Below are 115,343 nucleotides of genomic sequence, written 5' to 3'. Positions count from 1 at the left end.
CACATTTGTTTGTGTTCCTTCAGTTATAAGGAGAACTGCTTTTGTCCTCTCCCATTCCGGTCACCGTCCTCAGCGGCTTCCTCGGCGCCGGCAAGACCACCTTGCTACGCCATCTGCTCAAAGCCGAGCACGGCCTTAAAATCGCTGTGATCGAAAACGAATTCAGTGACGCCGGTATCGACACCCAATTGCTGGGCGCCGAGCCGGTGCAAGTCATGACCCTGTCCAACGGCTGCGTGTGTTGCACCATCCACACCGACCTGACCAAAGCCCTGTATCTGCTACTCGAACGCCTGGACAGCGGCGAGATCGCCTTCGACCGCCTGGTGATCGAGTGCACCGGCCTGGCCGACCCGGCCCCTGTGGCCCAGACTTTTTTCATCGACGAGGACCTGCGCGAGCGCTACATCCTCGACGGCATCATCACCCTGGTGGACGCCGCCCACGCCGAGCACCACCTGACCCAGACCATCGCCCAGGCCCAGATCGGCTTTGCCGACCGCCTGCTGGTGAGCAAGCGCGACCTGGTGGATGACGCCACCTTCGATGCACTCAGTGAACGCCTTACCCGCATCAACCGCCGTGCGCCGATCCGTGTGGTGGACCATGGCAACATCGACCTGGCTGAACTGCTCGATGTGCGCGGCTTCAACCTCAACGCTGGCATGAGCCTGCGCCCGGTGCGCGCTGCGCCGTCCATCGACCGTATCTCCAGCCTGGTGCTGCGCACCGACCAGCCGCTGGATATCGATCGCCTCAGCGAGTTCATGAATGAACTGCTGGAAGACCACGGCAAGCAGCTGTTGCGTTACAAGGGCGTGCTGAATATTGCCGGTGAAGACCGGCGCATGGTGTTCCAGGGTGTGCTCAAGCTCTACGGCTTTGATTGGGACACGGAGTGGGAAGAGGGCGAGGCGCGCGAGAGTGTGATTGTGTTTATTGCCGATGAGTTACCGGAAGACAAAATCCGCGAAGGATTTGCACGGGTTTACCAATCCTGAATTGAAATACGATCAAAAAATGTGGGAGCTGGCTTGCTCGCGAAAGCGGTCTTTCAGTGGATACATGTGCTGACTGAACCACTGCTTTCGCGAGCAAGCCAGCTCCCACATTGATTGCATTTCAACTCAAATTTTGCCCATAAAAAAGCCCGGCTCTTGAGCCGGGCTTTTTCATTCAAGCAACTGCAATCAAGCGCCGTACACCGGCAGCTTCTTGCAGATGGCCTTGACCTTCTCACGCACCGCGTCGATCACGGCTTCGTTGTTCAGGTCAGCCAGGATGTCGCAGATCCAGCCAGCCAGTTCCTTGCACTCTGCTTCCTTGAAGCCACGCGTGGTCACAGCCGGAGTACCGAAGCGCAGGCCGGAGGTGACGAACGGCGAACGTGGGTCGTTCGGCACGGAGTTCTTGTTTACGGTGATGAAGGCTTTGCCCAAGGCAGCATCAGCATCTTTACCGGAAATGTCCTGCTTGATCAGGGACAGCAGGAACAGGTGGTTCTCGGTACCGCCGGAGACTACGTCGAAGCCGCGCTCGATGAACACGCTGGCCATGGCCTGGGCGTTCTTGACCACTTGTTGCTGGTAGGTCTTGAACTCAGGCTGCAGGGCTTCCTTGAAGCAGATCGCTTTGGCGGCGATCACGTGCTCCAGCGGGCCGCCTTGGGCGCCTGGGAATACAGCGGAGTTCAGCTTCTTCTCGATGTCGGCGTTGGCGCGAGCCAGGATCAGGCCGCCACGTGGACCGCGCAGGGTCTTGTGGGTAGTGGTGGTCACGACGTCAGCGTAAGGAACCGGGTTCGGGTAGACGCCAGCGGCGACTAGACCGGCCACGTGGGCCATGTCGACGAACAGGTACGCACCAACCTTGTCGGCGATAGCGCGGAAACGTGGGAAGTCCAGGATCTGCGAGTAGGCAGAGAAACCGGCCACGATCATTTTTGGCTTGTGTTCAACTGCCAGGCGCTCGACTTCGTCGTAGTCGATCAGGCCGTTGGCATCGATACCGTACTGAACGGCGTTGTACAGCTTGCCGGAGGACGAAACGCTGGCGCCGTGGGTCAGGTGACCGCCGTGGGCCAGGCTCATGCCCAGGATGGTGTCGCCGCCTTGCAGCAGGGCCAGGTAAACGGCGCTGTTGGCTTGGGAACCGGCGTGCGGCTGGACGTTGGCGTAGTCGGCGCCGAACAGTTCTTTTGCACGGTCGATGGCCAGTTGCTCAACCACGTCGACGTACTCGCAACCACCGTAGTAGCGCTTGCCTGGGTAACCTTCGGCGTACTTGTTGGTCAGAACCGAACCTTGAGCCTCCATCACCGCAGGGCTGGTGTAGTTTTCCGAAGCGATCAGCTCAATGTGCTCTTCCTGGCGCACGGCTTCTTGCTCCATGGCGGCGAAGAGATCGGCGTCGTACTTGGCAATAGTCAAATCACGGCTGAACATGGCGGTCCTCAAGGATCGGGGGCAGAAAAGGAAGGCATTCTAACCCAATGGGTTTTAGATGGCATATGAAAGGACATCATGTCGCGGATAAGCGGGGCTCATCTGGGGATAGGCGGCGATGAGGCCAGTGGCCTCACCACAGGGTTTCAGTCGAACATGAACAGCGCATCATTGCTGAACTGCGCCTCGAACCGGTTCGCCGGCATCGGCCGCCCGAACAGGTAACCCTGCACCTCGTCACACCCATGCTCACGCAGGAAGTCCAGCTGCTCATGGGTTTCCACACCCTCGGCGATCACCGCCAGGTTCAGACTGTGGGCCATGGCGATAATGGCGCGGGCGATCTGCGCATCCTGTTCGCCGGAGGGCAGGCCATCCACGAAGGTGCGGTCGATCTTCAACACGTCGATGGGGAATTGCTTGAGGTAGTTGAGCGACGAATAGCCCGTGCCAAAGTCATCGACTGCAATGCTCAGGCCCAGGTTTTTCAGGCTGTCGAGGATCTGCATGGCCTCGTTGACTTCCCGCATCAGGATACTTTCGGTCAGCTCCAGCTCCAGGCATGCCGGCGGCAGCCCGGTGTCCTTGAGGATGGTGGCGATACGGGTGCCCAACTGGCCGTCGGAGAATTGCCGCGCCGAGATGTTCACCGAGACTTTCGGCACACGCACCTTGTTCTGGTGCCAGGTCTTGAGCTGTCGGCAGGCTTCGCTGATCACCCAGTCGCCCACGTCCACCACCAGGCCCAACTCTTCCAGTACCGGGATGAAGTCCCCCGGCGGCACCAGGCCACGACGCGGGTGACGCCAGCGCAGCAGGGCTTCGGCACCGGTCAGGCGTTTGCCGTCGCCGCTGAACTGCGGCTGGTAATAGAGCACGAATTCGTTCTGGTCCAGGGCGTGGCGCAGGTCGCTTTCCAGCTCCAGGCGTTCCAGGGCGCTGGCGTTCATGTCGGCCTGGTAGAACTGGAAGTTGTTCTTGCCGCGTTCCTTGGCGTGATACATCGCGGTGTCGGCGTTTTTCATCAACTGACTCAGCTCGTTGCCGTCCTGAGGGCTCAGGGCGATGCCGATACTGGCGGTGACAAAAAACTCGCGGCCTTCCAGCACGAACGGCTTCACTAGGCTGGCAAGGATCTGCTCGGCCACATGAATCGCACGGTTCAACGCCATTTCGCGGCTGATCCGCGGTTGCAGCAGCAGCGTGAACTCGTCGCCGCCCATGCGCGCCACGGTGTCGTCTTCGGCCACGCAGCCCAGCAGGCGCGTGGCCATTTCCTTGAGCATGCGGTCGCCGGCGGCGTGGCCCAGGGAGTCGTTGATCGGTTTGAAGCGGTCGAGGTCGAGGAACATCAGCACCACCCACGACTTCTGCCGTTCTGCCGACTGCAACGCGGTATGCAGGCGGTCCTGGAACAGCGTGCGGTTGGGCAGGTGGGTCAGGGCGTCGTAGTAGGCCAGGCGGTGGATGCGCTGCTCGCTGGCCTTGCGCTCGCTGATGTCACTGAAGAAACACACGTAGCTGGCCAGGTCGCCTTCATCGTCGAACACGGCGGTAATGCCGACCCACGCCGGGTAATGCTCGCCGTTGCGCCGCTTGAGCCACACTTCGCCTTCCCAAGTGCTGTGCTGGTGCAACTGCTTGAGTACGTAGCGCAGGTGGGCTTCCTGCTGTTCGTCGACGGTGAGCATATTCGGCAACTGGTCGAGCACATCGCTGACCGCATAGCCGCTGACCCGGCTGAACGCCTCGTTGGCCTGCACGATATAACCGGCGGGGTCGGTGATCAGAATCGCCGAGGTGGAGTGCTCGAATACCGTGGCCGCCATGCGCAGGTCTTTTTCGGCGCGGCGTTGCTGGCTGATGTCGCGGCCCACGCCGAGGACGCCCTCGAAGGCGCCGTGTTCGTCCCATACCAACACCAGGCGCAGCTCGATCGGCACTTTGCGACCATCTGCGCGCAGGCAGTCGAACAGGAACAGTTGGGTCTGCACCTCGTCGCGCAGCGTGTTCAGTGCCTCGATGTTGCCAAGCGCGCGGCTGACTTGTTCCATCAGACTGTAAATGCCGGTCAGCTGCTGCGGGTTGGCGATGATCGACTGCCAGCCATTTTTGAACACCCAGTCCACGTCATAACCGAGTACGGCATTGACCGAGGGGCTGACGTAGTTGAGGGCCAACTGGCTGTCTGTGGAGCAGATCACGTCGCTGATGCTTTCGGCCAGCATGCGGTAGCGCTGTTCGCTGTCACGCAGGGATTCGCTGGCCTCGATCTGGTCGGTGATGTCCTTGGCCACCCCAATGATGCGGGTGATCTGCGCCGTCTTGTCGCGGGCCAGGGCCTGCTCGCGGATGTCAAAGCGCCGCCATTGGTTGTTGCGGTGGCGGAAGCGCAATTGGCATTGCAATTGGGTGGCGTAGCCGATCTGGCGCTGCTGCTGGCGCAAATCGTGGTAATGCTCGGCGTCTTCGGGGTGCAGTAGGATTTCCCAGAAGTACTCGCCCATTTGCTGCAGTTCGGCCTTGTTGTAGCCGAGGGTGTGGCCCAGATGGTGATTGCTGAAAATCATGCGCTGGCTGATCACGTCCTGCACATACAGGTGGTCAGGCACGGTGCGTACCACGTCCGACCAGAAGCTTTCACGCTCCACCAGCGACAGCTCGATCAGCTTGCGGCTGGTGATATCGCTGATGCTGAGGATCACTGCCTTGAAGTCGTCCTGCTGCTCCGGCAAGCGCATCACCAGCCAAAGGTATTGCTCGTTGCCCGCCACGTCCTTGAGCTGGATTTCCAGTTCCAACTGGCTCTGCTGGGTCAGTACCGCCTCAAGAATCTGGTAGCCGATGGACGTGGCATTGCGCGGGGAGTCATCGATCAGACGCTCCCAGGCTTCTTCACAGGAACCCACGTTCAACAGGCGCACCGCCACCTGGTTGACCTCGGTGATGCGCAGCTCCTTGAGCAGTTGCTGGCGTTCGCCGGGGTTGTCCTGCAGCCAGGCGTGCAGTTGCTCGCGGGTCTCCAGTCGGGTCTTGTCGAAGAACGCATTCAGGCCCGACAAGTCGAGCACGCACAGGGCCACGCCGGTGCCTTCGAAAATGTCCTGGTAGCGCCGGCGGCCTTCATGCACCTGGCGCTGGCGGCGGCGCATGTTCAGCAGCACGATCACCGGGATCAGCGAGAACGCCAGGCCCAGCAGGCATTTGCCGATGAAGGCCGGCAGCAGTTGCTCCAGCACCGCAGTACGGTCGAACAGCCCGCGCAGTTGCCAGTCGCTTTTGCTTAGAGGGGTGACCAGTACGCTTTTATTCAGCTCGTCCGGGGTTAGCGCAGACGCCCACTGCGCCGGCATGCCGCTGTCTCGGCTGACAACCCGGTGGTTGATGCGATTCTCGATGACCCACAGCGGGCGCTGGCCCTGGCCGTCCTGGCGGGTGAGGTTGCTCAGGTAGTTGGGTGCCAGGCGCAGCGCCCAATACATCCGCGAGCCGCCGCTGGGCTGGTGCAGCAGCAGATAGATGAGGGTGCCGTCGTTGCTGTTGCTCAGGTAATAGGACTGGGCGTGGCTACGTTGCACCAGCTCTGCCAACCAGGCGGCGTCCTGGCTGTCGGTGGCGCTGTCACTGATCATCGCGCCGCTGGGGGCGAGCAGGGCGACGCTGCGCAGCTCGGGTAGCGAGCGTTGCAAGGTGCGCATCAGCGCCTGTTGCTGTTCGCTGTCACGCGGCGGCTCGACCATCGGCAGCAGGTTCAGGGCGATTTTCGCGCTGAGGGCCATGTTCAGGCTGATCTGTTCAGCCAGGTCGGCGCTGTAGTCGATGGTGTATTGCTGCTGGTTCTTCTGGTTTTGCTGCAACTGGTCGAGCAGTTGCCAGAACAATAACGCGAGCAACATGAGGACGAGCGTCGCCAATGCGCCTTTGAGGGTGCCGTGCAGGGGCGCTCCCGGCGCTATATGAGCGGCGCGCAGGGGAGTTGGCGGCGTGACTTTGGACAAGCTGTGATCCTGCGGTTTGGCTGGACTGGCGCGCGACGTGCACTATAAGCCGGACGCCCGGAGGGCGGCTAGCATGCCTTGACTTGTGGCAAAGTGCCAGCCCCGCCTGGCGGGCACTATAGGGCGCCGCCGGTGTGGATCAGGCTGTCCGCCAGCCGGGTCAGGATCGCCAGCGTGAACAGGCTGATAACCACAGAGGCCGTGCGGTTGATGGTGTGCGGCGTCAACCACGCGTACCCGCCTCGTTTGATGCGGGCCCCCAGCAGCACCCAGACGCAGCCCACCGGTATCACCACGGCGCTGAACTGTGCGACGAAATGCACGTACAAGGTCAAGTCGATAAATGTCTGCATCGGGACGATAAACGACACGATCAGTAATCCCTTGGGGTTGATCAGCGTGAGCAAAAAGAAGTTCAGCGTGGAGACCCGTGCCTCGGCCTCGGTGTGGAGTGTTTCGTCGGGGTGGCGCCACAGCAGGTAGCAAGTCCTGATCAAATAGCAGACCGAAGCGAACTGCACGAGCTTCAGGCTCCAGGGCGCGTTGTCGCCGATATGGCTGAGCAAGTAGCCCCAGAACGAGATCTGCGTCAGGTAAGCCAGGCACTCCAGCAGGCTCAGCGGCCAGGCGCGCCGGAACCCCGCGAGTAATCCCGAGCGCAGCAGCAGCGTGTTGGTAGGCCCCGGCATTAATAGCAGTAGCCCGAGTGCGGATAGGACGCCAAGCATGAAGGGTGTCTCCTGGAACCCCTGAGGGTTTTGACCGGCTAATCTAACAGATAGGCTTCGATACGCTCGGTCACTTAGGTTAACCTTGAGGATTCGCAACACTATGTACAGCGCCATGACGCTACGTAGGCCTGTTCTTACTTTTATGAGGTCCACATTTTGGCTCAATACGTCTTCACCATGCATCGGCTGGGCAAAGTTGTCCCTCCGAAGCGGGAAATCCTGAAAAACATTTCGCTGTCCTTCTTCCCAGGCGCCAAGATCGGCGTACTCGGCCTCAACGGTTCGGGTAAATCCACCCTGTTGAAAATCATGGCTGGCGTCGACACCGAGTTCGAAGGCGAAGCCCGCCCGATGCCAGAACTGAACATCGGCTACCTGCCGCAAGAGCCGATCCTGGACCCGACCAAGACCGTGCGTGAAGTGGTTGAAGAAGCCGTCAGCGTGATCAAGAACGCCCAGGCGCGCCTGGACGAGGTCTACGCGGCTTACGCTGAAGAAGATGCCGACTTCGACAAACTGGCCGCCGAACAGGCCAAGCTCGAAGCCATCCTGCAAGCCGGCGACGGTCACAACCTGGAGCGCCAATTGGAAGTCGCCGCCGACGCACTGCGCCTGCCAGCGTGGGACGCCAAGGTCGAATTCCTGTCCGGTGGTGAAAAGCGTCGCGTGGCCCTGTGCCGCCTGCTGCTGTCGGCCCCTGACATGCTGCTGCTCGACGAACCGACCAACCACTTGGACGCCGATTCCGTCGCCTGGCTGGAACATTTCCTTCACGACTTCCCAGGCACCGTGGTCGCGATCACGCACGACCGGTACTTCCTGGACAACGTGGCCGGCTGGATCCTCGAGCTCGACCGTGGCGCGGGTATCCCTTACGAGGGTAACTACTCCGGTTGGCTGGAAGCCAAGTCCGACCGTCTGGCCGCCGAATCCAAGCAGCAATCGGCCCATGAAAAAGCCATGAAGGAAGAACTGGAGTGGGTGCGCAAAGGCGCCAAGGCCCGCCAGTCCAAATCCAAGGCCCGTCTGCAACGCTTTGAAGAAATGCAGTCGCAGGAATTCCAGAAACGTTCGGAAACCAACGAGATCTACATCCCGGCCGGTCCGCGCCTGGGCGACAAGGTCATCGAGTTCAAGAACGTTTCCAAAGGTTATGGCGACCGCGTGCTGATCGACAACCTGTCGTTCTCTATGCCAAAAGGCGCGATCGTCGGCGTTATTGGTGGTAACGGTGCGGGTAAATCCACGTTGTTCCGCATGCTGATGGGCAAGGAAACCCCGGATTCGGGCACCATCGAAGTCGGCGAAACCGTGCAGCTGGCCTGTGTGGACCAGAGCCGTGAAGACCTGGATGGCAGCAAGACCGTGTTCCAGCAGATTTCCGACGGTTCCGACCAGATCCGCATCGGCAACTATGAAATCCCGTCGCGTACTTATGTCGGCCGTTTCAACTTCAAGGGTGGCGACCAACAGAAGTTCGTCAAGGACCTGTCCGGTGGTGAGCGCGGTCGCTTGCACCTGGCCCTGACCCTGAAAGAGGGCGGCAACGTCCTGCTGCTCGACGAACCGTCCAACGACCTCGACGTTGAAACCCTGCGTTCCCTGGAAGAAGCCCTGCTGGACTTCCCGGGCGCTGCCATTGTGATCTCTCACGATCGGTGGTTCCTTGACCGCGTCGCGACCCACATCCTGGCATACGAAGACGACTCCCAGGCGGTGTTCTTCGAAGGTAACTACACCGAGTACGAAGCGGACCGTAAAAAACGCTTGGGCGACGCTGCTGCCCAGCCGCACCGTGTGCGTCACAAAAAACTGGCCTGATTCGGGTTGGTGGTTTGAAAGAGCGGAGCCTTCGGGCTCCGTTTTTTTGCCTGGAATTTGATGGTGCGTGCGGTTTGATTTGAATCCCTGAAAGGGTGCATAAAAGCCGCTAAAACTGGATACAGTTATATAAAACGCACCATTTAAATTCACAAAGGCGACATTTTGCCCTGTCGCAGTGCGGAATGAATTGATAAAGTCCGGCTCAATCTCCGTTAACAACTAAAAATTTGCCGAGACTTTCCATGATCGAATCCGTCGAATCCTTCCTTGCCCGCCTCAAGAAACGCGACCCGGACCAGCCGGAATTCCACCAGGCCGTAGAAGAAGTCCTACGCAGTCTGTGGCCGTTTCTGGAAGCCAATCCTCACTACCTGACCTCGGGCATCCTGGAGCGCATCTGCGAGCCAGAACGCGCGATTACCTTCCGGGTGTCGTGGGTGGATGATCACGGCAAGGTCCAGGTCAATCGCGGTTTCCGTATCCAGATGAACAGCGCCATCGGCCCCTACAAAGGCGGCTTGCGCTTCCATCCATCGGTGAACCTGGGCGTGTTGAAGTTCCTCGCCTTCGAGCAGACCTTCAAGAATTCCCTGACCTCGCTGCCCATGGGCGGCGGCAAAGGCGGCTCGGACTTCGACCCCAAGGGCAAGAGCGACGCTGAAGTCATGCGCTTCTGCCAGGCCTTCATGAGTGAGCTGTATCGCCACATCGGCGCGGACGTGGACGTGCCGGCCGGCGATATCGGCGTGGGCGCCCGTGAGATCGGCTTCCTGTTCGGTCAATACAAGCGCCTGAGCAACCAGTTCACCTCCGTGCTGACCGGCAAGGGCATGACCTACGGCGGCAGCCTGATCCGCCCGGAAGCCACGGGGTTCGGCTGCGTGTACTTCGCTGAAGAGATGCTCAAGCGCAACAACCAGCGGGTTGAGGGCAAGCGCGTGGCGGTGTCCGGCTCCGGCAACGTGGCGCAATACGCGGCGCGCAAGGTCATGGACCTGGGCGGCAAGGTGATTTCCCTGTCCGACTCCGAAGGCACCCTGTACGCCGAAAGCGGTTTGACCGAAGAGCAATGGTCGGCCCTGCTGGAGCTGAAAAACGTCCAGCGTGGGCGCATCAGCGAACTGGCCGAGCGTTTCGGCCTGGAATTCCGCAAAGGCCAGACGCCATGGGAACTGGCGTGCGACATTGCCTTGCCCTGCGCGACCCAGAACGAACTCGATGCCGACGCCGCCCGCGCTTTGCTGCGCAATGGCTGCATCTGCGTGGCCGAAGGCGCCAACATGCCGACCACGCTCGAGGCTGTGGATATCTTTATCGAGACGGGCACCCTGTTCGCGCCGGGTAAAGCTTCTAACGCTGGCGGCGTGGCCGTGAGCGGCCTGGAAATGTCGCAGAACGCCATGCGCCTGCTGTGGACTGCCGGTGAAGTGGACAGCAAGCTGCACAACATCATGCAGTCGATCCACCATGCCTGCGTGCATTACGGCGAAGAAAACGGCCGGATCAACTACGTGAAAGGCGCGAACATCGCCGGCTTCGTCAAAGTCGCCGACGCGATGCTGGCCCAAGGCATCGTCTAAACCTCGGGCTCGATCCGCAGCACTTCGATCAACTGATCGCCGACGGGGCGCTGCCACAGCACTTCGTCGCCGACCTGGGCGCCCAGTAAGGCGCGGCCCAGGGGCGAACCCCAGTTGATCAGGCCTGCGCTCGCATCGGCCTGGTCTTCACCGACCAACTGGATGCGTTGCTGTTCGTCCTGTTCATTGGCGAAGGTCACCCAACTGCCGATCTGCACCTTGTCGGTGGAGGTGGCCGGCGCGACCACTTGGGCGCTTTGCACCCGCTGGTTGAAGTAGCGCAAATCCCGCTCAAGGTCGGCCTGGCGCTGTTTATCGCCCTTGGCGGATTCGAGGCTGTAAGCCTGCTGCAACTGCGCAACCTTGGCCTGCAATTGCGCCAAACCTTGCGCAGTCAGGCGATTGGGCTGCTCACTGACCTGACGCTCCACCGGCTGATCAGCCTGGGCGGCAGCGTTGTCCTCGTTTACAAAAGCTCGACTCATGACGTTCTCCCTCTTTGGAGTTGGGCCATGCTCGCCGCGATTTAGTTTCGCTGGATGTCTGGAAACGACCTATTGCGAACGATAGGCCCTGGCGGCGTCGCGGTTTTTCTCCTGTTGCCAGGCGCGCTCGCGGTCATCCCAGTGATTGTCCTTGTAGTCACGCAACTCTTCGTTCTCACGCATGGCCTTGCACTGGCGGAAACCGTCTTCCCAGCCTTCAGCGTATTCGCGGTCTTTCAGATAGCGCGGCACATTCTTGCGAAACTCACCGCTGATAACGCCAGCCGCCTGGCGACCGCTGCTGCAACCATCGTCAAAACCGTCGGCAAAGGCCGGTGGGTAACCTTTGGCCAGCAAATCTTCATGGGTCGATTGGCAGCCGGCCAACCACATCACTGCACACAGCAATACCGCAGACCGCCACATGGCGTACTCCCTGGCCGTTTCACGGCTGATAGGGAGAGTCTAGAAGGGGATTTGTCGGGGAGGTGTGAAAGGGAGGTGAGAATACTGTTGTTGTGTAGGAGCTGGCTTGCTGGCGATGCAGGCACCTCGGTGTATCAGTTGCTCTGAGGTGATGCGATCGCCGGCAAGCCGGCTCCTACAGGTCCTGTGGTCAATAGTGGTACCACTTCACTTCCAGCATCACTTCATTTACCGGCGTCGACAGGTGGCTGTATTCGCGTTGAGCGCTCAGACGTAATCCGAGATTGCGCGACAATTCCCACTGCTGGTTCAGGCTGATACTGCGACGCACCTCGCCATTGGTGAAGAAATCACCCTTGGCTTCCAGGCTCAGATTGCCCAGCGGGTTTTTCCACAGCACGCCCGTGTTGAAGCCTGCCGCTGGGGAGATGGCTTCGTTGAAGTCGTTGTTGTGTTCCACGCGCACGGTGCCGAGGGCGAAGCCGAGCATGTCGTCGCGCAGTTGCCAGGTGCCGCCAGCGCCGCCGTTGACGTGGGCAACCAGGGTTTCGTCGTCGTGCTTGCCCGGTACCCGCTCCAGGCCGCCAGTGACTTGCCATGACCACGGCTGCAACAGGGCGTTACGTGGGGTCAGGGAGCGGATGGTGGCCAGGTCCAGCTGCTGCAGTTGCCAGTGGTTGCCTTCGTACTGGCGCAGTTTCATCTGCAGGATTTCGATCTGCGCGCCCAGGGGGAAACCTTCGGCGTTGTCGTTGAGGTCGTGGTAGGCCATGCGCAGGCCGTATTCACCGAAGGACTTGTCGCCACGGGTGCCGATGCCGGCTTGCCAGGTGCGTGATTCATGGCCGTTTTCCGGGAGACCAGGGGGTGTGATCTTGAGGTCGGGCGCCGGGTTCTGGTTGATCGCGCGCAATAGTTCGAAGCTGCGCTGGGAGCGTTCGGTGTCGCGTTCCAGGCCGTTGGCGCGGTAGCGGCCGAGGCGGTAGGCGGCGTCGATGATCAGGGCCTGGCGATCGCGGGGCAGGGCCTTGAAGGCTGGCTCTTGCAATTGCTTCTGGTCGTCGCTGACCTTTAGTACCCATTGCTGCTCGTCGCTGTCCAGCGGCTTGGCGCGCTCCAGCAGCTCACGTTCACGGGAGGGCCGGTAGTCGATTTTCTCCACCAGGCCGGCATCTTTCACGGCCTTGACCGTGTCGGTCGGGATGGCCGTGAGCGGGAACTGTTCGGTCAGGCGCAGGCCGGGACGCGCCACTTGCAGCAATTCCAGCAGGCGATAGGAGCAGTTTTCGTCAAAGAAGAAGTAATCGAACTGGATCTGTTTGAGCTCCCACACGTGCTCGACCATGCGCTCGGTCTCGACTTGAGTGAGGTTGAGGCGATATTCCCACAGGTCGCGGTTCTCAAGGCTGCGGTACTCCGACAGCTTTTCCTGATAAGGCACCAGGGCGAACAGGCCGGGATAACCGCCCATCAGGCCTTTCCAGGCGTAGAGAATGCTGTTGTCGGAGCCTTCGATGTAGGCGCCGAAGTTGATCGCGTAGCTGAGCAGGGCGGTGTTGTTGCTCTGCACGTCGGCCTGGTCGATGCGCAGCAACGTGTGGCCGAACATCGACGACGGGCTGTTGAGGTAGGCCGCCGGGAAGATCATCACCGCGCTATGGGGGGCGACGTCCTTGAACCATTGCTTGAATTCTGTGCAGTCCACGGCAGGCAGGTCAGTGAGGTGCAACTGATCCTTGAGCCAGCGGGTCCGTGCGGGGTAAACGCATTGGGCGTGTTTTTCACCCAGGCTGGCCGGTGCGTAGAGCGCATCAACGGTGGCCTTGAGCTCGGCGTCCGGGTGGTGGGCGCCATCGGCCGCGAGGAAGAACTTTTTGTCGCTGACGTAACTGCGCCAGCCACTGATCTTGCCGGCTTCGTAATGGCCCAGGGAAAGCCAGAACGGATCATTCGCCAATTGCTGCAAACGTTGATCATCAAGGTGCGGGGCCGCATACAGCGGGGCGCAGGCGAAGAGTGCCATCCAGGCAAAGCGTTTGAGCATAGGGGCAACTTAAGTCGGATATAAAAGAGACCCAAAGGGGAGGCGGGTCCAAAATAAAACCCGCGCCTTAAGCAGGCGCGGGCGGATCGAGCTTAAGCCTGGGTTGCGTATTTCGCCAGACGGGCATCGCTTTTCAGTACCGCAATGGTGTTGTTGTGCACGTCGTCAGCGGTCACGTCAGCTTTGCTGAAGATCTGCTGGAAGTGCTCGTGGGTCACGGCCGCGAAGTGCTCGCGATCTTCCGGTGCCACGCCCAGTACCACGGCGTAGGTGGTCAGCGCTTCGCCGTTGCCCTTGGCCATGTCTTCGGACAGCTCGTTCATCATGCCATTCATGGCAATCCAGGACTTGCCGCCGTAGGTCAGGGCGCTGTTGGTGTTACAGCCGTTGGTGCCCGAGGTCATGCCGAACGTGGCGTTACCCGAAGTACCGTTGGTAGTGGAAGCCAGGAAGTGAGCTGGCGTGCCGCGCTGGCCTTCGAACAACATGTTGCCCCAACCGCAGTTCGGGCCACCTGGTGCTTCTGCCATTGCATTGAGGGAGACGACGGTGAAGAGAGTACCGAGAAGGATCCGTTTCATAGCTTTGTTCTCTTTGTGTGCAAACCAATGGACAAGGGTTCAGGCGCGTCGCAGCGCCCTAGGGGCCAGTTATTAGTCCAACCCGCGCAGTTTGGAGTTTAGGCACGTTCCAAGGGTTCCGTGCATTTTTATAAAACAATCCGCGATGTCGCGATATTTCTGCAGCTCATCTCCCACGTCTATGCTTTCCCGAAAGCGCGCCTTGCCAGAGCGCGTGACCGGGAGCCAGAATGCCGTCATCTGCCCCGCCTGATGTAAGGAAGCCCGATGCCTGATCCTGTTGCTGCCAGCTTGCGTCTAGCGCCCGAAGCGCTGACTCGCCCTTTCTCCGCTGAACAGTTCAGCTTCTCGACCACCAATGATTTGGAGCCCTTTCGCGGTGTGCTTGGCCAGGAACGTGCAGTTGAAGCCTTGCAGTTCGGTGTGGCCATGCCACGCCCCGGTTACAACGTGTTTGTCATGGGTGAGCCCGGTACCGGCCGCTTTTCGTTCGTCAAACGCTACCTGAAAGCCGAAGGCAAGCGCCTGCAGACCCCGGCGGATTGGGTCTATGTGAATAATTTCGATGAGCCTCGCGAGCCTCGTGCCCTGGAATTGCCCGGCGGCGCTGCGGCGGCGTTCATCAACGACATCAACGGTTTGGTCGACAACCTCGTCGCCACCTTTCCGGCGGTCTTCGAACACCCGACCTATCAACAGCGTAAAAGCGCCATCGACCGCGCCTTCAACCAGCGCTACGACAAGGCCCTGGACGTGATCGAACGCCTGGCCCTGGAAAAGGACGTGGCGCTGTACCGCGACAGTAGCAACATCGCTTTTACCCCGATGCTCGACGGCAAGGCGCTCGACGAAGCCGAGTTCTCGCAGTTGCCGGAAGCCGATCGCGAGCGTTTCCACACGGACATTTCCGAGCTGGAAGAGCGCCTCAACGAAGAACTGGCCAGCCTGCCGCAGTGGAAGCGTGAGTCAAATAACCAACTGCGCCAGTTCAACGAAGAAACCATCACCCTGGCCCTGCAGCCTTTGCTTGCACCGCTGTCGGAAAAGTACGCGGAAAACGCCGCCGTCTGCGGTTACCTGCAAGCCATGCAGGTCTATCTGCTCAAGACCGTGGTCGAGCAATTGGTCGACGACGCCAAGACCGACGCCCAGGCGCGCAAGCTGCTGGAAGAACAATATTGCCCAAGCCTGGTGGTAGGGCATCCGGTCAACGGCGGCGCCCCGGTGGTGTTTGAACCTCACCCGACCTACGACAACCTGTTCGGCCGCATCGAATACAGCACCGACCAGGGCGCGCTCTACACCACTTATCGCCAGTTGCGTCCGGGCGCGCTGCACCGTGCCAACGGCGGCTTCCTGATCCTGGAAGCCGAAAAAATGCTCGGCGAGCCGTTTGTGTGGGACGCGCTCAAGCGTTCCCTGCAGTCGCGCAAACTGAAGATGGAGTCACCGCTGGGCGAGCTGGGCCGCCTGGCCACCGTGACCCTCAACCCGCAGATGATTCCGTTGCAGGTCAAAGTGATCATCATCGGTTCGCGTCAGCTGTACTACGCATTGCAGGACGCCGATCCGGATTTCCAGGAGATGTTCCGCGTACTGGTGGACTTCGATGAAGACATCCCGATGGTCGACGAAAGTCTGGAGCAGTTTGCGCAGTTGCTCAAAACCCGTACCTCGGAAGAAGGCATGGCGCCGCTGACCTCGGATGCGGTGGCGCGGTTGGCCACTTACAGTGCGCGGTTGGCCGAGCATCAGGGCCGTTTGTCGGCGCGTATTGGCGACTTGTTCCAGTTAGTCAGCGAAGCAGACTTCATTCGCCACCTGGCGGGCGACGAGATGACCGATGCTGGCCATATCGAGCGCGCCCTCAAGGCCAAGGCCACGCGCACCGGGCGCGTGTCGGCGCGGATTCTCGACGACATGCTCGCCGGGGTCATCCTCATCGACACGGCCGGTGCCGCGGTGGGCAAGTGCAACGGGCTGACGGTGCTGGAAGTCGGTGACTCGGCCTTCGGCGTGCCGGCGCGGATTTCCGCCACGGTGTATCCGGGTGGCAGCGGCATTGTCGACATCGAGCGTGAGGTCAACCTTGGCCAGCCGATTCACTCCAAGGGCGTGATGATCCTCACGGGTTACCTGGGCAGCCGGTATGCCCAGGAATTCCCGCTGGCGATCTCGGCGAGCATCGCGCTGGAGCAATCCTATGGTTATGTGGACGGCGACAGTGCGTCCTTGGGCGAGGCGTGCACCTTGATCTCGGCCTTGTCGAAAACGCCGCTCAAGCAGTGCTTTGCCATCACCGGCTCGATCAACCAGTTTGGTGAAGTGCAGGCGGTGGGTGGGGTCAACGAGAAGATCGAAGGTTTCTTCCGCCTGTGTGAAGCGCGCGGTTTGACCGGTGAACAGGGCGCGATCATTCCCCAGGCCAACGTCGCTACGCTGATGCTGGATGAGAAGGTGCTGCAGGCCGTGCGCGCCGGGCAGTTCCACATCTATGCCGTGCGCCAGGCCGACGAGGCGCTGAGCCTGCTGGTGGGCGAGGATGCCGGTGAGCCGGATGCCGAGGGGCAGTTCCCGGAAGGCACGGTGAACGCGCGCGTGGTAGAGCGGTTGCGCGCGATTGCCGAGATGATCAGCGAGGAAGACCTCAAGGAAGCGGAGAAGGAGTTGGCACAGCAGGCGCTGGCCGAAGCCAAGCCCACCTGATGGCTGAGTGAGTTGTCGTGACTGGTGGGCTGTGGTGGTGAGCACGCTTGTTGTGGTGAGCGGGCTTGCCCCGCGCCGGGCTGCGAAGCAGCCCCAAAACCAGACAATTCAATCTCACTGGCACACCGCACCGGTCCCACTGGGGCCGCTTCGCAGCCCAGCGCGGGGCAATCCCGCTCACCACATCACGGGCAAAACCGTCACAAAATTGGCGCAGCTGTAGGGCCAATGGCCGTTGGTCCCTACAACCTTGGTTTGTCGTGGTTTTCTTCTATTCTGTGCTCAAGGGATATCCACAGGAGTCGCTGGATAGAAACAGCCTCGCCCCAGGCGCAGGTTGAACACCGATCTACCGAGGGTCGCCGCCATGCCGCGCAACCTTTGCCTTACCCGCCAGTGCTTCGGCCTGGTCACCCGTATCGAATGTTCCATTCGCCCTCTCGCGGGGGATAACGGGATGTGGACGTTGTTGTTTGCCGCCGGAATGACCGGTGAACAACCTTCCACCATCAAGTCTCAAGGCCCGTTCCCCGGGCCCTTCGCGGCAGAAAATATTCTGGAATCCATTGTGGACAGCCTGACCCAGCACGGCTACGAGAAGGCGGGTGACCCGCAGATCTGGTGCCTGCACATGCAGGCCCATCTGCGACAGCTCAACGGTGCCACCCACCACTGACCGCTACTTGCTCTCGGGTTTGTCCAGCTTGACCTCGAAGCCATATTGCACGGTGCTCAGGTCGGTGCGCTGGTAGCTTTCCAGGGTGGTCGGCTGGCCGTAGAAGTAATGCACGTCAAACATCGCTGTGCCGTATTCCTCGGCGCGGTGGCTGACGCCGAGGATTTCCTTGAGGTAATTGCCGCTGGCGTCCTTGGCGTAGAAACGCCAGCTGTCAGCGGGAAAGGCCTTCTGGTCGACGATCAGCGCGTTGTCTTTGAGTTCGAGCCCTTTGGGCAGCTTGCTCGCGTCAATCTCGTTTTTATCGATGGTCGCCAGGAACAGCGGAATCGAGCCCACTACAAAGGCCGGATTTTCCGGGAACAGATTGAGGTCATAAGTCAGGGTGCCGCGTGCCGGGTTCAGCTCAAAGGCCTCGGTCGGCAGCTCGATCGGCTCGCCGCGCTCGCCTTTTTCGTCGGCGGTGAAGAAGGTCACCGGTGATTCACTGCTGTTGCGCTCGCTGCCCACCAGGTCGTCATTGAAGGTGAATGGGTGGTCAAACACGATGTGCGCCGCGCTGGCGTCTTCGACCGACTGGCTGATGGTGACGCTGTTTTTCAGCTGGTCCTCGGTCATGCTCGCGTCTTTGAGCCAGTTGGCAGCGCTGTCGTCATACACGGTGACTGGCATTGGCAGGGCCTGCACGGTTTTCTGCAGGCTGTTCTTGTCGAAGCGCAGCACCGGCAGGTCGAGGTCTTTGCGGGTGCGTGTGGCGGTGGAAAAATCCAGCACGTTGACTTGCAGGTTGTCGATCTCGCCATTGAAGTACACCTTGGCGTAATGGCTGCTCTGCTTGCGTTCGAAGGCTTTCTGCTCATCGGTCAGCTGTTTTTCGAAGGCCTCCGACCAAGCCTTCTGCTTTTGCATTTCGGCCAGTTGTTTCTCGTAGAACGTGACTTGGGCGTTGCTTTCGTTGATCGAACCCGAGCGTGTGAGGAACTGCCCGGTGCTGTCCCGCGCCTGCACCAGCAGAGGGTTAGGCGATTCGTCGCCGACTTCCGATGCCAGTGGCTGGCTGTTGGTCAGCTCGATCTCGGCGTAGTTTTTTTCCAGCAAGACCAGGTTGAGGGTGATGTTGCCTTCGGTGCGCTTGTGGCCCACGTCCTTTTTCGACAGATCAAAGGTCAGCACCTTGCCCGGCGCCACCACTTCAACTGTGCCCTTGAGGCTGACAGGCTGTGGCTGGCTCTTGTTTTCCGTCTCGATCCCCTCGATGAACGGGTAGGTCACCGTCAGGTCATCGGGGTTGGTCAGGTTGGAACTGCTGGGGCTCAGTTGGATGCCCGGATCGGTTTCCGACCATTCCGGCTGGAAGGGGATCACCTTGTTGTTGCTCAGGGTCACCGATTGCCATTCCAGCCCATGGGGGAAGGGGAATTGGTCGGGGACGTTGAAGTTAAAGGGGAAGACCGGCTGTAAATCCGTCAGGTAGTCGGAATGGGAGGTCTTGCGCAGCACGAACAGGCCATTGATGTAAGTGTCCACCAGCGCCTGGGGCGTGGGGTAGTGCTTGAGCAGGGCCAGGGTGTCGTCGCCGTATTCGGTTTCGATGGGCTTGGTGGCGAGCTTGACCCGCGCCCGCTCCAGCAACAGCAGCGACCCCCCCAGGTCAGCGACGGCGTCGCGCAGCTTGGGGTCCTGGATGCTGTCGAGGGATTGTTCGAACTTGGCGGTTTTCTCTTCGAGGGTGGTTTGCTTCTGCTCGTCGCTGGGGGAGCAGCCGCCAGCCAGCAGCAATGCCGCGCACAGGCCGATACTGGCCAAAGGGGATCGCACATCCATCATCTGAGTTTTTCCTGTCCGACGTCATCGAGCGGAGTTGTAATTGGGCTCGACACTAGCAGAAAAATTCTCTTACAGATGCCGCACAGGTCAGTTTTCTCGCGGTTACAGCTGTCTTGTGGCGGCTGGTATACTCGCCGCCATTTCTAGCCTAGCTGTGTGAGATCCAATGGAACGCTTTATCGAAAATGCTATGTACGCCTCGCGCTGGCTGCTGGCGCCTATTTATTTCGGCTTGTCCCTGGGGTTGCTGGCGCTGGCGCTGAAATTCTTCCAGGAAGTGATTCACCTGCTGCCGAGCGTGTTCTCGATGGCCGAGTCCGAGCTGATCCTGGTGCTGCTGTCGTTGATCGACATGGCACTGGTCGGTGGCTTGCTGGTGATGGTGATGATTTCCGGCTACGAGAACTTTGTCTCGCAGCTGGATATCGATGAAAACAAGGAAAAGCTCAACTGGCTGGGCACCATGGATTCTTCGTCGCTGAAGATGAAAGTGGCGGCCTCCATCGTGGCGATTTCCTCCATCCACTTGCTGCGCATCTTCATGGACGCCAAGAACGTCGATCCGCAGCACTTGATGTGGTACGTGATCATCCACATGACGTTTGTGATCTCGGCGTTTGCCATGGGTTACCTGGACAAGGTCACCAAGCACTGATGCCCTGCGCTGGCCTTACTGCTCCACGAAGTAGTAAGGCTGGCGATTGATCGACATTTGCTTGATCACCTTTACCGGGGCCGCCAGGTCATCGGTATGGTCCAGCAGCGCAACGTTGCCGGGCTTGGCGCCGAGGTAACTGTGCAACTCGGCCTCGGTTTGCAGAATCGGTAAATAGGCCTGCAGGTAAAACACGCTGGCCCCGGCGATGCGCTCGTTGGGCCGGTACAGCACCACCTCCCTGCCTTCATCTTTCAACGTCTGAACCTGGCTGATCACCGGTACGAACGACTGGCGCACATCCGCTCTGGGGGCGAACCAGAAGGCGGCGATCAGGTAGCACCCCACGGCCAGAGTGAACACGCTGCCCACTACCGTTTTGTGATGCTTGTGCAGCGCGGGTTTGTGGGTTTTCAGCCAGTCCAGCAGCACCCGCGCATATTCCGCTGCCAGGACGGCGGCGGCTGGCGCGAGTGCCATCAGGTAAACGGTGCGTTTGCTCGACGCCAGGGTCAGCAGGGTGAACTGTGCCACCAGCCAGACGCTGAAGAACAGGTGGTAGCGGTTGTGCACCAGGCTTTTGCGGAAATGCCACAGACCCAGGTACACCAGAATATTCCACGGCAGGAACGCCTCGGGCAGCTTGGCGATGTAGTAGTAGAACGGCTCGTAATGCCCGGCCTCGACAAACGAGCCGCTGAAACGGCCGACGCTGTTGGTCAGCAACACTTCGGCCACCGCCTGCATGCCGCCGCGTTGGAACAGGAACCCCAGCCAGATCATCAGCGGCACCAGCGCCAGCAAGGTAAACAGCGCTGGCTTGAGCCAGTCGCCAATCTGCAGGCGTTTGTCCATCAGGCTGGTGCTGGCCAGGTACGCGAAAATCACAATGCCCGGCATGGCGAGGCCCAGCACGCCTTTGCTGAGGGTAGCGATCACCATCCCGGCGGTAAACAGTGCCCATGCGCCTGTGCTGGAACCTTGGCGGTCGGGTCGTACGGCTTGGTAGAACGCCAGCAACGCGGTGGTCACGCCGAGGGTGAGCAGCGAATCCTCACCGACACCGCGCACATTGCTCCAGTAGCTAGCCATGGTCGCCAGAATCAACGCGGCGCTGAACGCCAGCGTCTGCGGTCGTCCGAACCGGCGCAGCATCGTGTAAAGCAGCATCACGCTGAACAACCCGGCAAACGCCGAGGCCAGGCGTACCGCCCAAGTGGTGCCGCCGAACAGGCGAATCGCCCCGGCGTCTATCCACAGGCTCAGGGGCGGTTTTTCCAGGAAGGGCTCGCGAAACAACTGGGGCACTACCCAGTTATTGTCCAGGTGCATGGCCATGGCGATCCCGGCGACGCGGGCTTCGGTGGAGCCTTGCAGCTCATGGTTTCCCAGGGCAAAGAAGAACAACAGACCAGCAAGCAGGAGCAGCAGGGGAGCAGGGCGCGTCATGGAGTGTGGCTACCAGGGCAGGAGGACCGTCCGGGGGAACGGTCATTGCAATGGGCTAGTATCCGTGGGCGTTTCTGAATATTTCGTGAACGAGTGTTGGTTTTTTGTAAGGTCGGTCAGGGAGCCATCAAGCTAGGCAGTGCGGCTTGACCTTGCGGGCTCAGCACGGGCTGCAGTTGCTCCCAAGTGAAGCTCAGCTCGTTATCGCAGCCATCGCCCTGAGCGGGTGTCGACAGTTGCAGCCCTTGGGTGTTGAAGCTCAAGTCGAACGAGGAATAGCTGGTCACGGCCGGGCATCCTTCATCCGTGGTGGTCTGCTTGGCCAACCAGGTGCTGAAAGCGGCCGGCAGTTTGACCTGGCCCGAATAGGGCGTGTCCCATTCCTCATGGCCGCCCAACCACGTCCAAGGGTCGACTTTTTCACCGGTTTGCAGGTTCCAACTGTGCAGGCCCCAACTGATTCCGCCGCGCCCGTACCCCGCCGACCAGCGATAGAAACGCACGGTGATCCACTGTGATGACCAGTAGAACGGTTCCACCGTGATCTCGCTGGTCGTGGTGCTGCCGCCCAGGTCCAGTGAGTTGCGCCGCTCTCTATAAAAATCGGTCTGGCCATCCGGATTGATGGCCATGCGTGCGAGATCCCGGTTGATCTTATCGATGGCTTCCCCGTCGCCCTCGAGTTTCAGGATGACCTGCCCGCCTTGGGTCTTCACCTGATAGGCGTGTTCGGCGAAGGTCTTCTTCTCGACCTTCACCGCAGGCGGCGTCGCCTCCAGCGGGTTGTTGTAGGTGTCGCTGGCGCAACTGTCCGAGTCCGCACGTTTGAGCGTCAGCACCAGGCCTTTGCCGCCCAAGGCTTTGCTCCAGGTGCCGGTCAACGTATCGCCCTGCGGGTCGTCCAACTGCCAGAAACCGGTTTGGCCTTCTTCCACCCAGGGCTCGCTGGCGTTGGCTTGGGTCAGTTGAATGGGCGTAAGGATCCGTTGGTAGTAATAACTGCCATTGGCGCCGTGGGCACCGTTGAAACAGACGGTGATCGCGGATTTGCCCAAGGTGCCTGTCCAGACACCGGCCAGGTCGGCGGCGGTTGCGAGCAGAGGGGCGCAGGCGAGGGCGAGAGCGGCGAGTGGCTTGAACACGGGTATCGGACTTCCGGATGTCTGATAGAGGAGAGCAGGGTAATCGCAAGTGTGGCGGGATTCCAGACGCACAACAAAAGGCCGAGTCGCTGAACGCGTCTCGGCCTTTTTGTTACTGGAATGTTTGTGTGTCTTGGGTGAGGACCAGCACGCGCTCGACCAGCAGTTCGCCCAGCACGACCAGTTGCTGGGTGGCCAGCAGCTTGTGACGGTGTGCGCCCTCGAGTTCGAAAGCCAGGTCGGTGGTCATGGCGTTGAAGGAGGCGAGGGTTTCGCTGGCTTGGATTAGCAGGGTTTCGGGGGTGATGTCTGGGGCGAGGGTGAAGAGGGTTGCGGAGGGCGGATTGGGGGTGATCTTTTTCATAATGAAGCTCCCACACTGTTTAAGGAGCTACCGCCCCCTGCTGTCAAACAGGAATGGGTGGCAACTGTACGCGGGTTGACAGACCGGAAGTGTAGGAACCCGGCGCACCCGAAGATGCCCCACGCACAGCCGCCATGAACGAGGCGGAGTGCGTCAAGCATGCCGTCTTATCAAGGGGTGTGAAAGGTTACACTTTTCGGCCTGTCAAAGCCGGTCGCTGATGAGCAGCGACTGGGGGAAGTTAGCGTTGTGGCGGGGGTTGCGCCAGTTCATCAAGGGCGCGGTAGCTTGAAGGAAAATTCTGAAGGTCCGTCCTGTCGGGCTTTCCAAACCCTAGAAACAACAAAACCCGCACTAGGCGGGTTCTGTTGATGCTTCGAATTGGTGGGGCCGGGGTAAGTTGAAACGGTGCTATATCCAATTGATTTATATCGTAAATCCTATTTTCAAATGTTTGTAGGAATACTGTTTGGAATACCAACTATCAAAAAACGCGCCCTAGAAGCATTTTTCAATGCTTGCAAATGACATTGAAAAAGCGGTCGCCCAGTGTGATGCGGAGTTTTGAAATGTAGAGGTAATGCCTTCGGACCTAGCACAGGTTATGGCGAGCAGCGGTATCGCTTGCGCGCTATCGTTTTGCTACCATCGAGCAGGCATGTCCGGTAGCCCTGATGCCTCAACGATCTGCGAGGAAATAGAATTCAATGCAAGGAAAGCATGGTGAGCGATAGCCCTGACGCTACTCTAATTGGTCTCGCCTTAGAGAAGCTACTGAACGACTCAGACCTTGATAAGGTTATCGGCTGCCTAACTGAGACACCAGAAGAGAAGGAACAGCATCCGTCCCTGAGGCTTCTTCATCTGAGATTTAACGAAGATATTCCAGATATTGACGGACTTGCCGACCATCTATCGAGCGCTTCGATGGACTATGTCTTGAGTCGAAGGAGGCGTGATGCTTTCTACTTAGAGTTGAGTAAGGCAAAGAACTCAAGTCTTAGAGCTGTGCCAAAAATGATGAGAGCTGTTAAGGACGCTTTCATTGAATTCCGTTCCGCTTATCCTGAACGAGCAAGTGAAGTTGGGGAGGTTCTTGCTTACAGTGTTGCTCTTCATCATCTTGGTGCTGCACAGCTCGTTTCAAAAATGTCCCTAAAAACTTCCCATAATATGCCGGTACATGGATTGGATGGAATTCATGCGCGATTTGAAGGAGGAGTTTTAACGGTTTTTTTTCTAGAGTCGAAAGTGACTTCTACGGCGAGCTCTGGTGGAAGGGACTACGCAAAATCTTTGGCAGGCTTTGGTTCTAATAAGAAGCAGTACTTGAGAGAGTACGCACTGATAGGCGATGTGGGTAATCTGGATGTATTGAAAGGTGAGGAGCGAGAGCAATTGCTTGAGTTTCTGAACCCATACTCAACAAAAGACTTTCCAAAAAGAGAGCGCTCCATCGGAGTTATTTGTTACTCGGAAAATAAACTGTTCGCAAACACCATACCCGTAGATGATGGCGATCCTCGAAAGCATGAAGAACATTTTGCAAGCTTATACTCCGCTGATCGATATAGGCATCAGAAAAATCTCTCGAATCAGCTAGAAAAACATGGAGTAACTGCTGCAAAATGTGTGGTCTATCTCGTCGCAGTTCCTGATGTCGCCGTGCTACGTGAAGAGTTTTACAGAGCAATAGGAATTGAAGGAACAAATAGTGACTGTAAAAAATTAATAGACGACGAAGATATGGAGTTCGAAGATGAGTAGCTTTGCCACCGAACTCTCAAAGCGTCTACTCAAAGCGAAAGACTTCACCGATGCGCTGATTAATTTGCAGACTTTCGGTGCTGGGACGACCTTGCCAGAAGATATTTATTTATGCACGTCTAGGCCGGATGCAGCTCAACTCGACAAGCTTCTCTACTGCGCTTCTGTACTCGCCCATTCTCAGGACAGTGCGCATGTCTCTATTGCGCAAAATATTGCTTTGAACTCGGCACTTATCGCGTCGACACCTGAGGTTTTAGAAAGAACAGCAATAATTCTCACTGAGCTCGGAAATCTTCCTAGCGCTGCCTACACAGAGCTAAAGCTTAATGCGAAAAGAAGCAGTCTGACCAGCATTCTACAACGTAACCTCATTCGTGAACTTAATAGCGTTACGGTGGGTACTCATACGGTTGCACTCACTGATTATCAAAAGCAAATATGGAACTCGCTTGGAGATGGCGATGACCTCGCAATCTCCGCACCAACCTCCGCAGGAAAGTCATTTTTGGTAATTGAGCACCTATCAAGGCGTGCTATTGAAGACGACGAATTCATGTGTGTGTATATAGCACCAACCCGAGCCCTTCTCTCAGAGGTTCTTAACAAACTTAAGAAGCGGCTAGAGGATAATCAAGAAATACGTATCTCCGAAATCCCAACCTTTATGGACTCGAAGAAACAAATATTTGTTTTGACCCAAGAGCGATTTCAGATTCTCTTGGCTGGCACCAGTGCCTCATTCGATCTGATCGTGGTAGATGAAGCGCAGAATCTTTCCGACGGATCGCGAGGAATTATACTTCAAGATTGTATTGAGCAGGCATTCCATCGAGAGAAGGCGCCACATATAGTACTGCTAGCGCCAGGGGCCGAAGGTTTTAAGGAGGCGACTGAAAGTTTTGCCATTCCGAATGTTCGAGAGGCAAGTACTACCGTGTCGCCCGTACTTCAGAATAGGATCATAGTATCTAAAGTTCTTGGCGAGACGACGCTTGATTTTAAGCTCATTGATAGTGGTCTTGCTCATCCTATAGGTAACATTAACTTCACGCCTTCAGTTAACAGTTCCATCTCCTTATTAGCCGCTGTCGCTATCAAGCTAGGGCAGTCTGGAAGTTCGCTGATTTACGCTAAAACTCCAAGCGAAGCCGCGACGTTAGCGGCGATAATCTCACAAGCGAGTCAAGTGAAGAAAAAACATCAATCTAAATCAAATTTAGATCTTGTCGAATTTATCGAAGATCATATACATCCTGACTACCAACTTATCGAAATGGTTAAGAATGGAGTGGCTTTTCACTATGGACAGATGCCTGCTCTTTTAAGGGAGGCAATTGAGATAGCATTCAAAAAAGGTACAATTGATTTTTTGGTATGCACCACCACTCTATTTCAAGGCATAAATCTTCCGGCGCGTAACGTTTTTATCAATACCCCAAAACGGGGGCGTGGCGGTAAAACCTCTCTTGAACCGGCCCTCCTTTGGAATTTTGCAGGTAGGGCTGGAAGAATGTGCGACGATATTGTCGGAAATGTCTTCTTGGTGGATTATGATAATTGGGATGAAAGACCTCTTGATGAAAAAACTCCGTTTCAAATAGAGCCCGCTTTAGGGAAGACAATCAACAACGAAACTAAACTAGTAATATCTGCTTTAAATCAAGAGTTAGGTAAGGTCGATCCAAGGGATGAAAAGATAAGGCAGGTTATAGCGTGTGCTGGTCTTTTGGTTTCAAAAGCAAGACATGGGAGTTTGGACGATTTTATTCTCAGGACTGCTCCGGAACTAAGTTATTTTGATAGCAAAAATATGTGTGAGTCTGCAGAAAAAGCGTCTATTGCAATCTCTATTCCTGATGCTGTTTTGAATTTGAGTTGGACGTTAGATATCTTTGCTCTAGATGGTTTGCTGCTATATTTTGAGGAGCAAATTAGGCTTGGTAAAGAAGGAAAGCTCATTCCGCTGAGCCCAGCGGAGCTTGGTGATAAATCATTTAAACACTATATGTATATCTTTAACTTAATGTACAAGCTAATAAAAGGCTGGAAGGGTAACCTTGGGAATTACGTAGCGCCCATCGCTGTTAGATGGATGGAAGGGTTGCCATACCCCGTTATTATAAGTTATGAAGTTTCTAATGCGCAAAGAGCGTTGGATGAGGAGTTAAAGAATAAAGAGGCTATGCGGAGAACTGGAGCCAGAATCAGGGCTAGTTCGAAGACGGAAATTAATAAGAATCAAGTCATCAACAAAACGTTTGATACTATAGAGTCACTGATAAGATTTCAGCTCGTACAAATGGGTAAGGCGTATGTCGATTTGTTACGACACGCATTTCACAAGGCCGGATCCCCTGAAAAGGCTCTGCGGATTTTTGATTTTTCCATGGCGCTGGAGCTAGGAATAAGCTCTGTTACCGGGCAGGCTTTGTTGGAATTGGGCTTGTCTCGTATTGCTGCGGCGGAGATCCAAAAGCTTCTGGTTGAGGAGTCCAACGATGTTAAAAGTCTTAAAGAAGTGCTTCAGTCTTTCGAGTGGGACCTCTTTAAGCTGAGCCCAATAATCATATCCGAACTGGAGCGTTTGGGGCTCAAAACTGGGGCGGTTGACTCTGACGCAATTGCATAGCCAGTCAGCATGGTTGACTGTGAATTTGTCGATTGGTTGTGTGGGTTCGTAATAGAAGTCACAGTGGTAAGGGAGCTTTAGTTTATATGAATGGCACGGAAAGTTATTTCGCCGCTCTGCAGTGTGGTGAACTAAATTTATAACAGGCACTAAGTAGTGAGTATGCCAAAATCATCTTGAGATGGCTGGGTTTCGTTAGCTAATGACAGGTCAACTGTTATTTGGTTGCCGGCATTTTTTGTTTAGTGTGTGGGCTCATCATTAATGTTTAACCAAGGGTGGCGCCTATTCTATAATCTTTGGCTCATGATATTGTAGGTTTGGATGTGAGCCAAAATCCCTTGCTCTCGTTCAAGTTTGTCTGCTTCCTCTTTTAATTCTGAAGACCTGAACTCTCCAGAGGATACTTGGAATCCGTGTGAATTTCGGTCTGATGCGGTATTTGGAAGGCAAATACCAAAGATGTATTTGGCGTAGGGGAATTTATAAAGTGCTACAGTTATATGATCTCTCAAGTGTGTGCAAAGGAACTCTTCAAGTTGTTCATCTGTAACGCTCTTAGGTATAATTGGATAAACTAACCATAGATATAGTAATCCAGGTTTGTCTTTTGATTCGGATATGCTGCACCAAAATGTTGACGGATCTTCACTGATAATATCTTGCAAGGTTGCGCTAATAGTTTGACGGCTTAAGCGGGATTCGGAAGCCATTATTCTGAAATATTTTTCATGGTGTGAGAACGGCTTATCTTGCCCTACGATTAATGAGCCGGAGTTAAATTCAGTTGCTATGTGGTTGATTAAGTTGTCAATTGTATATGAGGGTGCTCTTATTCTATTACGCTCTGCTCTTATTTCACTTTCCATGTACATATTCCACAGTCCCGCTGGTATCAATTTTACACCTTGCACGGTATGAAAGGTCTCACTAGGTATATGGAAATCTCCATTTCCTGGTTGACTACACACATAAGCAGCGACTAGATTTTCTTCGCCACAAATCAAGAACCGTTCGGGCTCGCTCAGTGCCTCCTGCTTTCTCCGAAGGTAATCTATCAAGTCTCTAGTAGTGTCAAAGCAATCGAAAATTGCCTCAAGTGAGGTTTTACTAAATATATGAATAAATTCGGGGTATTTGGTGCCCACAGTCATAAAAGTACTGTCAACATTACATTGCGTGTCTATACGTAATCCTGGGTGCCCTAGAGACTCAAGGCAAATGTTCTCAGCACCATTAGCCACGGCTATGAGGTGTACGCGCATCTTTTCAGGGCTAGGAATTTTTAGTGGAAATGGTGATGAGGCATGAACGTCACAGAAAATGTTTTGAGGGAATTTTGTTATTTGACTAAGGGCGCCGCGTAGCTGACGAATACTTCCAGTTATGGCTTTTTTATACCAGCGCTTCCAAGCGACGTCCGAACTGGCTTTTTCATCAAACCGAATTAATTTGTCCGATATTATGATCATATCGTCACCAAACACTACCAGGGCATCGCATAGCTCTTTTCCTTTGGCATAATGAGGATTTTGATAGCTCCACATTGACAAAAAAGTTTTGCGTGTCAGTTCACCTAGCCTTTCTTCTGATTCGTTAAAGCTCATCCGTATGCTTTCCTGGAAAGTGTGTGTTGGGCTGAAGTATAGAATATCGAGCCATTATTCTGGCTAGATATCGCGTTGTCAAAGCTCTCTCTATAACGGCTACATAGTTTCTAGATCAGGACCATCAGTTAACCTCACATCGAATGTATAGCGATGTTTTGCCTATCCGTCTCAGGATCAGCGATGCAGTGAGACGGTAGTAATACTTGGTAGGCACGGAGCTATCCTTGAGATGATGATGCAGAAACCAGTGCACATGTTTGAGCTGCCAATTCCAAGGATTGTCGCGGTGCCACCGTTGTTGAATGGCCGCCTGCATAATTCGGGCTTGCCGTAGGTGTCGATGTTGTGTGGCTGTCGATCCGGTCAGCGCTCCGCTTAAAAACAGCGCCATATCGAATGGTTTAGTCATGCCCGACCTCCTATGTAAGCCGAAACCACATCGAGCCGGTTATGTCCGAGCTCAACGCTGATCCGTTGTCGAGCCCGTTGATCGAGGTCGCGGTCCAGGCGATAACAGTGACCACCATTGACCGGAGCTGAGTGGCCCGTGAGTTGCTCGTAACGCTCGCAGGCATAGGCTGCTCGCAACTCATGAAACCCCCTCAGCCCCTGCTTCTGTAGTAAATCACGGGCGGGCCGCACCGTCTGTAGCAGGAAATTCGCGTAGCTTTCGCCTTGGAGCAATAAGTTGCGGCTACCGGTCGTTGAGGCTTGACAGGCCATCTGCAACGCCGCCTTCACTTCTTTATCAGCCATAACCCATCGCGGCGCCGCAGCTCCGGACCGGCCGCCTTTGGTACCGTCCTGAATATTGATGCGACCGAATCGCTTCGCTTCACTTTGTAAGCGTGGCAGATCCGCCAGGATAGCTTCACGAAGGCGCATACCGGTTGCACGAGCCAAACATACAATCGCGGCAACCCGGTCGTTTTGCTGCTGGCGAAGCGCTTTAATCACTCTACTCAGTTGTTGGTGGTCTTGGCCATCCGGTGCTCGGGTGCGTACGCTTGATCGCTGCATACCGAGTGCCTTGCTCGGGCTGGCGATTTTCACGTACTGATCACCGCGTAGCGCGGCGAGAGTACGGTTGACGCTGCTCAGGCGGTTCTGCGCGGTGGCGATGCAGATTTCACCCTGTTGGATTTGTTGGCACAGGTGTGCGGCGTAGCTGTTCAAGGTACTGCGGTCTATCTGGCGGGAATCGTTATAACCGGGACCTTCCGCAGACCGGCACCATTTCACAAAGGCTTGCCAACGATCACTGTGTGCTTTGACCGTAGCGAAGTGTCCGCCGGCAAACATATCTTTCAGCGCTTGTGGGCCGGCATAGCTGAGCTGTCGGCCGTAGCCAAAGTTGCGCCCGTCACGCCGGCCGACCAATGCCATTTGCTTCACCGTTTTCATTGTCTTGCAGAAAGCGCAGTACGGCTTTCCAGTGGGTGCTGATCTTGTCCACTTGTAGCCAATGTGTGGGTTGAATCAGCAGGGCATTTTGCTGGTGCCGCAGCACTGCTCCTTCTTCGCGCAGTTGGTGGATCAGCAGGCCTATATCTGTCGGACCCAAGGCGGGTGTGGCGACAGCGGCGACACTGGCGACAACCGTTGTAGTTGCTGGTCCGAAGCATGGCGACACGGCGGCGACAGAAGTGGCGACACACCGCAATGCAGGTCGTGTTTGATGCTGAGCCTGGTAACGGCGCACCGCGTCATTGAGGCGGAACATGGCGCACCTCGAAGGTCTTTCCGTCATGAGAGTCCAGCCAGCTATGTGAGATCAATTCGACCAGCAGCGTAACGGTGCGATGACTGCTTTTGCGGGCAAAGCGAGGGCCATTACGATTAAGGTCGCGGACGGTAAATTGGCTCCAGCCTTTTTGCGTCAGCCAGCGCAGCAGGCGATCCGCTTCCTCACGCAACGTGTTGATAGGCTCTTGTTCTGTCAGGCGCTGAATCTCTGCCAGGTAGTAATCCATCAGCGTCGAGGCGCGCTGTATATGGGCTTCGCTCACCACATTCGCGTCTTCAATCACCGCCAAGACCCCGGCGATACGCAGCACGTTGGCTGCTGCTTTCCCCGCGACGGATTGAATGCCGGCCAGCTCGCCAAACTCACCAGATTGGCACTCGATGGTGTCATGAATATCAATCCAGGCAGTGCGAGCGCTGGGTGTCAATTCCAGTCTGCCAGGCTTAAGTGAACCATCCTTGTACAGCGACAGCGGCTTATCCAGCAAGGCGGTGATGCACGCTTGGTAGCGCTGAATCTTGGCATCTCGCGTAAGGTCGACGGCCTTGTACAAGCGCTGCCCCACCAGGCGTTTGGGCCAACTGATCAAGCAACGCCCAAGGATGCCTTGGCCATTGATCATCCTGTCTGTGAGTAGCTGGTTGGCCAGGTAAGGTTGCAGCATCAGATGTAGACTGAGGCGACGATCATAGGCGCGCAGGCTTTCCCCTGGCATGGAGCGCGCTCGGTCTATCGGGCTGCCATCCCAGAGCGCTGACAGGGTGGTTATGGCCTTGAGTTGGTTCTCTTTGCTCATCGTGCTGCTGCCCAAAAACTGGCCGCCCTCATCGTTGAATAACCCCATGCTGGGCAAGCCCTGGCATAGGTTTTTGATCAGCGCCTCAATGGTGGGCTCGGCGATGATCAACCTAGGCGGCACGGGGTCGGATAACTCACGAGCGTCGTGCTTTCCTCGAATGGCGGCGCGATTGGCTTTCAGTTGCTCCAAGTACAGCATCCACTGCCGTCGCTCCCACTCACGCGCAGCCGCCAGCGCCAGATGATCCACTGCGCTTTTCCGATCACCCGACGATGCCACCGTCAGCATGTACAGGGACAACGGATAAACACGGCCATCGAGATGCACATTGGCGTGCGACTGGGTCACCAGGGCGGCAGTGGCCAACACCGATTGCGCAGCCATGGCGCAGGGCACGCCGATGACTTCGGCCATACGTTCGACGGCTGGTCCCAATATTTGTCCCAACGCTTCGACCGGATACGCCAGCGGCTCGGGCCGGTATTCCAGCAGCGGCCGTGGCAGGTCGAACACTTCGCACAATTGCATCGTCATTCTCCTGGTGCTTCGAATTTCCCCCTCACTCTCCCCGCCACGGTTGTTGAGTGTTATCAGGGATCAAGGCCCCTGCAGCCTGTGAGGGTTGTCCATTTACGCGGGACGGGCGGCTCTTTACGACCGGGAGCTTGGGCATCTCATGATCTGGCCTCCTGAGCACCGATAGCGGTGGGCGGGTGGAGGCTGCGTTGGCTGACGAGACCAGCGCCGCGAGATCCTGAGTCTGTTGCAGGAAGTGATGCGATGACCGGGGCGTGCCTGACTGTCAGTCAGGTGCAGTCCATTCCTTGGGCTGCGGCACCATCATCGGCATCGCTGTTGCTGGTGACTTCGGTGTTTGTCATGCCGATTGTCACGAGGGGGGAAGCCGCAAAGCCCCATGCGAGTGGGGCTGCAGCAAGTTGAGATGCGCCCGTCTCTTTAGGGAGCAAAGAGACAGGCAAAAGATTGGCGCAAGAAATGGCCAAGCGGATAAGTTGCTGCAGAACAGCCAGGAGGGGGCATGAGTTGCCGCAGTGGGCATTCTGGAAGAAGTGGCATCCATCACATCGCTGTGACCGTGCGAGCCGCCGGACGCTAATCGCACTTGGGGAGAACCACCACGATGTGGCGTAGCCTCAAAGGTTCTGGCTACCTGGGTACTGTCTAGGACAGCGCTGGTACGGTTCTGGTTTAGCGCTCGTTTTGCTTGCGGTCAACCGGATTTTGGGGGGGGAATCTTGCGCCAATCGGTAGCGCTGGAAGACCTTGGAGGCCGGTGGCTTTCCATGGCCGAGTGGTCGTTCGTCGGTTTTTAATGTGAGCCTGCGTCATTGCATGGACTTGACCACCCATTTGCATCGTCACTGACCAGTCAATTGCATTCGTGCTGATCAACCGTTTGCGTTCGATTTGACCTGTACACGCCGTAGTGACGACCGGCTGATTCTGTTGAAAAAGTCAGCTTCGGTTTCCACGGAAGAAAAGTACGCGTCTGAGATTGAGATCCGTATTTTGGCGCAGACGGTTCAGGGCTCAGATTTTACGTAGTAGCGTGAAAAAAAGCGTTTTCACCGATCAATGCATGAGTAGTCAGGCCGGGTCGACTTTTTCAACACCATCGGCTGGGCAAAGGTCCATTGATCGAGCGGCGCAATCGGTACCTGGTGTTTGAGCCAAAGGTACCAGGGCACGCCTAGGGCGACGCCTTGACGCCGATGCCCAAGTGTTTGGAAATCAACGGTGGCATATGCCCTTGAAATGCGGGCGAAAAATGGCGTTGCGACAGATCTAGCGTTGTTGTATTGTTCTAGCAACGCTAGATTAAATTAACAACGCTAAATTGAGTGATGATATGAACAGGACAGAAACGGCTATTTTTGAACTGCATTTTGCAGAACTTTATCACACGGGGATGACGCTGATTCCGGCTTGGAAGGTACTTCACATGTTCGCCAAAGACCAGGGGCGATTGACAAAAGCTTTTTTTCGAGACGAGATTTTTTCGCTATGGAGTGACTACATCAGCGAAATCGACAACATCCACATCACCGTCAATGTTGTGCGCGCTGATCACGGTGTCTTGAAGCCAGCTGCGTACCTGCTGACGCGCAACGATTTCCGCTACACCGTTACCGATGATGAGAGCGACGACTGAGCCCGCAGACGATGGAAAATCCCGCCCAGGTACGACCAAGCCCCGCCGTTAAACGTGGGGCCGCGACCGTAGAAGAGGCACGGTTTTCGGATCCTCGAAGCAGGTAGGCACCATGTTCAGCGAACGTAAGCAATTGCTAGATACTCCCGACCTAGATGCAATGGATCGTATGCTTGATTCGGTGTTTGAAGCAGTCGCAAGTGGCGAGCTAGCTCCAGAAAAAGCTTCTAACGGTTTGAAAGAGGTGATCGGTCTCATCGACTGCGGGAACCTTGGCGGCGCGCAAGATTGGTTCGAAAAAGGCTTGTCGCATATGAAGGAAGCGAAGTAAAAAAATCCGCTTCACCATCAGCCCGCCAACTTAGCGGGCTTCGGCAGTAGGGATTGGCTGTTGTGGCCGTCAAATTCAAAAAGGGACTCAAAGTGAAAAAGATTACCCGTATTCAATCAGACTGTGGCCAAGGGGCCTCTTCCCTGGTTCAAGTCGAAGCTGTCGCTGTTCGAGAGGAATTATACAAAGGTCCCGAGACCACCAAGTCCCCGTTTGACATCGTGACCGTTACCGTGCAATCGGCAACCGTCAGTACGACCCATACATTCCACGGTGCCGATGGTGGCTATGGTGGGTTCGGTAAAACGTTTCTGCCGGGCATCTTGCCTCTTCCACTGCAAGAAGATGAACGATTCGGGCAGGCAGTCCGTGAGCTGATGAAAGCCATGGTTGATGTGCACATTTCCGATATCAAGCAGATGGCCGAGATCCTGCCTGTCGAGAAGGAGAAGGGTCATCTGAACCTGACGAGTTTCGAGACGGTGATCGAGTAGCAGCCGCTGCCGCAGGCTGCGCTGGCCCAAGGCTTTTGAGTCCCAGGGCCAGCGCAGCCTTGGGCAGCGATTGAGGTAAGCAGGAAAAGGTCTGTGCCTCCGCCAAGCTGATGGTCAAGTACGGGATTGTCCGATAATAGGAAGCGAGGAAATTTATGAGTAAACGATGTAAAGAGTCGCGCCACCGTTGGACGGACGACGGGGAGCCAACCTACGTTGCAGGAATGCTGACGCAACCGCAGACTTGCACTCGGTGTAGTGCCACAAGGGGGGATGTTGCGTCCATGTCGAGCGATGAGAAGCCAAAGCTGGCGCGGCTAATACCACCTGCTATAGCACTGGTAGTTTTGGCCGGGATTCTCTACTTGTACTTACGCCAGTAGCCATCTTGGAAGGCAGCGAGACCGTGCATTGAGCAACTAGTGCCCAATGCACCACACAGACAAAGCCACCTTATCCGAGGTCGTTCTCGCCACACTCACAAAGGCTTAGGTGGTGGTATGCCATCAGTACCATTGGCATACGCTGCGCTCGGGCATCATTTCGCCCGCAAGGTATTTCTGGGCGCGCAGGGCAACATCTACGCCAAATGGAAGCGGTAGGTGCACGACTTCCCCATAGGCCACCTCGATCTTTTTCGCGATCACCTGGTGGGCCTGCAATACCTGCACATCCGGCGACCCCTCCTGCTTGAATTGCTGGCCGTTTGCGTTGAGCGAATAGCTGCGTCCCACCTGGCAGTTCAGATTGATTGCCACCGTTGCGCTGGTTGAGCTCGCCGAAATGATTTCGGCGGTGCCATCGATCACTCCAATGCCCATCGAACAGGCCGTTTTGGATTGGTTGCAATCACGCACATCTATAGGTGGGTAGCTGAGTTTTGTTGCCCCGACGGATGAATCCCTGACATCCAAGCGCGCCCATACGCCATGCTCGTGCTGATCGAAGAGATTGGGGCCGTACGCGGACACAGTGACAACGGTCGAATCCCTCGGAACAGCCCAGGTACACCCCAGACGGCGTGTGGCAGCCAGTCGAGCGTGGCGCGAAGCGAACGCCTTCACTCGGTCGCTTTTTACCTGTCATGGTTGATCGCTTTGGGTCGGTTGCAGTGCTTCGATGCTTGGCTGACGCACTCGCGCTGAGTGGCGCCCGCTGACACACATCAACTGCAAACGGCTGGTCAGCGCGAATGCAAATGACTGGTCAAGTCGGATGCAAACAACTAGTCAGTGGCAATGCAATTAGGTGGTCAAGTGAGATGCAATTACGCAGAGCCCATGCGAGAGGGAATGCGGAGCCTTCCCGCTCGCGTGGGCTTGGCCGAGGAAGCTCTAAGAGAGAGGCGCAACGGCGACAGTCGCCACTTCTGTCGCCATACTGCAAGCCAGGTATTACGCGGGTTGTCGCCGGTGTCGCCGCTGTCACCAAATCAACCATCACTCCATCTGGGGAGTCATTTTCGGTTACCGGCGGCGTCCGGTGAGCGCTCAGCGTATCGGCACGACGTTGTGGTCCCTGGTTTGATTGATCGCAGATGCCGACAGGTTGCCAGTGGCCGCTTTCTGGATGTGCTCACTCCACCAGGCCATCATCGGACGCCGGCGTTCGATGTAGTCAGCTCGGTTGTAAGCACTTCGGACTTCGTCCTTGTCGACATGCGCCAGCGCGACTTCGATTAGCTCCGGATCCCACCCATGCTCGTTCAGGATGGTGCTGGCCATGGAGCGCATGCCGTGACTGACCAAGCGGTCCTGGAAGCCCATGCGTTTCAACGCCATGTTGGCGGTCTGGCTGTTGGCGTGGGTGCGCGGATTTCTATCTGCCGGGAACACGTATTCCCTGTGGCCGCTGTGGGGCTTGAGCGCCTCCAGTAACGCAAGTGCCTGTTCGGTCAGCGGGATGGTGTGCGGACGACGCTTTTTCATGCGCTCCGGCGGGATGGTCCAGATGCGTCTGTCGAAGTCGATGTCTGCCCATCGGGTGGTAGCCGCTTCGGCAGGACGGGTCATGGTGTGCAGTTGCCATTCGATCAGGCAGCGGGTGATCCGCTTGATGCTGGCGTTCGCGATTTCGATCATGAGCTCGGACAGCTCGTCTGGTCGTAGCGCGGCCATGTTTTCTTTTTTTGGTTTCTTGAATACCGCCCGAATGCCACTGAGGGGGGTTAGCGAAAATCAGCCCGGAGTTTACCCCGTAGGTCATGATCTCATTGAGCCGTTGGCTCAGTCGCTTCACTGTCTCGAGACTGCCTTTAGCTTCTATTGGGCGAAGCAGTTCGATGACCATCGGTGCGGTAATTTTCGAGAGCGGCGTTGTTTTCAGGTCTGGAAATACATGCAGCGTGAGCGACCGCCAAATGTCCTCGGCGTACGCTGGCGTGACGGAGTCCTTCTTCAGCTCGAACCAGGCGGTGGCCACGTTCTCGAACGTGTGTTCCGTCTCCGCTCGTTTGGCTTCGACCTGTGCACTGCGTTGCACTTTAGGGTCAATGCCTTGTGCCAGAAGCTCGCGCGCTTCAACCACTTTTTTCCTGGCGTTCGCTAGTGAGAGCTCTGGGTACGTGCCCAGTCCCATATTGATACGGTTTTTGGTTACCGGCTCGCGGTAGTTGAAGTTCCACAGCATCGAGCCGTTGCTCCTGACTCGGAGCTGAAGGCCATCACCATCGCTGAGGACGTAATCCTTGTCTTTTGCCTTGACGGCCTTGAGCTGGCGGTCGGAAAGCCGAAGGGCTGGAGCAGGCATGAGAGCTTCCTCTGACACCGTTTTGGTATTCCAAAAAATAGCACCGGAAGGCTTGGAATACCATTTGGAATACCCAAACGGCTGGAACTCAGAAAACCTCTGCGGAGCCCGATAGCGTTTAAATCCTTGATTTTGTTGGATTTCAGGCACAAAAAAAGACGTCCGTGGACGTCTTTAGTTGATCAAATGGTGGAGCCGGGGGGATTTGAACCCCCGTCCGCCAGTACTCCGCTGTCGGTACTACATGCGTAGCCGTTTCTATTAAGTTAACCCTCAGCGACCCGAAGGGCAGGGTGCTTTGGGCGAGTTGTGTAAGTTTTAGCCGCTTCGTCCACAACGTACTGCACGGCGATTCTGTTCTATATGACAATCACTTTGGGTTTACAGACATCCCCTGGTGATTGCTGGACCCGAAGGTACCAGAAGCTCAGGGCTAAGGCTGCTTACGCAGCGAGAGCGAATTCCTGGCCGTAGTTTTCGTCATTGGCAACTATAAGAAGTTGCAACAGTGGATTTACGAGTTCTGTTACCAACTCGGCATGCACCTAAAGTTTCGCAACCGGCGTCGAATCCTAAACGGCCCCGTGCTTGTAACTCGTTGTTTCATAGTGAGTGACAAGCCTTCGCAGTGTACGCCAAACCGTCACGGAAGGCCAACCCGAAGGTTGGTCTTCCGTGACTGAGCAGCCTATTGGCCACCTTTTTCGCTGTTCTGCAGGTCTTGCAGCGCCTTCGAGGTGATCTCGATGCACTTTTTGTCATCGCCCGCGGCGTGGGCCGCTTTGGCTTGGGAGACGGCAGTGTCTATCTCGCCGCTTTTGCCACTGGTGTCAGTGGCGAGCAGCGCTTTGCCGTTGTTGATTTTGTCCAGATTGATTTTGCACAAATCGGGCTCGCCCGCAGCGAACACAGGGGAAGCCAGCATCGCAGCGGTAATGAACAAGCCAGCAAGAGCGGAACGCTTCATAGGGTATCTCCTTGCACAAAAGGGCTCGACGCTGCTGGCGTTCAACGGCTGCCAGCGACATCACTGATGAGCCTCGTTTGTCGAGGCCTATGCAGATGACTACGCCGGCGCGCGAGGGTTCTGTTTTTATGCAGGTTCATTTTTGCAGGATCAGTGGGCGCGGGCTTGAGTGACGCGGTCAACCAGGTAGACCAACCCGTGATAATCAATACCGCCATGCTGGCTCAGACCGATCTCGCAGGTGCGGCTGGTGGAGATGCCTTCGCTGCAATATTGCACCGCGTCCTTGAGGGTGCGCAGTGAGTGGGCGTTGAGTTCCGGCGTGCTGAAGCCCTTGTCACCGGCAAATCCGCAGCAATGGATGCCTTCAGGGATGATCACGCTGTTGGAACAGCGTCGAGCCAGATCGATCAGCGCCTGGCTCTCGCCCAGGTGTTGGGTGCTGCAGGTGACGTGCACGGCGATGGGGGCTTCCTGAGGTGTGAAGTCAAGACGGTCCATCAAGTGGGTGCGGATAAAGCGTACGGGATCGTAGAGGTCCAGCCGCGTTTCGCCCAGGTCCTGCACGAGGCGCAGGGTGCAGGGGCTGGTGTCGCAGTAGATCGGATCGAGCCCGCCACGGCTGGCGTGAAGTAGGGCGCCGATCAGTTCCTGGCGCTTGTGTTCGGCCTGTTCGGCGTAGCCCTTGGAAGCGAAAGGCTGGCCGCAGCACAGGCTGTCCTGATTGTCGGGGAATACGACTTGGTAACCGGCTTTTTCCAGCAGGCTGCGGGTTTTGTCGTACAGCGACATCTGTTCCTTATCCCCCGCTGCAGGGCCCATGGCGCGTGAAACGCAGGCGGCCAGGTAGACCACCCGCGGTCGTTCGTCCGTCACCGCCGGGCTGAAACGGATGGCTTTTTCCGGCTGCGGCATGGCGTTAGTCCACTGCGGAATTTGCCCCTTGGACAGTTTGGTCACGCTGGCTGATAGCTTCGCCAGGCGTGGTGCGCCCAGCAGCATGCGGGCGCCGTTGGCCACATGCAGGGTAAAGCGCGCGCCTTGCAGGGCGGTGGAAAAATGGGTGGCGAGCCATTCGGCGGTTTTCGGACGGTCGGCGTCACGGCTGCGCAGTTTTTTCACCAAGTCGCCGGTATTGATTCCTACAGGGCAGCGTTGAGCGCAAAGGCCGGTCGCGGCGCAGGTGTCGATGCCCTGGTAGTGATACGCAGCTTCCAACTCAGTGGTGTCGACACCGGCGCGTTTCTTCGCCTGAATGTCACGCCAGATCACGATGCGCTGGCGCGGGCTCAAGGTCAGGCCTTTCGACGGGCACACCGGTTCGCAGAAGCCGCATTCGATGCACTTATCCACAAGCTCATCAGCGGCGGGTAGCGGCTTGAGGTGCTTGAGGTGGATTTGCGGGTCTTCGCTGAGCACCACGTCCGGGTTGAGAATGCCGTTGGGGTCGAGCAGGCGCTTGAGTTGCCACATCAATTGATAGGCGTCGCTGCCCCATTCCAGCTCCACGAACGGAGCCATATTGCGCCCAGTGCCGTGTTCGGCTTTAAGCGAACCTCCAAACTCCACCGCCACCAATTGCGCCACGTCGTCCATGAACGCTTGGTAGCGTGTGACTTCTTCCGCGCTGTTGAAGCCTTGGGTGAATACGAAGTGCAGATTACCTTCCAGCGCGTGTCCGAAAAGGATCGCCTCGTCGTAGTGATGTTTGTCGAAGAGCGCGATCAAGCGATTCACGCCGATTGCCAGTTGCTCAACCGGGAAGGTCACGTCTTCGATGATCACGGTGGTGCCGGTTTTGCGCACGGCGCCGACGGCGGGAAAGGTGTCTTTACGGATCGCCCACAGGCGGGCGTTTTCCACAGGGTCTTCGGTGAAGTCGACCTGTTTCTCAACCGGAAATTGAGCCAGGGACGCCATGATCAGCGCCAGTTGCTCATGCAGCAAAGTCGATGATGCCGCGCGGGACTCGATCAACAGGGCGCAGGCATTTTCCGAAAGTTGCTGTACGAAAGCCGGCATGCCTGGCTTGTTTTGTACCGAGCGCATGCTGCGTCGGTCCAGCAACTCGACGGCCGAGACTGGCTGGGTTTTGAGCACGGTGACCGCGTTGCAGCAGGTCTCGACATCTGGAAACACAATCAACGCAGAGGCTTTATTCGGGTGGTCTATGACGGTGTCGTAGGTGACCGCGCTGATAAACCCAAGGGTGCCCTCGGAGCCCACCAGCAGATGGCTGAGGATATCCAACGGCTCATCGAAATCCACCAGGGCATTCAGCGACAGCCCGGTGGTGTTTTTCAGACGGTACTTGTGGCGAATCTTGGCCGCTAATTCGGTATTGGCCCGCGTCTCGCGACCCAATGTCTCTAGCCGCTCAAGCAGCGCGCCGTATTGTTCACGAAACGCCTTAACGCTGGTGGCGTCTTCAGTATCCAGCCGGCTGCCGTCAGCCAGTACCAGGCGTATGCCGGCCAGAGTGTGGTAGGTGTTCTGTGCGGTGCCGCAGCACATGCCGCTGGCATTGTTGGCGACGATACCGCCGATCTTGCAGGCGTTGATCGACGCCGGGTCCGGCCCGATCTTGCGCCCGAACGGCGCCAGCCACGCATTGGCCTGGGCGCCGATCACACCGGGTTGCAGGCGGATTTGCGTGCCTTGCCCGCGAATCTCGCGGCCATTCCAGTTGTCGCCCAGCACGATCAGTACCGAATCGCTGATGGCTTGCCCGGACAGGCTGGTGCCGGCGGCGCGGAAGGTCACCGGTACGTGGTCGCGCTGAGCCAGTTGCAGCAAGGCAACGACTTCGTCTTCTGACTCCACGCGGATCACCAGTTGTGGGATCAGTCGGTAAAAGCTAGCGTCAGTGCCGAAAGCGAGGGTGGAAAGCGGATCGTCGAAACGCCGACTTTTCGGAATCAGTTGTGCGACGTCGCTTATGAAAGCAGCAGGCAGGCTCATCGGTCCTCCAGAAATAGCTGACGCCGGAATTGTATCCGGCGGCATTACGTGCAGGTCTTAGTGCACCAGCATACCGGTGAACCAGTAGGCCTGGGCCAGGGTGATCAGCCCGACGATGGTGGCGAAGAACAGGCTGTGCTTGAGAGTAAAGCGGAACAGATCGGATTCCTTGCCCACCAGGCCGGTAGCGGCGCACGCCACGGCGATGGATTGAGGCGAGATCATCTTGCCGGTGACGCCGCCGCTGGTGTTGGCCGCGACCAGCAGGGTGTCATTGACGCCGATCTGGTGCGCGGTGGTGGCCTGCAAGGAGCTGAACAGGGCGTTGGATGAGGTATCAGAGCCTGTCAGGAAAACCCCCAGCCAGCCGAGGAACGGCGAGAAGAACGGAAAGGCTGCGCCCGTGCCGGCCAATACCAGTGCCATGGTCGAAGACATGCCGGAGTAGTTGGTGACGAAGGCGAAGGCCAACACCATCCCGATCGACAGGATCGGCCAGCGCAGTTCGTAGAAGGTCTCTTTTAAAGTGGTAAGACCAGTCTTGATGTCGATTTTCAGTACCAGCATCGAGATCAGCGCGGAGAAGAAAATCGCAGTGCCGGTTGCAGAAATCGGGTCCAGTTTGAACACGGCCGGAATCGCGGTGGGGTTGGTCACGATCGGCGCGACCTTGATCACCAGTTGGTCCAGGTGTGGGATTGCGAAGTTGAATACCCAGCTGTACATCGAGCCCCCGGCAGCAAACATTGCCTTGAACGGCTTGAGGGTCCAGATGGTGACCAGCACGGTGAGAATCAGGAACGGCGACCAGGCCTTGAAAATCTGCCCGAGGCTGTAGGGCGAGACGATGGTGTTGCGTGGCAGGCCGAAACCGCCGGCACTGGCGGTGACCGCCGCGCTGGAGGTGGCGCCGGCGATTTGTGCGCCTGCGGTGCGTTTTGGCTGCCAGACTTTCAGGAACAACGTCAGGGAAATCAGACTGGCCAGGGCCGAGGTGATGTCCGGCAGTTCCGGGCCGATGAAGTTGGAAGTGAAGTACTGGGTGACGGCAAAGCTCAAGCCTGCGACCAGCGCAGCGGGCCAGGTTTCACGCACGCCGCGCACGCCGTCCATCATGAACACCAGCCAGAACGGCACGAACAGCGACAGCAGCGGCAGTTGGCGACCGGTCATGGCGCCGATCTTGAATGCGTCGATGCCGGTCACTTGGCCCGCAACGATAATCGGGATGCCCAGCGCCCCGAAGGCCACGGGGGCAGTGTTGGCAATCAGGCACAGGCCGGCGGCGTACAGCGGGTTGAAGCCCAGGCCGACCAGTAGTGCAGCGGTGATCGCCACGGGGGCACCGAAACCGGCGGCACCTTCCAGGAAGGCGCCAAAGCAGAAGCCGATCAACAACACTTGCAGGCGTTGGTCGTCGGTGATCGACAGAACCGAGCTGCGGATGATCTCGAACTGGCCGCTTTTGACCGTGAGTTTGTAGAGGAACACCGCCGCGACGATGATCCACGCGATGGGCCACAGGCCGTAGGCAAAGCCGTAACCGGCGGCGGCCAGTGCCATGTCCACCGGCATCTGGAAGGCGAAGATCGCCACCAGGATCGACAGCGCCAAGGTGATGCTGCCAGCCACATGGCCTTTGAGGCGAAACACGGCCAGGGCGAGGAAGAAGAATACGATCGGAATAACGGCCGCCAATGCGGACAGGCCGAGGCTGCCGAGCGGGCTATAGAGCTGTTGCCAGGTTTGCATAGTGGGGTGGCCCCTGATTGTTGTTGTTTGGTCAGCTTGGATAATTGGTAATACCAATTTACAATCGCTGTGGGCTAGAGTAAAAGCCTTGGTGGGGGTGTGTCAATTTGCCGCCCGCGAAACTTTGGTCGTAAGTCGGTAAGCAGGGTGTGCTGATCGGCTGAAACGAAGGCGTTCTGATAGGTGCTGCAAGTGCTGCGATAGGCGAGAATAGAGCCCCGGCGAGTGGTCGGGATGGTGGAGAGTGAGTGATGGGGTTTGATCAGGTGCGTCAGCGCCGCTTGTCCGATGACATTGTCGAGCAGCTTGAGGGCATGATCCTTGAGGGCACGCTGAAGTCGGGTGAGCGCTTGCCCGCCGAGCGTGCGTTGGCTGAGCAATTCGGGGTATCGCGTCCTTCTTTGCGGGAGGCGATCCAGAAACTGTCAGCCAAAGGTTTGCTCGTCAGCCGCCAGGGCGGTGGTAACTACGTGGCTGAATCATTGGGCTCGACGTTCAGTGACCCGCTGTTGCACCTGTTGGAGAACAACCCTGAGGCTCAGCGTGATCTTCTGGAGTTTCGTCAGACCCTTGAGGCCTCTTGCGCCTACTACGCCGCGTTGCGCGCGACGGAGGTTGATCGCGAGCGTCTTACGGCTGCCTTTGAAGCGCTACAGGATTGCTACACCCGGTCTGATGAGGTGAGTCGGGCCGAGGAGGGCGCAGCGGATGCGCGGTTTCACTTGGCTATCGCCGAGGCCAGCCACAACGCGGTGTTGCTGCACACCATTCGCGGTCTGTTCGACCTGCTCAAACGTAACGTGGTGACCAACATCGGCGGCATGTATCAGCAGCGAACGGAAACCCGCGACATGCTGATCAGTCAGCACCGGGATCTGTACCTGGCGATTATCGAGGGGCGCGCCGAGCAGGCACGGGAAGTCTCAACGCGTCACCTGCTGTATGTGCAGGAAGTGTTGGAAGAAGTGCGTCAGGAAGTTCAGCGCGTGGCGCGTGCGGAGCGGCGCAAGGGGATGTAGCCGAGGGACCTCCCAAGGCTACATCACAGCAAGGATCAGTCTTCCTTGCCCTTGTTGCGCACGGCGCGATGCAATTCGCGATTGGAGTCGCGCTCGCGCTCGGTATCGCGCTTGTCGTATTCCTTCTTGCCCTTGCCCAAGGCAATCTCGCATTTGACCAGGTGCTTGCTCCAGTACCAGGAAAGGCAGACGCAGGCGTAGCCCTTCTGCTGTACGGCGGCGGCGAGCTTTTCCAGTTCGCGGGCATTGAGCAGCAGCTTGCGCGTGCGCACCGGATCGGCAATCACGTGAGTGCTCGCAGTGGTCAGCGGGGTGATATGACTGCCAAGCAGCCATGCCTCGCCATCCTTGAGCAGCACGTAACTGTCGACCAGTTGCAGCTTGCTGGCACGCAGACTCTTTACTTCCCAGCCGGCCAGGACCAGACCAGCCTCGAACCGATGTTCGATGAAGTAATCGTGTCGCGCCTTTTTATTTTGCGCGATGGTCCCTGTGGGGTGTTTCTTTTGTTTAGCCATAGGGGCGGCATTATAGGGAGTTGCGAGCCTGTCGGCTACGGTCAACCTGCGTGCTTGAGCGTGTTGGACGAATCCCGGACAATGCGGGCAGTTCTCTGGTTTTTTTCTTTCGCGGATCGGGCTGTTCTTCCGCGATGTTTGCTGCTCAGCTGTGGAAATGACGCACACATGACGACGCATATTCAACGTTCAGCGCTGCTGCCCTATCCGGCACAGGCGCTCTATGACCTGGTCAACGACGTGGCGCGTTACCCGGAATTCCTGCCGTGGTGCTCAACGGCCGAGGTGCTGGAAAGCAGTGATGAGCACATGGTCGCCAGTGTCGGGGTCGCGAAGGGCGGCCTGAGTCAGCATTTTGTGACGCGCAATGTGCTGGTGCCTGGGAAATCCATTGAAATGAATTTACAGGAGGGGCCGTTTACCCAGCTCCATGGGGTATGGGTATTCAAGGTCTTAACGGACAAGGCCTGCAAGATCAGCCTGGACCTCTCCTTTGATTATGCGGGGCCTATCGTGCGCGCGACGTTGGGGCCTTTGTTCAATCAGGCGGCCAATACCCTGGTGGATGCATTCTGCCAGCGAGCCAAGCAACTGCATGGTTGAGATTGAGGTGGTGTACGCCGGCGTGGATCGTCAGGTTCTATTAGCGGTGACGGTGCCAGCCGGCACTAGCCTGCGTTCGGCGGTGCAGGCGTCAGGTATTGCGGCGCAATTCCCTGAGTTGGATCTGGCTGGCTGCGTTTTGGGTATATTCGGCAAAGTGGTCGCGGACGCTGAAGTGCGTTGTGTGCAGGCGGGTGATCGCATTGAAATTTACCGCCCCTTGCTGGCAGACCCAAAAGAAATACGCAGGTTGCGCGCAGCCAAGGCGGCGCTGGCCAAGCAACAGAATTCATAGGTCGGCCAAATGGCAGGCAACAAAAAGCCCGGCATGCCGGGCTTTTTGTTGAGCGTCGCAAAATTACTGCGGGTTGGTATCCAGAGGCTGTGGCGTCGGGACGGGAACCGTTTCCACGCCGTCGACGTCTTTCTGGATCTTGTCGAGCAGAGAGCCTGGCTTGGCCGGCACTTCGGACTTAGGCTTCTCGCCTTCCTGCGCCGGCGCAGTGACGTTGGTGCCATTGTCTTTGCCAAGCAAGGCTTCATCACGGCTTACGCCGGGCATGAAGTCGCCGGACAGGCTGACAAGCTGGTCATTGCCATTGAAAACGACGCTGACGCGCTCCTGTTGGCGTTCACCGCCACCAGGCTGCAGGCTGTAGAGATAATCCCAGCGATCGGCATGGAATGTGTCGGTCAGCAGGGGGTTACCCATGATAAACCGTACTTGCCGTCGGGTCATTCCGGGGCGTAACTGGTCTATCATGTCCTGCGTGACGACATTGCCCTGCTGGATGTCGATTTTGTAAACCCCGGGGAATGAACAACCGGCGAGTGCGAGCAGTCCCACAAAGGTGAAACTGGTTAGCAAGAGCTTGGTGTTTTGCATCGGTGGGCGACTTCCACTATCTTGGCTGGGACAACGTAAACGCCGATCATACCCGTATTAAGAGAAGCTGCGAAGCAGCATCCGCGAGAAAGCTAACCATGGTTGAAAATAGCGAACTACGCAAAGCCGGTCTCAAAGTGACTCTGCCACGAGTCAAGATTCTACAAATGCTCGATTCTGCTGAGCAGCGTCACATGAGTGCCGAGGATGTCTATAAGGCGCTGATGGAGTCTAACGAGGACGTCGGCCTGGCCACGGTTTACCGTGTACTGACCCAGTTTGAAGCCGCAGGGCTGGTGGTTCGTCATAATTTCGACGGCGGTCATGCAGTATTTGAACTGGCTGACGGTGGTCATCACGACCACATGGTTGACCTGGATACCAATGAGGTTATCGAGTTCACCAGTCCGGAAATCGAAGCGCTGCAGCACAAGATTGCTGAGGAGCATGGCTTCGATCTGGTTGACCATAATCTGGTCTTGTACATCCGTAAGAAAAAGTAACAAGCGTTGCAGATTCGCGCTGCAAAATGATCGAAGGCGACCTCAGGGTCGCCTTCGTGCTTTCTATAGAGGCGAAATTATCCGGTCAGGCCTTCGCCGCCACGACCATTTTTTTCGCGTGCGCCAAGGACTCCTTGGTCAAGTCGATCCCGCCGAGCATGCGTGCCACTTCTTCAACGCGTTCCGACTTATTCAACTTGGACACGGCTGTGTGTGTTGCATCACTGCCGCGCACCTTGTGCACAAACAGGTGCTGATGCCCCTGGGCTGCCACCTGTGGCAAGTGGGTGACCGTCAGTACCTGGCCACGATCCCCCAGGCGCCGCAACAACTGGCCAACAATTTCTGCCGTCGGCCCACCGATCCCCACATCGACTTCGTCGAACACCAGCGTTGGCACCCGTGAGGTTTGCGCAGTAATCACCTGGATGGCCAGGCTGATTCGCGACAGTTCACCGCCGGAGGCCACTTTTGCCAGTGCCTTGAGCGGTTGCCCGGGGTTGGCGCTGACCAGTAGCTCGACCTGCTCCAGCCCGTGGGGCTGCAGTTCGTTACTGGCGTTGGTGCGCAATTCAATGGTGAAGCGACCGCCGGGCATGCCCAGGCGTTGGATCTCCAGCTCCACTGCGCCGGCCAGGCTCGTCGCTGCTTGCTGGCGCAAGTCGCTGAGTTCGCGCGCCTTCTCTTGGTAATGGCGAGCGAAAGAGGCGAGCTCGTCGCCCAGGCGCTCGATGGATTCATCGTTGGCGTTCAGGGTCTCGATTTCATCCAGCAGCTTTTGCTGCATCGTCGCCACTTCGGTGGGCTGGATGCGATGTTTGCGCGCCAGGGTATAGATAGTGTCGAGGCGTTCTTCTATGTCCTGAAGACGTGCGGGGTCGGCATCGAAGTGGTCCAGGAAGCGATTCAGCTCACCGACGGCTTCCTCTACTTGAATCTGTGCGCTGGTGAGCAAGGTCGTGGCCTCGCTCAGTGAGCCGGAGGCGCTGTTCACGCTAGAGAGGCGATTGAGGCTGGCGGTCAATGCGTTAAGTACATTGCCGGAGTCACTCTCACTGCACTGCTCTACCACTTGGCGGCAAATGCCCAGCAAGGTTTCCGCGTTGGTGAGGTTCTTGTGTTCCTGCTCAAGCTGCTCCAGTTCGGTCTCGCCCAAGCCCAGACTTTCCAGCTCTTCGAGTTGATAGCTGAGCAATTGATGGCGAGCTCGTTGTTCATCGCCGGAGTTGGAGAGTCGCTCCAGCTCCTGGCGAGTCTGGCGCCAGCGCTGGGCGGCGAGTTGCACCTGTCGGGCAAGGTCTGTGGCGCCAGCGTACTCATCAAGCAGGCGGCGATGGGTATCGGTTTTCAGCAGGGACTGGTGTTCATGCTGACTGTGGATATCGATCAGCAGTTCGCCCAGGGCTTTTAGGTCGCCAAGCGGGCAGGGGGTGCCATTGATATAGCCGCGGGACCGACCTTCCGCTGTGATGACCCGCCGAAGGATGCACGGGCCTTCATTATTAAGGTCGCGCTCGGCCAGCCAGGCCTCTGCCTCGGGAATATCCGCCAGGTCGAAGGTGGCCAGGATGTCGGCCTTGTCCGCACCGGGGCGTACCACGCCGCTGTCGGCGCGATCACCCAGGGTCAAGCCCAGGGCGTCGAGCATGATCGACTTGCCGGCGCCGGTTTCGCCTGTGATTACGCTCATCCCACGATCCAGCTCGAGATCCAGGTGTTCAACAATGGCGTAGTTATGTACGGACAGGTGCACGAGCATGACGGCCGCTCCCAGGCTTTAGGTCTGGTTATTTATACAGTGTTTTATCTGAGGCTGACAATCCTGGTGCTTAGCTCGATTTGCTTGAGCCCGGCTTTTTTTAAGTGCAATCAGGAATGACCAAGCAGGAATTGATGAAGGTCAGTCGAAAGACTTTTGGTAACGCTTGCGCCCTTGAACCTGGAAATTGTGGCCCCATATACCCGAACAGAAGCGCGAGTTGAGTTCGCGCATGATTTTGAAAGGAGAAAACTATGGCTGACGAACAGACGCAGGATACGCAAACTCCAGACGCCAATTCGGCTGTCGGCGATGAGCTGGCGACTCGTGTGCAAGTGCTCGAAGAGCAATTGGCCGCTGCGCAGGACCAGTCTTTGCGTGTTGCCGCTGATCTGCAGAACGTCCGCCGCCGTGCCGAGCAGGATGTAGAAAAGGCTCACAAGTTCGCACTGGAAAAATTCGCCAATGACTTGCTGCCGATCATCGACAGTCTGGAACGTGGCCTTGAATTGTCCAACCCGGACGACGAAAACATCCGCCCGATGCGCGAAGGGATCGAACTGACCCTGAAAATGTTCCAGGACACCCTGAAGCGTTATCAGTTGGAAGCAGTCGATCCACAAGGCGGCGAACCGTTCAACGCTGAGCATCATCAGGCCATGGCCATGCAGGAAAGCCATGACCTGGAGCCGAACAGCGTGCTCAAAACGTTCCAGAAGGGTTATCTGCTCAATGGTCGCTTGCTGCGCCCGGCGATGGTCGTAGTGAGCAAGGCGCCTGCACCAGTTTCGCCTTCTATTGATGAGCAGGCTTGAAATACGCTGCAAAGCCCCCATCTATAAGTCAAGCGTTTAAGTGCTACCGCAGTTAGCCACCACTGCTGCGGCAACCAAATTCAAGTTTCGGGAGAGTAAATCATGGGCAAAATTATCGGTATCGACCTGGGGACCACCAACTCCTGTGTCTCCGTCATGGAAAACGGCAAAGCCAAAGTAATCGAAAACGCCGAAGGCGCGCGTACCACGCCGTCGATCATTGCTTACGCAAATGATGGCGAGATCCTCGTTGGTCAGTCGGCCAAGCGCCAGGCTGTCACCAACCCGCACAACACCCTGTACGCAGTAAAGCGTCTGATCGGTCGTAAGTTCGACGAAGAAGTCGTGCAGAAAGACATCAAGATGGTGCCTTACAAAATCGCCAAGGCTGACAACGGTGACGCCTGGGTAGAAGTAAATGGCAACAAGATGTCGGCACCGCAGATCTCGGCTGAAGTCTTGAAAAAGATGAAGAAGACCGCCGAAGACTACCTGGGTGAAGCTGTGACCGAAGCGGTGATCACCGTTCCGGCTTACTTCAACGACAGCCAGCGCCAGGCGACCAAAGACGCCGGCCGCATCGCCGGCCTGGACGTAAAACGTATCATCAACGAACCAACCGCAGCTGCTCTGGCTTACGGTATGGACAAGGCCAAAGGCGACCACACTGTGATCGTTTATGACCTGGGTGGCGGTACTTTCGACGTGTCGGTCATCGAGATCGCTGAAGTTGATGGCGAGCACCAGTTCGAAGTGTTGGCCACCAACGGCGACACCTTCCTGGGTGGTGAAGACTTTGACATTCGTCTGATCGACTACCTCGTTGACGAATTCAAGAAAGAAAGCGGCATGAACCTCAAGGGTGACCCGCTGGCGATGCAGCGCCTGAAAGAAGCTGCTGAGAAAGCCAAGATCGAGCTGTCCTCGAGCATGTCGACCGACGTGAACCTGCCGTACATCACTGCAGATGCCACCGGTCCTAAGCACTTGAACGTGAAGATCTCTCGCGCCAAGTTGGAAGCTCTGGTTGAAGACCTGGTTCAGCGCACCATCGAACCTTGCCGCATTGCGCTGAAAGACGCTGGTATCGACGTTGGTTCCATCAACGACGTGATCCTGGTCGGCGGTCAGACCCGTATGCCACTGGTTCAGCAGAAAGTGACCGAGTTCTTCGGTAAAGAAGCACGTAAAGACGTGAACCCGGACGAAGCGGTTGCCATGGGTGCTGCCATCCAGGGCGCGGTATTGGCCGGTGATGTGAAAGACGTGCTGCTGCTGGACGTCAGCCCGCTGACCCTGGGTATCGAAACCATGGGCGGCGTAATGACTGCGCTGATCGAGAAAAACACCACGATTCCTACCAAGAAATCGCAAGTGTTCTCGACCGCCGATGACAATCAGGGCGCCGTGACCATCCATGTGCTGCAAGGTGAGCGTAAGCAGGCTGCTCAGAACAAGTCCCTGGGCAAGTTCGACCTGGCCGAGATTCCACCAGCACCGCGTGGCGTGCCGCAAATCGAAGTAACCTTCGACATCGACGCCAACGGCATCCTGCACGTCGGCGCGAAAGACAAGGCGACTGGCAAAGAGCAGAAGATCACCATCAAGGCCAACTCCGGTCTGTCTGATGAAGAAATTCAACAGATGATTCGTGATGCTGAAGCCAACGCTGATGCGGATGCCAAGTTTGCTGAGCTGGCTGGCGCCCGTAACCAGGGTGATGCACTGGTTCACTCGACACGCAAAATGGTCGCTGATGCTGGCGATAAAGTGACGGCTGAAGAGAAGACCGCCATCGAAGCTGCTGTAGTTGCCCTGGAAGCCGCTGTTAAAGGCGACGACAAGGCCGCTATCGAAGCCAAGATCGAAGAGTTGTCGAAAGTCTCTGCACCGGTTGCTCAGAAAATGTACGCCGAACAAGGTCAGCCAGCTGACGGTGCTGCGCAACAGGCAGAGCCTGAAGCCAAGCACGACGATGTTGTCGATGCCGAGTTCGAAGAAGTCAAAGACCAGAAGTAAGTTGGTCGCCCGGTTGACCGCTATCAAGCGGTGACTGGTAGGATGTCGCCGCGCGGGAGCTTGCTCCCGCGTTGGCGTGTCTGGGGTATGCGAATTTTTACAGCATGCGACAGTGTTCGGATGCTGGCGGTGTGATCGGGAATGCTCCTGCTTTCCGAGCAGTAAATACCGCACTTTTGGCCGGGTCCCTGGCTAAAAAGTAGTAACGACCAGGATCGTTGAATTGACGTGAGTTGGGTCCGGGCCTGTATTGGGGCTCAACGAGTTTGGCAAGGCTCAGGAGGGTCTGGCTGAACGTCCTTAAGAGTGCAAAGACTTATGGCAAAGCGTGACTATTACGAAGTATTGGGTGTGGAGCGCGGTTCCAGCGAGGCGGACCTGAAGAAGGCCTACCGTCGCTTGGCGATGAAGCACCACCCGGACCGTAATCCGGATAGCAAAGAATCCGAAGAAATGTTCAAAGAGGCCAATGAGGCCTACGAATGTCTGTCTGATCCCAACAAGCGTGCGGCGTACGACCAGTACGGCCATGCCGGCGTCGACCCGAGCATGGGTGGCGGCGGTGCCGGGTTTGGCGGTCAGAACTTCTCCGATATTTTCGGTGACGTGTTCAGCGACTTCTTCGGCGGTGGCCGCGGTGGTCAGCGTGGCGGCGCCCAGCGTGGCAGCGACTTGCGCTACACCTTGGAATTGAATCTGGAAGAGGCCGTGCGCGGCACCAGCGTCAATATCCGTGTGCCGACGCTGGTCAACTGCAAGCCGTGCGATGGCTCGGGCGCCAAGAAGGGCTCGTCGCCCATCACCTGCCCGACGTGCGGTGGTATTGGTCAGGTCCGCATGCAGCAGGGCTTCTTCTCGGTGCAGCAGACCTGCCCGCGCTGCCATGGCCAGGGCAAGATCATTTCCGATCCGTGCGACTCCTGCCACGGCGAAGGTCGTGTCGAAGAGTACAAGACGCTGTCGGTAAAAGTGCCGGCTGGCGTGGATACCGGTGACCGTATTCGCCTGTCGGGCGAAGGCGAGGCGGGTACCCAGGGTGGGCCTACGGGCGACCTGTACGTGGTGATCAACGTGCGCGAGCACTCGATCTTCCAGCGCGACGGCAAGCACCTGTTCTGTGAAGTGCCAATCAGCTTTGTTGATGCGGCGCTGGGTGGCGAGTTGGAGATTCCGACCCTTGATGGTCGCGTCAAGCTCAAGATCCCTGAAGGCACGCAGACCGGCAAACAGTTCCGCATCCGTGGCAAAGGCGTTGCGCCGGTGCGCGGTGGTGGCGCTGGTGACCTGATGTGTCGTGTGGCGGTGGAAACACCGGTCAACCTGAACCGTCGCCAGCGTGAATTGCTTGAAGAGTTCCGTAGCTCGATGGAAGGTGATGACTCCCACTCGCCGAAGACTGCGGGCTTTTTCGATGGCGTGAAGCGCTTCTTCGGCGACCTGTAAGGAATTGAGTATGCGACGTATAGCCGTAATGGGCGCTGCCGGGCGCATGGGCAAGACACTGGTCGAGGCGGTGCAGCAGCGCTCGCCGGCCTCTGGGCTGACTGCAGCGATTGTTCGTCCTGGCAGCACATTGATTGGTGCGGATGCTGGTGAGCTAGCCTCGTTGGGGCGCATTGGTGTGTCGTTGTCCGGCAATCTGGAGCAGGTGGCGGACGAATTCGATGTGCTGATCGATTTCACCCTGCCCGACGTGATGCTGAAAAACCTGGCGTTCTGCCGCAAGGCGGGCAAGGCCATGGTGATCGGCACCACCGGTTTGACGGCTGAGCAGAAGCAGTTGTTGGTGGAGGCGGGCAAGGATATCCCTGTCGTGTTCGCCGCCAATTTCAGTGTCGGTGTGAATCTGTCGCTCAAGCTGCTGGATCTGGCGGCGCGCGTGCTGGGTGATGAGGCGGATATCGAGATCATCGAAACCCATCACCGTCACAAGATCGACGCGCCGTCGGGCACTGCGCTGCGCATGGGTGAGGCGATTGCCGATGCGTTGGGTCGTGACCTGTCGAAAGTCGCGGTATACGGCCGTGAAGGTCATACCGGTGCGCGGGCGCGGGACACCATTGGTTTCGCAACCGTGCGTGGTGGTGATGTTGTGGGTGATCACACTGTGTTGTTCGCCACTGAAGGTGAGCGCCTGGAAATCACGCACAAAGCCTCCAGTCGCATGACTTTCGCCAAGGGCGCGGTACGTGCGGCGCTCTGGTTGGAAGGCCGCGAGCCGGGCCTGTATGACATGCGCGATGTGCTGGATCTGCACTAATGAGTAGCTAAAGCAGGGCCTCATGCTTATGCTGAGGCCCCGTTTTTACCCGCTAAGCGACGTCCTGTCGCATTCCCCTGCCTTTTAGGCTCATTAGCGGTGGACCAAAAAAGCCTTTTTCTGTAAGCTACAGCTTTAGTGTGTTCACTAAAAGCGCGCAGAATAATTCAGTGAATAAGCGGAGTGACGTGTCCATACGTCACTCCGCTTTTTTACACCTGCGATCGCCCTTTCAGGCTTTATTTACGGGAGGTCTTCTTGACTAAGCCAGCCATACTCGCCCTTGCTGATGGCAGCATTTTTCGCGGCGAAGCCATTGGAGCCGACGGTCAGACCGTTGGAGAGGTAGTGTTTAACACTGCCATGACCGGCTATCAGGAAATCCTTACCGATCCTTCCTACGCCCAACAGATCGTTACCCTGACTTATCCGCACATCGGCAACACCGGTACTACACCGGAAGACGTCGAGTCTGATTGCGTCTGGTCGGCCGGTCTGGTGATTCGTGACCTGCCACTGGTTGCGAGCAACTGGCGTAACACGATGTCGCTGTCCGATTACCTGAAAGCCAACAACGTTGTGGCGATCGCCGGTATCGATACCCGCCGCCTCACGCGCATCCTGCGTGAAAAAGGCTCGCAGAACGGCTGCATCATGGTCGGTGACAATATCTCCGAAGAGGCGGCGATTGCCGCAGCGCAAGGTTTCCCAGGCCTGAAAGGCATGGACCTGGCCAAAGTCGTCAGTGCCAAAGAGAAGTACGAGTGGCGCTCCACTGTCTGGGACCTGAAGACCGACAGCCATGCAACTATCGAAGCTGCGGACCTGCCTTACCACGTAGTGGCCTACGACTACGGCGTCAAATACAACATCCTGCGCATGCTGGTCGAGCGCGGCTGCCGCGTGACCGTGGTGCCCGCGCAAACGCCTGCCAGCGAAGTGCTCGCCTTGCAGCCGGACGGCGTGTTCTTGTCCAACGGCCCAGGTGACCCTGAGCCATGCGACTATGCCATCCAGGCGATCAAGGACGTACTGGAAACCGAGATTCCGGTGTTCGGTATCTGCCTTGGCCACCAACTGCTGGCGCTGGCCTCCGGTGCCAAGACCCTGAAAATGGGCCACGGCCACCATGGTGCCAACCACCCGGTTCAAGACCTGGACACCGGTGTTGTGATGATCACCAGCCAGAACCACGGTTTTGCGGTAGATGAAGCATCCCTGCCGAGCAACGTGCGCGCCATTCACAAGTCGCTGTTCGACGGTTCCCTGCAGGGTATTGAGCGCACCGACAAGAGCGCGTTCAGCTTCCAAGGCCACCCTGAAGCGAGCCCGGGCCCGAACGACGTAGCGCCGCTGTTCGACCGTTTCATCAATGAGATGGCCAAGCGACGCTGACTGAGCGGCCTGCGGGTGGCCCCGAACGTCGGCGGCCCCCGCAGGCTCTTCAAAGATTGTTCAAGACGGCTTGCCGACTGACCTGCGGATTTGAGTGACAAACCCATGCCAAAACGTACAGACATAAAAAGCATCCTGATTCTCGGCGCTGGCCCGATCGTGATCGGCCAGGCCTGCGAATTCGACTACTCCGGCGCCCAGGCCTGTAAAGCCCTGCGCGAAGAGGGTTACCGCGTCATCCTGGTGAACTCCAACCCGGCCACCATCATGACCGACCCGGACATGGCTGACGCCACTTACATCGAGCCGATCAAGTGGCAGACTGTTGCCAAGATCATCGAGAAAGAGCGTCCGGACGCGCTGCTGCCAACCATGGGTGGTCAAACCGCTCTGAACTGCGCCCTGGATCTGGAGCGCGAAGGCGTCCTGGAGAAATTCGGCGTAGAAATGATCGGCGCCAATGCTGACACCATCGACAAGGCCGAAGACCGTTCGCGCTTTGACAAGGCGATGAAGTCCATCGGCCTGGACTGCCCGCGCTCGGGTATCGCCCACAGCATGGAAGAGGCCAACACAGTGCTCGAGAAGCTGGGCTTCCCGTGCATCATCCGTCCGTCCTTCACCATGGGCGGCACCGGTGGCGGTATCGCTTACAACCGTGAAGAGTTCGAAGAAATCTGTTCTCGTGGCCTGGACCTGTCACCGACCAAAGAGCTGCTGATTGACGAGTCCCTGATCGGCTGGAAAGAGTATGAGATGGAGGTTGTCCGCGATAAGAAGGACAACTGCATCATCGTCTGTTCCATCGAAAACTTCGATCCGATGGGCGTGCACACCGGTGACTCGATCACAGTTGCGCCGGCGCAGACCCTGACGGACAAGGAATACCAGATCATGCGTAACGCCTCGCTGGCGGTACTGCGTGAAATCGGCGTGGAAACCGGCGGCTCCAACGTCCAGTTCGGCATCTGCCCGAACACGGGGCGCATGGTAGTCATCGAGATGAACCCGCGGGTATCCCGTTCCTCGGCCCTGGCCTCTAAAGCTACCGGTTTCCCGATTGCGCGTATCGCCGCCAAGTTGGCGATCGGCTATACCCTGGACGAACTGCAGAACGAAATCACCGGCGGCGCTACTCCGGCGTCCTTTGAGCCGTCGATCGACTACGTCGTCACCAAGCTGCCACGTTTCGCGTTCGAGAAATTCCCGAAAGCCGACGCACGCCTGACCACTCAAATGAAGTCGGTCGGTGAAGTCATGGCCATCGGCCGGACCTTCCAGGAGTCCCTGCAGAAAGCCTTGCGCGGTCTGGAAGTGGGCGTTTGTGGCCTGGACGAGAAGCTCGACCTGAGCAATCCGGAAAGCATGAGCATCCTCAAGCGCGAACTGACCGTGCCGGGTGCCGAGCGCATCTGGTACGTGGCTGATGCTTTCCGCGCCGGTCTGTCGGTCGAAGACATCTTCGGCATGAACATGATCGACCCGTGGTTCCTGGTGCAGATCGAAGACCTGATCAAGGAAGAAGAGAAGGTCAAGACCCTGGGTCTGGCCAGTATCGACCGCGACTTGATGTTCAAGCTCAAGCGCAAAGGTTTCTCCGACATGCGTCTGGCCAAGTTGCTGGGTGTGACCGAAAAAGCATTGCGTCGCCACCGCCACAAGCTGGAAATCTTCCCGGTCTATAAGCGCGTTGACACCTGCGCGGCCGAGTTCGCTACCGACACCGCCTACATGTACTCAACTTACGAGGAAGAGTGCGAAGCCGCGCCGTCGGGCCGCGACAAGATCATGATCCTCGGCGGTGGCCCAAACCGTATCGGCCAGGGTATCGAGTTCGACTACTGCTGCGTACACGCTGCATTGGCCCTGCGCGAAGACGGTTACGAGACCATCATGGTCAACTGCAACCCGGAAACCGTTTCCACTGACTATGACACCTCGGATCGCCTGTACTTCGAGCCAGTGACCCTGGAAGACGTGCTGGAAATCTGCCGGGTCGAGAAGCCAAAGGGCGTGATCGTCCAGTACGGCGGCCAGACTCCACTGAAGCTGGCGCGTGCCCTGGAAGAAGCAGGCGTGCCGATTATCGGCACCAGCCCAGACGCAATTGACCGTGCAGAAGACCGTGAGCGCTTCCAGCAAATGGTTGAGCGCCTGAACCTGCGCCAGCCGCCAAACGCCACCGTGCGCAGCGAAGACGAAGCCATTCGCGCAGCCAGCAAGATCGGCTACCCGCTGGTGGTGCGTCCGTCCTACGTATTGGGCGGTCGTGCGATGGAAATCGTCTACGAAGAAGAAGAGCTCAAGCGCTACCTGCGTGATGCGGTGAAAGTGTCCAACGACAGCCCGGTGCTGCTGGACCACTTCCTCAACTGCGCCATCGAGATGGATGTGGACGCCGTTTGCGACGGCACCGACGTGGTGATCGGCGCGATCATGCAGCACATCGAACAGGCGGGCGTTCACTCCGGTGACTCTGCATGCTCGCTGCCGCCGTACTCGCTGCCGGCGCACATCCAGGACGAGATGCGCGAACAGGTCAAGAAAATGGCCTTGGAATTGGGCGTAGTTGGCCTGATGAACGTACAGTTGGCGCTGCAAGGCGAAGACATCTACGTCATTGAAGTCAACCCGCGTGCTTCGCGTACCGTGCCATTTGTTTCCAAGTGCATCGGTATCTCCCTGGCCATGATCGCGGCTCGCGTGATGGCAGGTAAGACCCTGAAAGAGATCGGCTTCACCAAGGAAATCATTCCGAACTTCTACAGCGTGAAAGAGGCGGTGTTCCCGTTCGCCAAGTTCCCTGGCGTGGACCCGATCCTGGGCCCAGAGATGAAGTCCACCGGTGAAGTGATGGGCGTGGGCGACACCTTCGGTGAAGCCTTTGCCAAGGCCCAAATGGGTGCCAGCGAAGTGCTGCCGACTGGTGGTACTGCGTTCATCAGTGTGCGTGATGATGATAAGCCACTGGTTGCAGGCGTGGCCCGTGATCTGATCAACTTGGGCTTCGAAGTCGTGGCCACCGCCGGGACCGCCAAGCTGATCGAAGCTGCCGGCTTGAAAGTGCGTCGCGTGAACAAGGTGACGGAAGGCCGTCCGCACGTGGTCGACATGATCAAGAATGACGAAGTCACCCTGATCATCAACACCACCGAAGGTCGCCAGTCGATCGCGGACTCCTACTCCATTCGTCGTAACGCCTTGCAGCACAAGATCTACTGCACCACCACCATTGCTGCTGGCGAAGCCATCTGCGAAGCGCTCAAGTTCGGTCCGGAAAAGACCGTGCGTCGCTTGCAGGATCTACACGCAGGATTGAAGGCATGACCAAATACCCAATGACCGTCCAGGGCTTCAAGGCCCTGGAAGAGGAGCACGCCCATCTGACCAAGGTCGTCCGTCCAAAGCTGAGCCAGGACATCGGTACGGCCCGCGAGCTGGGTGACTTGAAGGAAAACGCCGAATACCACGCTGCTCGCGAGCAGCAAGGTATGGTCGAGGCGCGCATCCGCGATATCGAAGGCCGCCTGCAGAACTCGGTGGTCATCGACGTGACGACCATTCCGAAGACCGGCAAGGTGATTTTCGGCACGACCGTGGAAATCGCCAACGTCGAAACGGACGAAAGTGTGGTTTACCACATCGTTGGCGAGGATGAGGCTGACTTCAAGCTCGGCAAAATCTCTGTCGGTTCTCCGCTTGCCCGCGCCTTGATTGCCAAGGAAGAGGGTGATGTGGTTGCTGTGAAAACGCCAGGCGGCGTGATCGAGTACGAGATTGTTGAAGTTAGTCACGTCTGAAAGACGGCGCCCGCTACGTGCGGGCGCCATGCTTTGGCAGCTCTCCCAGATGCTTTGGGTGGGTGGTCTGTGGTTGTTGCACATTGGCGTGTTGCCGGCGCTGGGCCTGATTGGCCTGGCACCGTTGCTGATCGATGAGATCGATGGATTACTCAGTGCGCTGCTGGTGGGTTTTGCGGCGGCGTGCGTGACGCTCCAGGCGTTGGTGCTAGTCAAGGCTGAAGGCTTGGGGAGTTTGTGGCGGGATATTCGCGGGCAACTGCTGTTGATGGCGCTGTATGCGTGTGCAATGTATTGCATTGTGCATGTCTGGCTGCCGGAAGCGTTGCGCTGGCAGCTATTCAGCTATCTTGTACTAGGGTTTTCTGGTCTGGTGCTGGTTATGCAGCCGGCGCCAGGGTGGAGTGGCAGGGCGCGCGAAGCGCGCCCGTGACCCTTGCTGTTATTTAAAAGTCATCATTTGAAGCGATGAACGTTCGACAGTTGCTTGTTGACGCTGAAGTTCTTGCGATACAGCAGCGCCATCTTGCCGATGACCTGGACCAGGTCCGCTTTGCCTGCCTTGCACAGTTCTGCAATGGCAGCCAGGCGCGCTTCGCGGTCAAGGATGTTGACCTTGATCTTGATCAGTTCATGATCGTTCAGCGCACGTTCGAATTCGGCTAACACACCTTCAGTCAAACCGTTATCTGCCACAATCAGAACTGGTTTCAGATGGTGGCCAATGGATTTGTACTGTTTCTTCTGCTCTTGAGTGAGCGGCATAATCTGACCCCTGCGTCTGATCTTGTAAAAAGCGGCGGCCAGTTTACCCGAGCGAGTCCGGGACCGCCCAGTTAATCACGACCCGTTTTATTTTTCGAGGTGGCCCGTGGCCCGTTCCAAAACCAGCCTTAAGTGGCTACAAGAACATTTCAACGATCCTTACGTCAAAAAGGCGCAGAAGGACGGCTACCGTTCGCGGGCCAGCTACAAGCTGCTGGAGATCCAGGACAAGGATAAGTTGATCCGTCCAGGCATGAGCGTTATCGATCTGGGTGCAGCCCCAGGTGGTTGGTCCCAGGTGACCAGTCGTCTGATTGGTGGGCAGGGCCGCTTGATCGCTTCCGACATTCTGGAAATGGACAGTATCCCGGATGTGACCTTTGTTCACGGTGACTTCACTCAGGATGCCGTACTCGCACAGATCCTTGAGGCTGTGGGAAATTCGCAGGTAGACCTTGTGATTTCCGACATGGCCCCCAATATGAGTGGATTACCGGCCGTTGATATGCCGCGCGCAATGTTCCTATGTGAGCTGGCGCTGGATTTGGCGGGTCGGGTTTTGCGTCCTGGTGGTGATTTTCTGGTGAAAGTCTTCCAGGGCGAGGGTTTCGACGAGTACCACAAGAACATTCGCAAGTTGTTCGAGAAGGTGCAAACGCGTAAGCCTGACTCATCCCGAGACAGGTCTCGGGAGCAGTACCTGCTGTGCCGCGGCTTCCGCGGAGTTGAAGGCGCTGCGAGTGAAGAGCGTTTTTGAGGAATTCGAGGAGGGCGATAGGTTTTTTTATATCGCTTTCGTCACGAAGCTTTACGAATATTGTGTAGTCAAAGTTTCACAAAGGGTTACAGACGGCGCCTGCCAGAGTTGTAGGTAATGTAGTAAGTTAGGCCGGTGAATATCATGCGAAGCGCGCGCCAGTAGCGGAGCTTGCTTCAGAGGGTAGTTAATTGAACGATATGGCAAAGAATCTGATCCTGTGGTTGATCATCGCGGCTGTCCTGGTGACGGTGATGAACAACTTCTCCAGCCCTAACGAGCCGCAGACCCTCAACTATTCCGACTTCATCCAGCAAGTTAAGGATGGCAAGGTCGAGCGCGTAGCGGTTGATGGCTACGTGATCACCGGCAAACGCAACGATGGCGACAGCTTCAAGACCATTCGTCCGGCAATCCAGGACAACGGTCTGATCGGCGACCTGGTGGATAATCACGTGGTGGTCGAAGGCAAGCAGCCTGAGCAGCAGAGCATCTGGACCCAATTGCTGGTAGCCAGCTTCCCGATCCTGGTGATCATCGCCGTGTTCATGTTCTTCATGCGCCAGATGCAAGGTGGTGCGGGAGGCAAGGGCGGGCCGATGAGCTTCGGCAAGAGCAAGGCACGCCTGCTCTCCGAAGATCAGGTGAAAACTACCCTGGCTGACGTTGCCGGTTGTGACGAAGCCAAGGAAGAAGTAGGCGAGCTGGTCGAGTTCCTGCGCGATCCGGGCAAGTTTCAGCGCCTGGGTGGCCGTATTCCTCGCGGTGTACTGATGGTTGGTCCTCCGGGTACCGGTAAAACCTTGCTGGCCAAGGCGATTGCCGGCGAAGCCAAGGTGCCTTTCTTCACCATTTCCGGCTCTGATTTCGTCGAAATGTTTGTCGGTGTCGGTGCCAGCCGTGTTCGCGATATGTTCGAACAGGCTAAAAAGCATGCGCCATGCATCATCTTCATCGATGAAATCGACGCAGTTGGCCGCCATCGTGGCGCGGGCATGGGTGGCGGTCATGATGAGCGTGAGCAGACCCTTAACCAACTGCTGGTTGAGATGGACGGCTTCGAAATGAACGATGGCATCATCGTCATTGCGGCAACCAACCGCCCGGATGTATTGGATCCTGCATTGCTGCGTCCAGGCCGTTTCGACCGCCAGGTGGTAGTTGGCTTGCCGGATATCCGTGGTCGCGAACAGATCCTGAAAGTACACATGCGCAAAGTGCCGATGGGAGACGACGTGGCTCCGGCCGTGATCGCCCGTGGCACTCCAGGCTTCTCCGGTGCCGACCTTGCCAACCTGGTGAACGAGGCTTCGTTGTTTGCTGCCCGTACCGGCAAGCGCATCGTTGAAATGAAAGAGTTCGAGCTGGCAAAAGACAAGATCATGATGGGTGCCGAGCGCAAATCCATGGTCATGTCCGAAAAAGAGAAACAGAACACCGCTTATCACGAAGCGGGTCACGCTATCGTTGGTCGCGTCGTGCCTGAGCATGATCCGGTCTACAAAGTGTCGATCATTCCTCGTGGTCGGGCGCTGGGTGTGACCATGTTCCTGCCGGAAGAGGATCGCTACAGCCTCTCCAAGCGCGCACTGATCAGTCAGATCTGCTCGCTCTACGGCGGTCGGATTGCTGAAGAAATGACCCTGGGCTTCGACGGTGTCACTACCGGTGCTTCCAACGACATCATGCGTGCCAGCCAGATTGCACGGAACATGGTGACCAAGTGGGGCTTGTCGGAAAAGCTCGGTCCTTTGATGTATGCCGAGGAAGAAGGTGAAGTGTTCCTGGGTCGCGGCGGTGGTGGTCAAAACGCCAGCTTCTCCGGTGAGACGGCCAAGCTGATCGACTCCGAAGTGCGCAGCATCATTGACCAGTGCTACGGCACGGCCAAGCAGATCCTCACGGACAACCGCGACAAGCTGGATGCCATGGCGGATGCGCTGATGAAGTACGAGACCATTGATGCCGATCAGATCGACGACATCATGGCAGGTCGTGCACCTCGTGAGCCTCGCGATTGGGAAGGCGGTTCGGGCACCTCTGGTACTCCGCCAGTGGTTCAGAATGAACGCCCCGAAACCCCGATCGGCGGTCCGGCAGCTGACGTCTAAGGCTTGAAATGACTTCTGTGTTGTCCTCCACCCGGTTGCCTTGCGGCAACCGGGTTCTTGATTTAGCCCATACGCATGTCATGGGCATTCTCAACGTAACCCCCGACTCCTTTTCCGATGGCGGCCGCTTCAGCCAGCTTGATGCAGCGTTGCGACATGCTGAAGCAATGGTTGCGGCGGGAGCGACCCTGATTGATGTGGGTGGTGAGTCGACTCGGCCTGGGGCCCGCATCGTTTCTCCCTTGGAAGAGTTGGAGAGGGTGGCGCCGATCGTCGAGCGTATTGCGCGTGAGCTGGATGTGATCATCTCGGTTGATACGTCGACGCCGGCCGTGATGCGCGAAACTGCCCGCCTTGGGGCGGGGCTGATCAACGATGTGCGCTCTCTCCAGCGCGACGGCGCCCTTGATGCGGCGGCGGCAACCGGTCTGCCGGTGTGTCTGATGCACATGCTGGGTGAGCCCGGCAACATGCAGGACAGTCCTCACTATGATGACCTTGTCGGCGAAGTCAGCGGTTTTCTCGCTGAGCGGGTCGCTCGGTGTGCTGTCGCGGGGATTGCTGAGGAAAAAATCATCCTCGATCCCGGCTTCGGTTTCGCCAAGACCCTGCAGCACAACCTGAGTCTGTTCAAGCATATGGAAGCCCTGCATGCCCTTGGTCGGCCCCTATTGGTCGGCGTTTCGCGCAAGAGCATGATAGGGCTGGCCTTGAATCGTCCAGTGGGTGAACGGTTGTATGGCGGCCTTGCACTGGCTGCGCTGGCGGTGACCAAGGGTGCGCGTATCTTGCGTGTGCATGATGTCGCCGAGACCGTAGATGTCGTGCGTATGATTGCCGCTGTAGAATCAGCCGAATAAGAATGATGGAGCACTTATGACTAAAAAATACTTTGGCACCGACGGTATCCGTGGTCGGGTCGGCGAATTTCCGATTACTCCTGATTTCATGCTCAAGCTGGGCTGGGCGGCGGGCATGGCGTTCCGCAGTATGGGCGCGTGCCGCATTCTGGTGGGCAAGGACACCCGTATCTCGGGGTACATGTTTGAGTCGGCACTGGAGGCGGGCCTGTCCGCCGCAGGCGCGGATGTGATGCTGTTGGGGCCCATGCCGACGCCGGCGATCGCTTATCTGACGCGTACCTTCCACGCTGAAGCCGGTATCGTGATCAGTGCCTCGCACAATCCTCATGATGACAACGGCATCAAATTCTTCTCGGGCCAGGGCACCAAGCTGCCGGATGAGATCGAGTTGATGATCGAAGAGTTGCTGGACGCGCCGATGACGGTGGTTGAATCCAGCAAGCTGGGCAAGGTGTCGCGTATCAATGACGCCTCTGGCCGCTATATCGAATTCTGTAAGAGCAGTGTGCCGAGCAGCACCAATTTTGCCGGCTTGAAGATTGTGGTCGACTGCGCACACGGCGCGACCTACAAGGTCGCACCGAGCGTGTTCAAGGAGTTGGGCGCGGACGTGACGGTATTGTCGGCCCAGCCCAACGGGCTGAACATCAACGAAAACTGTGGTTCCACCCATATGGAACAACTGCAGGCGGCCGTCCTGGCCGAGCATGCCGACTTGGGTATCGCCTTCGACGGCGATGGTGATCGCGTGCTGATGGTGGATCACACGGGCGCGATTGTTGATGGCGATGACCTGTTGTTCATCATTGCGCGTGACATGCACGAGCGTAACAAGCTGCAGGGTGGCGTCGTCGGTACTTTGATGAGCAACCTGGGGCTTGAGTTGGCCCTGGCGGACCTGGGTATTCCCTTCGTGCGCGCCAATGTCGGTGACCGCTATGTAATCGCCGAGCTGCTTGAGCGTAACTGGCAGGTGGGGGGGGAGAATTCAGGGCACGTAGTCTGCTTCCAGCACACCACCACAGGTGACGCGATCATCGCTGCGTTGCAGGTTCTGTTGTCCTTGCGTCGACGCGAAGAGAGTCTGGCCCAGGCGCGCCAGGCGCTGCGCAAATGTCCGCAAGTGCTGCTCAATGTGCGTTTTGGTGGCGGCGAAAACCCGATCGAGCACCCGGCTGTCAAAGAGGCGTGTGAGCGCGTGACCCTCGCTATGGCGGGGCGTGGTCGCGTGTTGTTGCGCAAGTCCGGCACAGAGCCTCTGGTGCGTGTCATGGTCGAAGGTGACGATGAAACACAGGTTCGCGGCCATGCCGAAGACCTGGCAAAACTGGTAACTGAAGTTTGCGCCTGAATTCGGCTTGCCAGTGATGATGTGGTTGGGTAACATCTGCGCCCACTTTGACCGACGAGGTACAGCATGCGTCGCACTATGGTAGCTGGTAACTGGAAGATGCACGGTACCCGCGCCAGTGTCGCTGAGCTGATCAATGGCCTTCGTCACTTGGCCTTGCCGAGCGGTGTTGATGTTGCGGTGTTCCCGCCTTGCTTGCATATCAACCAAGTGGTTGATGGCTTGAAAGGCAAGTCGATTCAGGTCGGCGCGCAGAACTCCGCAGTGGAGCCAATGCAAGGTGCGTTGACCGGTGAGATTTCGCCGAGTCAGTTGGTCGATGCGGGTTGTTCCTATGTGCTTGTCGGGCACTCCGAGCGCCGTCAGATGATGGGCGAGCGTGATGGGACACTCAATCGTAAGTTCGCAGCGGCACAGGCTTGTGGCTTGATTCCGGTGTTGTGCATAGGGGAGACCCTGGAGCAGCGGGAATCGGGCAAGACTCTTGAAGTTGTCTCGCGTCAGCTAGGCAGTATCATTGAGGAGTTGGGTGTTGGTGCGTTTGCAAAGGCAGTAATTGCTTACGAGCCGGTCTGGGCCATTGGTACCGGGCTGACTGCTACACCGCAACAGGCGCAGGATGTGCACGCAGCCATCCGCGCGCAGTTGGCGGCAGAGAATTCTGAGGTCGCACAAGGTGTGCGTCTTCTATACGGCGGCAGCGTGAAGGCGGCCAATGCGGTCGAACTGTTCGGCATGCCGGATATCGATGGGGGGCTCATTGGTGGAGCTTCCCTGAATGCAGATGAGTTCGGTGCGATCTGTCGCGCCGCGGGAAACTGAAAAAATGCTGGAAACAGTCGTAGTCGTTTTTCATCTGTTGGCTGCTCTGAGCGTCGTCGCTCTGGTTTTGCTGCAACAGGGTAAAGGTGCGGATGCTGGTGCGTCTTTCGGTGCAGGTGCTTCAAATACTGTGTTCGGAAGCCAAGGTTCCTCTACCTTTCTTAGTAAGTTTACTGCTATACTTGCCGCCGGTTTCTTCATAACCAGCTTGGGGTTAGGTTACTTTGCTAAAGAGAAAGCTCATGTGCTGACTCAAGTAGGTCTCCCAAACCCAGCAGTGTTGGAAGTACCAAAAGCAAAACCGGCTTCTGATGATGTCCCGGTGCTTCAAGAGCAAAAGTCGGCTACTCCAGCGACTGACGTACCTCCAGCTCAAGAGCAGAAGTAAGAAGGGTTGTAATCGCTGTATTGCCGAGGTGGTGGAATTGGTAGACACGCAACCTTGAGGTGGTTGTGCCCATAGGGTGTAGGGGTTCGAGTCCCCTTCTCGGTACCAATTATCAGGAGAGCCCGCTGTTGCGGGCTTTCTTGTAGGTGGAAGGTTACATTGACCCTGTAAGGGATCGGTCGTATACTTCCGCCCCAGCTTTGTCGCGGGGTGGAGCAGTCTGGTAGCTCGTCGGGCTCATAACCCGAAGGTCGTTGGTTCAAATCCGGCCCCCGCAACCAGTTTTAGCGGAGCCCCTTTTAAGGGGCTTTTTGTTAGCTGGACACTTTCAACGCCGCTGTTCGACGGCGTTTCAAGGATGGGCGTTTCGCCCATTTTTTTATTTTGCACAGCATGCACATACATGCACGAGGGGGTTCAGGTGTCGAGCAAGCTAGAAGAGTTGCAGGCCTTGCTGGCCCCGGTGGTCGTGGCCCTAGGCTATGAATGCTGGGGTATTGAGTTTTCGGCTCAAGGTCGCCACTCAATGTTGCGCGTTTATATCGATAAAGAGGGCGGCGTGCTGGTGGACGATTGTGCCATTGTCAGCCGTCAGATTAGCGGTGTGCTGGATGTTGAAGATCCGATCTCCGTTGAATACACCCTCGAAGTTTCCTCGCCAGGCATGGAACGCCCACTGTTCACTATTGATCAGTTTGCAAAATTTGCCGGTGAACAAGTGAAGATCAAGCTGCGTTCTCCCTTCGAAGGGCGACGCAACTTTCAGGGCCTTCTGCGCGGTGTAGAAGAACAGGATGTCGTGGTGCAGGTAGAAGACCATGAGTTCCTGTTGCCGATCGATATGATCGACAAGGCCAACATTATTCCCAGTTTTGACTGAGACGCGGATCCCGCGGATCCAATGGCTTGCGAAAGGCGAGGCGTACGATGAGCAAAGAAGTACTGCTGGTTGTTGAGTCGGTATCCAATGAAAAGGGCGTACCGGCAAACGTGATTTTTGAAGCGCTGGAGCTGGCCCTGGCCACTGCTACCAAAAAGCGTTTTGAAGACGAAGTTGATCTGCGTGTGGAAATCAATCGCCACACCGGTGCCTATGAGACTTTCCGTCGCTGGACGGTCGTCGAAGAAGCCGATCTTGATGATCCGGCCATCGAAACCTGGCCAAGCAAGGTTGCCGAAACGCATCCTGGTGCCAAGGTCGGTGATGTCGTCGAAGAAAAGATCGAGTCGATCGAATTCGGCCGTATTGCTGCACAGACCGCCAAACAGGTCATCGTGCAGAAGGTTCGCGAAGCCGAGCGCGCTCAAGTCGTTGACGCTTATCGCGAGCGCCTGGGTGAAATCATCTCCGGCACCGTGAAAAAAGTCACCCGCGACAACGTGATCGTCGACCTGGGCAACAACGCCGAAGCGTTGCTGGCCCGCGAAGACATCATCTCTCGCGAAACCTTCCGTGTCGGCGTGCGTCTGCGTGCGCTGCTCAAGGAAATCCGCACCGAGAACCGCGGCCCTCAGTTGATCCTGTCGCGTACTGCGCCGGAAATGCTGATCGAGCTGTTCCGTATCGAAGTGCCGGAAATCGCCGAAGGCCTGATCGAAGTCATGGCTGCGTCCCGCGATCCGGGTTCGCGTGCCAAGATTGCGGTCCGCTCCAAGGACAAACGCATCGATCCGCAAGGCGCTTGCATCGGTATGCGCGGTTCGCGCGTCCAGGCAGTGTCGGGCGAATTGGGTGGTGAGCGTGTGGACATCGTCCTGTGGGACGATAACCCGGCGCAGTTCGTAATCAACGCCATGTCGCCGGCTGAAGTGGCGGCAATTATCGTTGACGAGGATGCCCATGCAATGGACATCGCCGTTGGCGCAGACAATCTGGCTCAGGCCATTGGTCGTGGTGGTCAGAACGTGCGTCTGGCCAGCCAACTGACCGGCTGGACCCTGAACGTGATGACCGAATCGGACATCCAGGCTAAGCAGCAAGCTGAAACCGGTGACATCCTGCGCAACTTCATCGAAGAGCTGGAAGTCGATGAAGACCTGGCACAGGTGCTGGTAGATGAAGGCTTCACCAGCCTGGAAGAGATTGCCTACGTACCGTTGGAAGAAATGCTCAACATCGACGGCTTTGACGAAGACACCGTCAACGAGCTTCGCGCTCGGGCCAAGGATCGTTTGTTGACTAAAGCCATCGCTACTGAGGAAAAGCTGGCAGACGCCCATCCGGCCGAAGACCTGCTCTCGCTTGAGGGTATGGACAAGGATTTGGCGATGGAACTGGCGGTGCGCGGCGTAATTACCCGCGAAGACCTGGCCGAGCAGTCTATTGACGATCTGCTCGACATCGACGGCATTGACGATGATCGTGCCGGCAAGTTGATCATGGCCGCCCGAGCCCATTGGTTCGAGTAACTAGGCGCGGCCTGAGGAGAGAAGTGCATGACGCAAGTCACGGTGAAACAACTGGCCGATGAGGTCAAAACACCGGTAGAGCGCCTGTTGCAGCAGATGCGTGAGGCAGGTCTGCCGCACACCGCCGCCGATGAAGGTGTGAGCGATAGTGAGAAGCAGTCTTTGCTGACTCACTTGAAGAGCAGCCACAAGGCGAAAGTGGAAGAACCGCGCAAGATTACATTGCAGCGCAAAACCACCAGCACCTTGCGTGTTGCTGGTAGCAAGAGCATCAGCGTTGAAGTACGCAAGAAGAAAGTCTTCGTACAACGCAGCCCGGAAGAAATCGAAGCCGAGCGCAAACGCGAACTGGAAGAACGTCGCGCAGTAGAAAATGCTGCACGTCAGAAGGCTGAAGAAGAAGCCAAGCGTCGCGCCGAAGAAGAAGCGCGTCGCCAGCCTGCTGCTGCGCAACCTGCTGCCACTGAAGCGGTCGCCGCGCCTAGCGCTCCTGTAGAAGCTGTGCGTGAGGCCGCTTCGGTTGCCGCTGCACCAGCGCCTGCTGCTGACGCTCGTAAGCGTGACGAACCTCGTCGCCCAGACAAGCCACGTGCCGACGATAACAATCGTCGTGGCGGTGGTGGCGATGGCGAGCGCAAAAACGCTCCGCATCGTGCCTCGGTCAAAGAGAAAGCGCCTGCTCCACGCGTTGCCCCACGTACTACCGACGAAGAAAGCGATGGCTTCCGTCGTGGTGGTCGCGGCAAGGCCAAGCTGAAGAAACGCAACGCCCACGGTTTCCAGAGCCCAACCGGCCCTGTCGTGCGTGAAGTGAAGATCGGCGAGACCATCACTGTGGGCGACCTCGCTCAACAGATGTCGGTCAAGGCTGCTGAAATCATCAAGTTCATGTTCAAGCTGGGTACTCCGGCCACCATCAACCAGGTACTGGACCAGGAAACTGCCCAGTTGGTTGCTGAAGAGCTGGGCCACAAAGTGACCCTGGTCAGCGACACCGCCCTGGAAGATTCCCTGGCCGAGTCCCTGAAGTTTGAAGGTGAGGCGGTTTCCCGTGCACCAGTCGTGACCGTAATGGGCCACGTTGACCACGGTAAGACCTCCCTGCTCGACTACATCCGTCGTGCCAAGGTTGCTGCTGGCGAAGCCGGTGGTATCACCCAGCACATCGGTGCGTACCACGTTGAAACCGAGCGTGGCATGGTGACGTTCCTCGATACTCCTGGTCACGCCGCGTTTACCGCAATGCGTGCCCGTGGTGCCAAGGCGACCGACATCGTGATCCTGGTGGTTGCAGCGGACGACGGCGTGATGCCACAAACCATCGAAGCCGTTCAGCATGCCAAGGCAGCTGGCGTTCCGTTGGTAGTAGCAGTGAACAAGATCGACAAGCCGGGCGCCGATCTCGATCGCATCCGTAGCGAATTGTCGGTTCACGGCGTGACGTCCGAAGAGTGGGGTGGCGACACTCCATTCGTACCGGTCTCCGCGAAGATGGGTACCGGCGTTGACGAACTGCTCGAAGCTGTTCTGTTGCAAGCCGAAGTTCTGGAACTGACCGCTACGCCATCGGCTCCTGGCCGTGGTGTTGTCGTTGAGTCCCGTCTCGACAAGGGCCGTGGCCCGGTTGCTACCGTTCTGGTTCAAGACGGTACCCTGCGCCAAGGCGACATGGTACTGGTCGGTTCGAACTACGGCCGTGTACGTGCCATGCTCGACGAGAACGGCAAGCCAATCAAGGAAGCAGGTCCTGCTATCCCGGTCGAGATCCTCGGCCTGGACGGTACCCCGGACGCTGGCGACGAGATGAGCGTGGTTGCCGACGAGAAGAAAGCCCGTGAAGTGGCTCTGTTCCGTCAAGGCAAGTTCCGCGAAGTCAAGCTGGCCCGTGCTCACGCCGGCAAGCTGGAAAACATCTTCGAGAACATGGGCCAGGAAGAGAAGAAGACGCTTAACATCGTCCTCAAATCTGACGTACGTGGTTCCCTCGAAGCGTTGAACGGCGCCTTGAATGGCCTGGGTAACGACGAAGTGCAAGTGCGCGTTGTCGGTGGCGGTGTCGGTGGTATCACCGAATCCGACGCCAACCTGGCACTGGCTTCCAACGCTGTACTGTTCGGCTTCAACGTGCGTGCCGATGCCGGCGCTCGCAAGATCGTCGAGCAAGAAGGCTTGGACATGCGTTACTACAACGTCATCTACGACATCATCGAAGACGTCAAGAAAGCCCTCACCGGCATGCTTGGCAGCGACGTCCGGGAGAACATCCTGGGTGTGGCCGAGGTGCGTGACGTGTTCCGCTCGCCGAAATTCGGCGCGATCGCCGGTTGCATGGTTATCGAAGGTGTTGTGCACCGTAACCGTCCAATCCGTGTACTGCGTGAAGACATCGTTATCTTCGAAGGCGAGCTGGAATCCCTGCGCCGCTTCAAGGATGACGCTTCCGAAGTACGTGCCGGCATGGAATGCGGTATCGGCGTCAAGAGCTACAACGACGTCAAGGTTGGCGACAAGATCGAAGTCTTCGAGAAGGTTCAGGTTGCTCGCAGCCTCTAACTCGCGCACTTCCGGAGCCACGCCGCGTGTGGGCATGCAAATGCCCCGCGCAGCGTACGGACTCTAAACGCAACGCCCGGTCTGGCTTTTGTCAGGCCGGGCGTTTGCCGCTTTCAGACCCCACGGGTTTCACCGTGTGGCAGTAACAGGTAACAAGACATGGCAAAAGAATACAGCCGTACCCAGCGTATCGGCGATCAGATGCAGCGCGAGCTGGCCCAACTGATCCGTCGCGAAGTCAAAGACCCTCGCGTTGGCCTGGTCACCATCACCGCCGTAGAAGTGAGCCGTGACGTGGGTCACGCCAAGATCTTCATCACCGTGATGGGGCAGGACAGCAGCGAAGAAATCGCACAAAGCATCAAGGTGCTCAACTCGGCCGCAGGTTTCCTGCGCATGCAGTTGGCCCGTGAAATGAAGCTGCGCAGTGTTCCTCAGTTGCACTTCCACTACGACGAAAGCGTCGTGCGGGGTGCGCACCTGTCGGCACTGATCGAGCGCGCCGTGGCTGAAGACAGCCAGCATCCGTCCACACCTGAAGACGCCAAGGAGTAAGCGGTGGCTCAGGTCAAACGTATCCGTCGCAACGTCAGCGGCATAATCCTGCTCGACAAGCCCATTGGCTTTACCTCCAATGCCGCGTTGCAGAAGGTCCGCTGGCTGCTCAACGCCGAAAAGGCCGGGCATACCGGCAGCCTCGATCCTTTGGCCACCGGTGTACTGCCTTTGTGCTTTGGCGAGGCCACCAAGTTTTCGCAATACCTGCTCGATTCCGACAAGGGTTACGAAACCCTGATGCAATTGGGCAAGACCACCACCACGGCCGACGCCGAAGGTGATGTTCTGCAGGTTCGCGATGTGACCGTTGGTCGTGCAGATATTGAAGCGGCTTTACCCGGTTTTCGTGGGCAAATCAGTCAGATACCGCCGATGTACTCGGCGCTCAAGCGTGATGGCCAGCCTCTTTACAAGCTGGCACGTGCGGGCGAAGTAGTGGAGCGCGAACCGCGTTCTGTTACTATTGCGCGCTTGGAATTGCTCGCCTGTGAAGGCGACACTGCCCGCCTGGCCGTGGACTGCAGCAAAGGCACCTATATCCGTACCCTCGTGGAAGATATCGGTGAGCAGCTCGGTTGCGGTGCATACGTTGCAGAACTGCGACGCACCCAGGCTGGCCCTTTCAGCCTGGCCCAGACGGTCACGCTGGAAGAGTTGGAAGCCGTACACGCCGAAGGCGGCAACGAAGCGGTTGATCGCTTCCTGATGCCATCGGACAGCGGTTTGCTGGATTGGCCATTGCTGCACTTCTCGGAGCACAGCGCGTTCTACTGGCTCAACGGCCAGCCGGTACGTGCCCCGGATGCCCCGAAGTTCGGCATGGTACGGGTACAGGATCATAATGGTCGCTTCATCGGTATCGGTGAAGTGAGCGAAGACGGGCGCATCGCGCCGCGTCGACTGATTCGGTCAGAATGACCGGACGAGGGTGGCTGTTAACAGGCACGGTCACTACTCATTTTTAGATACAGGGATTTGTCCCTGGCCTGTTGAAACTGCCTTTTGGGTGGTTTCCTGAAAAAAGGATTGCCTCATGGCTCTCGACGTTCAAGAAAAAGCACAAATCGTTGCTGACTATCAGCAAGCTGTTGGTGACACTGGTTCGCCAGAAGTGCAAGTTGCACTGCTGACCCACAACATCAACAAGCTGCAAGGTCACTTCAAGGCCAACGGTAAAGATCACCACTCCCGTCGTGGTCTGATCCGCATGGTAAACCAGCGCCGTAAGCTGCTGGACTACCTGAAAGGCAAGGATCTGGGTCGTTATCAGACTCTGATCGGTCGCCTGGGTCTGCGTCGCTAATAAGCGATTGCGCTAGAGGTTGGTTGTCTGCCGTGTGCCAGTGGGATTCCCGCTGGCTCATGGTAGGCTCCCAGCCTCAAGTTTTATCTGGATACACGTTTTACCCTGGACCAGGTTCGGGCCGATTCCCGACATTGCCCAAGAATTTCGCAAGAAGACAAGTTCCCCCAAGAGCCACAAAGAAGGTAGGACACCGTGAACCCGGTTATCAAAAAATTCCAGTTCGGTCAGTCGACCGTTACCCTCGAGACAGGCCGTATCGCCCGTCAAGCCTCCGGCGCAGTGCTGGTTACCGTTGACGACGACGTTACCGTTCTGGTGACTGTAGTTGGCGCCAAGACCGCTGACCCGAGCAAAGGCTTCTTCCCTCTGTCCGTTCACTACCAGGAAAAGACTTACGCTGCCGGTAAGATCCCTGGCGGTTTCTTCAAGCGTGAAGGCCGTCCTTCCGAGAAAGAAACCCTGACTTCCCGACTGATCGACCGTCCGATCCGTCCGCTGTTCCCAGAAGGTTTCATGAACGAAGTGCAGGTTGTCTGCACCGTCGTTTCCACCAGCAAAAAGACCGATCCGGACATCGCTGCGATGATCGGTACTTCGGCTGCCCTGGCCATCTCCGGCATTCCTTTCGATGGCCCGATCGGCGCTGCCCGCGTTGCTTTCCACGAAAGCACCGGCTACCTGCTGAACCCGACTTACGAGCAACAGAAAGCTTCGAGCCTGGACATGGTTGTAGCCGGTACCTCGGAAGCCGTGTTGATGGTTGAATCGGAAGCCAAAGAGCTGACCGAAGACCAGATGCTGGGTGCCGTACTGTTCGCCCACGACGAGTTCCAGGCTGTCATCAAGGCTGTCACCGAGCTGGCTGCCGAAGCTGCCAAGCCAACCTGGACCTGGGCTCCACAAGCTGAAGCGACCGAACTGCTGGGCGCTATCCGCTCCGAGTTCGGCGCTGCCATCTCCGACGCCTACACCATCACCGTCAAGGCCGACCGTTACGCTCGCCTGGGCGAGCTGAAGGATCAGGTTGTGGCCAAGTTGTCCGGTGAAGAAGGCCAGCCTTCCTCCAGCGACGTCAAAGCGGCTTTCGGTGAAATCGAATACCGCACCGTTCGCGAAAACATCGTTAACGGCAAGCCACGTATCGACGGTCGCGACACCCGTACCGTACGTCCGCTGAACATCGAAGTCGGCGTTCTGCCGAAGACTCACGGCTCGGCGCTGTTCACCCGTGGTGAAACCCAGGCTCTGGTAGTCGCGACCCTGGGCACCGCCCGTGACGCACAACTGCTGGACACCCTGGAAGGCGAGAAAAAAGACCCGTTCATGCTGCACTACAACTTCCCTCCGTTCTCGGTGGGCGAGTGTGGTCGCATGGGTGGCGCTGGTCGTCGCGAAATCGGTCACGGCCGTCTGGCCCGTCGTTCGATCGCCGCCATGCTGCCTGCAGCTGACGTGTTCCCGTACACCATCCGTGTTGTGTCGGAAATCACCGAGTCCAACGGTTCCAGCTCCATGGCTTCCGTTTGCGGTGCTTCCCTGGCACTGATGGACGCGGGTGTGCCGATGAAGGCGCCGGTTGCCGGTATCGCCATGGGCCTGGTTAAAGAAGGCGAGAAGTTCGCCATCCTGACCGACATCCTGGGTGACGAAGACCACCTGGGCGACATGGACTTCAAAGTAGCCGGTACCGCCAAAGGTGTGACCGCGCTGCAGATGGACATCAAGATCAAAGGCATCACCGAAGAAATCATGGAAATCGCCCTGGGCCAAGCCCTGGAAGCGCGCCTGAACATCCTCGGTCAGATGAACCAGATCATTGGTCAGTCCCGCACCGAACTGTCGGAAAATGCTCCGACCATGATCGCGATGAAAATCGACACCGACAAAATCCGTGATGTCATCGGTAAAGGCGGCGCGACTATCCGTGCGATCTGCGAAGAAACCAAGGCTTCGATCGACATCGAAGACGACGGCTCGATCAAGATCTTCGGCGAAACCAAGGAAGCGGCTGAAGCAGCACGTCAGCGCGTTCTGGGCATCACTGCTGAGGCCGAAATCGGCAAGATCTACGTCGGTAAGGTTGAGCGCATCGTCGACTTCGGCGCATTCGTCAACATCCTGCCGGGCAAGGACGGTCTGGTTCACATCTCCATGCTGAGCGACGCTCGCGTTGAGAAAGTGACCGACATCCTGAAGGAAGGCCAGGAAGTGGAAGTGCTGGTACTGGACGTGGACAACCGCGGCCGTATCAAACTGTCCATCAAGGACGTAGCAGCAGCCAAGGCTTCGGGCGTTTAATCCCCCCGAGCTTTCAGCTGAAAAAGGGACTCTTCGGAGTCCTTTTTTTATGGGCGCTGGAAAGTAGCGGGAAATCAGCCGTTTAGCTGAATCCAAAAGCCGCAACTTGCATGCAGCCACGATGGTATTCATGCAACTTGCACGATTCCGAAAATTAGGTGTTTTTATAAGTTGTTGTTTTATATGAGTTTTATTGGCTCATCAGACTTGGCACACTGCCTGCAATATTCCTGTTAACGCTGCAGCATCAAGGTTTACGTACTGCAGACTTTTAATAAAACAGGAGTTACTCGTATGAAGAAGTTCGCTCTCGCTACTGCTACCGCTCTGACCCTGGCCATGGGTGCTAACGTAGCCTTTGCTCAGACTTCCCAAGCCCCTATGACGCTGGCGGCCGGTGAAGTGACCAAGGCTAAAGAGTCCACCTCGGATACCTGGATCACCACCAAAGTGAAAGCTGACCTGCTGACCGAGAAAGGTATTCCTGGTTCGGACATCAAGGTTGAAACCAACAAAGGCGTGGTTTCCCTGTCCTCCGAAGTCGCTATTTCGGACTCGCAAAAAGCGACCGCTGTAGCCATCACCAAGAAAATCAAAGGTGTCACTGCTGTTTCTGCTGATGGCCTACTGGCTGGCGGCGCAACCAAAGCTGATGGTATCGATAAAACCAAGGGCGCAGCTGCTAGCGCTAAAGAGTCCACCTCGGATACTTGGATCACCACCAAAGTCAAAGCTGATCTGGTAACCGAAAAAGGTATTCCTGGTACCGACATCAAAGTCGAAACCAACAAAGGTGTAGTGTCCCTGTCTTCGACCGCAGCGGTCACTGAAGCCCAGAAAACTACCGCGGTGAACATCACCAAGAAAATCAAAGGCGTTAAAGCTGTATCGGCCGACGGCCTGAAAGCAGAGTAACGCACCCGTTTCGTCTGAACCGAATGGCGGCGGCTTAGGGTGAGTTAGATATCCACCTGATGCACCTCTGGAGTTCATGCGACCGACCACACGGATGTGGTCATTACAGGCCCCGGCACTTGTGTCGGGGCCTGTTCTATTCTGGGCTGGAATACAAATGTTACAGCTATGGGAATCAAATGTGGGAGCGGGCAAGCCCGCTCCCACATTTGGAGTTGTGTTGCTTTGAGTTATTCGGCGTCCAGATGCATCGGCGTCACGACCCGGCCATCCTTCTCGGCCTGGCCCAAGTTGGCATCAATGAAGTACACCCGGTCATCTTCCAGCTGGCCTTTGTCCACCAGGTAGTCCTTGATGGTGCTGGCGCGGTCTTGGCCCAGTTGGCGCAGTAGCACTTCACTGCCACTCCAGAACTTGATCACGCCGTCACGCAGTTTCGCGCTACGGTCATCACTGCTCAGGTCTTTCCATTCGGCCGGCGGTTGTTGTTTCAGGCGGGTGCGGTAGATGCCTTCCAACAGTGGCGCTTTCTCCTTTTCGGGTACAACCAGTAACGACGCTTGGGCTGGAACCTTGTCGCCACGACGTTGAAGAATCTTGTAGTAGTTGTACTGGTATTCACGTTCCAGTCGCTGAGCGGCAAGGAAAGGTCCATCGCTGCTGGCTGCCGCTGTGCCTTCGATCTCCAGGCGCAGGGTAGGGCGTTCTTTCAGTGCTTTGGCCAAGGTGTTCAGGGCGCCCTCAGCATCCTTGTTCAGTTCACTGGAACCGGCGGCGAACGATACATTGCCGAGGTCTTCCGAGCCGCCGCCCGTCACCAACCCACCGATAAACTTGAAGGGCGCCGTTGCTGCACGCACTACCAGGTTTCGCAGGGTCTGCCAAACAATCGGCATCACGCTGAACTGCGGGTTATTCAGATCGCCTGTCACCGGCAGTTCGATGGAGATCTTGCCGTCGGAGTCCTTGAGCAACGCGATTGCCAGGCGAATCGGCAAGTCCACGGCATCGGCGCTGTCGACTTTATCGCCCAGTTGCAATTGCTCGACCACCACTTTGTTCTCGGCCTTCAGCTGACCCTTGGTGATCACATAGTGCAGGTCGAGGTTCAGTCGCCCCTTGCGGATACGGAAACCGGCGAACTTGCCGGAGTAAGGCGTCAAGGTGGTCAGCTCAACGCGTTTGAAGCTGGTTGCGATATCCAACGCCGCCATCGGATCGAACGGGTTCACGCTGCCCTTGATGGTCACCGGCGCATAACGGTCAACCTTGCCCTTGATATCGACGCTGGCCGGTTTGGCCTGGCGACTGTCGATAGTGCCTATTTGCCCGTTGAGCTGTTGAATCGCCGTGGCGAAGTTGGGCGTCAGGCTGAAGTCGGCAAAGTTGGCCGAACCGTCGTTGATCGCAATCTGGCCGATACGAATGCCCAGCGGCTTTTCCTTGCTGGCGGGCTTGGGTGATTTGTCAGCGGGTTGTGGGATCAACAGGTCATCCACGTTGGTGGTGCGGTCATCGTTGATCATGAAACGTGCATACGGCTGCAGCAGGTTGACCTTATCGATCGACAGACTGTCGCCGTGCTGATAATTCACGCCTTCGAGCACCAAGCGCTGCCATTTGAGGAAGTCGCGGGTCTTGAGGGTATCCAGGGTGTGCAACTGGTCGACCTGCGCTCGGCCTGTGACCTGGAGCTTCAGAGGATCGGTGCTTTTCAGGTTCACATCCAGATTGCTGCCGAGCATGCCGCTACGCAGTTCCAAGCGGATGAACGGGCTGATATAGGACTGCGCGACGCGCAGGTCGATGTCCTGGGTATTCACTTTCAGCTTGGCGCTGACCGGGTTGAGGTTAACCTCGCCGGTCGCCTGGATCTTGCCTTGCTTACCCAGGCCCGTGTCGACTTTCAATGTGAAGGGGTTCTGGTTGAGGCTATCGAAGTTCTGCACATCGACGTTCAGCGGGCCTACTTCCAACGCGACTGCCGGTTTGGCCTGGCGGTCAGCCAGGTGCACCTGATAGTTGCGCAACTGCACGTCCTTGAGCAGCACCTGCCAGGGTTTGCTTGGCGCCGCAGGCTCGGTTTTTGGCGAGTCTGCAGTGGCCGGTGCATTTTTGGGCTCCGGTGCCTTGGCCGGTTTGCTCGGCTGGCTGGCGAACAGTTTCTGCCAGTCCAACTGCCCATCGGCTTCCAGTGCCGCCCAGGTTTCCAGTTTGTTGCTGCGGATCTTGCCGACGACGACCTGCTGCTTGGCCAGGTCCACGGTGGTTTCGCTGACGTCCAGGCGCTCCAGGCGCACCAAGGGGCGGCCGTCCGGCGCCTTGATGGCAAATGGCGCAATGCTCGCGGCCGTGTTGGTCAGGCTCAGTTCGGTCTCTTTGGCCAGACTGAATTTATACTCGGTGCTGAAGTTGAGCACACCGTCTTCCAGCACCAATGGCAGCGCGTCGCGGACGTACGGCCACCAGGCTTTCATCTTGCCATCGGTGACTTTCAATGTGCCTTCGGAGGTGATCGGCACCAGGCTGAAATTACCTTTCCAGTCGATCTGTCCGCCTGCAGGCCCGGCTGCCACCAACGTCATGTCGGCGTTGTCTTCAGGCAGGGTGCTGAGATTTTTCAGCTCGAAGTCGAGCTTGTCGTAGAGGAATTCGATGGGTTCGCTGGGACGCAAATCTTCGAAATGCACATAGCCGCCCGCCAGCTTGATGCTGTCGATGCGCAGCGGAAACGGTTTGGCATTCGGATCGGTCGGGGTGGGCTCGCTGGGTGGCAGCTTGAACAACTGCGCGAGGTTCAATTGGCCGGACTTGTCGAACAACAGCTCGGTCTTGGGTTTGTCCAGTTGTACATCCGCGAGATGCAGGGCGCGGGTCCAGAGGCTGTCGATCTGCAGGTTGGCGTAGAGGCGCTCGAAACCCACTTGTTCCTTGCCTGGCTCACCGATTTTCAGCCCCCATGCCGTTACTTCCAGGCTGAACGGGTTGAGCTCGATCCGCTCAATCCGAGCCGGCACCGTGGCGTAATTGGCCAGTTGCTGGTTGGCAATGCGCAGCGCGACACCAGGGAGAATCAGGAAACCCAGCAAGCTGTACAGGGCAAGGGCAGTCAACAAGGCGCCAGCGGCGCGAATCAATCCTTTGGGCATGGGGCGGCGCCATCTATGTCAAACAAGAGTGCCTTGGAGTATGGCACGGGATTTCGGTTCCGAAGAACGGGTCCTTTGGGAAACGTCTTACAGCTGGAGTATCAGGGTTTTCAGGGGCGGCTGCTGATCCTGTGAGGGGAAGTCCGCGCCTGGCGTCATGATTGTCCAGTCACGTACGGGGCGGCCGGCCTTTTCCGCGCATCGCAGGACTTGTTCACGCCAGTCCTCCATGCTGACTTTCGCCAGGTTGTTGCAGCAGATCAGCACGCCATTGTCGGCGGTGGCTAGCAGCGCGGGCTTGAGCAGGCTCTGGTAATCGCGCAGCAAGTCGACTGTGCCAAACGCGCTTTTGGCCCAGGCTGGCGGGTCGAGCAGTACCAGATCGTATTGACGCTGCTCCAGGCGTGGATAACTCGGCAGCTTCTGCCCGCGCCGTTGGGTGATCGGCAGGCCCGCCAATTGGCGGATCGCCGGGAAGTAATCCGACTGCACAAATTCCATAGTCGGCAGTTGCGGGTTCAGCAGGCCATTTTCGCGACCGACCGCCAGGTTGCCCTCGGCGAAGTCCAGGTTGCACACCTCGCGCGCACCCCCGGCGGCCGCGCTCAGGCCAACGCCGCAGGTATACGCAAACAGATTCAGCACGCTTTTGCCGGCGCTGTGCGCCTTGACCCAGCCACGGGTGTTACGCAAATCCAGGAACAGCAGCGGGTCCTGCCCGGCATGGCGCCCGCGCACGCGGTAATTGAGGCCCCACTCGTGGCCGATCAGGTCTTCCAGCGCAGCGGACTCGGCACGATAAACCGTGTCCTCGCGGTCGATGCGCGAGTTGCCACGGGAACGGTCGTTGTACACCAGCAATAGTTCCAGGCCCATGTACTGGTTGACCTGTTGATGCAGGTCCAGCAGCTCTGCGGTTTCCAGGCATTGGTGGAAGCTCTGCACCAGCAATTGCGGGCCGTAGCGGTCGATGGTCAGGCCGCCGGCGCCTTCCTGGCTGCCATGGAACAGGCGATAGCAGTCAGTGCCTTGGGCGTGCAGCTCATTGATCAGGTCTTGGCGATGATCGAGGGCGGCGCGCAGCGCCTGATTCAGAGAAGACATGGAGCGCGCCTTGCTGGGGAAATAAGGGCGCGAAGTTTAACAGCTATGCGCCGTGGCCTACATCAACCCCATCCGCCGGTGCGCGCGTTGCACCGAACCATTGCGCATCGCCCAACGCAGCATCGGTGCACTGCGCTTGACCCCGGCACGGATCATCTGGCGTTGCAGCGGGCTTTGGTGTTGGTCGAGCATGGCGCTGGCCCAATCCGGCAGCAGGTCGATTCCGGCTTGCATCATCAAACTGCCAAAGGGCTTGGCCAGTAGGCTGGGGGAGGGCGCGTCAAGCAGTAAACGCAGTACTTCGCGGCTGCGATCGTCGCACAGCAATTGTGGGCGGATACGTGCCAGATAATCTGAAATTTCCTGCCGAGAGCGCGGAACATGCCGCGCACCTAACTGTTCGGCGACCAAGGCAATTTCGCTGTAGTAACGGTCCTGGTCTCGACCTGAAAGCTGCGGGTTGCGATAGCGCAGGTGAGCGGCGAGGAAGTTACTGACCTCCGCCACATGCACCCAGGTCAGCAACTCTGGGTCGCTGGCCGCATAAGGTCGCCCGTCCGGAGCGTGGCCGACGACCTGGAGGTGAATGGTGCGGACTTTTTCGATCAGCCATTCGGCGTCTTTGCGCGAACCAAACGTCGTGCCCGAGATGAACTGCGAGGTGCGCCGCAACCGCCCGAGCATGTCCTGACGAAAGTTCGAATGGTCCCACACGCCCGCCAGGGCCAGTGGGTGCAAGGCTTGCAGCATCAAGGCGCTGATGCCGCCGATGAGCATGCTGCTGAAGTCGCCATGCACCTGCCAACTCACCGAATCGGGCCCGAACAGGCCGGGGTCGCCCTTGGGGTTTTCCAGGTCCAGTTGGCCCAGCGACAGGCCTGTCAGGCTCATCAACTGGCTTTCGATACGGCTGCGGATAAATTCCATGGCGACTCAGGGGTTCCTATCGGTTCAAGCGTTTGTCGATCAGGCCATCCACCACGCTCGGGTCGGCCAGGGTCGAGGTATCACCGAGGCTGTCGAGTTCGTTGCAGGCGATCTTGCGCAAAATCCTGCGCATGATCTTGCCGGAGCGGGTTTTCGGCAAGGCCGGAGCCCATTGGATCAGTTCCGGCTTGGCAAAGCTGCCGATTTCCTTGCCGACCAGCTCCAGCAGGTGCTTTTTCAGCGCATCGCCGGGTTCCACCCCATTCATGGGCGTGACAAACGCATAGATGCCTTGGCCTTTGATGTCATGGGGGTAGCCTACTACGGCGGCCTCGGCCACCTGGTCATGCAGGACCAGCGCGCTTTCTACCTCGGCGGTGCCGATACGGTGGCCGGACACGTTGATCACATCGTCGATGCGCCCGGTGATCCAGTAGTCGCCGTCTTCATCGCGCCGCGCACCGTCACCGGTGAAGTAGTAGCCGGGGTAAGGTTTGAAATAGGTGTCGATCATGCGCTGCGGATCGCCGTACACGCTGCGGATCTGCCCCGGCCAGCTCGCTTTGATCGCCAGTACGCCGCTGCCGGCCCCGCTGAATTCTTTGCCCTGTTCGTCGAGCAGCACGGGCTGTACGCCAAACATCGGCTGGGTCGCGCAGCCGGGCTTGATGCGCTGTGCGCTGACCAAGGGGCTGAGCATGATGCCGCCGGTCTCGGTCTGCCACCAGGTATCCACAATCGGGCAGCGCTGCTCGCCGACGGCATTGAAATACCAGTCCCAGGCTTCCGGGTTGATCGGTTCGCCGACGCTGCCCAGCAGGCGCAAGCTGGCGCGAGAGGTGCTCTCCAGCGGGCCATGGCCCTCGCGCATCAAGGCACGCAACGCGGTAGGGGCGGTGTAGAAAATATTGACCTTGTGCTTGTCGATCACCTGCCAGAAGCGTGAGCTGTCCGGGTAGCTCGGCACGCCTTCGAACATCATCGAAGTCGCGCCGTTGGCCAGCGGGCCGTACACGATGTAACTGTGGCCGGTGACCCAGCCTACATCGGCGGTGCACCAAAACACTTCGCCCTCGCGGTAGTCGAGCACGTATTTGAAGGTCATTGCGGCTTGCAGCAGGTAGCCGCCGGTGGTGTGCAGCACACCTTTGGGTTTGCCGGTGCTGCCGGAGGTGTAGAGGATGAACAGCGGGTCTTCGGCGTCCATTGGCTCGGGCGGGCAGTCGCTGCTGGCCGCATCCAGGGCTTGTTGATACTTGAGATCGCGGCCTTCGCTCCAGTTAACGGTCGCTGCGGTGCGTTCTACTACCAGCACCGTGCTCACATTCGGGCAACTGGCCAGGGCTTTGTCGACATTCTGTTTCAGTGCTACCGGTTTACCACCGCGCACGCCTTCGTCCGCAGTGATTACGGTGCGGCAGTCGGCGTCGAGAATACGGTCACGCAAGGCATCCGGCGAGAAGCCGCCAAACACCACGGAATGTACCGCGCCGATCCGCGTGCAAGCGAGCATGGCGTAGGCGGCTTCAGGGATCATCGGCATGTAGATGCACACCCGGTCGCCTTTTTTTACGCCACGGCTTTTCAGCACATTGGCCAGGCGGCTGACGTTCTGGTGCAGTTGGCGGTAGGTGATTTTGGAAGATTTTGTCGGATCATCGCCTTCCCAGATGAAGGCCGGCTGATCGGCGCGCAGGGCGAGGTGACGGTCGATGCAGTTGTAGCTGACATTCAGTTGGCCGCCGGCAAACCACTGGGCTGCGCCGGTGTTGATGTCTGAGCGTTGGACGGTGTGCCAGGGGGTTATCCAGTCGAGAAAGCCTTTGGCCTGTTCAGCCCAGAACGTATCCGGCTGATCGATGGATTGGCGATAGAGGCGCTGGTAGTCCTCCTGACTGAGTTGCGCAGCCCGGCGGACGGCATCGGCGGTGGGGAACGTGCTGATATCGAACATGAGCGATCCTTATTCTTGTTTTGGCCACAAGTGATAAAGATGCACCCTGCAAGGGGAGGGTTCAAGGCCAACGTCCAAACGGACGTTGGCCCTGCGATACCTGGATCAGCCGCGGTGACGACCGCGGAAGTAGTTGATCAGGCCCTGGGTCGACGCATCTTCGGCCGAGGTTTCTTCGGCGCCGGTCAGGCGGTTGTAGACGCCCTTGCCCAGCTCTTTGCCCAGTTCCACACCCCATTGGTCAAAGGCGTTGATACCCCAGATCACGCTCTGTACGAACACTTTGTGCTCATACATCGCAACCAAGGCGCCCAAGCGACGCGGGCTGATGCGCTCGACCACGATGGTGTTGCTCGGACGGTTACCCGGGATCACCTTGTGCGGTGCCAGCTTCTGCACTTCGTCTTCCGGGATGCCTTTTTCACGCAGCTCGGCTTCGGCTTCGGCGCGGGTCTTGCCGAGCATCAGCGCCTGGCTCTGGGACAGGCAGTTGGCGTACAGCCACTGATGGTGGTCGGACACCGGGTTGAAGCTGACGATCGGCACGATGAAGTCGGCCGGGATGAGTTGGGTCCCCTGGTGCAGCAACTGGTGGTAAGCGTGCTGGCCGTTGCAACCTACGCCACCCCAGATCACTGGGCCGGTATCAGTGGCGACGGGTGTACCGTCCTGGCGCACGCTCTTGCCATTGGATTCCATGTCCAACTGTTGCAAGTGTTTGGTGATGTTACGCAGGTAGTGGTCGTACGGCAGGATCGCATGGCTCTGCGCACCCCAGAAGTTGCCATACCACACGCCCAGCAGACCCAGCAGCACCGGCATGTTCTGTTCGAATGGGGCGTTCTGGAAATGCTGGTCCATGGTGTAGGCCCCGGACAGCAGTTCCTTGAAGTTGGACATGCCGATCGCCAGGGCGATTGGCAAGCCGATGGCCGACCACAGCGAGTAACGACCGCCGACCCAGTCCCACATCGGGAAGATGTTTTCTTCGCGGATGCCAAAGGCCACAGCCGCCGCGTTGTTGCTCGATACGGCGATGAAGTGGCGGTACAGCTCGGCTTCCGAGCCACCCTGGGCCAGGTACCAGGCGCGTGCGGCCTGGGCGTTTTTCAGGGTTTCCAGGGTATTGAAGGATTTCGACGAGACGATAAACAGCGTGGTCTCGGCGCGCAGCTTCATGGTCAACTCGTGGAACTCGCTGCCGTCGATGTTCGCCAGGTAGTGGCAACGCACGCCTTTGTGGGCGTAGGACAACAGCGCTTCGGAGACCAACTCCGGGCCGAGGAACGAGCCACCGATACCGATGTTCACCACGTCGGTGATCGGCTTCTCGGTGTAGCCACGCCACAGGCCATCGTGAATGCGCCCGACCAAGTCGGTGATCTGGTTCAGCACCTTGTGCACGTCCGGCATGATGTTCACGCCATTCACCGACAGCTTGTCGCCCACCGGGCGACGCAAGGCGGTGTGCAGGGCCGGGCGGCCTTCTGAGGAGTTGACGGGCTCGCCGGCGTACAGCGAGTCGATCGCGTCTTTGAGGCCGACTTCTTTGGCGAGGCCCACGAGCAGGTCACGGGTTTCGCTGGTGATCAGGTTTTTCGAGTAATCGAGGAAAAGTCCGCAGCTGCTCAGGGTGAACTGGGAAAAACGCTGAGGATCGGCATTGAACGCTTCGCGCATGCTGAAATCCTGCATGGCTTGGCGATGTTGATTGAGCGCTTGCCAGGCGGGCAGAGCGGTAACGTCATGAGGAGTGCGGTAGTACGCCATCGCTGCGGGTTTCCTTTTATTACGGGGACTGCCTTTAGGACACTTCTAAGCCCGGAACGTCCAGTCTTTGATCAAGCATTGGGTTCCGGACAGCGCTAACCATAGCGCAGGGCGATTACATTAAACCTAGCGTGTCGATATGTCTTGGCTTTGTCTGCGCTAAGGCCGGTACTTTTTTATACCGGCCCTTTTTATTGACGCAGCGAGGAGGGCGATTGGAAGGGGTCAGTCGAGGGTCAGGTGCAGGTTGTCGATGAGCCGGGTAGCGCCGAGATAGGCGGCTACCAGGATCACGATATCCCGATCTTCGGCCGTGGCCGGGCGCAAATGCACGCCCTGGCGTACTTCGAGGTAGTCCAGGCGCAACCCGGCGGCTTCGATCTGCTGGACCTGTTCGGCGCGCAGCTTGGCGAAGTCGTGGTCACCGGCTTTGATCGCGGCGCCAATCTGACTGAGGCTGCGGTACAGCACTGGCGCAATGGCGCGTTGCTCGTCGGTGAGGTAGCCGTTACGCGACGACAGCGCGAGGCCATCGTCGGCGCGCACAGTGGGCTCGCCGATGATCTGGATCGGCATGTTCAGGTCATGGACCATGGCGCGGATCACGGCCAGTTGCTGGTAATCCTTCTGGCCAAACACCGCCATGTCCGGCTGGACCATGTTGAACAGCTTGCTGACCACGGTCGCCACGCCTTCGAAATGCCCGGGACGGCTGGCGCCGCACAGGCCTTCAGACAATTGTGGCACGCTGACGCGGGTCTGGCCGGTCATGCCGCCGGGGTACATTTCGTCGACGGTGGGCGCGAACAGCAGGTTGCAGCCCGCTTGCAGCAGCATTTCCTGGTCGGCGGCCAGGGTGCGCGGATACTTGTCCAAGTCTTCGCCAGCGCCAAACTGCAGCGGGTTGACGAAGATGCTGGCCACCACGAAATCCGCCTGCTGGGCGGCCTTGGTCACCAAAGTGGCATGGCCGCTGTGCAGGTTGCCCATGGTCGGCACAAAGCCAATGCGCTTGCCGGCGTTACGGGCGTGGGTAACCGCAGCCCGCAATTCACGTACGGTTTTTACGGTGTTCATGCAGAGAATCCGTGTTCGGCGCCAGGGAAGGTCACGCCTTTGACTTCGGCAACGTAAGCACTCAATGCGGCGTGAATGCTGTCCTGGCCGGCCATGAAGTTCTTGACGAACTTCGGCACACGGCCGCTGATCGACAGGCCGAGCATGTCGTGCAGCACCAGCACCTGGCCATCGGTGGCCGAGCCTGCGCCAATCCCGATCACCGGCACCTTCACGGCCTGGGTGATTTCTGCCGCCAGTTCGCTCGGCACGCATTCGAGCAGGATCATTGCCGCGCCGGCCTGTTCCAGAGCGATGGCATCGGCGCGCATCTGCCGCGCCTGGGCCTCATTGCGGCCTTGTACCTTGTAGCCGCCGAGGATGTTCACCGACTGTGGCGTCAGGCCCATGTGTGCGCACACCGGCACGCCGCGTTCAGCCAGCAGGCGGATCGACTCGGCCAGCCACACTGCGCCTTCGACTTTGATCATGTGCGCCCCGGCTTGCATCAGCTTGCCGGCATTCTGGAAGGTCTGTTCAAGCGTCGCGTAACCCATGAACGGCAGGTCGGCGATGATGAAGGCGCCATCGTTACCGCGTTTGACACTGGCCGTGTGATACGCAAGTTCATCGGTGGTGACGGGCAGGGTGCTGTCATTCCCTTGAAGAACCATGCCCAGGGAGTCGCCCACCAGCAACACTTCAACCCCAGCCTGGCAACTGGCGTGGGCGAAGGTGGCGTCATAGCAGGTCAGCATGGCGATTTTTTCACCTTTGAGCTTGAGGCTCTGCAAGGTGGTCAGGGTAATGTCTGGCATGAAAAGGGTCCTCATTCAGGCGCTTGGAAACAGCGAGTAACGCGCGTGAGTCTTCGTTTATACAGGCGCACTGTCTTGAGAGCAGTGCTTATATGGCCTGGATTGCGCCCTTTAGCGCCGGGTTGGCGGCAGCGGGACGCCTATAGTCGTGAGGAGGACACGGGAAGTCAATTGGATGTGTTACCGCATTGTTACGATGACGGTGTTACCGCTGTTACTGACGCGATTGTAGGAGCGAGCTTGCTCGCGAAGAGCGTGTTGGCCCCGCGTTGAATCAGGTTGCGCGCCTTATCGTTAACGATTTTCGCGAGCAAGCTCGCTCCTACAGGGGGAGGCGTTCCAGTCCGACGAATGGGCACGCAGCCAGTAGGTCACTTAGTTGCTGGCTATTGGGTAATTGCAGAGTAGCGGGTGCCAGTTCGGCCAACGGATACAGCACAAATGCGCGCAGGTGCATCTGGTAGTGCGGGACCTTGAGGCGCGGTTCATCGATCAGTTGATCGCCAAACAGCAGGATATCGAGGTCGAGCGTGCGCGGGCCCCAGCGTTCAAGGCGTTCGCGGCCCTGGTCGTTTTCGATGGCTTGCAGCGCATCCAGCAATTCCAGGGGCGCAAGGCTACTGTCCAGGGCGGCAACCGCATTGGTGTAGCGCGGTTGGCCTGGGAGCAGAGAGTCACTTTGATAAAAGGCGGACACACCCGCGACCGTGGTGCCCGGCAATTGCGCCAGTGCTTCGATAGCGTTGCGCAATTGCTGGTCCGGGGCAGCCAGGTTGCTGCCCATGCCGATGTAGATGCGTTCCACGTTTATTCGCCCGAGGCGTCAGCCGAACTGCGCTTGCGCTTGCTGCCACTGCGACGACGTTTCTTCGGGCCTTCGCCGTCGCCTTTGCTGCCGAGGTCACGAATCATGTCGCGGCGCTCGCTGTCATTGGCGTCCTGGTAATCGGTCCACCATTCGCCCAGGCCGTCGGTCTGCTCGCCGGCACTTTCGCGCAGGAGCAGGAAGTCGTAGCCGGCGCGGAAACGAGGGTTGTCCAGCAACAGGTCGGCGCGTTTGCCGCTGCGGCGTGGCAGACGCTCCTGCATGTCCCAGATCTCGCGGATCGGCATAGTGAAGCGTTTCGGAATAGCGATGCGCTGGCACTGTTCGGCGATCAGTTCATGCGCGGCTTCCTGCATGGCCGGGATCGGCGGCATGCCACGCTCCTGCAAGCGCAGTACGCGTTTCGGCAAGGCTGGCCACAACAGCGCGGCAAACAGGAATGCCGGGGTGACCGGCTTGTTCTGCTTGATGCGCAGGTCGGTGTTGATCAGCGCTTCGCTGATCAGGGTGTGGGTGTACGTCGGGTTGTATTCCAAAGCCTCGGCGCTGGCCGGGAACAGTGGGTCGAACAACTGCAGGTCCACCAGCATTTCAAAGGTGTCGGCGGCATAACCGGAGAGGAACAGTTTGAGCACTTCTTCGAACAGGCGCGCCGAGGGGATTTCCCGCAGCATCGGTGCCAGTTCGCGAATCGGTGCGGCGGTATGGCGCTCGATACCGAAGTTCAGCTTGGCAGCAAAACGCACGGCCCGCAGCATGCGGACCGGGTCTTCCTGGTAGCGCTGGACCGGGTCGCCGATCAGGCGGATCAGGTTGTTGCGAATGTCGTGTACGCCATTGGCGTAATCGAGGATGCGCTCGCTGACCGGGTCGTAATACAGGGCGTTGATGGTGAAGTCGCGGCGTTGCGCGTCTTCTTCCAGGGTGCCGTAGACGTTGTCGCGCAGGATGCGCCCGCTTTCGTTGCGGGAGGACTGATTGGTGTCTTCCTCTTCATCGTTTTGCGGATGGCCGGCACGGAATGTGGCGACTTCAATAATTTCGCGACCGAAGTGAATATGCACCAGCTTGAAGCGTCGGCCGATGATCCGCGCATTACGGAATTCGGCACGCACTTGCTCAGGCGTGGCACTGGTGGCGACGTCGAAGTCCTTGGGCGTGATATTGAGCAGCATGTCGCGTACGCACCCGCCCACCAGATAAGCCTGGTAGCCGGCGTTCTGCAAACGTTCGACGATGTTCACTGCATAACGGCTGAATTGAGCGCGTTGCAGCGAATGCTGGCTGCTGTTGAGCACTTCAGGCGTGCTGCGTTTGTGTTGCGTACGACGCAAGGGAGAACGGAATGACTGGAACAACTTCTTCAGCATGGGATGCACTGTTTGAAGGAATGTTCGGCCATAACGAAGAATGACCGCATGATGGGCGGGGATTCTAGCATTTAGTCAGGGGATGGTGTAGGAACAAGCTGCAAGCCCCAAGCCAAAAGCTTCAAGAGATTGCTGGACGGTCAAATCGCGGAAACTACAAGGGGAGCCGAAGCTCCCCCAGAAGTAGTTGCGTGCTCTATTTTTATTATTGATTTCGGGCTTCTTGTTTTTGTTGATCGCCCTCGCCATGAAGCTTCACCTTCATGACACTCCCAATCGGGAGTCAAGAGCAAACGGATTGCTTTGGTCGCTGTGTTGCTGATCTACGATCCAACCAGTTCAGGCTCTGCCTTAGGGCAGTTTTTGTTGTTCTCGGCCTGGTTGCGGGGCAAGCCCCAAATGCAACGCCTCTCCAAAAGAATCAGTTAGCTGCGCCTCCGCCGTGTTGTTTTTGTTATGCGTGAGTCGATTCGTCTTATTTTTATTGTCTTGTACAAAGCTTGTTATTGTTTTTGTACTAAGCATATAGCAGGGTGCGTGCCAACTTTTGCCTCACCTAGCAAAACCGGGGGGTTGAGGTGGTTTCGGGTTTTTGACAGGCCAAAAAAAGCCGGGGCTTCGTTACCGTAAGCCCCGGCTTTTGTTACGCGAAATATCCGCGGTAACAGTTTTTTCACATTGGTGGGTGTTACCTGTGGGCGCGCACCCTTAACTCTCGCTGGCCACACCGGTCTTGCGCCGTGGAATGCCCAGGCGCTGGCGGCGTTCCCACAGGCATTTACGGCTAACGCCCAGTTTGCGCGCCAGTTCGGTCTCGGTCATATGGTCCTGGTGCTCAAGGACGAAATGCTGGAAGTAATCTTCCAGTGACAAATCTTCCGTCGGTTCATGGCTGGTATTGCTACCGCCCTGTTGTGGGGCCAGGCCGATGAAATCGTCGTCCTCCAGGTCGCTCAGCTCGATATCGATGCCCAGCAGTTCGGCGGAAATCTCCGGGCTCTCCGACAGGATCACCGCGCGTTCCACCGCATTCTCCAACTCCCGCACGTTACCCGGCCATGAGTAATGCCGAATCGCCTGCTCGGCGTCCGGCGCGAACTTCAGGTCGGTACGGTTGATACGCGCGCTCTGGCGCAGCAGGAAGGCATTGGCGATCTCGTTGACGTCGGCGCCGCGCTCACGCAGGGCCGGCAGCTTGAGGGCGATCACGTGCAGACGGTAATACAAGTCTTCACGGAATTGGCCGATCTTGGCCAGGCTCTTGAGGTCGCGGTGAGTCGCCGCGATCAGGCGCACATCGACCTTTTGCGATTGCACCGAGCCTACGCGGCGAATTTCACCTTCCTGTAGCACACGCAGTAACCGCGCTTGTGCTTCCAGTGGCAGTTCACCGATTTCATCGAGGAACAGCGTGCCGCCGTCCGCCGCTTCCACCAAGCCCGCACGCCCGGCGCTGGCGCCAGTGAATGCGCCTTTCTCGTGGCCGAACAGCTCGGACTCGATCAGGGATTCGGGGATCGCCGCGCAGTTCACCGAGATCATCGGCGCCTTGGCACGCTTGGACAGGTTGTGCAGGGCACGGGCCACCAGTTCTTTACCGGTGCCGGACTCGCCCTGGATCAAAACATTTGAGTCAGTTGGCGCGACTTTACGGATCTTGCCGTACAGGTCCTGCATCGGTGGGCAAGAGCCGATGATGCCGATCTCGCCGTTGCTGTTATCAACCCCCGGCTTGTCGGCGGCTTTGCCCGCTGGACGTTGCTCGACCGGCGCACTGCTGGCCGATTGACGGTCACGCAGGATACGGGCCACGGCCTGAAGCATCTCATCATGGTCGAAAGGCTTGGCGATGTAGTCCACCGCGCCCATCTTCATCGAGTCGACCGCCGAGCGCAGGCTGGCGTAGCTGGTCATGATCAGCACCGGGGTGCCCTGGCCAAGCTTGATCAACTCGGTGCCAGGCGCGCCGGGCAGGCGCAGGTCACTGACAATCAGGTCGAACGTGGGAATGCTGAACCGCTCCTGGGCTTCCTGCACCGAGCCGGCTTCGCTGACCTGGTACTGATTACGTTCAAGCAGGCGACGCAAGGCAGAGCGGATAATGGTTTCGTCTTCGACGATCAAAATGTGCGGCATTGATTCAATTCTCTCGACGGTCTCAGTTCACAGCGGACGTCGCTTCGACATGACGCGGCAAGGTCACCCGAATACGGGTGCCGCGTTGGCTTTCGGTGTCAGCCGGGCTGTCGATGGTGATTTGTCCATAATGCTCTTCAACGATGGAATAGACCAGTGCAAGGCCCAGACCGGTACCTTCACCTGGGTCCTTGGTGGTGAAGAAGGGTTCGAACAATCGGTCCATGATGTTCTGTGGAATACCGCTACCTTCATCTTCGACGATCAGATCGACCGTATGTTCGAAAGCCTCGGTCTTGACGCGTACCGCACCGCCGGCCGGGGTGGCGTCACGGGCGTTGGACAACAGGTTGATCAGCACTTGGGCCAGGCGTTGTGAGTCGCCATCCACCCAGTGGTCGGGATCGCACAAATTGAAGAACTGTACTTCGAAATTGCGCCGGTTCAAGGCCAGCAGCCCAATGGCATCCTGCGCCACTTCGGCCAGGCATACCGCTTCATCCTGATTCTGATGGGCGCCGGCGTGGGCGAAGCTCATCAGCGACTGCACGATGCGAGAAACGCGCTTGGTCTGTTCGAGAATCTGCCCGCTGATCTCGGTGATTTCGCCGTCTTCCTCGCGCTCTTCCCGCAGATTCTGCGCAAGGCAGGCGATACCGGTGATCGGGTTGCCGATTTCATGGGCCACGCCCGCCGCCAGTCGGCCAATGCTGGCCAACCGCTCGGAGTGCACCAGCTTGTCTTCGAGCATCTGGGTTTCGGTCAGGTCTTCTACCAGCAACACCAGGCCGCTGTTACCGGGCGCCAGGGGTTCGTCGATGGCGGCTTTGTGCAGGTTGAGCCAACGGGTCTGGCCGTCGAGGGCCAGGTGCTGCTTGTGCAAATGTTCGTCGGGCAGGTTGATGAAGCCTTGCAGCAATTCTTTCCACGGGTCGCCCAGGGTATTGAGGCGTGAACCGACCACCCGCTGCGCTGCGATACCGGTGAGTTCTTCCATGGCCTTGTTCCACATCAGGATCTCCTGGTCCTTGGCCAGGGAGCACACGCCCATGGGCAATTCCTGCAAAGTCTGGCGGTGGTAGCGGCGCAAGGCATCGAGTTCGGCGGCGAGACCGGTGAGGCGTGAGTGGTAATCCTCCAGCCGGCTCTCGATGAAATGGATGTCTTCGGTGACGTAGTTTTCCCCGCCAGCCTTGTAGGGCAGGAAGGTTTCCACCATGTCCTGGGACACGCTCGGCCCCATCAGCCCGGACAGGTTGGCTTCAATGCGGTCGCGCAGACGGCGCAGGGCGTAGGGGCGCCGCTCATCGAATGGCAGATACAGATCACGCAGCGCCTGTTCAACTTCCTTCTGCGCCGCCTTGGCGCCCAGGGGCTTGGCCAGTTGCGTGGCGAACTCCTGGGGCGAGGCCGCATGCAGTTCGCGGCGTTGCGGACGGCGCACGTTATCCACCGCGCAGGCTTCGGCGGCGCTGGTTTCTTCCGGGCTGGCGTTGGTGAACAGGGAGATCAGGGTGAACATCAGGACGTTGGCGGCCAGGGAGGCAATCGCAGCCATGTGCCAACTGGTGTCATCCAGCACGTAGATCATGTTCAGCAACGGGATGTAGAAACCCTGCAGATTACCGACCAGCGGCAACAGCATAGTCACGATCCACACCAGGATTCCGGCCAGCAAACCGGCGATGAAACCACGGCGATTGGCGGTCGGCCAGTACAGTACCGACAGCACGCCTGGGAGGAACTGCAAGGTGGCGACAAACGCAACGATGCCCAGGTTGGCCAGGTCCTGCCCCGTGCCCAGCAACAGGTAGAACCCGTAGCCGGCCATGATGATCGCGACGATCAGCGCGCGGCGTGTCCATTTCAGCCAGCGGTAGATATTGCCTTCGGCTGGCGGCTGGTACAGCGGCAGCACCAGGTGGTTGAGCGCCATTCCCGACAGTGCCAGGGTCGTGACGATGATCAGCCCGCTGGCCGCTGACAACCCACCGACGTAAGCCAGCAGCGCCAAGGCCGGGCTGTTGGCAGCAATGCCAATGCCGAGGGTGAAGTATTCAGGGTTGGTGGTGGCGCCCAGTTTCAAGCCGGCCCACAGGATCAGCGGCACCGCCAGGCTCATCAACAGCAGGAACAACGGCAAGCCCCAACTGGCACTGACCAGCGAGCGCGGGTTGAGGTTCTCGGTAAAAGTCATGTGGTACATGTGCGGCATCACGATCGCTGAGGCGAAAAACACCAGCAGCAGCGTGCGCCACGGGCCTTCCTGCAAAGGCGTGTGCAGGGCGGCAAGGGCGGTCTGGTTTTGCAGTAGCCACAGTTCCAACTGCTGCGGGCCGTCAAACACGCCGTAGAGCGCATACAGGCCGACGCCGCCGATGGCGATCAGCTTGATCACCGACTCAAAGGCAATCGCAAACACCAGCCCTTCATGTTTTTCGCGGGTGGCGATATGGCGCGAACCGAAGAAAATCGTGAACAGCGTGATCAGCGCACAGAAGGCCAGCGCTACGCGATGTTGCACTGGCTCGCGGGTCAGGATGCTGATGGAGTCGGCCACGGCCTGAATTTGCAGGGCCAGCAACGGCAACACGCCGATCAGCATGAAAATAGTGGTCAGCGCGCCGGCCCAGGTGCTGCGAAAGCGGAAGGCAAACAGGTCGGCCAGGGAAGACAATTGGTAGGTGCGGGTGATCTTCAGGATCGGGTACAGCAGCACCGGCGCCAGCAGAAATGCGCCGGACACCCCGAGGTAGCTGGACAAAAAGCCATAACCGTACTGATAGGCCAGGCCCACGGTGCCATAGAACGCCCAGGCACTGGCATATACGCCGAGGGACAAGGTGTAGGTCAACGGATGGCGAATGATCGCCCGCGGAATCATTCCGCGCTCACTGATCCAGGCGACTCCGAACAACGCGGCCAGGTAGGCGGCGCTGATCAGCAGCATCTGGGTGAGGCTAAAGCTCATCGGCATCTTTTTGGCTCTGCAGGATGAAAGTCACGACGATCAGGATCAGCCACAGCAGATAAGGGCGATACCAGGCGCCCGTGGCGTCGATCCACCAATCCATGATGGCGGGGGAGAACAGGTAGATCCCGACGACCAGCAGCAGGACCAATCGATAGATGTACATGTTGGCCTCTGTCTAAAAACGTGCGGCGATGGTAACGGATGCTTGGCAAGCTGCAAGCGCCTTCAGCTCAATTGCGCTTCGGCCAGCGTGAGTGTGCGCGGGATCTGCGTGGCATCCCAGTGCGTAATCCCCCAATCCAGCAGTTCCCGCGGGCTGGCGTGCAACAGTTCGTCATCGGGTTGCTGGCCGAGGGCGCGCAGGGCTCTCAATAGCAAAGGCGTGGCCTGGTCGGGTGTCAACGGCGGGGAACGGTAGGATTTGCCCAGTTTATTGCCGTCCGGCTGGATGATCAGCGGCACGTGCAGGTAGCGCGGTTGGCGCAGGCCGAGCAGTTCTTGCAGGTAGAGTTGGCGTGGCGTCGAGTCCAGCAGGTCGGCACCGCGCACGATATCGGTCACACCTTGCCACGCATCGTCGAGCACGACGGCCAGTTGATAGGCGTAGAGGCCGTCGCGGCGACGGATGACGAAATCGCCTACATCGCGGCCCAGGTGTTGTCGGAATTCGCCTTGGACGCGGTCGGTAAAGTGGTACTCAAGCTCGGGAACGCGCAAACGGATGGCGGCGTCTTGCTGGTCGTGGCCAGCATTGCGGCATAGGCCCGGGTAGATGCCATTGTAGGGTTCAAGCTGTTTGCGCGAGCAGGTGCAGGCGTAGGCCAGGCCGTGGTTGAACAGGTCATTAAGCACTTTGGCGTAGGCTTCATGCCGCCCGCTTTGTCGGACCAATTCACCGTCCCATTCAAAGCCGTAGCTTTCCAGGGCGTGCAGGATCGCCGCTTGGGCGCCGGGCTCTTCACGGGGTGGGTCGAGGTCTTCCATGCGCATCAGCCAGCGGCCATGGTTGGCGCGGGCGTCAAGGTAGGAGGCGAGGGCGGCGACCAGGGAGCCGAAATGCAAGTGGCCGCTGGGCGTGGGGGCAAAGCGCCCGATATAGGTAGAGGCTGTCATGGGCCGGATACTACTGGAAATTCGGTAAACGCCAGCAACAAAAATGGGGCGTTCGCACGCCCCATTCGTTCAGCTCGGCTGGATTACTTGCCGACCTGTTTTTCCTTGATTTCAGCCAAGGTCTTGCAGTCTACGCAGAGGTCCGCGGTTGGGCGGGCTTCCAGGCGACGAATACCAATCTCGACGCCGCAGGATTCGCACCAGCCGTATTCTTCGTCTTCGATCAGTTGCAGCGTCTTGTCGATCTTCTTGATCAGCTTGCGTTCGCGATCACGGGCGCGCAGTTCAAGGGCGAACTCTTCTTCCTGGCTGGCACGGTCGGCCGGGTCCGGGAAGTTGGCGGCTTCGTCCTTCATGTGGTCAACGGTGCGGTCGACCTCTTGCATCAAGTCCTGCTTCCACTTTTGCAGGATCTTGGTGAAGTGCTGGCGCATGGGCTTGCCCATGTACTCCTCACCCTTCGCTTCGACGTAAGGTGTGAAGCCACTGAGGCTCTGCTGCTGTTGCTTTGCTTGGGTGGACATGAATAGACCGCCTCTCACTCTTCTAATCCATTGCGCAGGATTGCAACGTCACCGACACCTGCCGGCCCTGCGGCTGCAAGCGGGCGAACTTACCAGATAGATTCGGGGTGCGCCACTCCCGGTTGTCGAGGCCTATGGCAAATCGCTTGCAAACTGCGACAGCCCGCCATTGCTGGGTATGCATTGCCTCGAATGTTGATTTTAGTCGTTTTGCAGGCGCTTGCCCGGCCGGCACATGCCGCCGGGCAGGCAATAGAACATGTTTTCCCGCGCGGGTTCGGTAGAATCCAGAATTTGTCCTCACCGTTAAGGAAGGCTAATGGCTCAGCCCTACAGTGCGCGCAGTCGCGCCATCGAACCTTTTCATGTCATGGCATTGCTGGCGCGGGCCAATGAGCTGCAAGCCGCCGGCCATGACGTGATCCACTTGGAAATCGGCGAGCCGGACTTCACCACCGCCGAGCCGATCATCCAGGCCGGCCAGGCAGCGTTGGCCAACGGCAAGACGCGCTATACCGCCGCCCGTGGCTTGCCCGAGTTGCGCGAGGCCATCAGCGGTTTCTACCAGCAGCGCTATGGGCTGAACGTGGACCCCGAGCGCATCCTGATCACGCCCGGTGGCTCTGGCGCATTGTTGCTCGCCAGCAGTTTGCTGGTGGACCCGGGCAAGCATTGGCTGCTCGCCGACCCTGGCTACCCCTGCAACCGCCACTTCCTGCGATTGGTGGAGGGCGCGGCGCAACTGGTGCCGGTCGGTCCTGAAGTGCGCTATCAGTTGACCGCTGACCTGGTGGCCAAACACTGGGATCAGGACAGTGTGGGCGCATTGGTGGCATCCCCGGCCAACCCGACCGGCACGATCCTCACACGTGACGAATTGGCCGAGCTTTCCGGCGCGATCAAGGCGCGCAACGGTCATTTGGTGGTGGACGAGATTTACCATGGCCTCACCTATGGCACCGATGCGGCCAGCGTGCTGGAAGTCGACGACGACGCGTTCGTCCTGAATAGTTTTTCGAAGTATTTCGGCATGACCGGTTGGCGCCTGGGTTGGCTGGTAGCACCACCGGCGGCGGTGGGTGAATTGGAGAAGCTCGCGCAAAATCTCTACATCAGTGCGCCGAGCATGGCCCAGCATGCGGCATTGGCCTGTTTCACCCCGCAAACCCTTAGCATTCTGGAAGAGCGCCGCGCTGAGTTCGGCCGTCGTCGCGACTTCCTGCTGCCCGCCTTGCGCGAGCTTGGGTTTGGCATCGCGGTAGAGCCGGAGGGCGCGTTCTATTTATATGCCGATATCAGCGCGTTCGGCGGTGATGCCTTCGCATTCTGCCGCCACTTCCTCGACACCGAACATGTGGCGTTTACGCCAGGCCTGGATTTTGGCCGCTACCAAGCCGGCCACCATGTGCGTTTTGCCTACACGCAAAACCTCGATCGGCTACAGGAAGCGGTGGAACGGATCGCTCGTGGCTTGCGGAGCTGGCAAGGCTGATGCGCTTTCATCCTCCCCTCGAAGAAGCGCGGCTGATTCGTCGCTACAAGCGTTTTCTCACCGATATCGAAACCGTTACCGGCGAGTTGTTGACCATTCATTGCCCTAACACCGGCTCGATGCTCAATTGCATGGTCGAAGGTGGGCAGGTCTGGTTCAGTCGCTCCGATGACCCCAAGCGCAAGTTGCCGGGCACCTGGGAAATCGCCGAGACGCCCCAGGGTCGCTTGGCGTGTGTAAACACGGCGCGTGCCAATCAGTTGGTCGAGGAAGCGTTACGTGCGGGTGTCATCACCGAGCTGAACGGCTTTACCGCCTTGAAGCGTGAAGTGCCTTACGGTCAGGAGAAAAGCCGCATCGACTTCCGCCTGGACTATCCCGACGGCGCGGCCTACATCGAAGTCAAAAGTGTAACCCTGGGTTTTGACGGCACTTCGGTTGCCGCTTTCCCGGATGCAGTGACCCAGCGTGGCGCCAAGCATTTGCGCGAACTGGCCCATCTGGCGCGTGACGGTGTGCGAGCGGTGCAGTTGTATTGCGTCAACCTCTCGGGGATTGATGCTGTGCGCCCGGCCGTGGAGATCGACGCGGCCTACGCTGCTGCCCTGCGCGAAGCCAAGACGGCCGGGGTGGAAGTGCTGGCGTATGGCGTGCGCGTGACATCCGAGGAGATCTGCGTGGACCGGCGTCTGGACGTGCTGCTCGACTAGAGTTGCACCCACAACCCCTGGGCGTCTTCGCGTCCGGGCAGGGCGGTCAGGCTTTGCCCGGCGCAAGGGCCTGCGATGCACTCGCCGTTCTCGATCAGGAACAGCGCGCCGTGGGTGGCGCACTGGATCAGGCTGGCGCTGTCGTCGAGGAACCGGTCGGGCTGCCATTCCAGTAGAACCCCACGATGGGGGCAGCGGTTGATATAGAAGTAGGCAATGCCGTCCCGGCGCACGGCCAACAATTTGCAACCATCGATTTCAAAACCGAGGCTGCTGTCTGGCGCGAGGGTATCGGAGGAGCAGAGAAACTTCATTTCAATCCTTAAGTGCCTTGACGTTCAAATGCAAACAATTATCAAATGCCGGCTTCGCCCGTTGGCCGACCGGGCGCTCAATACGATGCGGGGCAGCGGTTATCTGTCACATTGATGAGCGTTTGAGCGGCCCTGCCCTTGGAAGGAAACCCTGTTATGCGCCTGAGTGCCAGCGCTATTGCGCTTGTTGTCGGACTGCTGGTCAACCCTGGGGCCCAAGCCTCTGAACTGCCTCAACGTTGGGTGAGTGCCGGTGGGGCGCTGTCGGAATGGGTGACGGCCTTGGGCGGTGAGTCGAAGTTAGTGGGCGTGGATACCACCAGCCAGCACCCTGAGTCCCTCAAGGCGTTGCCGAGCATTGGTTACCAGCGGCAGTTGTCGGCTGAGGGCATCTTGAGTTTGCGCCCGCAGCTGCTGGTGGGTACTGAAGAAATGGGCCCGCCGCCCATACTGGCGCAGATCCGCAGCGCGGGTGTGCAGGTGGAGATGTTCTCGGCGCAGCCTGACTTGCCGACGTTGAAGGGTAACCTCCAGCACTTGGGCAAGTTGCTGGGCGCTGAGGCCAGGGCCAACGCATTGTTTACCGGATATGAGCAGGCGATCGATCAGCAGAAGCGCTGGGTCGCCAAAGCTCAGTCCACCCAAAAGGCCCCCGGCGTTTTGCTGTTGCTGGGTCATGCAGGCGGCAAGCCGCTGATCGCGGGCAAAGACACAGCGGCTGACTGGATGTTGCAGCAGGCGGGAGGACGCAATCTGGCGACGCATACGGGCTACAAACCGTTTTCGGTGGAGTCATTAGCGGGGTTGAGCCCGGATGTGCTGGTGTTTGCGGATCGTGCCCTGACCGGAGATGCGGCGCGTGCGGCGCTGTTCAAGGAAAATCCGATCCTGGCGTCCACGCCGGCGGCCAAAAGCGGACGAGTGTTTGAAGTGGATCCGACCTTGCTGGTCGGCGGGCTGGGGCCGCGTATACCGCAAAGCCTCGCAGACCTATCTGCCGGGTTTTACCCCTCCCAGGCCAAGCCAGCCCCATGACCACTCTGGTAAAACCCAAGACGCTGTTTGTTGGGCTGGCGTTGTTGTGTGTCTTGGCGATCTGGCTTTCGTTGGCGCTGGGGCCTGTCAGCTTACCGTTGCTGGATACGCTCAAAGCCGCGTTGCGCTTGATGGGGTTGCCAATCGAGGCCCAAGGGCTGGAGCAGGCTGAGCTGATCCTGGGGCAGATCCGTTTGCCGCGCACGTTGCTGGGCTTGGCTGTCGGTGGTGTGTTGGCCTTGTCGGGGGTGGCGATGCAGGGGTTGTTTCGCAATCCCCTTGCTGATCCGGGGTTAGTCGGGGTTTCCAGCGGTGCTGCGCTTGGAGCTGCGGTGGCGATCGTCGGCGGTTCGTTTTTGGGTGGGCTGCCCGATGCGTTCGGGCCTTATCTTTTGTCACTCTGCGCATTCCTTGGCGGCCTGGGCGTCACCGCGCTGGTTTATCGATTGGGGCGGCGCAACGGGCAGACCAACGTCGCAACCATGTTGCTCGCCGGCATTGCCCTGACAGCGCTCGCCAGTTCGGCGGTGGGCCTGTTTACCTACCTGGCGGACGACGCCACTTTGCGCACCCTGACGTTTTGGAACCTGGGCAGCCTCAACGGCGCCAGCTATTCACGGTTATGGCCGCTTTTGCTGGTGAGCGCGGGCGTGGCGCTATGGCTGCCGCGCCGGGCAAAAGCGTTGAATGCTTTGCTGCTGGGTGAGTCGGAGGCCAATCATCTCGGCATCGATGTAGAAGGGCTCAAGCGCGAGTTGGTTTTCTGCACGGCGCTGGGCGTCGGGGCTGCGGTGGCTGCCGCGGGCATGATCGGTTTTGTGGGGTTGGTGGTGCCGCATCTGGTGCGTTTGCTGGCGGGGCCGGACCATCGAGTGTTGTTGCCGGCATCGGTTCTGGCTGGTGCAAGCCTATTGTTGTTTGCCGATCTGGTCGCACGGCTCGCGCTGGCACCGGCTGAGTTGCCGATCGGTATCGTCACCGCATTTATCGGCGCGCCGTTTTTTCTTTACCTGTTGTTGCGGGGGCGTGCCTGATGCTGCGTGTGGAAGACCTGCAGATCCGTCGCGGTCGCAAAACTGTATTGGCGGATGTCACCCTCGACCTGTTACCGGGCGAAGTGCTCGGCGTGTTGGGCCCCAACGGTGCGGGCAAAAGTACGCTGCTCGGTGGATTGTGCGGTGAGCTGCACCCCGACCAAGGCAACGTGTGGCTGGATCAGCGCCCGTTGAGTGAGTGGAGTGGTGCGCAGCGGGCACAGCGCCTGGCGGTATTGCCGCAAAGCTCGACGCTGGACTTTGCTTTCCGTGTCGAAGAGGTGGTCGGCATGGGTCGCCTGCCTCATCAGACCGGGCGAGCCCGCGATGATGAGATCATTGAGGCGGCGTTGCAGGCAGCAGATGTTGGCCACTTGAGCGGCCGCAGCTACCTGGCGCTGTCCGGTGGCGAGCGCCAGCGGGTGCATCTGGCACGGGTGCTGGCGCAGTTATGGCCGGGCGAGGCCGGGCAGACGTTGCTGTTGGATGAGCCGACGTCGATGCTGGATCCTTTGCATCAACACACCACCTTACAGGCTATTCGCACCTTTGCTGATCGGGGCGCGGCGGTGTTGGTGATCCTTCACGATTTGAACCTGGCGGCGCGTTACTGCGATCGCATTCTGCTGCTGGAGGCGGGACGGCCACACGCATTGGATACGCCGGTACAGGTGATGCAGCCTGAACCGTTGAAGGCTGTGTTTGGTTTGGATGTGCTGGTGCAGCCCCATCCGGAGCGTGGGCATCCACTGATCATTGCGCGCTGAAATCGGCTTTTTTATAGGCAAAAAAAGACCCGGCAAGAGCCGGGTCAAATAACCGTGATTAGCCTGATGAGGAGATAATCTGAGAGTCCGAACCAATGGTCTTTCAGTTATCGGCTGATCTCGCGATCAGTTGTGATAATCATAACGATTCTCATTTGAGAGTCAACCATTGTTTTTGCATGTTCTCTGCGTTTTCTCAAACGCTTGTTCGCAATTCCTGTAAATGTTGGGGTTAGTCGACGAGCTAATTCTTCTGGCGTGCCGATAGTGCGTCCAATTGACGGTTCAAGGCTTCCTTGCGCTCGGCAGGAATGTCATTCCAGTGCACATCCATCAACGCCCCTTCGATGGCATACAACAGGACTTTGGAGGCGCGAAAGCCACGCGTACGTACGGCCCGGTACGCATCGACCGCTCCCAGGCGGCGCAAGTCCGATGCACTGTGGATGCCCACCGCATGCAGCCACTGTGCGGACGTCTTGCCGAGGTTTTTCAGGTGTTGCAGCTCATCGTTCATCAAGCCTCCTTGCGACGGCCGAATGGTGCGGTGGGTATCGAGACCAGGCAAGCCTGCAAAGGAGTGTAGCGCTCAGTAGGAAAAGCGTAGTTCTTTAGTCGGAAACGGCCTAAAGCTCATAAGAATGGCGAGGTCAGGCAGGCAGGAAGTCCCCGGCTAGGCTGAGCGAGCCGGGGCTTAAGCAGAGGGTTTCAGCGGGTGCGGTAGCGTAGGCGAGTGCCGAAATTAACCGACATGAGGATCTCATCGGCGGTCAGCTCTGGCGGGAAGTAGGTGCCGGATATCTGTGCATGGGCCAGGCTGGCGCCTTCCAGTGGGCAATCGCGCAGGTCCAGGCCACGCAGGTCGGCAGAGCGAAAATAGGCATCGGTGAAGTCCACGCCAGCGGTGTTCAGCTCACGCAAATCCAGCCCGCGGAAGTCGCCGCCGCGCATGTCGATGACCCCGTCTTTAGGGCGTTCCTGGTTGAAGCCACGGATATCGTCTTTATGCAGGAGCGAGTAAAGCGGCGTATCAAGAAGCTTGGGGTGACTCATGACGGCGACTCCTGTTGGATTTATGACGCCATTATAGTGCCACTATTGCTTGGTCGTGCCCCCTAAGTAGACGACACGACCAAGAAATTTTTCTTACAGGCCAGGCAGGCGCTGACGAATATGCGCCACCAGCGCATCGAGGGTGCCACTTTCATTGGTTTCAACACGTTTGCTGAGGAGCAACTCCTCGGCAGTCAGCGGGTCGCGAGTGGCTTGCTGTTCTTCGATAACCGTCAGTGTCGCGTCGGAAGGATCATTTTTGTCCGCCTGACGTTGCGCCAACCAACTGGCGATAACGGCTTGCGGCGCATTGCAATCCAGGATCAGGAAGGGCGCGCCTGTAGCCTCAGCTACTTTGGCCGCTGCATCGCGTTGTTCGCGTTTAAGGAAGGTCGCATCCAGCACCACCGGGTAACCGGCGCGTAGCACGGTATCGGCAATTTCATTCAAGCGTGCGTAAGTTGCCACACTGGCGTCGGCCGCATAGATGCCAGCGTGTGGCGTGTTTTCCACCTGCTGCTCGCCGAACAGGCGCTTGCGCTCCACGTCTGAACGCAGGCGCACGGCGCCCAGGGCTTCAACCAATCGCATGGACACGTGGCTTTTGCCTACGGCCGACACACCGTGGGTAATGGCCAGGAAGCGCGACGGAATGGTGCTGTAGCTTTCCGCCAGGTTGGCGTAGTTGCGGTATTGGCGCAGGGTCGTGGCGCGTTGCACCGGGCTGGCTTCGCTCGGCATGCTGAACAGCGCGATCTTGGCTCGGACTAGAGCGCGATAGGCTTTATAGAAGTTCAGTACTTCCAGGCCTTGATAGTCGCCGGTCAGTTCCAGGTACTGGCTGATAAAACGGCGAGCCAGGGACTTGAGGCCCCGGTCTTCAAGGTCCATCGCCAGGAAACCGGTATCGGCATACACATCGGTGAAGCGGAACGGCTCGTTGAACTCGATGCAGTCGAAGATCACCACGTGGCCGTCGATCAAAGTGGCGTTGCCCAGGTGAATATCACCGTGGCATTCGCGGGTGAAACCGTCCTTTTTGCGCTGGGAGAACAACGGCTTGAGGCGCTCGAAGCTGCTTTCGGCCCAGGCCTGCAGAGCATCCAACTGAGCCAGGTCAGCCTTGTCGCTGAGGAACGGACGGATCTGGTCGAAGTTCTGGCGAACCGGTGCCATGACCTCATCCGGGGTGCCGGCCGGGTGTTCCTGCGGGACTTTTGGCGCAGTGAGGTGGAAGTGCGCGATTTGCTTGGCCATCTCATCGATGTGCGCGCTGGTCAGTTCGCCGTTGGCTTGCAAGGTGCTGAGCAGTTGGCTCTGCGGGAACTGGCGCATTTTCAGCGCGTATTCGACGACCGGGCCGTCGCCGCCCAACTGCGGCGCTTCGGCACTTCCGGTTATCGGCAACACTTCAAGATACAAGTCTTCGGTCAGGCGCTGGTTGAGGCGCAATTCTTCCCGGCAGAAGTGGCCGCGCTTTTCCAGATCGGTGAAGTCGAGAAAGCCGAAGTTCATCGGCTTCTTCAGCTTATAGGCATACGGGCCGGTCAGGACGACCCAGGAAATATGGGTCTCGATGACTTGGAACGCTTCAACCGGGTGAGGGTATAAAGCCGGATTTTGCAGGGCAGCGATCAGGGACTGGCTCACGGGCGATCCTTCAGAGTCTGGGGGAAAACATGGCGGGCATTATGGCCGCTACAAGCGGTCATGCAAACCGCTGTCCGGCTCATGTTGATCATCGATAAAGTGCGTATAATCCGCCGCCATGACTCGAACCCGATCTCCCCGTTCCCGTAAAAAACCTCCTTCCCGCGGCCTGCGCCCTTGGCTGGGCTGGGCGCTCAAGCTCGGCCTTGTAGGCCTCGTCGTGCTCGCCGGCTTTGCGGTGTACCTCGACGCCGTGGTTCAGGAGAAGTTCTCTGGCAAGCGCTGGACCATTCCGGCCAAGGTGTACGCGCGCCCGTTGGAGTTGTTCACCGGCCAGAAGTTGAGCAAGGATGACTTCCTTACCGAACTCGACGCCTTGGGCTACCGCCGCGAACCCGTGAGCAACGGTCCGGGTGCCGCAGCCGTCAGTGGTAACACTGTCGACCTGAATACCCGTGGCTTCCAGTTCTACGAAGGCCTGGAGAAAGCCCAGCCGGTGCGCGTGCGCTTCTCTGGCGATTATGTAGCTGAACTGTCGTCGCTCAATGGTTCAAAGTTGCCGGTGGTTCGCCTGGAACCGCTGATGATCGGCGGCATTTATCCGAAAAACCTTGAAGACCGCATCCTGATCAAACTTGATCAGGTGCCACCGTATCTGCTGGAAACCTTGGTTGCCGTTGAAGATCGCGATTTCTACAGTCACTGGGGTGTGTCGCCGAAGTCGATTGCCCGCGCAGTCTGGGTGAACACCTCCGGCGGCAAGATGACTCAGGGCGGCAGTACGCTGACGCAACAATTGGTCAAGAACTTCTACCTGACCAACGAGCGCAGCCTGACCCGCAAACTTACCGAAGCGATGATGGCGATGCTGCTGGAGCTGCACTACAGCAAGCAGGAAATCCTTGAGGCGTACCTCAACGAGGTTTTCGTCGGTCAGGATGGCCAGCGCGCCGTGCACGGTTTCGGTTTGGCCAGCCAGTTCTTCTTTGGTCAGCCGCTGTCCGAATTGAAGTTGCACCAGGTCGCGTTACTGGTAGGCATGGTCAAAGGGCCTTCCTACTACAACCCGCGCCGCAATCCTGAACGTGCGCTGGAGCGACGCAATCTGGTGCTCGACGTGCTTGAGCAACAGGGTGTCGCCACGGCTGAACAAGTCGCCGCGGCCAAGAAAATGCCACTGGGTGTAACCACCCGCGGCAAACTGGCAGACAGCTCCTTCCCAGGCTTTATCGATCTGGTCAAACGCCAACTGCGTGAAGACTATCGCGACGAAGACTTGACCGAAGAAGGCCTGCGGATCTTTACCAGTTTCGATCCGATCCTGCAGATGAAGGCCGAAGCGTCGGTCAACGACACCTTCAAGCGTCTGACGGGCCGTAAAGGTTCCGATGAAGTCGAAGCGGCCATGGTCGTGACCAACCCGGAAACCGGTGAAGTCCAGGCCATGATCGGCAGTCGCCAGGCTAGCTTTGCCGGCTTCAACCGTGCGCTGGATGCGGTGCGGCCGATCGGTTCGCTGGTCAAGCCAGCGGTCTATCTGACGGCTTTGGAAAAGCCGAGCAAATACACGCTTACCAGTTGGTTGTCGGATGATCCGCTGTCGGTCAAAGGTGCAGATGGTCAGGTGTGGACGCCGCAGAATTTCGACCGCCGCTCCCACGGTACCGTATTCCTGTATCAGGGGATTGCGCACTCCTACAACATATCCACTTCGCGACTCGGCCTTGAAGTCGGCGTACCAAATGTCCTCAAGACCATCGCGCGGCTGGGCGTTACCCGTGAGTTCCCGGCGTTTCCATCGATTCTGCTGGGCGCGGGGGCGATGACCCCGATGGAAGTCGCGACCATGTACCAGACCCTCGCCAACGGTGGTTTCAATACCCCGATGCGCGGAATCCGCAGTGTTCTGACCGCCGAGGGCGAGCCGCTCAAGCGCTACCCGTTCCAAATCCAGCAGCGTTTCGACGCAGGCTCCATCTACCTGATCCAGAACGCCATGCAGCGTGTGATGCGTGAAGGTACGGGGCGCTCGGTGTACAGCGTGCTGCCGGCGAACCTGACCTTGGCGGGCAAGACGGGCACCAGTAACGATTCGCGTGACAGCTGGTTTGCCGGTTTTGGTCAGGACGTGCTGGCGGTGGTGTGGCTGGGGCGTGACGATAACGGCAAGACGCCATTCACCGGTGCTACCGGTGCGCTGCAGGTCTGGACCAGTTTCATGCGCAAGGCCGACCCGCTGCCGTTGAATATGCCGCAGCCGGATAACATCGTGCAGGCCTGGATTGATCCGCACACGGGACAGGGCTCCGATGCCAACTGTCCGGGCGCGGTACAGATGCCGTATATTCGCGGCAGCGAACCGCCACCCGGCGCCGCATGTGGTGGCAGTGCCCCTGCTGATGCGGAATCGGTGATGGATTGGGTCAAGGGCTGGATGAATTAAGCAAAGAGGGTTTCAAGTGAACAAGTGGTTGTTTCCAGCTATTACAGCTCTGGCTTTGCTCGGCGGTTGCTCCAGCGTGCAGCGCGGCTCCATTCCCGTGGTGGACTCGAGCACGGCCGTCTCGAATAACGACCGGATCTCGGCCAATGGCGGGTTCCGCCAGACCGTCACCAATCGTCCTGCCCAGGCCAAGCCGCAAGCCATGCCGCAGGATTCGGGCGTGGTGGTGATGGTGCCTGGCGGTGGTGCTGCGACGTCGGCCCCAATCAGCGCCGAGCCATGGACCCCTGGGCCGAGCAACTCCGGCCCGATCGATACCACGCCGATCCAGACCGCCCCGATCAATCAGGGCACCTACAACATGCCGTCGACGCCGAGTGGCATTCCATCGTCGTCCAGCAGCGGTGGCCTGTCGGCTGACGAGCAACTGGATGGCCCGGTGCTGGCTTTGTTGACCACTGCCCAGCAACAGCAGGCGGGCGGTGATTTGAACGGCGCATCGTCGAGTCTTGAGCGTGCCCAGCGCGTTGCGCCGCGTGAGCCGCAAGTGCTGTATCGCTTGGCCCAGGTACGCATGGCCCAGGGTGATGCGCCGCAGGCGGAGCAGTTCGCCCGTCGCGGCTTGTCGCTCGCCAACGGGCGTCCCGACCTGCAAGCTAGCCTGTGGGCGTTGATTGGCGACGCGCGTGCCGCACAAGGCGATGCCGCTGGCGCTGCCCAAGCGCGTCAAAAAGCCAAGGTCAGCCTCTGATGGATGCACGGTTTCCCGCTATCGCCGAACAGCTGTTGCTCATAGAGCGAGAGTTGCGGGTGCAGGGCTGGTGGGACGATGTGTCCCCCAGCGCCGAGGCGCTCAGCAGTGTCGAGCCCTTTTCCGTGGACACCCTGGACTTTCACCAGTGGCTGCAATGGATCTTCCTGGTGCGCATGAAGCAGATTCTTGAACAGGATCTGCCTTTGCCCAACGCCTCGGGCATTCTGGAGATGGCCGAAATGGTCTACGCCGATCGCCCGCTAGAGAGCCTTGGTTTGCGTAACGCGCTGAAAAAGTTCGACCAATTGATCGTCGACGCTCGTTAATTGCCTGACTGCCGGTTTTTCCGGCAGTGTTGCGCACATTTCTACCGCTTGACGACATTCAGGCGAGTTTTATCCCTCCTCAAAGCCCTTTCTCCTGCGTTCTCATGCGCTTAGTTGGAAAAAAGCGCAATTATTGCTTGACTTGAAGGGCCTGAAACAGAAGAATCCAAAGTCCGCTGTATCGGGACTGCCAGAAGCAGGCCCGCTCAGCAGATCATGAGGCGCACATCCGCGCCGACCTGTTACACCCGCAACGCGTTACCTCGCGCTGGGTGGGAAAAGCCCGCAACACTTGGGACGATCCCAATACTTGCTCAGTCAGTGCTGACGTAGTCGGCGACCACCGTCGCTCATGCTCTGTTGAGAAGTAAACCTATTAAGACCCGTCGGTTTTCAACGGACGGTATTCTGGCGTTTTAGAGGTGAACAACGTGGAGCTTTTATCTGGTGGTGAGATGCTCGTCCGCTTTTTGCGTGACGAAGGCGTCGACTATATCTACGGGTACCCAGGTGGTGCTCTGCTGCATGTCTACGACGCACTGTTCAAGGAACCGGCTGTTACCCACATCCTGGTTCGCCACGAACAAGCCGCGACCCATATGGCTGACGGTTACGCCCGTGCCACCGGTAAAGCCGGCGTGGTACTGGTAACGTCCGGCCCAGGCGCCACCAATGCCATTACCGGCATCGCGACTGCGTATATGGACTCCATCCCGATGGTGATCATTTCCGGCCAGGTGCCCAGCACCATGGTAGGCACCGATGCATTCCAGGAAACCGACATGATCGGTATCTCCCGGCCGATCGTGAAACACAGCTTCATGATCAAGCATCCGTCGGAAATCCCGGAAGTCATGAAAAAGGCCTTCTACCTCGCGCAGTCCGGTCGTCCGGGCCCTGTCGTGGTCGATATCCCGAAAGACATGACCAACCCGGCCGAAAAGTTCGAATACATCTTCCCGAAGAAAGCCAAGCTGCGTTCCTACAGCCCGGCCGTCCGCGGGCACTCGGGACAAATCCGCAAGGCGGCAGAAATGCTCCTGGCGGCCAAGCGTCCTGTGTTGTACTCGGGTGGTGGCGTCATTTTGGGCGGCGGTTCTGCACCCTTGACCGAACTGGCCAAGCTGCTCAACCTGCCGGTGACCAACACCTTGATGGGGCTCGGCGCATTCCCGGGCACAGACCGTCAGTTCGTCGGCATGCTCGGCATGCACGGTAGCTACACCGCCAACCTGGCCATGCACCACGCTGACGTGATCCTGGCGGTGGGTGCACGTTTTGATGACCGAGTGATCAACGGCGCGAGCAAATTCTGCCCGAATGCCAAGATCATCCACATCGACATCGACCCGGCGTCCATCTCCAAGACCATCAAGGCCGACGTGCCTATCGTAGGTCCAGTGGAAAGCGTATTGACCGAAATGGTCGCTGCGCTGAAGGACATTGGCGAGGCGCCGAACAAGGAATCCGTTGCCAGTTGGTGGAAGCAGATCGACGAGTGGCGCGGTGACCGCGGCCTTTTCCCTTACGACAAGGGCGACGGCAGCATCATCAAGCCACAAACCGTGATCGAGACCCTGTGCGAAGTGACCAAGGGCGATGCCTTTGTGACCTCCGACGTGGGCCAGCACCAGATGTTCGCCGCGCAGTACTACAAGTTCGACAAGCCTAACCGCTGGATCAACTCCGGTGGCCTGGGCACGATGGGCTTTGGTTTCCCTGCGGCCATGGGCGTGAAACTGAGCTTCCCGGACACCGACGTCGCGTGCGTCACCGGTGAGGGCAGCATCCAGATGAACATCCAGGAACTGTCGACGTGCCTGCAGTACGGCCTTCCGGTGAAGATCGTCTGCTTGAACAACGGCGTGCTGGGCATGGTTCGTCAATGGCAGGACATGAGCTACAACAGCCGTCACTCCCATTCCTACATGGAATCGCTGCCGGATTTCGTCAAACTGGTTGAAGCCTATGGCCACGTCGGCATTCGCATCACCGATTTGAAAGATCTGAAGCCGAAAATGGAAGAGGCGTTCGCCATGAAAGACCGCCTGGTGTTCATCGATATCAAGGTGGATACCAGTGAGCACGTCTACCCGATGCAGATCAAAGACGGCTCGATGCGCGACATGTGGCTGAACAAGACGGAGCGTACTTAATCATGCGGCACATTATCTCCCTGCTTCTGGAGAACGAACCCGGCGCTCTGTCTCGTGTTGTCGGCCTGTTTTCGCAACGTAACTACAACATCGAAAGCCTGACCGTGGCCCCGACCGAAGACCCGACCCTGTCGCGCCTGACGTTGACCACTGTGGGCCACGATGAGGTGATCGAACAGATCACCAAGAACCTCAACAAGCTGATCGAAGTGGTCAAGCTGGTCGACCTGTCGGAAAGTGCCCACATTGAGCGCGAGCTGATGCTGGTTAAAGTGAAGGCCACAGGTGCCCAACGTGCCGAGATCAAACGCACCACCGACATTTATCGTGGGCAGATCGTCGATGTGAGCGCCAGCGTTTATACCGTTCAACTGACCGGGACAAGCGACAAGCTGGACAGCTTCATCCAGTCGATCGGGACGGCCTCGATTCTGGAAACAGTACGCAGTGGTGTCACCGGGATTGCCCGTGGCGACAAAGTACTCAGCATCTAACCCAAATTAGCGAATGGCCTTACGGCCTGGATATATAGAGGAACCTCATGAAAGTTTATTACGATAAAGATTGTGACCTGTCGATCATCCAGGGCAAGAAAGTCGCCATCATCGGCTACGGCTCCCAGGGGCACGCGCAAGCTTGCAACCTCAAAGACTCCGGCGTTGACGTGACTGTAGGCCTGCGCAAAGGCTCGGCCACTGTTGCCAAGGCTGAGGCCCACGGCCTGAAAGTGACTGACGTTGCTTCTGCCGTTGCTGCTGCTGACCTGGTCATGATCCTGACCCCGGACGAGTTCCAGTCCTCGCTGTATAAGAACGAAATCGAGCCGAACATCAAGAAGGGCGCTACCCTGGCCTTTTCCCACGGTTTCGCGATTCACTACAACCAGGTAGTGCCACGCGCTGACCTCGACGTGATCATGATCGCGCCGAAAGCGCCAGGTCACACCGTGCGTTCCGAGTTCGTCAAAGGCGGCGGTATCCCTGACCTGATCGCGATCTACCAGGACGCATCGGGCAACGCCAAGAACGTGGCACTGTCCTACGCTGCTGGCGTCGGTGGCGGTCGTACCGGCATCATCGAAACCACCTTCAAGGACGAGACTGAAACCGACCTGTTCGGCGAACAAGCCGTTCTGTGCGGCGGTACCGTTGAACTGGTAAAAGCCGGTTTCGAAACCCTGGTTGAAGCTGGCTACGCGCCGGAAATGGCCTACTTCGAATGCTTGCACGAACTGAAACTGATCGTTGACCTCATGTACGAAGGCGGTATCGCCAACATGAACTACTCGATCTCCAACAACGCCGAGTACGGCGAGTACGTGACTGGCCCGGAAGTGATCAACGCCGAGTCCCGTCAGGCCATGCGCAACGCCCTGAAACGTATTCAGGATGGCGAATACGCCAAAATGTTCATCAGCGAAGGCGCTACCGGCTACCCTTCGATGACCGCCAAGCGTCGTAACAACGCCGCTCACGGTATCGAAGTCATCGGCGAGCAACTGCGCTCCATGATGCCGTGGATCGGTGCCAACAAGATCGTCGACAAAGCCAAGAACTAAGTCGTACGTATCAAGGGAAAACGCGGCTTAGGCCGCGTTTTTTCGTTTGGGGGGCGGGTTCTGGTATAAAGCTGCATCGTTTGCGGGCGAACACGCGCCGCAAGTATCTGTCGAATTTTTTTCACACCGTTGCAAGGTAAAGTCCATGAGCGAACGTCCCGAAGAGCCAAACCAGGCTCCTGACGCCGAAAGCCTGCTGCCGATCGATGAACATGTCGAAGAAGGGCATGACGCTGAAGGCCGCAAGGTCCGGCATCGTGGCATCTATCTTTTGCCCAACCTGTTCACCACGGCGAACCTGTTTGCCGGGTTCTACTCCATCATCAACTCCATGAGCGCCCAAAGCGCGCTGGCGGCAGGTGATGCGGCGAGTGCCAGCAAGTATTTCGGCTTTGCTGCCATCGCCATCTTTGTTGCCATGGTGCTCGACGGCCTGGATGGTCGTGTTGCGCGCATGACCAATACGCAAAGTGCCTTCGGTGCCGAGTACGACTCGTTGTCGGATATGGTCGCGTTTGGTGTTGCGCCCGCGTTGCTGGCATTTGCCTGGGCGCTGGGTGACATGGGCAAGGTCGGTTGGATGGTTGCCTTCATCTATGTCGCGGGTGCTGCTTTGCGTCTGGCGCGCTTCAATACCCAGGTGGGAACTGCCGACAAGCGTTACTTCATCGGTTTGGCCAGCCCGGCTGCTGCGGGTGTGGTAGCGGGCATCGTCTGGGCGTTCAGCGATTACGGCATCCAGGGTTCGAAGATGTCGTTCCTGGTGGCCTTGATGGTGGCTGCGGCCGGCATGCTGATGGTCAGCAACATCAAGTACAACAGCTTCAAGGAGCTGGACCTGAAGGGGCGCGTACCTTTCGTGGCGATTCTGGCAGTGGTGCTGGTGTTCGCCGTGGTGTTCAGCGACCCGCCGCGTATTCTGTTGCTGGCGTTCCTGGTTTACGCCGCTTCGGGGCCGGTTCAGTACTTACTGCATCTGCGCCGCGACAAAACATTGCCTTAATGTAATTTCCCCCATACTCCGCAGTCTATTGGTGCATCAGTCCTCCAATGCTGCGGAGTTGCCATGTTAATCAAATTGCCCAAAGCGTCCGATTGCCACGAATCGGATGTCACACCTGAATCCTTCTATCTCTCTCGCCGTAGCTTGCTCGGTGGTGCGCTTGCCGGCGTTGCTGCCAGCAGCTTGCCGCGTTGGGCGAGTGCGGACGAAGCCTCGCGTTATGCCGATGTCGAAGCGGGCAGGGCACCGAGCTGGTTTGCCGAGAAACTGCCGGGCACGAAATGGCAGGCTGTCACGGTAAAGGACGAGGCAATCACCCCGTTCAAGGATGCGACCCACTACAACAACTTCTACGAGTTCGGTACAGGTAAGGGCGACCCAGCAACCAATGCGGGCTCACTCAAGACCGAGCCCTGGAGCGTGGTGATTGATGGCGAAGTCGCGAAACCAGGTCGATATGCCCTGGAAGACTTCATGAATCCGTATCAGTTGGAAGAGCGTATCTACCGTCTGCGCTGTGTTGAGGCATGGTCAATGGTTATTCCATGGATCGGTTTTCCGATCTCGGCGTTGCTCAAGCAGGTTGAGCCGACTTCCAAGGCCAAATACATTCGTTTTGAAACGCTGCAAGATCCCAAGAGCATGCCGGGCCAGCGGTCGAGTTTTGGCTTGATCGATTGGCCTTATATAGAGGGCTTGCGTCTGGATGAGGCGATGAACCCTTTGGCGATCCTGGCTGTGGGAATGTACGGGCGCGAACTGCCTAACCAGAATGGCGCGCCGCTGCGTTTGGTCGTGCCATGGAAATATGGCTTCAAGAGTGTGAAGTCTATTGTTCGCATCAGCCTTGTCAGCGAGCAGCCGAAAACCACCTGGCAGAGCATTGCAGCGGACGAATATGGTTTTTATGCAAATGTGAACCCTACGGTCGATCACCCGCGTTGGACCCAAGCGCGGGAGCGTCGTCTACCGAGTGGCCTCTTCAGCCCCAATGTGCGCGAGACGCAGATGTTCAATGGTTACTCGGATGAGGTGGCGTCTCTCTATACCGATCTCGACCTGCGGAAGAACTACTGATGCGTTACCCGATTTGGCGTATTGGCGTCTTTATAGTGGCGGCGGTATGGCCGTTGTTCTGGCTATATGAAGCTTGGAGTTCTGTCCTGGGGCCGGATCCGGGCAAAGTGCTGGTTGATCGGCTGGGCCTCGGCACGCTGATACTGCTGTTGATCACCCTGGCAATGACCCCGCTGCAGAAGCTTAGTGGTTGGGCAGGGTGGATAGCGGTGCGTCGGCAGCTTGGGTTGTGGTGCTTTGCTTATGTCGTGCTGCATCTGGCTGCTTATTGTGTGTTTGTGCTGGGGTTGGATTGGTCGCAGCTCGGCGTTGAGTTGCGCAAACGGCCTTACATTATCGTGGGCGCGTTGGGTTTCCTGTCGCTGTTGGTATTGGCGGTGACGTCGAATCGTTACAGTCAGCGTCGGTTGGGCAGCCGTTGGAAGAAGCTGCACCGTCTGGTGTACGTGATTCTGGGACTTGGCTTGCTTCACATGTTGTGGATTGTGCGGGCGGACCTCAAGGAATGGGCTATCTATGCTTCTATAGGTGCGCTGCTCCTGGTGCTACGGATCCCGCCTGTAATGCGTCGAATCCCGCGCCTTATTGCGAAAAAATCACTTTCTTCAACGAAAGCGTAATTAACGGTTGACGGTAGATTCAAGATGTCTATAATTCGCCCCACTTCCGGCGCAGTAGAAACGGAAAACTCCTTGGTAAACAATGAGTTATGTAAGTTTCGGCAGCAGGTTGCTTCAGTTCATCGAAGCCAAAAGGAAGTTGAAAAAGAGGTGTTGACAGCAGCGTGTAACGCTGTAGAATTCGCCTCCCGCTGACGAGAGATCGGAAGCGCAAGTGGTTGAAGTTGTTGAAGAAATCTTCGAAAGCTTCTGAAAATAATCACTTGACAGCAAATGAGGCTGCTGTAGAATGCGCGCCTCGGTTGAGACGAAAGATCTTAACCAACCGCTCTTTAACAACTGAATCAAGCAATTCTTGTGGGTGCTTGTGGGGTCAGACTGATAGTCAACAAGATTATCAGCATCACAAGTTACTCCGCGAGAAATCAAAGATGTAACCAACGATTGCTGAGCCAAGTTTAGGGTTTCTTAAAAACCCAAAGATGTTTGAACTGAAGAGTTTGATCATGGCTCAGATTGAACGCTGGCGGCAGGCCTAACACATGCAAGTCGAGCGGTAGAGAGAAGCTTGCTTCTCTTGAGAGCGGCGGACGGGTGAGTAATGCCTAGGAATCTGCCTGGTAGTGGGGGATAACGTTCGGAAACGAACGCTAATACCGCATACGTCCTACGGGAGAAAGCAGGGGACCTTCGGGCCTTGCGCTATCAGATGAGCCTAGGTCGGATTAGCTAGTTGGTGAGGTAATGGCTCACCAAGGCGACGATCCGTAACTGGTCTGAGAGGATGATCAGTCACACTGGAACTGAGACACGGTCCAGACTCCTACGGGAGGCAGCAGTGGGGAATATTGGACAATGGGCGAAAGCCTGATCCAGCCATGCCGCGTGTGTGAAGAAGGTCTTCGGATTGTAAAGCACTTTAAGTTGGGAGGAAGGGCATTAACCTAATACGTTAGTGTTTTGACGTTACCGACAGAATAAGCACCGGCTAACTCTGTGCCAGCAGCCGCGGTAATACAGAGGGTGCAAGCGTTAATCGGAATTACTGGGCGTAAAGCGCGCGTAGGTGGTTTGTTAAGTTGGATGTGAAATCCCCGGGCTCAACCTGGGAACTGCATTCAAAACTGACTGACTAGAGTATGGTAGAGGGTGGTGGAATTTCCTGTGTAGCGGTGAAATGCGTAGATATAGGAAGGAACACCAGTGGCGAAGGCGACCACCTGGACTAATACTGACACTGAGGTGCGAAAGCGTGGGGAGCAAACAGGATTAGATACCCTGGTAGTCCACGCCGTAAACGATGTCAACTAGCCGTTGGAAGCCTTGAGCTTTTAGTGGCGCAGCTAACGCATTAAGTTGACCGCCTGGGGAGTACGGCCGCAAGGTTAAAACTCAAATGAATTGACGGGGGCCCGCACAAGCGGTGGAGCATGTGGTTTAATTCGAAGCAACGCGAAGAACCTTACCAGGCCTTGACATCCAATGAACTTTCTAGAGATAGATTGGTGCCTTCGGGAACATTGAGACAGGTGCTGCATGGCTGTCGTCAGCTCGTGTCGTGAGATGTTGGGTTAAGTCCCGTAACGAGCGCAACCCTTGTCCTTAGTTACCAGCACGTAATGGTGGGCACTCTAAGGAGACTGCCGGTGACAAACCGGAGGAAGGTGGGGATGACGTCAAGTCATCATGGCCCTTACGGCCTGGGCTACACACGTGCTACAATGGTCGGTACAGAGGGTTGCCAAGCCGCGAGGTGGAGCTAATCCCATAAAACCGATCGTAGTCCGGATCGCAGTCTGCAACTCGACTGCGTGAAGTCGGAATCGCTAGTAATCGCGAATCAGAATGTCGCGGTGAATACGTTCCCGGGCCTTGTACACACCGCCCGTCACACCATGGGAGTGGGTTGCACCAGAAGTAGCTAGTCTAACCTTCGGGAGGACGGTTACCACGGTGTGATTCATGACTGGGGTGAAGTCGTAACAAGGTAGCCGTAGGGGAACCTGCGGCTGGATCACCTCCTTAATCGACGACATCAGCTGCT

The 115,343-nt window shown here is 58.0% G+C and carries 94 protein-coding genes, 2 tRNA genes, 1 rRNA gene, 1 other RNA gene and 1 pseudogene; 54 read left to right on the top strand and 45 right to left on the bottom strand.

Translation table 11 applies throughout. From position 1 onward, the window contains the following. Window positions 1-41: 41 nt before the first annotated feature. Window positions 42-1,001, top strand: a complete 960-nt coding sequence (gene yjiA / locus U367_RS0117650; protein WP_028618008.1) for a GTPase — start codon at window positions 42-44, stop codon at window positions 999-1,001. A gap of 189 nt (window positions 1,002-1,190) precedes the next feature. Here yjiA and glyA read toward each other — a convergent pair whose 3' ends face one another. The 3 genes from glyA to U367_RS0117635 form a co-directional block, all read right to left on the bottom strand. Beyond that, entirely contained in the window at window positions 1,191-2,444 is a 1,254-nt protein-coding gene (gene glyA / locus U367_RS0117645) for a serine hydroxymethyltransferase (protein WP_028618007.1), read from the bottom strand. Between the two features lie 146 nt (window positions 2,445-2,590). Next, window positions 2,591-6,442 carry a sensor domain-containing protein gene (locus U367_RS0117640; RefSeq protein WP_028618006.1) on the bottom strand — a complete coding sequence of 1,284 codons (3,852 nt, stop codon included), beginning with the start codon at window positions 6,440-6,442 and terminating at the stop codon, window positions 2,591-2,593. Window positions 6,443-6,558: 116 nt separating this feature from the next. Next, window positions 6,559-7,170, bottom strand: a complete 612-nt coding sequence (locus U367_RS0117635; protein ID WP_028618005.1) for a LysE family translocator — start codon at window positions 7,168-7,170, stop codon at window positions 6,559-6,561. Between the two features lie 159 nt (window positions 7,171-7,329). Here U367_RS0117635 and ettA point away from each other — a divergent pair, with 159 nt between their 5' ends. Both ettA and gdhA read left to right on the top strand, forming a co-directional pair. Then, window positions 7,330-8,994 (top strand): energy-dependent translational throttle protein EttA, encoded by a 1,665-nt coding sequence (gene ettA / locus U367_RS0117630; RefSeq protein ID WP_028618004.1) that lies wholly within the window; start codon window positions 7,330-7,332, stop codon window positions 8,992-8,994. A 245-nt stretch (window positions 8,995-9,239) separates the two neighbouring features. Further along, complete coding sequence (gene gdhA, locus U367_RS0117625) at window positions 9,240-10,577, top strand: NADP-specific glutamate dehydrogenase (protein WP_028618003.1); 1,338 nt, start codon at window positions 9,240-9,242, stop codon at window positions 10,575-10,577. Here the strand turns inward: gdhA and U367_RS0117620 are convergent. From U367_RS0117620 to U367_RS0117605, 4 genes are all read right to left on the bottom strand, one after another. After that, window positions 10,574-11,062: a GreA/GreB family elongation factor gene (locus U367_RS0117620; protein ID WP_028618002.1), complete on the bottom strand. Its 489-nt coding sequence runs from the start codon at window positions 11,060-11,062 to the stop codon at window positions 10,574-10,576. The two genes, gdhA and U367_RS0117620, sit on opposite strands and share 4 nt — an antisense overlap. 69 nt (window positions 11,063-11,131) lie before the next feature. Next, complete coding sequence (locus U367_RS0117615) at window positions 11,132-11,488, bottom strand: hypothetical protein (protein WP_028618001.1); 357 nt, start codon at window positions 11,486-11,488, stop codon at window positions 11,132-11,134. A gap of 190 nt (window positions 11,489-11,678) precedes the next feature. Beyond that, entirely contained in the window at window positions 11,679-13,532 is a 1,854-nt protein-coding gene (locus U367_RS0117610) for an Lnb N-terminal periplasmic domain-containing protein (RefSeq protein ID WP_028618000.1), read from the bottom strand. Window positions 13,533-13,624: 92 nt separating this feature from the next. Further along, window positions 13,625-14,113 carry a DUF3015 domain-containing protein gene (locus tag U367_RS0117605; RefSeq protein WP_016976782.1) on the bottom strand — a complete coding sequence of 163 codons (489 nt, stop codon included), beginning with the start codon at window positions 14,111-14,113 and terminating at the stop codon, window positions 13,625-13,627. Window positions 14,114-14,380: 267 nt separating this feature from the next. On the opposite strand from U367_RS0117605, the gene U367_RS0117595 reads away from it, so the two are divergent. Both U367_RS0117595 and U367_RS0117590 read left to right on the top strand, forming a co-directional pair. Then, window positions 14,381-16,819 carry a Lon protease family protein gene (locus U367_RS0117595; protein ID WP_028617999.1) on the top strand — a complete coding sequence of 813 codons (2,439 nt, stop codon included), beginning with the start codon at window positions 14,381-14,383 and terminating at the stop codon, window positions 16,817-16,819. Between the two features lie 367 nt (window positions 16,820-17,186). Then, window positions 17,187-17,495: a PA4575 family protein gene (locus tag U367_RS0117590; protein WP_028617998.1), complete on the top strand. Its 309-nt coding sequence runs from the start codon at window positions 17,187-17,189 to the stop codon at window positions 17,493-17,495. Between the two features lie 3 nt (window positions 17,496-17,498). Here the strand turns inward: U367_RS0117590 and U367_RS0117585 are convergent, their stop codons facing one another. Further along, window positions 17,499-19,322 carry a hypothetical protein gene (locus U367_RS0117585; RefSeq protein ID WP_084651066.1) on the bottom strand — a complete coding sequence of 608 codons (1,824 nt, stop codon included), beginning with the start codon at window positions 19,320-19,322 and terminating at the stop codon, window positions 17,499-17,501. Window positions 19,323-19,488: 166 nt separating this feature from the next. Here U367_RS0117585 and U367_RS0117580 point away from each other — a divergent pair, with 166 nt between their 5' ends. Further along, the gene (locus U367_RS0117580; RefSeq protein WP_017253710.1) at window positions 19,489-19,977 is read left to right on the top strand and encodes a TIGR00645 family protein; all 489 of its coding nucleotides are present in this window, start codon (window positions 19,489-19,491) and stop codon (window positions 19,975-19,977) included. 15 nt (window positions 19,978-19,992) lie between these two features. Here U367_RS0117580 and U367_RS0117575 read toward each other — a convergent pair whose 3' ends face one another. The 3 genes from U367_RS0117575 to U367_RS0117565 form a co-directional block, all read right to left on the bottom strand. Then, window positions 19,993-21,426: an ArnT family glycosyltransferase gene (locus U367_RS0117575; protein ID WP_028617996.1), complete on the bottom strand. Its 1,434-nt coding sequence runs from the start codon at window positions 21,424-21,426 to the stop codon at window positions 19,993-19,995. Between the two features lie 116 nt (window positions 21,427-21,542). Continuing rightward, window positions 21,543-22,568: a hypothetical protein gene (locus U367_RS0117570; protein ID WP_028617995.1), complete on the bottom strand. Its 1,026-nt coding sequence runs from the start codon at window positions 22,566-22,568 to the stop codon at window positions 21,543-21,545. A gap of 112 nt (window positions 22,569-22,680) precedes the next feature. Then, window positions 22,681-22,932, bottom strand: a complete 252-nt coding sequence (locus tag U367_RS0117565; protein ID WP_028617994.1) for a DUF6124 family protein — start codon at window positions 22,930-22,932, stop codon at window positions 22,681-22,683. A 723-nt stretch (window positions 22,933-23,655) separates the two neighbouring features. Between U367_RS0117565 and U367_RS01000000130190 the strand changes: the two genes are divergently transcribed. Together U367_RS01000000130190 and U367_RS0117555 are read left to right on the top strand one after the other, a co-directional pair. Then, the gene (locus tag U367_RS01000000130190; protein ID WP_236639983.1) at window positions 23,656-24,699 is read left to right on the top strand and encodes a HamA C-terminal domain-containing protein; all 1,044 of its coding nucleotides are present in this window, start codon (window positions 23,656-23,658) and stop codon (window positions 24,697-24,699) included. After that, the gene (locus tag U367_RS0117555; protein WP_028617993.1) at window positions 24,692-27,331 is read left to right on the top strand and encodes a DEAD/DEAH box helicase; all 2,640 of its coding nucleotides are present in this window, start codon (window positions 24,692-24,694) and stop codon (window positions 27,329-27,331) included. The genes U367_RS01000000130190 and U367_RS0117555 overlap by 8 nt, the downstream gene beginning before the upstream one ends. Window positions 27,332-27,621: 290 nt before the next feature. On the opposite strand, the gene U367_RS1000000131710 is transcribed toward U367_RS0117555, so the two are convergent. The 5 genes from U367_RS1000000131710 to U367_RS0117540 form a co-directional block, all read right to left on the bottom strand. Then, window positions 27,622-28,938, bottom strand: coding sequence for a hypothetical protein (locus tag U367_RS1000000131710; protein ID WP_152537923.1), 1,317 nt, complete (start codon window positions 28,936-28,938; stop codon window positions 27,622-27,624). A gap of 124 nt (window positions 28,939-29,062) precedes the next feature. After that, window positions 29,063-29,350, bottom strand: coding sequence for a hypothetical protein (locus tag U367_RS1000000131015; protein WP_073860045.1), 288 nt, complete (start codon window positions 29,348-29,350; stop codon window positions 29,063-29,065). Next, window positions 29,347-30,327 carry an integrase domain-containing protein gene (locus U367_RS0117550; RefSeq protein WP_028617992.1) on the bottom strand — a complete coding sequence of 327 codons (981 nt, stop codon included), beginning with the start codon at window positions 30,325-30,327 and terminating at the stop codon, window positions 29,347-29,349. The genes U367_RS1000000131015 and U367_RS0117550 overlap by 4 nt, the downstream gene beginning before the upstream one ends. Beyond that, a complete protein-coding gene (locus U367_RS1000000131990; RefSeq protein WP_028617991.1) occupies window positions 30,305-30,664 on the bottom strand; it encodes a hypothetical protein in 360 nt (119 codons plus the stop codon). Before U367_RS1000000131990 ends, U367_RS0117550 begins: the two co-directional genes overlap by 23 nt. Continuing rightward, the gene (locus U367_RS0117540; protein WP_028617990.1) at window positions 30,648-32,015 is read right to left on the bottom strand and encodes a YfjI family protein; all 1,368 of its coding nucleotides are present in this window, start codon (window positions 32,013-32,015) and stop codon (window positions 30,648-30,650) included. The genes U367_RS1000000131990 and U367_RS0117540 overlap by 17 nt, the downstream gene beginning before the upstream one ends. Window positions 32,016-33,357: 1,342 nt before the next feature. Here U367_RS0117540 and U367_RS0117535 point away from each other — a divergent pair. The 3 genes from U367_RS0117535 (at window position 33,358) to U367_RS0117525 (ending at window position 34,485) form a co-directional block, all read left to right on the top strand. After that, window positions 33,358-33,660, top strand: a complete 303-nt coding sequence (locus tag U367_RS0117535) for a hypothetical protein (RefSeq protein ID WP_028617989.1) — start codon at window positions 33,358-33,360, stop codon at window positions 33,658-33,660. Between the two features lie 112 nt (window positions 33,661-33,772). Further along, a complete protein-coding gene (locus U367_RS0117530) occupies window positions 33,773-33,991 on the top strand; it encodes a hypothetical protein (protein WP_028617988.1) in 219 nt (72 codons plus the stop codon). A gap of 62 nt (window positions 33,992-34,053) precedes the next feature. Then, window positions 34,054-34,485 carry a hypothetical protein gene (locus U367_RS0117525; protein ID WP_028617987.1) on the top strand — a complete coding sequence of 144 codons (432 nt, stop codon included), beginning with the start codon at window positions 34,054-34,056 and terminating at the stop codon, window positions 34,483-34,485. A gap of 506 nt (window positions 34,486-34,991) precedes the next feature. Here the strand turns inward: U367_RS0117525 and U367_RS1000000132400 are convergent. The 6 genes and pseudogenes from U367_RS1000000132400 to U367_RS0117500 form a co-directional block, all read right to left on the bottom strand. Beyond that, window positions 34,992-35,294, bottom strand: coding sequence for a hypothetical protein (locus tag U367_RS1000000132400; protein ID WP_236639982.1), 303 nt, complete (start codon window positions 35,292-35,294; stop codon window positions 34,992-34,994). A gap of 681 nt (window positions 35,295-35,975) precedes the next feature. Beyond that, window positions 35,976-37,233, bottom strand: a pseudogene (locus U367_RS01000000130185) (integrase domain-containing protein). A 187-nt stretch (window positions 37,234-37,420) separates the two neighbouring features. After that, window positions 37,421-37,817: a transfer-messenger RNA gene (ssrA, locus tag U367_RS1000000131005) on the bottom strand. Between the two features lie 104 nt (window positions 37,818-37,921). Next, window positions 37,922-38,200 (bottom strand): hypothetical protein, encoded by a 279-nt coding sequence (locus tag U367_RS0117510; protein WP_010206635.1) that lies wholly within the window; start codon window positions 38,198-38,200, stop codon window positions 37,922-37,924. Between the two features lie 150 nt (window positions 38,201-38,350). Next, a complete protein-coding gene (locus tag U367_RS0117505) occupies window positions 38,351-41,161 on the bottom strand; it encodes an FAD-binding and (Fe-S)-binding domain-containing protein (RefSeq protein ID WP_028617985.1) in 2,811 nt (936 codons plus the stop codon). A 57-nt stretch (window positions 41,162-41,218) separates the two neighbouring features. Further along, the gene (locus tag U367_RS0117500; RefSeq protein WP_028617984.1) at window positions 41,219-42,913 is read right to left on the bottom strand and encodes a lactate permease LctP family transporter; all 1,695 of its coding nucleotides are present in this window, start codon (window positions 42,911-42,913) and stop codon (window positions 41,219-41,221) included. A 251-nt stretch (window positions 42,914-43,164) separates the two neighbouring features. Here U367_RS0117500 and U367_RS0117495 point away from each other — a divergent pair, with 251 nt between their 5' ends. Beyond that, the gene (locus U367_RS0117495; RefSeq protein ID WP_028617983.1) at window positions 43,165-43,932 is read left to right on the top strand and encodes an FCD domain-containing protein; all 768 of its coding nucleotides are present in this window, start codon (window positions 43,165-43,167) and stop codon (window positions 43,930-43,932) included. 35 nt (window positions 43,933-43,967) lie between these two features. Here U367_RS0117495 and smpB read toward each other — a convergent pair whose 3' ends face one another. After that, on the bottom strand, window positions 43,968-44,450 hold the full coding sequence (gene smpB / locus U367_RS0117490; RefSeq protein WP_005791513.1) for an SsrA-binding protein SmpB: 483 nt from the start codon (window positions 44,448-44,450) through the stop codon (window positions 43,968-43,970). 168 nt (window positions 44,451-44,618) lie between these two features. Here smpB and U367_RS0117485 point away from each other — a divergent pair, with 168 nt between their 5' ends. Together U367_RS0117485 and U367_RS0117480 are read left to right on the top strand one after the other, a co-directional pair. Further along, window positions 44,619-45,053 carry a type II toxin-antitoxin system RatA family toxin gene (locus tag U367_RS0117485; protein WP_028617982.1) on the top strand — a complete coding sequence of 145 codons (435 nt, stop codon included), beginning with the start codon at window positions 44,619-44,621 and terminating at the stop codon, window positions 45,051-45,053. After that, window positions 45,046-45,348 carry an RnfH family protein gene (locus tag U367_RS0117480; protein ID WP_028617981.1) on the top strand — a complete coding sequence of 101 codons (303 nt, stop codon included), beginning with the start codon at window positions 45,046-45,048 and terminating at the stop codon, window positions 45,346-45,348. The genes U367_RS0117485 and U367_RS0117480 overlap by 8 nt, the downstream gene beginning before the upstream one ends. Window positions 45,349-45,411: 63 nt before the next feature. On the opposite strand, the gene U367_RS0117475 is transcribed toward U367_RS0117480, so the two are convergent. Continuing rightward, window positions 45,412-45,939: an outer membrane protein assembly factor BamE gene (locus U367_RS0117475; RefSeq protein WP_028617980.1), complete on the bottom strand. Its 528-nt coding sequence runs from the start codon at window positions 45,937-45,939 to the stop codon at window positions 45,412-45,414. Between the two features lie 98 nt (window positions 45,940-46,037). Between U367_RS0117475 and fur the strand changes: the two genes are divergently transcribed. After that, window positions 46,038-46,442 (top strand): ferric iron uptake transcriptional regulator, encoded by a 405-nt coding sequence (gene fur, locus U367_RS0117470; protein WP_003194220.1) that lies wholly within the window; start codon window positions 46,038-46,040, stop codon window positions 46,440-46,442. 85 nt (window positions 46,443-46,527) lie between these two features. Here the strand turns inward: fur and recN are convergent, their stop codons facing one another. Continuing rightward, a complete protein-coding gene (gene recN / locus U367_RS0117465; RefSeq protein WP_028617979.1) occupies window positions 46,528-48,201 on the bottom strand; it encodes a DNA repair protein RecN in 1,674 nt (557 codons plus the stop codon). Window positions 48,202-48,455: 254 nt separating this feature from the next. Here recN and grpE point away from each other — a divergent pair, with 254 nt between their 5' ends. From grpE to U367_RS0117425, 8 genes are all read left to right on the top strand, one after another. Further along, complete coding sequence (grpE, locus tag U367_RS0117460) at window positions 48,456-49,016, top strand: nucleotide exchange factor GrpE (protein ID WP_028617978.1); 561 nt, start codon at window positions 48,456-48,458, stop codon at window positions 49,014-49,016. Window positions 49,017-49,118: 102 nt separating this feature from the next. Further along, complete coding sequence (gene dnaK, locus U367_RS0117455) at window positions 49,119-51,035, top strand: molecular chaperone DnaK (protein ID WP_028617977.1); 1,917 nt, start codon at window positions 49,119-49,121, stop codon at window positions 51,033-51,035. 318 nt (window positions 51,036-51,353) lie between these two features. Beyond that, window positions 51,354-52,478 carry a molecular chaperone DnaJ gene (gene dnaJ / locus U367_RS0117450; RefSeq protein ID WP_016976814.1) on the top strand — a complete coding sequence of 375 codons (1,125 nt, stop codon included), beginning with the start codon at window positions 51,354-51,356 and terminating at the stop codon, window positions 52,476-52,478. Between the two features lie 10 nt (window positions 52,479-52,488). Continuing rightward, window positions 52,489-53,295 carry a 4-hydroxy-tetrahydrodipicolinate reductase gene (dapB, locus tag U367_RS0117445; protein ID WP_028617976.1) on the top strand — a complete coding sequence of 269 codons (807 nt, stop codon included), beginning with the start codon at window positions 52,489-52,491 and terminating at the stop codon, window positions 53,293-53,295. Between the two features lie 258 nt (window positions 53,296-53,553). Beyond that, window positions 53,554-54,690, top strand: coding sequence for a glutamine-hydrolyzing carbamoyl-phosphate synthase small subunit (carA, locus tag U367_RS0117440; protein ID WP_028617975.1), 1,137 nt, complete (start codon window positions 53,554-53,556; stop codon window positions 54,688-54,690). Window positions 54,691-54,795: 105 nt separating this feature from the next. Beyond that, a complete protein-coding gene (gene carB, locus U367_RS0117435) occupies window positions 54,796-58,017 on the top strand; it encodes a carbamoyl-phosphate synthase large subunit (protein WP_028617974.1) in 3,222 nt (1,073 codons plus the stop codon). Then, the gene (gene greA / locus U367_RS0117430) at window positions 58,014-58,490 is read left to right on the top strand and encodes a transcription elongation factor GreA (RefSeq protein WP_028617973.1); all 477 of its coding nucleotides are present in this window, start codon (window positions 58,014-58,016) and stop codon (window positions 58,488-58,490) included. The genes carB and greA overlap by 4 nt, the downstream gene beginning before the upstream one ends. Window positions 58,491-58,518: 28 nt before the next feature. Then, window positions 58,519-58,923: a hypothetical protein gene (locus U367_RS0117425; protein WP_025999772.1), complete on the top strand. Its 405-nt coding sequence runs from the start codon at window positions 58,519-58,521 to the stop codon at window positions 58,921-58,923. Window positions 58,924-58,946: 23 nt separating this feature from the next. On the opposite strand, the gene yhbY is transcribed toward U367_RS0117425, so the two are convergent. Then, window positions 58,947-59,255: a ribosome assembly RNA-binding protein YhbY gene (gene yhbY / locus U367_RS0117420; RefSeq protein WP_028617972.1), complete on the bottom strand. Its 309-nt coding sequence runs from the start codon at window positions 59,253-59,255 to the stop codon at window positions 58,947-58,949. A gap of 106 nt (window positions 59,256-59,361) precedes the next feature. On the opposite strand from yhbY, the gene rlmE reads away from it, so the two are divergent. The 16 genes from rlmE to U367_RS0117340 all read left to right on the top strand — a co-directional run bounded on the left by rlmE (window position 59,362) and on the right by U367_RS0117340 (window position 75,586). Next, on the top strand, window positions 59,362-60,012 hold the full coding sequence (rlmE, locus tag U367_RS0117415) for a 23S rRNA (uridine(2552)-2'-O)-methyltransferase RlmE (RefSeq protein WP_016976819.1): 651 nt from the start codon (window positions 59,362-59,364) through the stop codon (window positions 60,010-60,012). Between the two features lie 200 nt (window positions 60,013-60,212). Then, a complete protein-coding gene (gene ftsH, locus U367_RS0117410; RefSeq protein WP_016976820.1) occupies window positions 60,213-62,123 on the top strand; it encodes an ATP-dependent zinc metalloprotease FtsH in 1,911 nt (636 codons plus the stop codon). A gap of 8 nt (window positions 62,124-62,131) precedes the next feature. Next, complete coding sequence (gene folP, locus U367_RS0117405) at window positions 62,132-62,983, top strand: dihydropteroate synthase (protein WP_028617971.1); 852 nt, start codon at window positions 62,132-62,134, stop codon at window positions 62,981-62,983. 16 nt (window positions 62,984-62,999) lie between these two features. Then, the gene (gene glmM / locus U367_RS0117400; RefSeq protein ID WP_028617970.1) at window positions 63,000-64,337 is read left to right on the top strand and encodes a phosphoglucosamine mutase; all 1,338 of its coding nucleotides are present in this window, start codon (window positions 63,000-63,002) and stop codon (window positions 64,335-64,337) included. A gap of 66 nt (window positions 64,338-64,403) precedes the next feature. Then, window positions 64,404-65,159 carry a triose-phosphate isomerase gene (gene tpiA, locus U367_RS0117395; protein ID WP_003194193.1) on the top strand — a complete coding sequence of 252 codons (756 nt, stop codon included), beginning with the start codon at window positions 64,404-64,406 and terminating at the stop codon, window positions 65,157-65,159. A gap of 4 nt (window positions 65,160-65,163) precedes the next feature. Then, on the top strand, window positions 65,164-65,547 hold the full coding sequence (gene secG, locus U367_RS0117390) for a preprotein translocase subunit SecG (protein WP_003194191.1): 384 nt from the start codon (window positions 65,164-65,166) through the stop codon (window positions 65,545-65,547). Window positions 65,548-65,569: 22 nt separating this feature from the next. After that, window positions 65,570-65,655, top strand: a tRNA-Leu gene (locus tag U367_RS0117385). A gap of 96 nt (window positions 65,656-65,751) precedes the next feature. Then, window positions 65,752-65,828 (top strand) — tRNA-Met (locus U367_RS0117380). A gap of 140 nt (window positions 65,829-65,968) precedes the next feature. Continuing rightward, complete coding sequence (gene rimP, locus U367_RS0117375) at window positions 65,969-66,427, top strand: ribosome maturation factor RimP (RefSeq protein WP_003235029.1); 459 nt, start codon at window positions 65,969-65,971, stop codon at window positions 66,425-66,427. 47 nt (window positions 66,428-66,474) lie between these two features. Continuing rightward, a complete protein-coding gene (nusA, locus tag U367_RS0117370; RefSeq protein ID WP_025857112.1) occupies window positions 66,475-67,956 on the top strand; it encodes a transcription termination factor NusA in 1,482 nt (493 codons plus the stop codon). 27 nt (window positions 67,957-67,983) lie between these two features. Then, entirely contained in the window at window positions 67,984-70,509 is a 2,526-nt protein-coding gene (infB, locus tag U367_RS0117365) for a translation initiation factor IF-2 (RefSeq protein ID WP_028617969.1), read from the top strand. Between the two features lie 159 nt (window positions 70,510-70,668). After that, window positions 70,669-71,064 carry a 30S ribosome-binding factor RbfA gene (gene rbfA / locus U367_RS0117360; RefSeq protein WP_016973761.1) on the top strand — a complete coding sequence of 132 codons (396 nt, stop codon included), beginning with the start codon at window positions 70,669-70,671 and terminating at the stop codon, window positions 71,062-71,064. 3 nt (window positions 71,065-71,067) lie between these two features. Then, window positions 71,068-71,985 (top strand): tRNA pseudouridine(55) synthase TruB, encoded by a 918-nt coding sequence (truB, locus tag U367_RS0117355; protein ID WP_003235022.1) that lies wholly within the window; start codon window positions 71,068-71,070, stop codon window positions 71,983-71,985. A gap of 115 nt (window positions 71,986-72,100) precedes the next feature. Continuing rightward, on the top strand, window positions 72,101-72,370 hold the full coding sequence (gene rpsO, locus U367_RS0117350) for a 30S ribosomal protein S15 (protein WP_003177875.1): 270 nt from the start codon (window positions 72,101-72,103) through the stop codon (window positions 72,368-72,370). 195 nt (window positions 72,371-72,565) lie between these two features. Next, the gene (gene pnp / locus U367_RS0117345) at window positions 72,566-74,671 is read left to right on the top strand and encodes a polyribonucleotide nucleotidyltransferase (RefSeq protein WP_016976826.1); all 2,106 of its coding nucleotides are present in this window, start codon (window positions 72,566-72,568) and stop codon (window positions 74,669-74,671) included. A gap of 294 nt (window positions 74,672-74,965) precedes the next feature. Next, the gene (locus U367_RS0117340; protein WP_028617968.1) at window positions 74,966-75,586 is read left to right on the top strand and encodes a BON domain-containing protein; all 621 of its coding nucleotides are present in this window, start codon (window positions 74,966-74,968) and stop codon (window positions 75,584-75,586) included. A 230-nt stretch (window positions 75,587-75,816) separates the two neighbouring features. On the opposite strand, the gene U367_RS0117335 is transcribed toward U367_RS0117340, so the two are convergent. From U367_RS0117335 to dksA, 15 genes are all read right to left on the bottom strand, one after another. Next, a complete protein-coding gene (locus U367_RS0117335) occupies window positions 75,817-78,735 on the bottom strand; it encodes a DUF748 domain-containing protein (RefSeq protein WP_028617967.1) in 2,919 nt (972 codons plus the stop codon). An 87-nt stretch (window positions 78,736-78,822) separates the two neighbouring features. After that, window positions 78,823-79,839, bottom strand: coding sequence for a class I SAM-dependent rRNA methyltransferase (locus U367_RS0117330; RefSeq protein WP_028617966.1), 1,017 nt, complete (start codon window positions 79,837-79,839; stop codon window positions 78,823-78,825). 57 nt (window positions 79,840-79,896) lie between these two features. After that, entirely contained in the window at window positions 79,897-80,766 is an 870-nt protein-coding gene (locus tag U367_RS0117325; protein WP_028617965.1) for an oxygenase MpaB family protein, read from the bottom strand. A gap of 16 nt (window positions 80,767-80,782) precedes the next feature. Next, entirely contained in the window at window positions 80,783-82,720 is a 1,938-nt protein-coding gene (gene acs / locus U367_RS0117320) for an acetate--CoA ligase (RefSeq protein ID WP_028617964.1), read from the bottom strand. A gap of 105 nt (window positions 82,721-82,825) precedes the next feature. Next, window positions 82,826-84,490, bottom strand: coding sequence for a glucose-6-phosphate isomerase (gene pgi / locus U367_RS0117315; RefSeq protein WP_028617963.1), 1,665 nt, complete (start codon window positions 84,488-84,490; stop codon window positions 82,826-82,828). Between the two features lie 225 nt (window positions 84,491-84,715). After that, window positions 84,716-85,567, bottom strand: a complete 852-nt coding sequence (gene panC / locus U367_RS0117310) for a pantoate--beta-alanine ligase (RefSeq protein ID WP_028617962.1) — start codon at window positions 85,565-85,567, stop codon at window positions 84,716-84,718. After that, window positions 85,564-86,364, bottom strand: coding sequence for a 3-methyl-2-oxobutanoate hydroxymethyltransferase (gene panB / locus U367_RS0117305; protein WP_016976834.1), 801 nt, complete (start codon window positions 86,362-86,364; stop codon window positions 85,564-85,566). The genes panC and panB overlap by 4 nt, the downstream gene beginning before the upstream one ends. 322 nt (window positions 86,365-86,686) lie before the next feature. Then, complete coding sequence (gene folK / locus U367_RS0117300; protein WP_028617961.1) at window positions 86,687-87,169, bottom strand: 2-amino-4-hydroxy-6-hydroxymethyldihydropteridine diphosphokinase; 483 nt, start codon at window positions 87,167-87,169, stop codon at window positions 86,687-86,689. 2 nt (window positions 87,170-87,171) lie between these two features. Beyond that, window positions 87,172-88,560, bottom strand: coding sequence for a polynucleotide adenylyltransferase PcnB (locus U367_RS0117295; protein WP_028617960.1), 1,389 nt, complete (start codon window positions 88,558-88,560; stop codon window positions 87,172-87,174). Between the two features lie 75 nt (window positions 88,561-88,635). Beyond that, window positions 88,636-88,809 (bottom strand): hypothetical protein, encoded by a 174-nt coding sequence (locus tag U367_RS1000000131985; protein ID WP_154670147.1) that lies wholly within the window; start codon window positions 88,807-88,809, stop codon window positions 88,636-88,638. 459 nt (window positions 88,810-89,268) lie between these two features. Beyond that, on the bottom strand, window positions 89,269-90,696 hold the full coding sequence (locus U367_RS0117290; protein ID WP_028617959.1) for a sigma-54-dependent transcriptional regulator: 1,428 nt from the start codon (window positions 90,694-90,696) through the stop codon (window positions 89,269-89,271). A gap of 22 nt (window positions 90,697-90,718) precedes the next feature. Further along, window positions 90,719-93,673: a sensor histidine kinase gene (locus U367_RS0117285; RefSeq protein WP_028617958.1), complete on the bottom strand. Its 2,955-nt coding sequence runs from the start codon at window positions 93,671-93,673 to the stop codon at window positions 90,719-90,721. Further along, window positions 93,657-93,833: a hypothetical protein gene (locus U367_RS1000000131700; RefSeq protein ID WP_003176118.1), complete on the bottom strand. Its 177-nt coding sequence runs from the start codon at window positions 93,831-93,833 to the stop codon at window positions 93,657-93,659. The genes U367_RS0117285 and U367_RS1000000131700 overlap by 17 nt, the downstream gene beginning before the upstream one ends. A 62-nt stretch (window positions 93,834-93,895) precedes the next feature. Continuing rightward, on the bottom strand, window positions 93,896-94,783 hold the full coding sequence (gene gluQRS / locus U367_RS0117275; protein ID WP_028617957.1) for a tRNA glutamyl-Q(34) synthetase GluQRS: 888 nt from the start codon (window positions 94,781-94,783) through the stop codon (window positions 93,896-93,898). An 83-nt stretch (window positions 94,784-94,866) separates the two neighbouring features. After that, a complete protein-coding gene (gene dksA / locus U367_RS0117270; RefSeq protein WP_026083092.1) occupies window positions 94,867-95,307 on the bottom strand; it encodes an RNA polymerase-binding protein DksA in 441 nt (146 codons plus the stop codon). A 319-nt stretch (window positions 95,308-95,626) separates the two neighbouring features. On the opposite strand from dksA, the gene U367_RS0117265 reads away from it, so the two are divergent. Together U367_RS0117265 and sfsA are read left to right on the top strand one after the other, a co-directional pair. Continuing rightward, complete coding sequence (locus tag U367_RS0117265) at window positions 95,627-96,799, top strand: pyridoxal phosphate-dependent aminotransferase (RefSeq protein ID WP_028617956.1); 1,173 nt, start codon at window positions 95,627-95,629, stop codon at window positions 96,797-96,799. After that, on the top strand, window positions 96,799-97,509 hold the full coding sequence (sfsA, locus tag U367_RS0117260) for a DNA/RNA nuclease SfsA (protein ID WP_028617955.1): 711 nt from the start codon (window positions 96,799-96,801) through the stop codon (window positions 97,507-97,509). The genes U367_RS0117265 and sfsA overlap by 1 nt, the downstream gene beginning before the upstream one ends. Here the strand turns inward: sfsA and U367_RS0117255 are convergent. Continuing rightward, window positions 97,506-97,823 (bottom strand): Rieske (2Fe-2S) protein, encoded by a 318-nt coding sequence (locus U367_RS0117255; protein WP_028617954.1) that lies wholly within the window; start codon window positions 97,821-97,823, stop codon window positions 97,506-97,508. The genes sfsA and U367_RS0117255 overlap by 4 nt on opposite strands. A gap of 156 nt (window positions 97,824-97,979) precedes the next feature. Between U367_RS0117255 and U367_RS0117250 the strand changes: the two genes are divergently transcribed. From U367_RS0117250 to U367_RS0117240, 3 genes are read left to right on the top strand one after another with little or no spacing between them, the layout of a single operon-like run. Continuing rightward, complete coding sequence (locus U367_RS0117250) at window positions 97,980-98,858, top strand: heme/hemin ABC transporter substrate-binding protein (protein ID WP_028617953.1); 879 nt, start codon at window positions 97,980-97,982, stop codon at window positions 98,856-98,858. After that, window positions 98,855-99,892 (top strand): FecCD family ABC transporter permease, encoded by a 1,038-nt coding sequence (locus U367_RS0117245; protein WP_028617952.1) that lies wholly within the window; start codon window positions 98,855-98,857, stop codon window positions 99,890-99,892. The genes U367_RS0117250 and U367_RS0117245 overlap by 4 nt, the downstream gene beginning before the upstream one ends. Then, a complete protein-coding gene (locus U367_RS0117240) occupies window positions 99,892-100,659 on the top strand; it encodes a heme ABC transporter ATP-binding protein (RefSeq protein ID WP_028617951.1) in 768 nt (255 codons plus the stop codon). The genes U367_RS0117245 and U367_RS0117240 overlap by 1 nt, the downstream gene beginning before the upstream one ends. Before the next feature lie 244 nt (window positions 100,660-100,903). On the opposite strand, the gene U367_RS0117235 is transcribed toward U367_RS0117240, so the two are convergent. The 3 genes from U367_RS0117235 to U367_RS0117225 form a co-directional block, all read right to left on the bottom strand. Continuing rightward, window positions 100,904-101,176 carry a TfoX/Sxy family protein gene (locus U367_RS0117235; protein ID WP_010206563.1) on the bottom strand — a complete coding sequence of 91 codons (273 nt, stop codon included), beginning with the start codon at window positions 101,174-101,176 and terminating at the stop codon, window positions 100,904-100,906. A gap of 191 nt (window positions 101,177-101,367) precedes the next feature. Beyond that, a complete protein-coding gene (locus U367_RS0117230) occupies window positions 101,368-101,712 on the bottom strand; it encodes a pentapeptide repeat-containing protein (protein ID WP_016976848.1) in 345 nt (114 codons plus the stop codon). Window positions 101,713-101,805: 93 nt separating this feature from the next. Then, window positions 101,806-103,362 carry a bifunctional aminoglycoside phosphotransferase/ATP-binding protein gene (locus U367_RS0117225; protein ID WP_028617950.1) on the bottom strand — a complete coding sequence of 519 codons (1,557 nt, stop codon included), beginning with the start codon at window positions 103,360-103,362 and terminating at the stop codon, window positions 101,806-101,808. 118 nt (window positions 103,363-103,480) lie between these two features. Here U367_RS0117225 and mrcB point away from each other — a divergent pair, with 118 nt between their 5' ends. The 10 genes from mrcB (at window position 103,481) to U367_RS0117175 (ending at window position 115,324) form a co-directional block, all read left to right on the top strand. Next, window positions 103,481-105,805 (top strand): penicillin-binding protein 1B, encoded by a 2,325-nt coding sequence (gene mrcB / locus U367_RS0117220; protein WP_028617949.1) that lies wholly within the window; start codon window positions 103,481-103,483, stop codon window positions 105,803-105,805. 16 nt (window positions 105,806-105,821) lie between these two features. Then, window positions 105,822-106,556 (top strand): tetratricopeptide repeat protein, encoded by a 735-nt coding sequence (locus U367_RS0117215; RefSeq protein WP_028617948.1) that lies wholly within the window; start codon window positions 105,822-105,824, stop codon window positions 106,554-106,556. Next, window positions 106,556-106,885, top strand: coding sequence for a YqcC family protein (locus U367_RS0117210; protein WP_028617947.1), 330 nt, complete (start codon window positions 106,556-106,558; stop codon window positions 106,883-106,885). The genes U367_RS0117215 and U367_RS0117210 overlap by 1 nt, the downstream gene beginning before the upstream one ends. A 431-nt stretch (window positions 106,886-107,316) precedes the next feature. Then, the gene (locus tag U367_RS0117205) at window positions 107,317-109,041 is read left to right on the top strand and encodes an acetolactate synthase 3 large subunit (RefSeq protein ID WP_028617946.1); all 1,725 of its coding nucleotides are present in this window, start codon (window positions 107,317-107,319) and stop codon (window positions 109,039-109,041) included. A gap of 2 nt (window positions 109,042-109,043) precedes the next feature. Then, complete coding sequence (gene ilvN, locus U367_RS0117200; protein WP_003176102.1) at window positions 109,044-109,535, top strand: acetolactate synthase small subunit; 492 nt, start codon at window positions 109,044-109,046, stop codon at window positions 109,533-109,535. Window positions 109,536-109,582: 47 nt separating this feature from the next. Beyond that, window positions 109,583-110,599: a ketol-acid reductoisomerase gene (gene ilvC / locus U367_RS0117195; protein ID WP_003194132.1), complete on the top strand. Its 1,017-nt coding sequence runs from the start codon at window positions 109,583-109,585 to the stop codon at window positions 110,597-110,599. Between the two features lie 145 nt (window positions 110,600-110,744). Further along, complete coding sequence (pssA, locus tag U367_RS0117190) at window positions 110,745-111,602, top strand: CDP-diacylglycerol--serine O-phosphatidyltransferase (RefSeq protein WP_016976855.1); 858 nt, start codon at window positions 110,745-110,747, stop codon at window positions 111,600-111,602. A 63-nt stretch (window positions 111,603-111,665) separates the two neighbouring features. Continuing rightward, entirely contained in the window at window positions 111,666-112,679 is a 1,014-nt protein-coding gene (gene msrP, locus U367_RS0117185) for a protein-methionine-sulfoxide reductase catalytic subunit MsrP (protein ID WP_028617945.1), read from the top strand. Further along, window positions 112,679-113,299 carry a protein-methionine-sulfoxide reductase heme-binding subunit MsrQ gene (msrQ, locus tag U367_RS0117180; protein ID WP_028617944.1) on the top strand — a complete coding sequence of 207 codons (621 nt, stop codon included), beginning with the start codon at window positions 112,679-112,681 and terminating at the stop codon, window positions 113,297-113,299. The genes msrP and msrQ overlap by 1 nt, the downstream gene beginning before the upstream one ends. Window positions 113,300-113,787: 488 nt before the next feature. Continuing rightward, window positions 113,788-115,324 (top strand): 16S ribosomal RNA (locus tag U367_RS0117175). Window positions 115,325-115,343: the final 19 nt, after the last annotated feature.

Origin of the sequence: Pseudomonas canadensis (assembly GCF_000503215.1) — a bacterium.
Lineage (GTDB): Bacteria > Pseudomonadota > Gammaproteobacteria > Pseudomonadales > Pseudomonadaceae > Aquipseudomonas > Aquipseudomonas canadensis.
The sequence above is the reverse complement of the archived record's forward strand: the minus strand, read 5'-3'. Positions and strand labels throughout refer to the sequence as shown.

Coding starts and splice junctions, on each gene's coding strand:
- grpE (WP_028617978.1), top strand. CDS start 48,456: ATGGCTGACGAACAGACGCAGGATACGCAAACTCCAGACGCCAATTCG.
- pgi (WP_028617963.1), bottom strand. CDS start 84,490: ATGGCGTACTACCGCACTCCTCATGACGTTACCGCTCTGCCCGCCTGG.
- U367_RS0117495 (WP_028617983.1), top strand. CDS start 43,165: ATGGGGTTTGATCAGGTGCGTCAGCGCCGCTTGTCCGATGACATTGTC.
- U367_RS0117580 (WP_017253710.1), top strand. CDS start 19,489: ATGGAACGCTTTATCGAAAATGCTATGTACGCCTCGCGCTGGCTGCTG.
- U367_RS0117620 (WP_028618002.1), bottom strand. CDS start 11,062: ATGAGTCGAGCTTTTGTAAACGAGGACAACGCTGCCGCCCAGGCTGAT.
- ftsH (WP_016976820.1), top strand. CDS start 60,213: ATGGCAAAGAATCTGATCCTGTGGTTGATCATCGCGGCTGTCCTGGTG.
- U367_RS0117295 (WP_028617960.1), bottom strand. CDS start 88,560: ATGCTGAAGAAGTTGTTCCAGTCATTCCGTTCTCCCTTGCGTCGTACG.
- U367_RS0117505 (WP_028617985.1), bottom strand. CDS start 41,161: ATGAGCCTGCCTGCTGCTTTCATAAGCGACGTCGCACAACTGATTCCG.
- glmM (WP_028617970.1), top strand. CDS start 63,000: ATGACTAAAAAATACTTTGGCACCGACGGTATCCGTGGTCGGGTCGGC.
- U367_RS0117535 (WP_028617989.1), top strand. CDS start 33,358: ATGAACAGGACAGAAACGGCTATTTTTGAACTGCATTTTGCAGAACTT.
- carB (WP_028617974.1), top strand. CDS start 54,796: ATGCCAAAACGTACAGACATAAAAAGCATCCTGATTCTCGGCGCTGGC.
- U367_RS0117500 (WP_028617984.1), bottom strand. CDS start 42,913: ATGCAAACCTGGCAACAGCTCTATAGCCCGCTCGGCAGCCTCGGCCTG.
- yhbY (WP_028617972.1), bottom strand. CDS start 59,255: ATGCCGCTCACTCAAGAGCAGAAGAAACAGTACAAATCCATTGGCCAC.
- U367_RS0117550 (WP_028617992.1), bottom strand. CDS start 30,327: ATGGCATTGGTCGGCCGGCGTGACGGGCGCAACTTTGGCTACGGCCGA.
- folP (WP_028617971.1), top strand. CDS start 62,132: ATGACTTCTGTGTTGTCCTCCACCCGGTTGCCTTGCGGCAACCGGGTT.
- U367_RS0117590 (WP_028617998.1), top strand. CDS start 17,187: ATGCCGCGCAACCTTTGCCTTACCCGCCAGTGCTTCGGCCTGGTCACC.
- U367_RS0117605 (WP_016976782.1), bottom strand. CDS start 14,113: ATGAAACGGATCCTTCTCGGTACTCTCTTCACCGTCGTCTCCCTCAAT.
- msrP (WP_028617945.1), top strand. CDS start 111,666: ATGTTAATCAAATTGCCCAAAGCGTCCGATTGCCACGAATCGGATGTC.
- U367_RS1000000131015 (WP_073860045.1), bottom strand. CDS start 29,350: ATGACTAAACCATTCGATATGGCGCTGTTTTTAAGCGGAGCGCTGACC.
- U367_RS1000000131710 (WP_152537923.1), bottom strand. CDS start 28,938: ATGAGCTTTAACGAATCAGAAGAAAGGCTAGGTGAACTGACACGCAAA.
- dksA (WP_026083092.1), bottom strand. CDS start 95,307: ATGTCCACCCAAGCAAAGCAACAGCAGCAGAGCCTCAGTGGCTTCACA.
- U367_RS0117290 (WP_028617959.1), bottom strand. CDS start 90,696: ATGCCGCACATTTTGATCGTCGAAGACGAAACCATTATCCGCTCTGCC.
- ilvC (WP_003194132.1), top strand. CDS start 109,583: ATGAAAGTTTATTACGATAAAGATTGTGACCTGTCGATCATCCAGGGC.
- greA (WP_028617973.1), top strand. CDS start 58,014: ATGACCAAATACCCAATGACCGTCCAGGGCTTCAAGGCCCTGGAAGAG.
- U367_RS0117585 (WP_084651066.1), bottom strand. CDS start 19,322: ATGATGGATGTGCGATCCCCTTTGGCCAGTATCGGCCTGTGCGCGGCA.
- U367_RS0117565 (WP_028617994.1), bottom strand. CDS start 22,932: ATGAAAAAGATCACCCCCAATCCGCCCTCCGCAACCCTCTTCACCCTC.
- U367_RS0117615 (WP_028618001.1), bottom strand. CDS start 11,488: ATGTGGCGGTCTGCGGTATTGCTGTGTGCAGTGATGTGGTTGGCCGGC.
- U367_RS0117255 (WP_028617954.1), bottom strand. CDS start 97,823: ATGAAGTTTCTCTGCTCCTCCGATACCCTCGCGCCAGACAGCAGCCTC.
- U367_RS0117510 (WP_010206635.1), bottom strand. CDS start 38,200: ATGAAGCGTTCCGCTCTTGCTGGCTTGTTCATTACCGCTGCGATGCTG.
- U367_RS0117210 (WP_028617947.1), top strand. CDS start 106,556: ATGGATGCACGGTTTCCCGCTATCGCCGAACAGCTGTTGCTCATAGAG.
- U367_RS0117240 (WP_028617951.1), top strand. CDS start 99,892: ATGCTGCGTGTGGAAGACCTGCAGATCCGTCGCGGTCGCAAAACTGTA.
- U367_RS0117480 (WP_028617981.1), top strand. CDS start 45,046: ATGGTTGAGATTGAGGTGGTGTACGCCGGCGTGGATCGTCAGGTTCTA.
- U367_RS0117425 (WP_025999772.1), top strand. CDS start 58,519: ATGCTTTGGCAGCTCTCCCAGATGCTTTGGGTGGGTGGTCTGTGGTTG.
- U367_RS0117325 (WP_028617965.1), bottom strand. CDS start 80,766: ATGGAATTTATCCGCAGCCGTATCGAAAGCCAGTTGATGAGCCTGACA.
- acs (WP_028617964.1), bottom strand. CDS start 82,720: ATGTTCGATATCAGCACGTTCCCCACCGCCGATGCCGTCCGCCGGGCT.
- U367_RS0117265 (WP_028617956.1), top strand. CDS start 95,627: ATGGCTCAGCCCTACAGTGCGCGCAGTCGCGCCATCGAACCTTTTCAT.
- sfsA (WP_028617955.1), top strand. CDS start 96,799: ATGCGCTTTCATCCTCCCCTCGAAGAAGCGCGGCTGATTCGTCGCTAC.
- U367_RS0117235 (WP_010206563.1), bottom strand. CDS start 101,176: ATGAACGATGAGCTGCAACACCTGAAAAACCTCGGCAAGACGTCCGCA.
- dnaJ (WP_016976814.1), top strand. CDS start 51,354: ATGGCAAAGCGTGACTATTACGAAGTATTGGGTGTGGAGCGCGGTTCC.
- panB (WP_016976834.1), bottom strand. CDS start 86,364: ATGCCAGACATTACCCTGACCACCTTGCAGAGCCTCAAGCTCAAAGGT.
- U367_RS0117555 (WP_028617993.1), top strand. CDS start 24,692: ATGAGTAGCTTTGCCACCGAACTCTCAAAGCGTCTACTCAAAGCGAAA.
- U367_RS0117635 (WP_028618005.1), bottom strand. CDS start 7,170: ATGCTTGGCGTCCTATCCGCACTCGGGCTACTGCTATTAATGCCGGGG.
- nusA (WP_025857112.1), top strand. CDS start 66,475: ATGAGCAAAGAAGTACTGCTGGTTGTTGAGTCGGTATCCAATGAAAAG.
- U367_RS0117575 (WP_028617996.1), bottom strand. CDS start 21,426: ATGACGCGCCCTGCTCCCCTGCTGCTCCTGCTTGCTGGTCTGTTGTTC.
- U367_RS0117530 (WP_028617988.1), top strand. CDS start 33,773: ATGTTCAGCGAACGTAAGCAATTGCTAGATACTCCCGACCTAGATGCA.
- U367_RS1000000131700 (WP_003176118.1), bottom strand. CDS start 93,833: ATGTACATCTATCGATTGGTCCTGCTGCTGGTCGTCGGGATCTACCTG.
- recN (WP_028617979.1), bottom strand. CDS start 48,201: ATGCTCGTGCACCTGTCCGTACATAACTACGCCATTGTTGAACACCTG.
- pssA (WP_016976855.1), top strand. CDS start 110,745: ATGAGCGAACGTCCCGAAGAGCCAAACCAGGCTCCTGACGCCGAAAGC.
- U367_RS1000000131985 (WP_154670147.1), bottom strand. CDS start 88,809: ATGGCGAGGGCGATCAACAAAAACAAGAAGCCCGAAATCAATAATAAA.
- U367_RS1000000131990 (WP_028617991.1), bottom strand. CDS start 30,664: ATGTTCCGCCTCAATGACGCGGTGCGCCGTTACCAGGCTCAGCATCAA.
- smpB (WP_005791513.1), bottom strand. CDS start 44,450: ATGGCTAAACAAAAGAAACACCCCACAGGGACCATCGCGCAAAATAAA.
- U367_RS0117540 (WP_028617990.1), bottom strand. CDS start 32,015: ATGCAATTGTGCGAAGTGTTCGACCTGCCACGGCCGCTGCTGGAATAC.
- U367_RS0117250 (WP_028617953.1), top strand. CDS start 97,980: ATGCGCCTGAGTGCCAGCGCTATTGCGCTTGTTGTCGGACTGCTGGTC.
- rpsO (WP_003177875.1), top strand. CDS start 72,101: ATGGCTCTCGACGTTCAAGAAAAAGCACAAATCGTTGCTGACTATCAG.
- U367_RS0117610 (WP_028618000.1), bottom strand. CDS start 13,532: ATGCTCAAACGCTTTGCCTGGATGGCACTCTTCGCCTGCGCCCCGCTG.
- ilvN (WP_003176102.1), top strand. CDS start 109,044: ATGCGGCACATTATCTCCCTGCTTCTGGAGAACGAACCCGGCGCTCTG.
- U367_RS0117230 (WP_016976848.1), bottom strand. CDS start 101,712: ATGAGTCACCCCAAGCTTCTTGATACGCCGCTTTACTCGCTCCTGCAT.
- gdhA (WP_028618003.1), top strand. CDS start 9,240: ATGATCGAATCCGTCGAATCCTTCCTTGCCCGCCTCAAGAAACGCGAC.
- U367_RS0117595 (WP_028617999.1), top strand. CDS start 14,381: ATGCCTGATCCTGTTGCTGCCAGCTTGCGTCTAGCGCCCGAAGCGCTG.
- U367_RS0117340 (WP_028617968.1), top strand. CDS start 74,966: ATGAAGAAGTTCGCTCTCGCTACTGCTACCGCTCTGACCCTGGCCATG.
- U367_RS0117285 (WP_028617958.1), bottom strand. CDS start 93,673: ATGCCGATGAGCTTTAGCCTCACCCAGATGCTGCTGATCAGCGCCGCC.
- dnaK (WP_028617977.1), top strand. CDS start 49,119: ATGGGCAAAATTATCGGTATCGACCTGGGGACCACCAACTCCTGTGTC.
- U367_RS0117330 (WP_028617966.1), bottom strand. CDS start 79,839: ATGTCTTCTCTGAATCAGGCGCTGCGCGCCGCCCTCGATCATCGCCAA.
- dapB (WP_028617976.1), top strand. CDS start 52,489: ATGCGACGTATAGCCGTAATGGGCGCTGCCGGGCGCATGGGCAAGACA.
- U367_RS0117335 (WP_028617967.1), bottom strand. CDS start 78,735: ATGCCCAAAGGATTGATTCGCGCCGCTGGCGCCTTGTTGACTGCCCTT.
- infB (WP_028617969.1), top strand. CDS start 67,984: ATGACGCAAGTCACGGTGAAACAACTGGCCGATGAGGTCAAAACACCG.
- glyA (WP_028618007.1), bottom strand. CDS start 2,444: ATGTTCAGCCGTGATTTGACTATTGCCAAGTACGACGCCGATCTCTTC.
- fur (WP_003194220.1), top strand. CDS start 46,038: ATGGTTGAAAATAGCGAACTACGCAAAGCCGGTCTCAAAGTGACTCTG.
- U367_RS0117475 (WP_028617980.1), bottom strand. CDS start 45,939: ATGCAAAACACCAAGCTCTTGCTAACCAGTTTCACCTTTGTGGGACTG.
- panC (WP_028617962.1), bottom strand. CDS start 85,567: ATGAACACCGTAAAAACCGTACGTGAATTGCGGGCTGCGGTTACCCAC.
- mrcB (WP_028617949.1), top strand. CDS start 103,481: ATGACTCGAACCCGATCTCCCCGTTCCCGTAAAAAACCTCCTTCCCGC.
- gluQRS (WP_028617957.1), bottom strand. CDS start 94,783: ATGACAGCCTCTACCTATATCGGGCGCTTTGCCCCCACGCCCAGCGGC.
- U367_RS0117245 (WP_028617952.1), top strand. CDS start 98,855: ATGACCACTCTGGTAAAACCCAAGACGCTGTTTGTTGGGCTGGCGTTG.
- rbfA (WP_016973761.1), top strand. CDS start 70,669: ATGGCAAAAGAATACAGCCGTACCCAGCGTATCGGCGATCAGATGCAG.
- secG (WP_003194191.1), top strand. CDS start 65,164: ATGCTGGAAACAGTCGTAGTCGTTTTTCATCTGTTGGCTGCTCTGAGC.
- msrQ (WP_028617944.1), top strand. CDS start 112,679: ATGCGTTACCCGATTTGGCGTATTGGCGTCTTTATAGTGGCGGCGGTA.
- U367_RS0117485 (WP_028617982.1), top strand. CDS start 44,619: ATGACGACGCATATTCAACGTTCAGCGCTGCTGCCCTATCCGGCACAG.
- tpiA (WP_003194193.1), top strand. CDS start 64,404: ATGCGTCGCACTATGGTAGCTGGTAACTGGAAGATGCACGGTACCCGC.